Below are 115,034 nucleotides of genomic sequence, written 5' to 3'. Positions count from 1 at the left end.
GCACGACTGGTCACCGGCCCGGGTGCAATTTGTGATTACCCATGCCAATGCGCTGGCGGAGGAACTGGCGAAGCTCGGTATACCGCTGGCTTTTATTCAGGCTGAGCGCTTCAGCGACAGCATTGCGGCACTTGAGAACCATTGCCGGAAAAACAGCATCTCCCGGCTCCACTTCAATGAAGAGTATGGCATCAACGAGCGCAAGCGCGACAAAGCGGTGAAACACCGTTTTGACGAATTGGGCATAACCACCCGCAAGTATCGCGACCAGACCGTGGCGCCCGTAGGCGAAATACGGACCGGCCAGAGCGAACCCTACTCCGTATTCACCCCCTTCTCCCGCCGCTGGCGCAGCTGGATTGACGACAACCGGCCCGCAGTATATCCGGCGCCCAAAGCCCGGGGCGATGCCGTGCAACCTGAACGCATCACAAACATCCCCGAAGGTTTTGAAGATGCGCCACCAGCACTGGTAAAAACCGGCGAAGACGCTGCCCACTCGCAACTGGAACAATTCCTGAACAAACACGGTGGCGCCTACAAGGACCAGCGGGACTTCCCCGCCCTGGATGGAACCAGCCAGATCTCGCCCTACCTGGCCAACGGGGTACTCTCCGGGCGCCAATGCCTGATCGCAGCGCGGCAGGCACAAGGTATGGGAGGTAATCAGGAAGGCCTGGTGACCTGGATTAATGAAATCGCCTGGCGGGACTTCTACATAAACATCCTCTACCACTACCCGCGGGTGAGCATGCACCGGGCCTTCAAACCGGAAACCGAAGCGCTGCAATGGAACACCCCCGGGGAGCACTTCGAAGCCTGGAAAACCGGCAACACCGGCATTCCTCTTGTGGACGCCGCCATGCGCCAGCTCAATCAGACCGGCTGGATGCACAACCGGCTGCGCATGGTTACAGCGATGTTCCTGACCAAAAACCTGTTTATCGACTGGCGCCTGGGCGAGGCTTACTTCATGTCAAAACTGGTGGATGGTTTTCTCGCCTCCAACAACGGCGGCTGGCAGTGGAGCGCCTCGACCGGCACCGATGCCGCGCCTTATTTCCGGGTGTTCAACCCGGTGACTCAAAGTGAGCGGTTCGATCCGAAAGGTGAGTTCATCCGCGAGTGGGTGCCTGAGCTGGCAAAGCTGGATAACAAACGCATCCATGATCCGTCTAAAGGCGGTGTTATACCGGGTGGATACCCGAGGCCAATCGTTGATTTGAAGGAGAGCAGAAAAGAGGCCATAGCGAAGTTTCAGGCCCTGAAAGACCAAGACGAGCGCAACATGTAGAAGCGTGCGTGGAAGAAAGCTCTCCAAAACCGTGCGGAGCCATGGGTGAAGTGCAAAGCACTTCACGGGCAAGCCATGGACGGCTTGCCCAGGACCTTTAGCGCGACGCAGGAGCAATAAGCGCTAAAGGGCGGAGCCGAGCGTACAGGGAAGTATTCACAGCGTGTTTTGGAGAGCTTTCTTCCGCGCACGCTTCGGCCAAGCCCGTACTATTTGGAGCTACAAACCGGACAGTCAGAATCCCTCGAAAGCTTCATTTCGCGCCATTGCATTTCCCAGGCATCCAGAATCAGCAGTCTGCCCACAAGCGGAGTACCTACGCCGGAAAGCACTTTAATGGCCTCCATCGCCTGAACAGAACCAATCATGCCAACCAGCGGCGCGATCACACCAGCCTCTGAACAGGTCAGATCTTCGTTGCCCTGCTCAGGATATAGACAGTGATAACAAGGAGATTCGGGGTTCCGGCTGTCATACACACTCACCTGGCCTTCTCCGCGAATCGCCGCCCCGGAAATCAATGGAACACCTGCCGCGACACAGGCGCGGTTCAGGGCAAACCGCGTGGCGAAATTATCTGAGCAGTCCATAGCCAGGCTGGCCCCAGTCACTTCCTGCGCAAAACCCTCCAGATCAAGGCGGCGATTCACCACAGAAATAGACACTGCCGGATTAATGCTGAGTACTCGGGCGGCCAGAGTCTCCGCTTTAGATTCGCCGATCTGTGCGGTTTCAAACGCTATCTGGCGTTGCAAATTAGGCAATTCAATAACATCGTCATCGACCAGCGTTAAATGACCAACACCAGCCGAACCCAGATAGAGTGCAACCGGGCAGCCGAGGCCGCCAGAACCAACAATCACAACGCGCGCGTTCTTCAGAGCTTGCTGCCCTGCGATATCAAAACGGGGTATCAGAATCTGACGACTGAATCGCAGAAGTTCTTCATCACTGAGCATGGCGGGCTCCATCTCGGGGCCATTGCCCCAGGGTCATGCGGTCGTTACCGCCGTAGTCTTTGCGGCTTTCTACCTTAACAAACCCACGGTTTACAAACAGTGCCTGAACCGCCCCGGCCTGATCAAACCCGTGCTCCAGAAGCAGCCAGCCTCCTTCATTCAGCCAGGCAGGTGCTTCGCTCACGATCAGGCGGATATCATCAAGGCCATCAACGCCAGACACCAATGCAGTTGCAGGCTCAAAGCGCACATCACCCTCATCCAGATGGTGGTCGTCCGTAGCAATATAAGGTGGGTTGGAAACAATCAGGTCATAGGTAGCGGCAGGCAACCCGGCAAACCAGTGGCTTTGGAAAACTTCCACCGGCAAGTTCAATTGGCGCGCGTTCGTCCGCGTCAGTGTCACGGCATCTTCCATAAGATCACAGGCACTGACAACCCAACCTGGTCGCTCACTGGCCAACGCCAGTGCGATGGCACCAGTGCCAGTGCCAAGATCAACAACCCGGGCATCGCCCGACAACGGCAATTCCAGCGCCTGCTCCACCAGGCATTCGGTATCGGGCCGGGGAATAAGGGTGCTGGTGCGTACTTCTAGCGGAAGTGACCAGAACTCCTGGTGACCCAGCAGATAGGCTATGGGCATTCCCCGGGCGCGCTTTGCCACCAGCATTTCAAATTCAGCCGCTACCCGCGCATCCACCTCGCGCTCTGGAAATGCCCGGAAAGCGGAGCGGCTCAAACCGCTCACATGGGCAAGAAGCAGCTCGGCATCCAGCCGGGGGGTGTCGCCGGCAATACGGGGAACCGCATTATCCAGCAGGGCCTTGCAGGTTAGTGAAAACTTACTCGTCATCAGAAAGCGATGCCAGAAGCTCCGCCTGATGCTCTTGCTGAAGAGGCACAACGACGGAATCCAGATCACCCGCAATGACATCATCAAGCTTGTAGAGCGTAAGATTGATGCGGTGGTCGGTTACCCGGCCCTGGGGGAAGTTATAGGTGCGGATACGTTCAGAGCGATCGCCACTGCCCACCAGACTTTTCCGGGTTTCTGCCATGGATTTTTGCTGGCGTTCCGTCTCTGCGTTCTGCAAGCGCGACGCCAGAAAACTCATGGCCTTGGCGCGGTTTTTATGCTGCGAACGCTCCTCCTGGCATTCCACCACAATGCCGGTTGGCAGGTGGGTAATCCGGATGGCCGAGTCGGTTTTGTTAACATGCTGGCCACCTGCACCCGAGGCGCGGAAGGTGTCCACGCGCAGATCCGCCTTGTTGATCTCAATTGCTTCGGCTTCGTCTGCCTCGGGCATAACTGCAACGGTACAGGCGGAGGTGTGGATGCGCCCCTGGGATTCGGTCTCCGGAACACGCTGCACCCGGTGCGCACCGGATTCAAATTTCAGCGCGCCATACACCCCATTCCCCGCTACCCGGGCAATGATTTCCTTGTAACCGCCGTGCTCACCTTCGTTTTCGCTCAGCACTTCTACCTGCCAGCGCCGACGCTCAGCGTAACGGCTGTACATGCGAAACAGGTCCCCGGCAAAAATTGCGGCCTCATCGCCGCCGGTTCCGGCGCGAATTTCCAGAAACACGTTTTTGCCATCATTCGGATCTTTTGGCAGCATCAGGCGCTGCAGTTCTTCGTCCAGCTCTTCGCTTTTCTGCTCGGCAATTTCCAGCTCTTCTGCCGCCATTTCGCGCATGTCGGCATCGCCGTCTTTCGCCAGCTCTCTGGCTTCGCTGATGTCTTCCAGCGACTGCTTCCAAGCCTGAAAGCACTGCACCACAGGCTCAATCTCGGCAAACTCCCGGGACAACTCCCGAAACCGGTCCTGCTGGGCAATGGTGGCGGAATCGCTGAGCAAGGCGCTCACCTCTTCATAGCGCTCAACGAGCTGCTCGAGGCGGGACTGTATTGATGGTTTCATAGTTTTTCCGGGGTGGTCGTCGTCGCGTCTGCGTCCAACACATCAAGCTGATGCAGCTCTCTCAGCCATTCGGTCACCTCGGGGCGCCCTTCGGTGGTGGCCTTGCGAACCTGTATGGAAGGTTCGTGCAGGAGTTTGTTGGTAAGGCCCCGCGCCAGGCTGCGCAAAGCTGTTTCAGGATCACCACCATTGCGCAGTGCACGCAGGGCTTTTTCGGTTTCCATATCCCGCAGCACTTCCGCGCGCTGCCGGAACTGTTTCAGCGTGGAAACCGCGTCCAGTGCACGGAGCTGGCTGAGGAATTCCTGCACACCGTCGGCAATGAGGTTCTCAGCTTCACGGGCAGCGCCCTCGCGGGTGCGGATGTTTTCTTCAATAACCTGGCGCAGATCATCAACGGCGTAGAGATACACATCGGCCAGGGACGCCACTTCCGGCTCAATATCCCGGGGAACGGCAATGTCCACCATGAAAAACGGGCGATGTTTGCGTTTTTTCAGGGAGCGCTCAACCGCACCCTTGCCAAGAATGGGCAATGGGCTGGCCGTGGATGAAATGATGATATCCACATCAGCCAGATAGTCAGGAATTTCGGAAAGCAGGATGCCGCGGCCACCTCTGGATTCTGCAAGTGCCTGAGCCCGTTCAAGCGTGCGGTTGGCAACAATGAAATCTTTTACGCCGGCGTCGGCAAGGTGACGGGCAACCAGTTCGATGGTTTTGCCGGCACCAATCAGCAACGCTTTGTTCCGGGACATGTCTGCAAAGATGCGGTGTGCCATGCTCACGGCTGCGTAGGCAACAGAAACGGGGTTTTCACCAATCGCAGTCTGGGTTCGCACACGTTTGGCAACAGAGAAAGTCTGTTCAAACATCCGGGAGAGAAATGAACCACTGCCGCCGTGTTCCCGGGCCAGGGCGTAGGCATCCTTGAGCTGCCCCAGTATCTGGGGCTCACCCAGAACCATGGAGTCCAGCCCTGCCGCAACACGCATCATGTGCCGTACCGCATCAGCATCGCGATGAATATAAAGCACTTCTTCAAGCTCGGCGGCATCCAGGCCGTGGAAGCCGGCCAGCCAGCGCAGCACCAGAGGTGCGCAATCGTCATCCCCGGCCAGATATAGCTCGGTTCGGTTACAGGTGGAGAGAATAGCGACCTCACTGGCGCCGGAGGCCGCGCGCAGCTCGGCAAACGCCTCTGACATACGCTCAGGCGTAAACGCAACGCGCTCCCTTATCTCGACAGGTGCGGTACGATGATTGATTCCCAGCGTTAGCAGTGCCATTTCCTGGTTTTACTATCCTCTAGCGGTGAACGGTGTAATAACAGTGTAGTCGAGGGCCATTCTGCAGGCATTTTAGCGGCCACAGCCTTTAGCTGCCACCCAAAAGCACCTGAGCTTCGGGAAGTGCGGACAGGTTGGGCATGAACAGGAGCTTATGCCATTATAGGGGATCGGCGCATGCCGGAGCCTGGGCAAGCCTCAATAAACGAGGTATTGCGGGCTCTTCCGGATGCGTAGTCAACAAATCACGGGAAGTTGCATGCACAAATCTGCACCGCTTTTGGTAACCTGCCTGCTCGGCCTTTCACTGTCAGGTTGCACCAGCCTGACCGGTTCCGGGCACTCGCCCGATGTCGAAAAAACAGCCATGGAAACGCCGGAGAGCACCCGGCAATCCGGCAGTGAACCCCCCATAGAATACGCAGACTTTGAGCCGGAAACACTGTATTTGCTGCTTTCGGCTGAAATTGCGGCACAGCGGGGCCGGTACGACGTCACCCTGGTCAATTACCTGAAAGCCGCGCAACTGTCCCGGGACAAAAACGTCATAGAGCGTGCCATGCGCATCGCCCAGTCACTCAATGGCGACAACGCCCAGAAGCAGCTGGCTGAACTCTGGCTGGAAGTGGATCCCGACAATCTGCAGGCACTCAGGGTTTCCGCTATTCAGGCGGTAAAACGAAATGAGCTTGAATCTGCCCTTGGTTACATGGAGAAAATTCTTGAACAGGGTGAAGATGCAGATTTCGACAGCCTGGCCGCCATGGCCGGAAAACTCCCGCCGGCACAGCAACAGGAGCTGCTGGCGTTGTATGAGGAGATGGCAAGTCGCCACCCGGGTAATCCGGAACTCGAGTACAGCATTGCCCTGCTGCTTAAAATCACCGGCAATCCAGAGGCAGCGCTTGGCCGCCTGGAGCCTCTGCTCACGGATAAACCCAACTTCCAGCCAGCCATCATCCTCAAGGGCGACCTTCTGTATCAGCTCGGCAGGGAAAACGAAGCCCTTGAACATCTGATGGTGAATACCCGTCGTTTTCCGGCAAGCCGCCAGATGGGCACCCTGTACGGGCGCATGCTGATCAGCGAAGGCGAACTGCAGGCTGCACAGGATGAATTCAACCGTTTGGTGAACCGGTTCCCGGACAACCCCGGCCTGCGGCTCTCACACGCTCTGGTTGCACTTGAAAACGGACAACCGGAACTGGCAAAAGATGAACTCACCCGGCTGGCCGAACAAGGCCATCACACCAGCGAAGCCAACTACTATCTTGGCAGGATTGAAGACGAGGCAGGCAATACAGAGCAGGCTATTGGCTACTATCAGAATGTGGAGCAGGGTAATTATTACTTCCCGTCTCTGGCCCGCGCCAGCGCGCTTCTGGCCCAGGAGGGCCGACTGGACGATGCGCTGGCTAACATCCGGGCCCTGCGGGAAGACAATCCCAGAGAGGCTGAAAGATTCTGGCTGCTTGAGGTGAACCTGCTTCTCGACCAGAGGCTGCAACAGGAAGCTCTGGAAGCCGCATCCAGTGCGCTTGATGACTACCCGGACAACCTCCAGATCCGCTATGCGCGAGCCATGCTTTATGATGCACTCGGCCAATACGGCAAAGCCGAAGAGGATCTCAGGCGGATTGTCGAGCAAAACCCGGAAAACGCCGTTGCACTCAACGCCCTCGGATACATACTGACCACCCGAACCAATCGCGTGGCAGAAGCGCGTGGTTATATAGAACAAGCCCTGGCCCTGGACCCGGAAAACCCGGCCATTCTCGACAGCATGGGCTGGGTTCTGTTCCAGGAAGGCCAGATCGAACCGGCACTGGACTACCTTTCCCGCGCATGGGCCGCCTACCCCGACCCGGAAGTGGCAGCCCATTACGGCGAGGCCCTGTGGGTGAGCGGTGCCGAAGAACAGGCCCAGGTTATCTGGAAAGAAGGCCTGGACCAGGACGCAGAACATGAAGTGCTGCGGGAAACCATTGAACGGCTAACCGGTAATGGAGACCGGTAATGCGATCGGTTTTCCGCGCAAGCGCAGCCCTGCTGCTGATAGCGAGCCTCAGCGCTTGCACCACAATTCAGCTGGAACCATTGCCGGCGGGCATGACCGACCAGCCGCCGGCAGACTGGCAGGAGCGCTCCGCCAGGCTACGCCAGTTTGACCACTGGCAACTCTCAGGCAAGCTGGCTGTGCGCCAGCCTTCTGACAGCGGCACTGCCATCATCAATCACTGGATACAGGAGGGCGAAGCCTACGATCTCGCCCTGTCGTCCTCGTTCCTGGGAATGGGCAGCACCACCCTCAAAGGTGTACCAGGGTTCATTGAACTGAGGCTCTCCAATGGCGAAATCTATCGCTCCGGTGACCCGGACGCCCTGATGGAAGCGGCTACCGGCTGGCAGTTGCCGCTGGAAAGCCTGACCTGGTGGATACGCGGCCTGCCGGCGCCGGCAGGCGATTTCCGGCTGTTATTTGACGACCAGGGTGAACTTGCGATGATCCGGCAGGAAGGCTGGGAAATCCGTTACGACCGCTGGCACCAGTTGCAAGGCCCCACGCCTGCCCTGCCGGCACGAATCACAGCACTGAAAGACAAAAAGCGCGTACGTGTTGTGGTCAGCAACTGGCGGAATCTGGACCAGTGACAACATCGATTACACTACCCTCGCCTGCCAAACTGAATCTCTTTCTGCACATCGTAGGCCGGCGCCCGGACGGTTACCATGAGCTCCAGACACTGTTTCAGTTTCTTGATTATGGCGATGACATTACGCTGAGCCTGACGCCGGAACAGCCCGGGATCCACCTGGAAAACCCCGTAGCCGGTGTTCCGGACGACGACAACCTGATTCTCCGCGCAGCCCGTGCTCTGGTTGCCAGGGCACGACACGAGCTACCCGGCGTGAGCATCGGCATTAACAAACGCCTGCCCATGGGCGGTGGGCTAGGCGGCGGCAGTTCCAATGCCGCCACCACCCTGCTGGGGCTAAACCATCTTTGGCGGCTGGGGCTGGATTATGACGAGCTGGCAGAAATCGGACTGGCGCTGGGCGCCGATGTACCGGTTTTCGTGCGCGGCCATGCCGCTTTTGGCGAGGGAATCGGAGAGAAACTAACCCCCGCTTTCCCGCCGGAGGACTGGTTTGTGGTTCTGAAACCGGACTGCCACATCAACACCGCAAAGATATTTTCAGAGCAAGGGTTGACAAGGGACACCCCGAGAATCAAAATAGCGCCCGCTTTTGAGGGAGACGCCTCGAGGTACCGAAACGACTGTGAAGGTGTGGTCAAAAGACTGTACCCTGAAGTCAGAGAGAGCATGGAATGGCTCACACAATTCGGACCTGCAAGATTAACCGGAACCGGGGCTTGCATATTTGGACGTTTCCCGACAGAATCCGCAGCCCGGATCATCTGGGAAAGCAAACCCTCCGGCATCACCGGGTTCGTAGCTAAAGGGGTGAACGTATCGCCTCTTCACCAAAAGCTGACTGAGCTGGAATGATGCCAAAAAAGCACGATACTGGGGTGTCGCCAAGTGGTAAGGCAACGGGTTTTGATCCCGTCATGCGCAGGTTCGAATCCTGCCACCCCAGCCACCTTTCTCCCGCTTCTTCTGACTCAACCTCCGAAAACGAGAAGGATGCCGTCGTGTCCAAACTGATGATTTTCTCTGGCAATGCCAACCCCGAGCTTTCCCACGCTATTGCCAAAAAACTCCACATTCCCATGGGACAAGCTACTGTAGGCTGCTTCAGCGATGGCGAAACGACCGTCGAGATCAACGAAAATGTACGTGGCCACGATGTATTCATCATTCAGCCCACGTGCTACCCAACCAACGACAACCTGATGGAACTGATCATGATGGCCGACGCCTTGCGCCGCGCCTCTGCATCACGCATCACGGCAGTCATCCCTTATTACGGGTATGCACGTCAGGATCGCCGGGTACGTTCCAGCCGTGTTGCCATCAGCGCCAAAGTTGTTGCAGACATGATCTCCAGTATTGGCGTGGATCGTGTATTGACAGTAGATCTGCACGCTGACCAGATTCAGGGCTTTTTCGATGTGCCGGTAGATAACATCTACGCGACACCCGTTCTGCTTGATGACATTGAAAAGCAGCGGTTTGAGAATTTTGTTGTGGTTTCTCCGGATGTTGGCGGCGTTGTGCGCGCCCGCGCCGTTGCCAAGCGACTGGATGATGCCGACCTGGCCATCATTGACAAGCGTCGCCCCAAGGCCAACGTATCCCAGGTTATGCACATTATCGGTGATGTTGCAGACAAGACCTGCATCCTTGTGGATGACATTGTCGATACCGCAGGCACCTTGTGCAAGGCTGCAAATGCCCTGAAAGAGCGCGGTGCAACCCGTGTGGTGGCTTATATCACCCACCCGGTACTCTCCGGCCCTGCGATTGAGAACATCAACGCCTCGGATCTGGATGAACTCGTTGTATGTGACACCATCCCACTGGGTGAAAAAGCTAAAAACTGTGCTAGAATCCGCCCCCTTAGTATGGCCGGGCTGCTTGCGGAATCTATTCGCCGCGTGAGCAATGAAGAGTCCATCAGTGCCCTGTTTGAAAATGCCTGAGCAAGCCCCGGGCTGATTTTTTCAGAAAAACAGCAGGTTACTGAAGGTCATCAATAAGTTATCGAGTCGGGAGCCCCTACAGGCTCCCGACTCTTTTAGTCAGCCGGAAATATCCGGCTTTTCGAAAACATCACCTGTCCCAACGCCTGGTCGCGGGCAGTTCAGGTGACGATTGAGGTACAAACCATGTCTCAGGACTTTGTTATTGAAGCATTTCCTCGTGACGACAAGGGGAGAGGTGCGAGCCGCCGCCTGCGTCGCGAAGAACGTAAAATTCCGGCCATCATTTATGGTGCCGGTAAAGAAGCCACTCCGATTTCCATCTGGCACAACGAGCTGAAAAAGGCTCTGGAAAACGAAGCCTTCTTCTCTCACATTCTGACCATTGATCTGAATGGCAAGAAAGAGAGTGTAATCATCAAGGATCTGCAGCGGCACCCGTACAAGCTGTTGCTGACTCATGCCGACTTCCAGCGCGTTGAGAAAGACCAGGAAATTCTGGTTCACGTTCCGCTGCACCTGAAAAACGAAGATACAGCGCCGGCCATCAAGACCTACGGCGGTGTTGCTTTCCGCCTGATGACGGAAGTTGAAGTAGCGTGTCTGCCAAAAGACCTGCCAGAGTTCATCGAAATCGACATGACCGATGTCGAGATGGACCAGGTTGTGCACATGAGCGACCTGAAGCTGCCCGAGGGCGTTCGTATTCCGGCCCTGCAGCACGGCGTTGAGCACGACCAGGCTGTTGTGTCTGTGCACAAACCGAAAGGCGCGAAAGCTGACGAAGCCGAAGACGACGCTGAAGGCGAAGAAGGCGAAGAAGGCGAAAGCAAGGAGTAATCACTCCGGAGGTACTGGCAGATGGCACAGGATATTGTCATGGTGGTTGGGCTGGGTAATCCCGGGGCCGACTACGAGAATACCCGTCATAATGCCGGTGCCCTCTTCGTCGAAGCACTGGCCCGCGAAGCGGGCCAGTCGCTCCGCCCCGAAAAGAAGTATCATGGGCACTACGCCCGCATTCAGTGGCAAGGCCTTGACCTTCACCTGCTGAACCCTGCCACTTTCATGAATCGCAGCGGCCTTTCCGTGAAAGCCCTTGCAGACTTTTTCAAAATCCCTCCCAGCCAGATACTGATCGCCCACGACGACCTCGATCTTCCACCCGGCACCGCCAAGCTCAAAAAAGGCGGAGGGCACGGTGGGCATAATGGCCTGAGAGACTCGATCGCCCATCTGGGCACCAACGAATTCCAGAGACTGCGCATTGGCATAGGACACCCCGGTGACAGCCGCAAGGTCACCGGCTACGTACTCGGTCGTCTCGGCAAGCGTGAAGCAGAGGATCTCAAAGCGGTATTCGATGAAATCATGCGGGTTCTGCCCGATGCGGCTTCCGGCAATCTTGCCGCCGCCATGAACCGCTTGCACAGCTTCAAGCCCACCCCCGCCTGAGCCTGCAGGATCAGGCTCCGCGCCAAAGCACCACCCCTGATATCCCTTACTCGCACACTGTGCCGTACACCGGTATAATCCGGCCAAATTTTCGTATCAGCAGAGGCATTCCATGGGTTTTAACTGCGGCATCGTCGGCCTTCCCAACGTCGGCAAATCCACCCTGTTCAACGCACTGACCAAAGCAGGCATTGGCGCGGAAAACTTCCCGTTCTGCACCATCGAGCCTAACGCAGGTGTGGTTGCCATGCCGGACCCTCGCCTTAACAAGCTCGCCGAAATCGTAAAGCCCGAGAGAGTCGTTCCCACCACCATGGAGTTTGTGGATATCGCCGGCCTGGTAGCAGGCGCCTCCAAGGGTGAAGGGCTGGGTAACCAGTTTCTCGCCAACATTCGCCAAACCGAAGCCATCGCCCATGTTGTGCGCTGTTTCGACGACGGCAACGTGATTCACGTAGCCAACAAGGTAGACCCCGCTGCAGATATCGAAGTAATCAACACCGAACTTGCGCTGGCCGATATGGAGACCGTCGAGAAGGCCATCAAGCGGGTGCAGCGTGTGGCAAAAAGCGGCGATAAAGAGGCCAAGGCGCAACTGGAACTCTTTGAGCGGATCTTGCCGGTACTCAATGAAGGCAAGCCGGTTCGCAGCATGGGGCTGGATAAAGATGAACTTCTGCTGATTCGCGAACTGTGCCTGCTCACCATCAAACCCACCATGTTCATTGCCAACGTGGCGGAAGACGGCTTCGAGAACAATCCTTACCTGGACAAAGTGCACGAAATCGCAGCCGAAGAAAATGCTGTAGTGGTGCCGATCTGCAACAAGATAGAAGCGGAAATCTCGGAACTGGAAGACGACGAAAAAAGCATGTTCCTGGAAGAGATGGGCATGGAAGAGCCCGGCCTTGACCGGGTTATCCGCGCCGGTTACAGCCTGCTGGGTTTGCAGACCTATTTCACAGCCGGGGTAAAAGAAGTGCGGGCGTGGACAGTCAAAATCGGTGCAACAGCCCCGCAAGCGGCCGCCGTTATCCATACTGACTTCGAGCGCGGCTTCATCCGTGCCGAAGTTATAAGTTACGAGGATTTCGTGCAGTACAAGGGCGAAGCAGGCGCCAAGGAAGCGGGTAAATGGCGCCTGGAAGGCAAGGACTACATCGTAAAAGACGGCGACGTGATCCATTTCCGGTTTAACGTTTAATTCACACAGCCCTCAATGGAGGCCTGCCAAGCTTCTGTTTGGCAGGTATCTCCCTGTTTACTTTCCCTCACCTCGAACTATCTGCTCTCCAAGTGCGTGCTGGTACAACCTCAGATCTTCGTCTGAAAAACAGCAAAACACCACTTCTTCGAGTTCCGGCGCGGAAGCTACAAATTCCTGCACTGTCTGCACGGCAATGCGCGCTGCAGGTTCAGCCGGGAAGCCATAAATTCCGGTACTGATACACGGGAAGGCTATTGAGCGTAAACCTGCACTGACCGCCAGCCGCAGGCTCTCGCGGTAGCAGGAGGCCAGTAACTCGGCCTCCCTGTCCGCACCACCATTCCAGACAGGGCCAACCGTGTGGATCACATGCTTTGCCGGCAGGCGGTAACCTCCGGTGATCCTGGCTTCGCCCGTATTACATCCCTGAAGGCGCTGGCATTCTTGCCGGAGCTCCGGGCCTGCCGCACGATGAATGGCTCCATCCACCCCGCCGCCACCAAGCAGCGACGAATTCGCCGCGTTCACGATGGCATCAACATTCAAAGACGTAATATCACCATGAATGGCGCGTAATTTTGTAGTCATAAGCAACAGTCTAACGCAAAAAGTCGCCGTGTGGCTCGTCAGCAAACACCTGACATCATGTCTGGCACTCATCGTTCTCAGCGGAGTGGTACACTCACCAACATATGCGCGAACTTGCCGATCACCGGCTCACGGCGAACATGATGGAGAATACGTGGAAATCCTGCTGATCGGTTTGCTGATGATCTCCGGGCTGACGCTCGGCGCACTGGGCAGTGCCCTCTTTCACGTTCCCCGGGTGGTGGGTTACATATTGGCCGGCATACTGTTTGCGCCCGATTTTCTGGGAAGCTTTCTGGGTGCTGAAACTACCGAATGGACCCAGTCGATTGTTGCTGTCACCCTGGGAATCATCGCTTATCTGATCGGCGGGGCCGCCACCGTCTCGCAGCTGCGCCAACTAGGCTGGATGATCGTCAGCGCCACACTGGGCAAGGTCGGCGGTAGCTTTCTGGCGGTGCTGGTGGGCTTTACGTTATTGGGCACAACCATAGCCGAGGTGCCCGCCTGGACACTGGCCCTGGTGCTTGCCGCGATTGCCACCACCACCGCTCCCGGCGCCATTATGGCTATTATTCACCAATACCGGGCCCGTGGCCCACTCACCACCGCATTGCTGGCCATGGTCGCGCTTGACGATGCGCTGGCGCTGGTGATTTTTTCTCTGGTGCTGGCAGCCATTGAAAGCACCGGCTTTGCCGCGGCGATTCCTGTGATCATATGGGAAATCGTTGCGGCAATCGGCCTGGGGATGGGGGGTGGCTATGTGTTAGAGCGTTGCGCCCGTTACCTGCCAGAGCAGGAGTTAAAGCTGGTAGCCTTACTGGGCGCAATCATCCTGCTCAGCGGGCTGGCTGAAGCCTGGCACTTTTCACCCTTGCTGGCCGCGATGGCGCTTGGCTTCTCCACTCGACTGTTCGCTGGCGCCCATTCCGAGCCTTGGTTTCGACCGCTTGAGCAGCTTCAGGAAGTAGTATTTGTGCTGTTCTTCACCCTCGCCGGCCTGCACTTCATGCCTGCGGTGGTGCTCAGCCACGCCGGGCTGATTGTGCTGTACTTTCTGCTCAGAGCGGGCGGACAAATTGCCGGCGCGATGATCGGCGCGAAAATTGCCGGTGCCCCACGGGTGATCAGCCACAATGTGGGCCTGATCATGCTTCCTCAGGGTGGCGTGGCCATTGGTATGGCACTTATGCTAACAGGAGTGCCAAGTCTTGAGGCTTCCGCGCTACTGATCGTTAATATCGTCACCGCCACCACACTGCTGACCGAAACCTTAGGTGCAGTGGCCACACGCTTCGGGCTGTCGCGGGCCGGTGAACTCGGCATGGCTGTAAAAACCACCAGGACGAAGGAGGCCACATGAAGATCAGCGAATGGCTCAACACCCATCCGGCCAAGGCATTGACCGTTTCTGGCGAATCCAGCCTTCAGGATGCTGCCCGGCTGTTGCTGGACGACCCTGCTGGGCGCGACCTCTTTGTTCTCAACGCCGAAGGGCAAGTATGCGGGCACCTGGGTTTCTGGCATGTGGCTACCCTGCTGCTGGCCGAGTTGCGACCTACACTCAGTCTGCGTGAACTGATCGAGCGGATCACGCTGGGCACGGTAGCCGATCATATGGACGATCAAGTGATGTGCGCCGGCGTTGACGAGGATATTGACGACATCCTGCATAAGCATGACCTGTTCCAGCAGCATGTGGAGCGTCGCGTTGAAGACATCCCGGTTGTCGATGAACATCACCGCTTGCTGGGCGTGATCCGGTTATCCGATCTGTTGCGCGACGCAATCGATACAGATGGCGACTCAAAAGGCTTCGACACGTCTCTCATTGAATAAGACGGGGCAAGCAGTGCTTTTATGCAACTTCTGAAAATGATTTACCGCTCAACCCTTGACACTTTCGCCCTCCGTACATAAGATACGCGCCGCTTCCTCTGGTGAAGCGATGGCAAGGTAGCTCAGCTGGTTAGAGCACGGCACTCATAATGCCGGGGTCGGCGGTTCGATTCCGCCCCTTGCTACCAGTATTCGAAAAAGGTCGCGACTCAGGTCGCGGCCTTTTTTCTTTTCCGGCGCTGAAAATACAACACGCCGCACCCTTGCGGAGCCATTCTGATGAGAACCACCGGCGACAGAATCCGGCAGGCGGTTTCCTTTGAAGTTATCGGGCTGCTGATTTCCGTTCCCCTTGCGGCCTTTGCCTTCGGTTACTCTCTTGAAAAAACCGGGGTACTTGGATTAATTGGTGCTTCGCTGGCCACGGTGTGGAACTACATCTTTAACCTGGGTTTTGACCACACACTGAAGCGGCTGACCGGCTCAACCCGAAAATCCATCAAACTCCGCTTCCTGCACGCAGTCAGTTTTGAGTTGGGGCTGCTGATGGCTTTCCTTCCGATTATTGCCTGGTGGATGGAGACAGGGTTGCTGGAGGCACTTTTGGTGGATATTTCGTTTGCACTGTTTTATCTGGTGTATGCCTTCGTGTTTACCTGGTGCTACGACACCATCTTTCCTGACACAGATGCCTCAACCCCACCCGATCAGTGAACACCTGCCCGGGACAGAACATTCAACACAAACACACCAGAAATAATCAGCCCCACTTTTCTTTCCCAGTGGTTTGTTGCCTCGCAAGGCCTGCATATGAGGTTCAGGCATGTAACGATTGCATACCGTTATAAACCCCGCCAGATCTATATGGCATACTGACGCCCGAACCGAATAACACCAACCATGCATTCGCAAGGAAGTTAACATGAAATTCGAGACGCTCGCCCTTCACGCCGGCTTCAAAGGCGATCCGACCACCAAGGCGGCCACAACACCGATTTACCAGACCACGTCTTACACGTTTGATGACACCCAGCACGGTGCGGACCTGTTCGACCTCAAGGTTGCGGGCAACATTTACACCCGGATCATGAACCCGACCAATTCGGTGCTTGAAGAGCGTATGGCGGCACTCGAAGGTGGCGTGGGCGCACTGGCTGTTGCTTCCGGCATGTCTGCCATCACCTATGCCCTGCAAACCATCTGCCGGGTGGGCAACAACATTGTAAGCACGAGCCAGCTCTATGGCGGCACCTACAACCTGTTCGCTCATTCGCTGCCCAATCAGGGCATTGAGTGCCGCATGGTTCGCCATGACGATTTTGATGCGGTCGAAAAGGCCATTGATGACCAGACTCGCGCGCTGTTCTGCGAATCCATCGGCAACCCTGCCGGCAACGTGGTGGACATTGCGCGCTGGGCCGAAATCGCCCACAGGCACGGCATTCCCCTGATCGTGGATAACACGGTGGCAACTCCCTATCTCTGCCGTCCGTTTGAACATGGCGCCGACATTGTGGTCCATTCCCTGACCAAATACATTGGTGGCCACGGCACCACTATAGCCGGTTGCGTTGTGGACTCGGGCAAGTTCGACTGGAAAGCCAACGCCGCAAAGTTCCCGATGATGAATGAGCCGGATCCGTCATACCACGGCGTGGTTTACACCGAGGCTCTCGGTGCGGCGGCCTTTATCGGTCGTTGCCGCGTTGTGCCGCTGCGTAACACCGGCTCCGCGCTCTCGCCATTCAATTCATTCCTGATCATGCAGGGCCTGGAAACGCTAGGCCTGCGCATGGAGCGCCACTGCGAAAACGCAGAAAAAGTTGCACAGTTCCTGCAGGACCACCCTGCTGTGGAATGGGTAAACTACGCGGCGCTCCCCAACAGTCCGTTCAAGGCCACCTGCGACAAGATCTGCGGTGGCAAGGCCTCCGGCATTCTGAGCTTCGGCATCAAGGGTGGGCGCGAAGCAGGCGCCAGATTTATTGATGCCCTGGAGATGATCTACCGTCTGGTAAACATAGGCGATGCAAAATCCCTGGCCTGCCACCCGGCAACCACCACGCACCGCCAGTTGAGCCCTGAAGAGCTGGAAAATGCGGGGGTCAGTGAGGATCTGGTGCGTCTGTCTATCGGCATTGAGCACGTGGACGACATCATGGCTGATATCACTCAGGCCCTTGAGAAGTCACAGGCCTAATATTCCACAACCGGGCATGGCTAACGCTGTGCCCGGAATTTTTCCATTGCATCGTCCGGCACCCCGTGATTGCCCTTACCCGTCTTGTATCTTCCCCGCCAGCGGATTACTCTTTAGGTTTACTCCAGCCCCCAAACAAGAGTCCGGTTGCAATGAGCGAAAGCGCGAAACCCCGCGTCACCAGTGGTTCCAAATTCCGCAACGAGCATGGCTTCTCTGCTATCAAGGATGGCGTAAAGCGCTCGGCAAAGCAGGAACCGGCTCCAGTTGAGCGTAAGCCCAGTTGGTTGCGAGCGCGAATGCCCGGGGGTGAACGCTTTGAAGCTGTGCGCAAAAACGTCACAGAACACCGCGTGAGCACGGTATGCCAGGAATCCCACTGCCCAAACATTGGCGAATGCTGGACAGCCGGCACGGCAACAATCATGGTGATGGGCTCGGTGTGTACCCGTGCCTGTCGCTTCTGCGCGGTAGATACCGGCAACCCCAACGGCTGGCTGGATAAAGACGAGCCGGAAAACACCGCCAGGTCGGTCGAGCTCATGGGCTTGCGGTACATTGTACTCACGTCGGTAGACCGGGACGATCTGGACGATGGCGGTGCTGCCCATTACGCCGCCTGCATCGCGGCCATCAAACAACGCACACCCCAAGTTGCCGTGGAAGCGCTGACACCGGATTTTGATGCCGTTATGTCTGATGTGGAAAAGGTGCTGGATTCCGGCCTTGAGGTGTTTGCACAGAACGTGGAGACCGTGGAGCGGCTGACGCGCCGTGTTCGCGATCCGCGCGCCGGCTACCAGAAGACCCTCAGCGTACTGGCCCACGCCAAACAGTATCGGCCTGATGTGCTCACCAAAACCAGCCTGATGCTTGGCCTGGGCGAGACCCACGAAGAAATCCTTGCCACCATGGACGATCTGCGGGCAATCGGTGTGGATATCCTGACTCTGGGCCAGTATCTGCGCCCAACTCAGAACCACCTGCCGGTGGAGCGTTACGTAACGCCGGAAGAGTTTAACCAGTATCGCGAAATCGGCCTGGAAAAAGGCTTTATGGAAGTACCGTCAGGGCCAATGGTGCGTTCCAGTTACCGCGCAGACCGGGTATTTGACAGGAATAATCTCGGCCTCGCAGTGCCTGAGGTGCCGGCGGCATCAAACGCCATGCAGATTCCGGTGAAATCGCTGGACTGAACTGCAATTCCCCGAACGAAACCGCCTCAGACAGGATTACTATCTGAGGCGGTTCTATGCTGGTTTACGATCGAACTTACTGCTGGCCTTGCTGCTGCATCATCTGGCGCTGTTGCTGCATTTGCTGGCGCATCTGCTGCATCTTTCTGTCCAGTTCGTCGCGCTGTTCCTGGGTGAATACGCTGTCTACCCTGGCCTGCATGAGCGCTGAGAGCGCGGCGATTTCGCCGGTTACATCCCCCAGATCTTCCCCATGTTCGCGGATGGCATCTTCATCGTAGTCCGCTTTGATCTCAGCCTGCATTTTTTCCTGCAGGGCGCGAGCTTCCTCGCGCAAGGTCGCAATTTCGCCCTGCATGTCCTCAAGAATGCCGCGTATCTCTTCCTGCTGCTCATCTGTTAGCCCAACCATCCGGGCCAGTTGGTCAACCTGATCACCCTGACCAGCATTTGCCTGCCGGGCCTGGGGCGCGGCACCTGCTTGCTGTGCCAATGTCGGAGCCGCCAGGCTCAGGGCCACAAGAGCGGTGCCAAACAGTTTTACGAGCTTCATAGAAATCTCCGTTTACAATTGGATTTGGGTGACTGGCTGGGTTAACACCCTAAAGCATCCGGCAGGTGATTTTCACCCCGGTATCTCTTCTTTTTATACATATTGTGCGCCATGCCCGCCCAAAACCCGCGACACAGGCGTATTGAAACAAATGTGAAACTTTGGTCATTCCCCTTCATAATGGCGCAATTCATCGACTTCCGGAGCGAAATCCATGGCTATTAACTGGTTTCCAGGGCACATGCACAAAGCCCGCAAGGAGATCAAAAAGATCATGCCGCAGATGGACCTTATTATTGAGGTGCTGGATGCCCGCATACCCTTCAGCAGCGAAAACCCGCTGGTGCCCGCGCTGCGCGGTGATACACCACTGATCAAAGTGCTCAACAAGCGCGATCTGGCGGATCCGGAAATCACTGCCCAATGGCAGACCTGGCTGGAAAAAGAACGCGGCGTACGAGCCATCACTCTTACCCACAATCAACGCGGCGAGGCTCTGGACATTCTTCGCCTGGCCGGTGATATGACACCAAACCATGATCGCCAGAAGAGCGCCCTGCGAGTCATGATCCTGGGCATACCCAACGTGGGAAAATCCACGCTGATCAATACCCTCGCCGGGCGCCCTGCAGCCAAAACCGGTAATGAACCAGCGGTAACCAGGGCCCAGCAAACCATCAAACTGCCGGATAACATACTGCTTTACGACACCCCCGGCTTTCTTTGGCCCAAGCTCTCCCCGGAGGCGTGCGGTTACCGGCTGGCAATCACCGGGGCCATTCGCAGCGCCGTTCTGGACTTTGAGGACATAGCCCTGTTCGAAGCCGACTATCTGCTGGAGGCCTATCCCGAACTCGTAAAAGCCCGCTACGGCTTTGATGAGCTACCGGCAGATGGCCTGGCCCTCATGGATGCTATTGCTGTGAAGCGACGATTCCTGGGCCGGGGCGGAGTACCCGACCTGCACAAAGTTTCGGAAGTGCTGCTGAATGAGTTGCGCTCCGGCACCCTGGGCCGGATTTCTCTGGAAACACCCGAGATGGTAGAGCGGGAAGTGCAGGCAGCCGCTGCCGCAGAAGCCGAAAAAGAATCCATGCGCACTGACAAAAAGGCGGGGCAAAGACCACCACGATAGCCAGTACGATCTCGGGAACCTATCTGTTATTTTCGCTATATGCACATATCCTTAAATTTGATCATTGGCAAACCAGCTCCAGCGTATTAGAGTGGTCCTTTGACTTGCATCAACTTGGACGGTGAATCAGCAATGGCTCAAGCAATAAGGTTCCGTCAGGCTTCCTCCCCCCTCAAAGCGTCTTGTCACCAATGCAGCCTGAGCAATCTGTGCCTGCCCCTTGCTATCCCGGACAATGATCTGGACCGGCTGGAAGACATCGTTCAGCAGGGCCGTATATACAATCGCGGTGAGCACATTTTTGACCAGAGCACACCCTTTCGCTCCTGTTTTGCGGTTAAAAGTGGCTCAATCAAGACATCGATTATTTCGGAAGGCGGTGAAGAGCAGGTAACGGGTTTCTTTATGCCCGGCGAGCTTGTAGGGCTGGACAGCATGAGCGGTGAGTCCTACGCCAGCACAGCTAAAGCGCTGGAGCGCACCAGCGTATGTGAGTTCCCGATCAACAAACTGGAAGAGCTCACTGGCAAGCTGCCGGAACTGCAGCACCATATGTATCAGCTGATGGGGCAGGAAATCCAGAACAGTCATCAGCTTGCCATGTTGCTGAGCAAGAATACGGCTGAAGAGCGTATTGCGTCCCTGCTGCTCTCGCTATCCAGCCGCTTCCAGCGCCGCCGCATGTCAGGCACGAACTTCAGTCTGCCAATGGCGCGGAATGATATTGCCAACTTTTTGGGGCTTGCGGTGGAAACCGTCAGCCGGGTTTTCACCCGCTTCCAGAACCAGGGCATTATCCGTGCCCGCGGTCGCGAGGTGGAATTGCTGGATGTAGAAGCGCTGCAACTGGTAACCCGCGAGTTCTCGCGCCAGGGCTTCCAGCAATAACCTGCTGCTTATAAAGACCGGCTGATGCTATTCAGCCGGTGTGTCTGCCTGCTCCCTCGCAGTTTTTTCCTTCACCATTGCCAACTCGTCAACCAGCCCTGAGCGCCACGGGAACTGTTTAATTCCAAAGGTATTTCGGATCTTTGTGCAGATCAGGGTGGTGTTTATCGGCTCGAGAGCACCCCATGGTGGCATATCGTCCACTACATGAAGATCTTCCGGAATCCCCGGCAACCCCGCAATGGCCAAACCAAGCTCGTAAAGGCTTATTTCTTCAGCACCGGCGTACTGGAATGTACCCCACACTTCCGCGCCACAATCCAGTTGCTGTATAACGGCTGTGATTACCCGCGCAAGATCTCTGACCGATACTGGCTGACCCACACACCGCCCCGGCAGAGCGAGGGTCTCATTGGCTGCTGTGCTGGCCTGCACCTTGCGGATAAAGCGGCTGAGGCTCCAGCCGGTACGCAAAATAATATGCCGTGGCAGGAGCGCGCGCAGTGCCTGTTCACACTCCCACTGCCAGTTACCCAGTTCACTGATGGGCTGGCCAGGATTGGAGGCGATATAACCGTTCTGTTTACGGCCATCAAAAACATAGCAGGAAGAGAGCTGAAACAGTGCCATGCCCCGCTCACGCGCAAATTCTGCCATGGCTACAGGGAGAGAAAATGCGGCTTTGTGGGTGCCTTCCGGGTCGCGTTCGGCAGCTTCCGGGTCTGCCAGCCAGAGCGCATTGACAATCAGATCCGTGTCATCCGGGATCCAGCTCTCCAGAGCACTCAGGTTGGCACTGGCAGGATCGCTGACCAATAACGGGCTTACGTGCAGAGATGTGCCCTTAAGACGCTCAAGCAGAACTTTCCCCAAGGGACCATAATCGTGAACAACAAGTACATGCACTGGGGTTCAATGCCTCCGGATATTACTCATGTGACGTATCCCTGGATCCTGTCTGGCCAATGGTTTCCCGCCCTCCCTTCGTAAAATGACCGCACACCAGAATGCTGCCAGGCGAGCCTGCACAGCATTGTGTTTGCCATCAATTTCAGAAGCATACAACAACAGGGATCGCCATGCTTAAACAACATAGCCATATTGTTGCGCCCATTCCCGACGAGTTGCGAACACGCGCCCTTTACACCGTGGAAGAACTGCGCTCCCGCGGCAAAGCCGACAAGGAAGCCATCGAAAAGCTCTACAACCTGATCATCGACATGACCGACGCAGGCCTGGACTTCTTTTTTATTGAACCTCTGAGGCGCCTCAAAGCCAGTAACATGATGCTTGGCATGGCCAGGGTAGGCATCAGCAGTATGCTCAAAGGCAGCAAAATGGTCGTTCAAAAGGTGCTCAAGAAACTGGATGACCGCAGCCTTGCTGCCATTCTCGATTTCATTGAGGAAATCATTCACCAGCCTGAAGAAACCTGATCGCGTTATCCGTCAGGATAAATAGACGCGGGGAACACGACTGGTGACACCCGTAAGCAACTCATAGGAAATGGTACCAGCACAGCTGGCAACTTCGTCTACACCAACGGTTTGCCCCCAAAGCTCAACAGGCGCACCTACCTGAGCCTCCGGCGCATTGCTCAGATCTACCGCCAGCATGTCCATGGACACCCGACCGATCAGCCGGATACGGCGACCACCAATCGCCGCCGGCGTGTCCGTACCTGCGTGGCGCGGGTAACCATCGCCGTAGCCGATGGCCACCATTCCCATCCGGGTATCCTGTTCGGCAACCCAGGTACCACCGTAACCCACACTTTCGCCTGCTCTGACAATACGGGTGGTAATCAGCGGCGCCTGCAGTGACATTACCGGCTCAAGACCCAGCTCGGGGCCCGTTTTACCGATTACAGGCGAACCACCGTAGAGCATGATACCAGGGCGACTCCAGTCAAAAAGCGGCTGGCCCGGAATGAAATGAGCAGCGGAATTACCGACACTTTTCATGAGCGTTGGCCAGGCAGAGGTGGCGGCCTCAAACCTGGCCGTCTGGGCAGCTGTCATCAGGCTGTCGGAATCGTCGGCACAGGCGAAATGGCTGACAAAGCCCCGCAACCGGGCACGCGCATTGGCTTTCGCAAGCCGGGCCATAACGGCCGGAAGATCATCAGGCCGAAAGCCCAGACGATTCATACCGGTATTCACCTTCAACCAGAAATCCGGTGCCACGCCGGTCTGTTCTATCCAGTCAAGCTGATGTTCGCCGTGCACCACCGGCTCAAACCGGTGCTGCACACACTCCGCCAGATCGCCAGCGGCGTGCACCCCCTGAAGCAAGACAACAGGCTGGGAGAGGCCTGCCTCGCGAATTGTGATAGCCTCTTCAATGCAGGCAACAGCGTACTTTGGCGCGACATCTGACAAGGCCGCCGCGACTCTGGCAATACCGTGGCCGTAGCCATCCGCCTTAACAACTGCCATGGCCTGAGCGCTACCCGCGCGCTCACAGGCTGTGCGGTAGTTGTTGCGAAGTGCATTCAGGTCAATGTGGGCTGCTGTACTGCGCGACATCAGTATTCACCACCATAATCGCCATAATCCCCGTGGGCGAGATCTTCAAACTTGGTGTACTTGCCGATAAACGCCAGGCGAACGGTTCCAATAGGACCGTTACGCTGCTTGCCGATTATAATCTCTGCAATACCTTTATCCGGCGTATCCTCATTGTAGACCTCATCGCGATAGACAAACATGATCACGTCTGCATCCTGCTCAATCGCGCCCGATTCCCGCAAATCCGAGTTGATCGGTCGTTTGTTGGGGCGTTGTTCAAGGCTCCGGTTAAGCTGCGAGAGCGCAACCACAGGGCAGCTGAGTTCTTTGGCAATACCTTTCAGTGAACGGGAGATTTCCGAGATTTCCGCCGTGCGACCCTCGGTGTTTCCGGGCACCCGCATCAGTTGCAGATAGTCCACCATGATAAGACCGAGTTTGCCGTCATTTTCACGGGCAACCCGGCGCGCACGCGAGCGAAGTTCTGTAGGGCTGAGGCCGGGGGTGTCATCAATGTACAAGGGTTTGTCTTTGAGCAGACTCACCGCAGAGGTAAGCCTGGGCCAATCGTCCTCTTCAAGCTTGCCGCCCCGTACTTTGGTCTGATCAATACGGCCCAGCGACGAAAGCATACGCATAGCCAGAGCATCTGCCGGCATCTCCATGCTGAACACCAGAACCGGCGCACCCGTGCTGATCAGGGCGTTCTCGACAATGTTCATGGCAAAGGTGGTCTTACCCATCGAAGGGCGGCCGGCGACGATAATAAGGTCCGCAGGCTGCATACCGGATGTTCGCTCATCCAGATCCCGGAAACCTGTGGTCAGGCCCGTTGTCTGCTCCCCGGATTCAAACAACTCCTCTATCCGGCTCAGGGTTTTGGTCAGAATCGGGTTGATGGATTGGGGCCCTGAACCTTCTTTTACTCTGGCTTCGGCAATCTGAAACACATTGCGCTCAGCTTCATCCAGAATTTCGCTACTGTTGCGCCCCTGCGGATTAAACGCCGAATCCGAGATCATGCCGGAAACTTCCACGAGCTGGCGCAGGATGGAGCGCTCCCGCACGATCTCGGCGTAGGCCCGGATATTGGCGGCTCCCGGTGTTTTTTCCGCCAGCTCGGCCAGGTAGGACAAGCCACCGGCGTCCTCGATATCGCCAGCGCGTTCCAGAAATTCGGCCAGAGTAACCACATCCAGCGGTTCGTTTTCACTGGCCAGGCGTTCAACCGCACCAAAAATCAGCCGGTGGTCCTGACGGTAGAAGTCGGCGGCGGAAATGATTTCGGCAATGTCATCGAATCGCCGGTTGTCCAGCATGAGACCACCGAGTACTGCCTGCTCTGCTTCTGCAGAATGCGGGGGTACTTTGATACGACTTGTTTCCGGGTCAATATTTGCGGGCTTCAGGTTAGGCTTGGCCATGAACATATCTTCAGTTAAGCATCATACCCACAACAGTGTAAGTGGAATGTCGCAGCTATGGGAGAGGTTACAGGATGCTGACAGCATACCAGAAAGCAACAGGCCCGAAAGCCGTATTACACGGATCGGGCCTGTTGGGCTGGCTGGAGGTGAAGTTCAAAAAACTCACCACCAGCCGCCAGCGCGTCACAGAGGCCAGGGCAAGCCTGGCACTGTTTCCGAAGAAAGCAGCTTACTCGGCAACAACCGCCAGCTTTATGGTCACTTCAACATCAGAATGCAGGTGAAGCTCGATTTCGTACTCTCCTGTTGCCCGCAGCGGGCCTTCCGGCAGACGAACTTCGCTCTTCTCAACTTCGGTACCTGCAGCGGTGATGACATCAGCAATGTCACGAACACCGATGGAGCCGAACAGCTTGCCCTCGTCACCGGCTTTGGACGTCACGGTGAAGGATGCACCTTCCAGTGCCTCCGCGCGAGCCTGAGCCGCTGCGAGCTTTTCTGCAGCGGCCTTCTCGAGCTCGGCACGACGCTCTTCAAACGCCTTCAGGTTTGCTTCCGTGGCAGGCACAGCCTTGCCGTATGGCAGCAGGAAATTACGACCGTAACCGGACTTGACTTTCACCTTGTCGCCCAGGGTGCCAAGGTTTGCAACTTTCTCGAGCAGAATAACTTCCATCTCGTTAACCTCTTCGTGCTTTATTCAGCCGGCCCGGCAGGCTTTATTCGCCCCCGGATATCCAGCCAGCTATCCACAAACGCCAGAACCACTAACAGAAACATCAGGCTTGGGCCCAGAAGCACCAGTGCAACATAGAACATCACAAGCCACTGGGTGTTCAGTTGTTTACGCCCGACAATGCCATGCACCAGCGCCAGCCCCGCCAAAAACAACGGCATTCCGGCTACCCAGGCAAGCAGCATGGAATTCAGCCCCAGAAACGGGCCTACAACCATGGTAGTGACAAGCACCACAGCAACTGCCGGCGACAATCTGAGGCCATGGAATTCCTTGCGAAATCCGCCGGGATTGTAGAGCCCCGACTGCCACGACCTTGCCAGCATTGTCATGCCTACACCTACGGCCAGATAACTGCCGGCCATACTGGCGTTCATTGTGTCCCGTATAACAACCTCAAGATCACTCCCGAGGGTACGAGCCACTTCAGCATTGTACTGTTCGTAAAAACTGACCCCGGCGCTAACCAGATCGTCCAGCAAACCGGGGTATATCACGGGCAACATGAGCCCCATGACAATCGCCAGAAAGCTCCCTCCCAAGAGGGCTCTCTCCCAGGACAGCGTTGTTCTGAGCACGGATGCCATCAGCATCACCTGCAGCAACACCGCCAGGGCTGTCGGATCGCCCCCGAACACGCCCCAGCCAAGCGCCGGAAGCAATGCCCAAAGACCAATATTAAGCCCCTGGCTGATGCCAAGCCTGAGAATAACCAGGCCAACAACCGCTGCACCAATCCAGAACAGCAAGGGTACTGCAGTTGTGACTGCTGCTACCCCGCTGGCCTGCAGGGGACCGCGCATTACAAATTGTGCCAGTGCACGCATGGTCCCAAGTCCTGTTTATCTGTTACTTAGTTATCGTGGCTGTCCGAGTACGGCAGCAGTGCCAGGTAGCGGGCGCGCTTGATAGCGGTAGCCAGCTGACGCTGATAACGTGCTTTTGTGCCGGTAATACGGCTGGGCACGATTTTGCCGGTTTCAGTAATGTAGCCTTTCAGTGTGTCCAGATCCTTGTAATCGATCTCTTTGACACCTTCTGCCGTGAAGCGGCAGAACTTACGACGTCTGAAAAAACGAGCCATAATGTAACTCCTCAACTCCGGTTAATTACTCTTCTTCGTCCTGGGTCTCAGCGCTCTGGTCTTCGTCCTGGCGCTGGCCTTGACGCTCACCAGCAGACTCGGCTGAACGACGCGGGCGATCATCCCCACCGGAACGGCGGTCCTCACGGGACTCTGCAGCCTTAATTGGAGACATTTCGGTAACGGCTTCATCGCGACGCAGAATCAGGTCACGAATAATGGCATCGTTGAACCGGAAGTTGTGAGTCAGCTCGTCCATGGCTGCCTGCGAACATTCTACGTTCATCAGCACATAGTGAGCCTTGTGAATCTTGTTGATCGGGTATGCCATATGGCGACGACCCCAATCTTCCAGGCGATTTACCTTGCCACCATCTTCAGTGATGAGGCTGGTATAACGCTCGATCATAGCGGGCACCTGCTCGCTCTGATCCGGGTGTACCATAAATACGATTTCGTAGTGACGCATGAGTTCTCCCTACGGTTTAAACAGCTTTCACTTATCCCCGGACTGGCCGGAAAGCATGAAAGCAAGGAGTTGGCAGCCTCGGCTGCCGGTTCTTTTTGCTTTATCAATAAGGCTTTACGAAAAAGGCTTGATCAAAAGCGAGGTGTTGCGCACCTGATGAAAGGCAATACAAAACCTCCCCCCGAAAAAAGGGGTCACGTATTCTAGGCGTACACAGCCTTCTGTGCAAGAGTTAACCAAGGCGCTGGCGCAAAGCTTCGTACAGGCAAACACCCGTGGCTACGGAAACATTGAGGCTATCCACATGTCCCAGCATGGGAATATTGACAAGCTGGTCGCAGTGCTCGCGGGTGAGCCGGCGCATGCCCTTGCCTTCGGCACCCATAACCAGCGCAACCGGGCCTTTGAAGTCCGCCTGGAACAACGTTGTTTCTGCTTCGCCCGCAGTACCAATCAGCCAGACACCCTGATCCTTCAGGGTGCGCAGAAAACGCGCCAGGTTTGTTACCCGCACCAAGGGCACGGTCTCTGCCGCACCGCAGGCAACCTTGCGGGCTACCGGGGTGAGCGAAGCGGATTTGTCTTTGGGCAGGATCACCGCCTGCACTCCGACCGCATCACAGGTACGCATGCACGCACCCAGGTTGTGAGGATCGGTAACTCCATCAAGCACCAGTAAAAACGGTGGAGCATCGCTAGCCGCCAAGCAGGCAAGAAGATCATCTTCTGTCCACTCACGGCTTTCACTGACTGCCGCTACGATCCCCTGGTGTACACCGCCAACCCGCTCATCCAGTTCCCGGCGATGGACAACACTCCACTTGACCCCGAGCTCTTCCAGAGCGTCTGTAACCGACTTTACGCGCTTATCCTGCCGACCGGTCTGAATCCAGACCCGCTGCAACCTTCCCGGCTCACGCTTGAGGACAGCCTCAACCGCATGCCAGCCAAATACAAATTCTCCGGACACTGGTTCGGCTTCCTGTTACTTGTCTGTTTTGCGTGCTTTTCGCGGTTTGCTGATGCCCGCCGACTTGTCTGAAGCCTTCTTCGGTTTCCTGCCTGCTTCACGGGCCGCTTCTGCGACCAGTTTCGCCTTGGCACTGGCCGGCTTGCCTGCCTTACCCCTCGTCCCCGACTTGGCAGCCTTGCCTTTACCCTTGCCACGAGCATCCCGTTTGGCTATGTCCAGGGCATCCCGATCTGCTTTTCGGCGCTTCGGCTCACTCACCAACTCCAGATCGATCTTGCGGTCTTCCATGCCTACCCGCACCACACGCACGCGCAGCTCGTCACCCAGACGGAAGCTGACCGCCGTGCGCTCGCCTATCAGCCGGTGTTTCGCCGAATCGTGATGGAAGTAATCCCCACTGAGCGTAGAAACATGCACCAGGCCTTCAATGTACACGTCAGCAAGCTGCACAAAGAATCCGAAAGGCACAACAGCGGCAATCACCCCGTCATACTCTTCACCAACATGGTCACTGAGGAATTCGCACTTGAGCCAGGCCATAACATCCCGGGTAGCGTCATCGGCCCGCCGCTCCGTCATCGACACGTGCTCGCCCAGCTCCTCCATTTTGGCGTAATCGTAGGGGTACTCCACCAACTCCGAATCAAAAACGGGCGGCGATACCACATCCTTTTTTACCTCGGGGTTGTGAATCCTGGACTTGATAGCCCGATGCACAATCAGGTCGGGGTAACGACGAATCGGCGAGGTGAAGTGCGCATAGCTCGGAAAACCCAGGCCAAAGTGGCCGCTCTCGTCCGGGCTGTAAACAGCCTGGCTCAGCGAACGCAACATTACCGTCTGGATGACATTGGCATCCGGCCTGTCCGCAATCTGGGACAACAACGCCTGATAATCGGCTGAGCTGGGCTTGTCACCACCGCCCAACTGCAGTCCCAGCTCACCCAGGAACAGACGCACCGAATTGAGCCGCTCTTCCGAAGGGCCGTCGTGCACCCGGAACAGCGCCGGCATCCTGTGCTTCTTGAGGAAACGCGCTGCCGCCACATTGGCACACAGCATGCTCTCCTCCACAATTTTGTGGGCATCGTTACGATGCACCGGCACAATTTCTTCTATTTTGCGCTCGGCATCAAAAACAATCCGCGTTTCTGTGGTTTCGAAATCTATAGCACCGCGTTCTGTTCGCGCTTTGCGCAGCAACTTGTACAGATTGTACAGGTTATGCAAATGCGGCAGCACATCAGCGTACTGGGCTGACAAGCGGTAACCCGGCTCTGAATCCGGTCGCTCCAGCATATCGCTGACCTTATTGTAGGTCAGCCGTGCATGGCTGCGCATAACCGCCTGATAAAACGTATAACTGCTGATATTGCCAGCAGCACTGATGGTCATGTCTGCCACCATGCACAAACGGTCTACATCGGGGTTCAGCGAGCACAAACCATTGGAGAGCTTTTCCGGCAGCATGGGCACCACGTGGTCCGGAAAGTACACCGAGTTGCCCCGGCGCAATGCTTCTTCGTCGAGAGGTGACCCGGCGCGAACATAGTGAGAGACATCAGCTATGGCCACCACCAGGCGATAGCCGCCCCTTCCCCTCGGCTCACAGTAAATCGCATCATCAAAGTCCCGGGCGGTCTCATCATCAATCGTAACCAGACGCATGTTGCGGATATCGACCCGGTTCTTTTTGTCCTTTTCTTCAACCTCGGCGGGAATAGCTGCCGCCTGCTCGCCTACTTCCGTGGGCCAGTTGTGAGGAATGTCGTAGGAGCGGATAGCTACATCAATTTCCATGCCCGGCGCCATATGCTCGCCCAGAACCTCCACGATCCTTCCGGTAGGCTGGGTGCGGATGGTGGGCTGGCGCAGAATATCCACTACCACATACTGCCCATGAACGGCGTCGCCGGTGTGCTCCTCAGGCACCAGCACTTCATGGTTGATCCGGGCATTTTCAGGCACAACAAACGCTATGCCACTTTCTTTAAAGAAGCGCCCTACCGTCTGGTGGGTACGGTGCTCAATAACATGCACAATAACGCCTTCGCGCCGGCCACGATCGTCCACCCGATCAACCCGGGCGGCCACCCGGTCGCCATGAAATACCTGGCGCATTTGCCGTGCGCTAAGAAAAAGATCAGACCCGCCATCGTCTGGCACCAGAAAACCGAAGCCATCCTTGTGCCCGACAACCCGACCGCTCACCAGATCTGCTTCTTCAATAGGCAGATACGCATCACGGCGGTTACAGATAAGCTGACCATCCCGGCACATGGCAATCAGGCGTCGCCGCAGTGCCTCAATACCTTCCGGCTCTGTCTGGCCAAGCTCGGAACACAGGGTTTCATGAGTAGCCGGCGCCCCTCGCTCTTTCAGATGAGCGAGAATAAATTCGCGACTTTGAATCGGGTTGTCATACTTCTGAGCCTCACGGCCTGCGTGAGGGTCTTTGTGTTTTTTATTCCTGGAAACCATTCGGATCCTTTTCCATGCGGCGTCAAAGCGACGCTGCCCTTGTTTATTTACGATACAGTATACGTTGGTATGGATAGACTGCCTAACAACCCTCTGTTTATACGCACAATTACGTGCCGGGCAATTGCTGAAAAAAAGTTTGACAGCCCCGGCGGGAATTATTAAAGTACGCGCCATCGAATGAGGCAATACTTCATCTTTGGCAGAAACGCCCGGTTTTCAACAAACTAACGGTAAATCTGCAAATCACCTGCCGAGGTGGTGAAATTGGTAGACACGCTAGCTTCAGGTGCTAGTGGGGGCAACCCCGTGGAGGTTCAAGTCCTCTCCTCGGCACCATTCTTTCTGAATGGCCTTCCTGATCGAACAGTTACCATGTGAACAGTCACTGTTCTCCTCCGCTGGTACACAGGTTACAGTCAGGCCCTCCTCATTGCGCCAACAACCTTGCCCGGAATGAACTTTGCCGCCAGAGCAGCGCGACCCAGAGTGCGTGCAGGTTCAAGAGTAGTGCCAACACCCATTCAAACGCATTATCTATCTGACTGTACAGGTCAGGCACTGCGGCCGTGAGAATGACGGACAAAATCCCCACCGCCAGCGTCACTTCACTCAGCCACAGCAGGCGTTTTCCGCTTTGGTGCCACCGCGGGTGATTTTTCAGGGCCGAGCTGATCAGTAGCTGCGCAATATAAGTAAGCGAGAAATACAGCACAACGCCGATGCGGCGAACCAGGTTAAAGCCCTCACCTTCGTGACCAAGCGCCAATGTGTAGGCAGCCAGGGCAGTGCAGGCTACCAGTCCAAGCCAGGGTATCCAGCGCTGACCACGACCAGGCGCGCCCAGTTGCAGTAACCAGTGGCTATTGAGCCACCAGAACAGAATACCAAGCAGGGCGGCGGGTAGCATGGCACCTTTGAATACAAAATAGGCAGTGCCGTGGCGTCCTGTCCGACTGATGCTGGTGCAGTTGTCCCAGTAGGGTATGCACCAGGAGATGTAGCCTTCGAGGACTGCAATGGCAAAGGTAACGTGGATGCTCAACAGCGGGATGAGTGCGGCCACAAATGCCAGCCACCACAGGGGGATGGAGCTGTTCCGGATTGTCGTATTCATCCCGTCTCCCGATAGAGCAGATCATTCCAGGAACCCGACAAGGTATTCCGACAGGTTCTGGTACAGATAATCTACCCTTGCGTAAACTCCTGACGGCTCATCCTCAAACTTGCGACCGCAGGCACGCTTGCCCGCATAGCTTTTTAGATACGCCTTCTGAATGAGGTTTGCGGTACCGTCGGAATGAGTCTCGCTGGTTCCGGGCGGGTAGTAAAGCACCCACTCGAAACCATTCCCGGCATCGACGTGATCCAGCCCGGACATCTCCGGTGCCAGGAATCCGTAACGCAGTGGCCGATCAAGTTCGCCCCGGGTATCAAATTCCATAGCAAGCTCGGTGAACCCTGCGGGCTGAGGCTCATGCCCTGAAAAGGTATAACTGTAGAACCCTGAAACTGCCTGAGCTGCGTCTATAGCGTCTTCTTCAACGGTGCAGCTTTGAAATCCGCTGCTGTAGATCAGGGATTCCCGCTCGGCGCCATCGTCCTTCAGCTCGTACCCGGGAATACCTGCAGGCGCATTGGAACGCCTGGGCACCAGCGTGCGGGTGAGCGTGTTATTCCCCTGCCGAATCTCGGCAACCAACTCCGCCAGCTTTCCATCGCTGAAGCTCCAGCTGTAACTTACCTCGGGACTTCCGCCCAGCTCCGTCGAGCCCGCCTCTATACCTTCAAGCAGGTGGCAGGTAGTGCTGGTTTCAAACGTAGCTGTGCGCGCATCCCAATCGAACACCAGGCGCTCGTCAACCCCCGGATTGCCGTACGCAATACTGCTCTGGTTTGACAACGACACCGAAGGTAACCAATGCGTACTGAGATCAGCCATTTTCCCACCGACACTCACCAATCTCGCGATTTCCTGCATCGAGGGTGCAAGGCAGCCATCGGCACTGATGGATTGCAGGCGTCCGTCAGCGCTGTAATCAAACGCCAGTTCGGCGGACACCAGCAAATCCGAGCGATTGGCCGGCAGTGTATCTGTCCGTTCAGACTGGGCATAAATTCGTTGCCGGGTGAGCAGGACCGGGTCGCTTAATTCCAGTGGCACCTGTGGCAACTCAACCTGATCGATGTCCACGTTCGCGTAGCTGCCCTGAACCGCTGAATCAACCGCCGCAACCACATCTCCGGCGTTCTGCACCAGAGAGATACCCAGCAGATATGCGGCTTCACGGCTAAGATAATACTCGGTGCCATCGCTACCGGGTTTGCCCAGCAAATCATCATAAGCCGCTGGAAACTGGCTGGCCATAAAGCGTGCCATGGCTCGCGCATAGGCATGGGCACGATCATCTTCGGCAAGCACGTAATCTCTCAGCAGGTTGATGCCGGCCAAACCGGATAGCGCTGTATTACCAGACCCGGGGAAGGGCCCAAGTGCGGCTAAGCGATAACGAGCCAGTGTGGTCAGAGGGGTGATGTTACGTACCCCCGGCGCCGCAGAGAGCATAAAAGCGCGGGGAACCGGCACATCTCCACTGCGTGTTTGCTCCAGGGTTTTCCCGGGCAGGGCCAGCGCATACAAAGGGAACTTGCGGGGGTCAATATCAGCGCCGACTTGAGGGTCCAGCACCAGTTCCGAGATATCCAGCGAGAACCGGCCGCCTTCACCACTCATGGTGGTAGGCTCTCCGGAAGGCAGGGTAACCTTGCGACCGGATGCAAGCTCATAATCCATTGGCCCCGGCGTGTACTGGCTGTCACCGTCCATATCCAGCCATACCCGGGCGTTTTTCAGGTAGCCGTCTATCACCCTTCCTGTGTAGGGTGCGGGATCACTGTATTGCACACCATCAAAATCGCGCCCATCCACAGGCAGTTCGTCAGACTCCTTGCCGCAACCGGCAATGGCGAGAATAATTACGGAAACAGGCAGGAATATCAGGGATTTCATCACGGCAACCGTTTATCCTTGTTAGAGGTTGTGCCGTTACTTTAGGGGATGTGGTAACCGGAGACCTTGATAGGTTTGGCAATCTGTAAAGTTTGGTAACAGGGAACATGCAAACCCCGGGAACTGGCCCCGGGGTTTTTGCTGAACGCGGCTTAAAACGCCCGCGCAACAATCTCTTTCATGATTTCGTTCGTGCCGCCGTAAATGCGCTGAACCCGCGAATCGGCCCACGCGCGGGCGATCGGGTACTCCCACATGTAGCCATAACCGCCGTGTAACTGAACGCATTCATCCATAACCCGGCATTGCAAATCCGTTGTGTACTGCTTTAGCATGGCTGCCGTGGGGATATCGAGTTTTTTCTCCAGATGGAGCTCCAGGCAACGATCGGTGAACACCCGGGCGGCGGTGATTTCTGCCTTCATCTCAGCCATTTTAAAGCGGGTATTCTGGAACTTGATCACCGGTTTGCCGAACGCTTTACGCTCTTTCACGTAATCAAGAGTCCACTGCCAGGCGGCTTCTGCAGCGGCAATAGCGGTCAGGCCAATCTGCAGGCGCTCTGAGGGCAGTTCCTGCATCAGTTGGAAGAAGCCCTGCCCTTCCATGGAACCCAGCAGGTGAGTAACCGGGACTTTTACATCCTGGAAAAACAGCTCGGACGTGTCCTGGGCCTTCATCCCCACTTTGTTCAGGTTCTGGCCTTTTTCAAAACCCTCCCAGGCGGTTTCAACCAGCAGCAGACTGATGCCTTTTGCGCCTTCTTTCGGATCTGTTTTGGCTACAACGATCACCAGGTCCGCCAACTGGCCATTTGTAATAAAGGTTTTCGAGCCATTCAGAATGTAGTTGTCACCGTCCTTCAGGGCTGTGGTTTTCACGCCCTGCAGGTCGGAACCGGCACCCGGCTCACTCATGGCAATGGCGGTGATTATTTCTCCAGAGGCCATTTTCGGCAGATAGTGTTTTTTCTGCTCCTCCGAGCCGTAGTTCAGTATGTAGGGGGCAACAATATCCGAATGCAGCGTCCAGCCGATTCCGGAAAGCCCCGCCCTTGAAACCTCTTCCATCACCACGGCGCTGTACCGGAAGTCTGCACCAACACCGCCGTATTCCTCAGGCATGGTGGGGCACAGAAAACCCAGTTGGCCGGCTTTCTGCCACAACTCGCGGCTCACCTGGCCATCTTTCTCCCACTGTTCATGGTATGGCACAGCTTCCTGTTCAAGAAATTTCCGGACAGAGTCCCGAAAGCCGTCAAGGTCAGCATCGAAGAGCGTACGTGGAATCATGGTGAACCTCAGTCTGTGAACAATGTTGTCGTTAGCGTTCACCAAGTCTCTGCCGACAGGCAGGTTTGCTCAATGGTGAAAACCATCAATCCTGCTGGCCAAAACCATCGTTGCGATCCCGTTTCGCGTTAATCCGGGCCTCGCCCCAACGGGGCATCAGATCCTGGGGCAGGTCCAGATGGTCGAGAATGCGGGCCACAATGAAGTCCACTAGATCGTCTACCGAATGCGGCCGATGATAGAACCCGGGGCTCGCCGGCATAATGACAGCGCCCATGCGGGTGAGTTTCAGCATGTTTTCCAGGTGCACTTCCGAGTAAGGAGCTTCACGGGGCACCAGTATCAGCTGGCGCCGTTCTTTGAGCGCCACATCGCCGGCGCGCTCGATCAGGTTGTTGCTGGCCCCGGTCGCCAGTGCAGACAAGGTGCCGGTACTGCAGGGGCACACTACCAGAGGCGCTTTTTCACCCGACCCGGAAGCGGGAGGGGAAAACCAGTCTTCGCGGCCAAACACCAATACCTGGCCGGGTTCGGCGGAGGCGAACTCCGCCAGTGTTTTCTGCATGGCCGGCGGAGCTCCCGACAGTTTCAGGTCGGTTTCTGTCGCAATGACAATTTGCGCGGCCTTGCTGATCATCACATGCACCCGGCAGCCGGCGGCAACCAGGCACTGCAGCAGGCGCAGACCATACTGGGCACCGGAGGCACCGGTAAATGCCAGGTTAATAGTTCGGGCTGTGGCCATCTTGTCAGTCATCTGTTCCGTCGTCCTCAGGGTTATACAGGGGCGCCAGTTCAGCCATGAACACGCTCAAGTTCGGCAATAAGCCTGCCGTGAATACCACCAAAGCCACCATTGCTCATGATGACAATCTGGCAGGGCCCGGTATGGTTGCTCACCACACGCTCAATCAACGCCTCCACAGTGGATTCGACACTGTGCTGGCAGGATTCAGGATTCTCCGACTGCCAGCTTGCCACCAGTTCCGGCAACCACTCCATATTATTCAGGTTGGCCCAATAGACCCTGTCGGCAAGGGCAGCGCTTGGCAACAGGCTATGCTGGTGGACGCCCTGCTGCATGGTATTGGAACGGGGCTCTATCAGGGCAATGATCGGCTCTTCCCCCACCTGGTTGCGCAAGCCTTCCAGCGTAGTCGCTATCGCGGTCGGGTGGTGAGCAAAGTCATCGTAAACTCTCACGCCATTAATATCCGCCAGCAATTCCATACGGCGCTTTACGCCGGAGAATCTGCACAATGCGGCGACCGCGTGATCCGGTGTCACACCCACATGCTTTGCCGCTGAAATGGCCGCCAGGGCATTACGAACGTTATGCAAACCGGTCTGGCTCCACTTCACCACAGCAACGGGTTGCTCATGGTGGATAACCATAAACCGGCTGCCATCCCCGGTTAACAATTCGGCACGCCAATCCACTGAGGCCGCCACTTCACTGCCAATCGCCGTAGCCTGAACCGGGCTCCAGCACCCCATGGCCAGCGCCTTGTCCAGATGGGCATCCAGGCTCGGTCGGATAATTAATCCCTGGGACGGAACCGTGCGAACCAGATGATGGAACTGACGCTCAATCGCTTCGACGTTTTCAAAGATGTCTGCGTGATCAAACTCAAGATTGTTCAGTATGAGGGTATGGGGGCGGTAATGAACGAACTTCGAGCGTTTGTCGAAAAAGGCGCTGTCGTACTCGTCGGCCTCAATCACAAAAAAATCGCTGTTCCCAAGGCTGGCTGAAACCGGGAAATCCCTGGGCACACCGCCAACCAGGTAACCGGGCGCCAGCCCGGCCTGCTCAAGAATCCACAGCAGCATGGCGGTGGTGGTGGTTTTACCGTGAGTGCCGGCAACCGCCAACACCCAACGATGCCGCAGCACTTCGCGGGCCAGCCACTCCGGGCCGGACATGTAATCAATGTTGCGATTGAGTACCGCTTCTACCTCGGGGTTACCCCGGGACATGGCGTTACCAATCAGCACCAGATCAGGCTTCGGCTCAAGGTGCTCCGGGCTGTAACCTTCCAGAAGGCTGATGCCCTGTGCCTCCAACTGGGTGCTCATGGGTGGATAAACACCCTGATCGGAACCGGTCACTGTGTGGCCGAGCGCTCTTGCAAGAACCGCCAGGCTGCCCATGAATGTGCCACAGATTCCCAGTATATGAATGTGCATTCGCCGTGTGCCCTCTTGGTTGAAACCCGACAAGCCTCCCGTATCCGCCCCACTCCGTCAAGACATCCGGACCCGGAACGACCGTATTTCCGTCCATGAAACTTGAGCGCGTTTGGCGTATCATCTGGCCCATTGTCAAACCAGCAGGAGCCTCATCCCGACATGGCTATCAAAAACGCTTTCTACGCTCAGTCTGGCGGTGTTACCGCCGTTATCAACGCCAGCGCCTGTGGAGTCATCCAGACCGCCCGCAAGCATCCGGACAAAATCGGCAAGGTGTTTGCCGGGCGAAACGGAATTCTGGGCGCTCTTTACGAAGAACTGATTGATACCAGCCTTGAAAGTGATGAGGCCATTCAGGAACTCATTCACACCCCGGGCGGCGCTTTCGGGTCCTGCCGCCACAAACTGAAAAACATCTCTGAAAACCGCCGTGAATATGAACGCCTGATTGAAGTGTTCCGCGCCCACGATATCGGTTATTTCTTTTACAACGGTGGCGGCGATTCCCAGGATACTGCCTACAAGGTTTCGCAGATCAGCGAGAAAATGGGCTACCCCATCACCTGCATCGGCATTCCAAAAACCGTGGATAACGATTTGCCGTTTACCGACTGCTGCCCGGGTTTTGGCTCTGTTGCCAAGTACATTGCCACCTCCACTCTGGAAGCCAGCCTGGATATCAAATCCATGTGCGAGACTTCCACCAAGGTGTTTATCCTGGAAGTGATGGGCCGTCACGCCGGCTGGATTGCAGCATCCGGTGGCCTGGCTGGCCAGGGCGAAGGCGAACCACCCCACATTATTCTGTTCCCGGAAATTCCGTTTAACCGCGAAGCCTTCCTGGAGCGGGTGGATTTCTGCGTGAAGGAATACGGCTACTGCGTGGTTGTGGCCTCCGAGGGTGCTCAGTACGAAGACGGTCGCTTTCTGGCAGATGCCGGAGCCAAAGACGCTTTCGGTCATACCCAGCTCGGCGGCGTAGCGCCAGCCCTGGCGAACATGGTCAGGCAGGCACTCGGGCACAAATATCACTGGGCAGTAGCGGATTATCTGCAGCGCAGCGCACGGCATATTGCGTCTGCCACAGACGTGGAGCAGGCGTACGCCGTTGGAAAAGCCGCTGTAGAAATGGCATTGGCTGGCAAACAGGCAGTTATGCCGACCATTGTTCGAGAGAAAACAAAACCTTACGTCTGGTCGATTGGCGAGGCCCCGCTAAGCGAAGTGGCTAACCAGGAAAAAAAGATGCCAATCCACTACATCACAGATGATGGTTTTGGCATTACCCAGGACTGCCGTGACTATCTGGAGCCACTGATCGCCGGCGAGAGCTTCCCACCGTTCGATAACGGCCTGCCCAGGGTTGCGAAGCTGAAAAATACTCTGGCTGAGAAAAAGCTGAAAAGCGACTTTCAGATCTGACAGACGAAACGGGCGCCCGGAACCAGTTGCGGGCGCCCTCCAGGCCTTTCCAGGCCCCGGAAAAGAGCCCTGCAATAACCTGCGGGGCTCTTTTTACATGCGCAAGACGCGAATCAGTGAACCTTGCCTGCCTCCTGTTCACGCACCCAGGCCGCAAACTGGTCGTAGCCACCAATGTACCTGTCGCCGACAAGAATCTGGGGGACCGTGTGCACGGGGCGGCCAATTTTATCGGCTATATCGGCCTTGGTCATATTGTGTTCAATCATGTCAACCCAGGTATACGGCAAGTTACGGGATTCACACAGGCTTATTGCCCGGACACAGAAACCGCAACTGGAACGACCGTAAATTGTCACCTGATCCATAAAAAATCTCCGCAATAGTGTGCCCGGAACCGCTCCGGGGCAGTGCAAAAAGTATGACTAATGATGACACGACTGTCGTGAATTAAAAATTGACACTTTGCATGGCGGCTATAGTACCGGATGATACGTAGGTCGTTTTTCTCATCCGAAGGGGCTCTATGCCCATCATCACAAGGAAAATTCCGTGGTTTACCTGACACTGTTCCTGACCTCTTTCGCTGCGGCCACTCTGTTACCGGCCTATTCGGAAATACTGGCAGGAACGCTGGTGATTCAGGGCTACCCGGTGTGGTGGCTGTGGTTCTGGGCCACACTGGGCAATACACTGGGGTCTGTTGTGAACGGCGTGATCGGCAGGCAGGTGGACCGATTCAAGCACAAACGCTGGTTCCCGATCAGTGAGATGCAGTTGCACAAGGCCCGCAACAGCTTTAACCGTTACGGTCAGTGGTCTCTGCTTCTGGGCTGGCTGCCCCTGGGCGGCGATGCATTGACGCTGGTGGGCGGTATCATGCGAGTCCCCTGGGTAAACTTTATTGTGCTCGTAGGTATTGGCAAAGGCCTGCGTTATGCATTTGTGATCTGGGTAGTCGCCGAGGCGTCCGGTGTGTCATCACCGTCACCGTAAAGGTACTGCCGGAGCAACACCTCACCATTGAATTCCGAGTGCAGCACGGCAATGAAAGTATACACACCGATCAGCTTGCGATTCAGAAACACGAACTCTTTGGGCGGCACTCGGAAATAGCGGCTTATGGCCGATCGGGCTGCCTGACGTGCCACCCGGGATGGCAGGTCGCTTTGCTTCCAGCGGTACTGGCCCTTGCTGTTCACTGCATAGTCTGGCCAGGCTTCACGATTGCCCGACAAGGGCTCAAGCACAGACATACAAACCTGCCCGAACTTCTCCAGCACCTCCTTTGGCCAGTCCCTGCTCATAAAGCGCAGCTTTACGCCCCCGTCGATGACGGCATCGAGATCGTTTTCGTAGGAAGCCCGTATCATCTGGATAACCGGGTCCAGAAACTCCGGCGAGTAGGACTGTACCGCGCCAAAATCCAGCAGCACGATGCGATCGTAATCCACGCCTTTGCCATCCTCGCCGGCAATGCGAATCCGGTAATTTCCAAAGTTGGGGTCGGTCTGGATTTCGCCCCAGACAAACAACTCCCGGAAAAACAGCTCAAGTGCGGCTTCTCCCAACGCGCTGCGACGCTCGAGCGACAATTCCCTGACCACACTGGAACCGACGGAGTGACCGTGCTCATAGGTTGACGCGATAACCTGTGCACTGGAGTATTCCGGCAGCACCCGCGGGACCACAAACCGGGGGTCGTCCGCAAGCATAAGGCGGAACTTTTCGGTAGTACGTGCTTCCAGGCGGTAGTCTACTTCCCGGTGCATCATTTGCCGGACTTCTTCCAGCCAGTCATCAAATTCGGGCCCGAAACTCACCAGCCGAGCCATCCGGAGTAACTGAGCCACGGCGTTCAGATCGCTGTCCACCGCATCGGCAACCCCCGGATACTGAACCTTGAGCACCAGTTCCAGACCATCGCTGCGCCGTAACGCGCGGTGTACCTGGCCCAGGGACGCAGCGCCAATGGGTTCCGGGTCCACATCCAGTTCTGCAAGCCGCTCGCTGCCCAGTTCGGATATCAGAACCCGCTCAATGGCTGGCCACTCCAGCGAGGTTGTCTGGTCTTCGAGTGTGTGCAGGGCTTCAGTTACCTCCTCCGGCAGGAAGTGTTCGCCATAAAGCGCCATGACCTGGCCGATTTTTACCACACTGCCTTTGAGTTTCCCCAGTTCGTCCACAAGAAAGCGCGCTTGTTTGGACAGCATGGCGCGGTGACGCTTGTCCCGTTTTTCCTTGCTGCTGAACCAGTTGGTAGCCATGTGTGAGGCTACACGGGTTCCGGCATAGAGCCCGGCGCGGGTAAGGCTCAGCCGGCGTTCGAAGCTGCCTGTCTTGATGCGGGAGACTGAATTACCTGTGCGTCTGGATGACATGTATAACCTGTCCGAGCCGGAGAATTTAACGAGCCTGAACCAATCCCTGATGTAGTTTCTTAACCTAACAAAAACCTGGGCGCAACCGGGTCTGCCTGCATCAGGATGGCATACCGGCCTGACTTTCCCAGCCCCGGCCGTAACTCACCACTGTCTCGCCCAGGCCAGAAACCAGGTGGGCAACCAGCCGCTTTTCAATATCATCCATGGACGCAGTGGCCACAAAATCGCTGACCTGGCACATGGCCAGTCCGGCGTAACCACAGGGATTGATTCTGCGAAAAGGCTCCATGTCCATATCAATGTTCAGCGCCAGCCCATGGAACGAGCAACCACGACGAACCCGCAATCCGAGAGAGGCAATTTTGGCGTCGCCAACGTACACACCCGGCGCATCCGGTCGCGGCTGTGCCGTGATACCCAACTCGGCAAGAGTGCCCACAATGCCCTGTTCAATAATGTCTACCAGCGCCCTTACCCCTATCTTGCGACGGGTCAGACCGAGCATCAGGTAAACCACGAGCTGGCCCGGGCCGTGATAGGTCACCTGCCCGCCGCGGTCTACCGGTATTACCGGGATATCGCCCGGGGCCAGAATGTGTTCGGGCTTGCCCGCCTGACCCTGGGTATAGACCCGGGGGTGTTCAAGACACCAGAGCTCGTCTGCGGTGTGGTCGCCCCTGAGTGCTGTGAAGCTTTTCATGGCCTCCCAGGTTTCCAGATAGGGCTGCCGCCCCAGTGACCTGACAATCAGCTCAGGCATCGCTTTTACAACACCATGTGCACACGGCCACTGGCCTTGAGGTCTTCAAACAGGGCTTTTAACTGGGGCTCGCCGGTCGCAAGAATGTTCAAGCGAACTGAGCAGAAACGGCCCTCCCTGCTGTCTTTGATGGATACATCTTCTTCCCTGATTCCCGGAGCGTGCTGCTCAGCAACCGCAACCACAAACTCTTTGAAATCCGGCGCAGCATCACCAATTACTTTGATGCCGTATTTACAGGGAAACTCGATTTTCGGTGCTTTCGGCTCACTCATGCCGTTTTACTCCCGGGCTCAACTCGCCCTCACTGGAACAACTGGACAAAAAACAGCTTGATGGCATCCCAGATGCGCTTGAAAAAACCACCCTCGGGGACTTCCGTCAGTGCGAGTACTGGCTGGTCGACCAGCACCTCGCCCTCGTAGGATACCTTGACCCGGCCGAGTTCATCGCCGGCGCGAACCGGTGCCTTGATAACGGAATCAAGTTCCACGCTGGATTCGAGGCTGTCGCGGGACCCCCGGGGAATGGTCACATAAACGTCTTCAAGCATTCCCACAGAAAGCCTGTCAGACTGACCACCCCATACCCTGGCTTCAATCAGCTCCTGGCCGGCGCGGAACAAACGCTCGCTCTCATAATAGCGAAAACCATAGTTCAGCATTTTCTGGATTTCCTGGGAGCGCGCCTGAGGGCTGCTGGTGCCCATAACAGTGGCAATAAAACGGGTGTCGTTGCGTTTCGCTGACGCAACCAGGCAGTAGCCTGCCTCTTCGGTATGACCGGTTTTCAACCCGTCAACACTGTCGTCACGCCATAACAGACTGTTGCGGTTCGGCTGGCGTATGTTGTTGTAAGTAAAGTGCTTCTGCGCGTACAGCGGATAGTTCTCCGGGTAATCGTTGATAATTGCACGGGCCAGAATGGCTAAATCGTACGCAGTAGAGAAGTGATCAGGCGAAGGGAGGCCTGTCGCATTCTCGAAATTGGTATCCTTCATGCCCAACAGCTTGGCCTGCTGGTTCATGATATCCACAAAAGCTCCTTCACTGCCGGCAACGAACTCGGCCAGCGCGACCGAGGCATCGTTACCCGACTGGATGATAACGCCCTTGAGGAGATCCTCCACGGATACACTGGTACCTTCTTTGACAAACGTGCGGGACCCCTCTGTCTTCCAGGCTTTGACACTGATGGGCACCATATCGGACATGCTGATGCGGCCCTCGTCCAGTTCACGCTCAACGATGTACGCCGTCATCATCTTGGTCAGGCTGGCCGGCGGCAGTCGCTCGTTGCTGTTTTCCTCCATGATAATACGGCCACTTTTCGGATCCATAAGCACGTAGGAGGTGCCGGCGATCTGCGGCGGCGACGGAATCAGGACTGTCTGGGACACAGCCTTGCCTGACACTGAAAGCATCAGCGCAAAAACAAGAGAGGCTGAAACAAAGGAAAGCGAGCGGAAAACTGATTTTAGTGCCATGGGTCCATTCATTCGTTGTCAAGTGTGTTTTTTGTGTGTGGCCTGAAGCCTAGTCGGAATCGGTCAGCACAATGGATTGCGCAAACCCCCTTGCCTCGAGCAGGTCCTGCGTCTTTCGTGCACTGCCCTCGTCCTGGAAAGGGCCCACCTGTACCCGGTGGAAGCGTCCCGAAGCTGTATCCACTGCGCGTACCCGCACGGGATTGCTGAGTACACTCCTGGCACGATCCTGTAGTTTCTCCGCGGGGTCACGACTGCCGAACGAGCCGAGCTGAACAAACAACCCGCCGGCCTGGCCGTCGTTTGCAGCGACAGCACGTGGTTCTGAAGGCGCTGATTGCGCCGGCCGCGTCTTTGCAGGCTGCCCGTTGAGATTAAATGGCTGGCCGGCCAGGAACATACTGCCATCCGGCTTGACCGTAATTGCGGCTACCTCTACCCGGGCTGTTCCACGGGACTGGTAGCCCAGTTTTTTGGCAGCCGCATAGGACAGGTCAATCAGGCGGTCTCCGTGAAACGGACCCCGATCGTTCACCCGCACAATCACCGAGCGTCCGTTCTCCAGATTGGTCACCCTGGCGAAGCCCGGGATCCTCAGGGATTTGTGGGCTGCCGACATCTGATACATATCAAAGGTTTCACCGTTGGATGTCTTGTGGCCGTGAAACTTTTCGCCATACCAGCTTGCGGTGCCCCGGGCCACATATCCGTCGTTGCTGTCCAGCACGGTGTAGCGTTTGCCCCACACCGTGTAGGGCGATTTGTTTCCCGCCCTGACCGGCGCCTGGTACACGGGCACTGCGTCTGACAGCCCGGAAACATCAAAGTTTCCCTCAGGTGCCCTGTCCTGGGAAATCGTATAGCGTGCTGAATGGTCGGTGCCGCTGGAAGTCGGTGCCGAAGTACAGCCCACCAGCACCTGCGCCGCCAACACAATCAGCCATAAACCTGAGCGATTCGATATCACTGTCCGGATGTCCTCTGGGATAGGTGCTGCAAAAATAAACGGACGAGCAGCTGTCAGCATCATTGTAACGGGTTCCCTGTATCGATCACCATTACCGGCCTGACATCACGCCGTGATCATCCTGCGATGGGTATGTATAGACATCAGAATGCCGAATGCCGCCATCAGGGTTACGGTAGATGTGCCGCCGTAGGAAATCAGTGGCAAGGGTACCCCGACCACCGGCAACAGGCCACTCACCATGCCGACATTTACAAACACATAGATAAAGAAGGTCATGGTAAGAGCACCCGCCAACAGCCGGCTGAATGAGTCCTGTGCGGTAACGGCAATGTAGAGACAACGCAGGATAATCAGAAAATAAACGCTGAGCAGCACAAGAATTCCGATAAAACCGAACTCTTCTGCCAGTACCGCTACGATAAAATCCGTATGGCTTTCCGGGAGAAATTCCAGGTGCGACTGGGTACCCTGAAGCCAGCCTTTGCCATCAAACCCACCGGAGCCAATGGCGGTTTTGGACTGGATAATATTCCAGCCCGCGCCCAGCGGGTCACTCTGGGGGTCCAGCAGGGTCAACACCCGCTGTTTCTGATATTCACGCATTCCGAAAAACCACATCACCGGCGCCGCCACGGAAACCATCGCCACAAATGCGCCAATGAGCTTCCAGCTCATACCCGCGAAAAACACCACAAACAGGCCAGCCATGCCCACCAGAAGCGATGTACCCAGGTCCGGCTGCTGCACAATAAGCACCATGGGGAGCAGTACAATTGCCAGACCTGTTCCCACACCAGACAACCTGGGCGGCAGGTAATGCCGGGACAGGTACCAGGCAGCCATCATGGGTACTACAAGCTTCATCAGCTCCGATGGCTGAAACCGGGGCAGCCCCGGCAACGCCAGCCAGCGCTGTGCACCTTTGGCACCAACACCTGCAAATAACACGGCAAACAGGCCGGCCAGACCAAGAACATACAGCCAGGGTGCCCAACGCCGGAATACCGATGGATCAAGCTGGGCAAAAACCAGCATCACAATAAAGGCGATACCGAAACGCACGCCCTGAGCTTTTACAACATCAAGATTCCGGTCAGCGCCGCTGTAAAGTACGAACAGGCCACCGGATACCAATCCGACAAGCAGTACAAGCAGAACAGGATCCAGATGCAGAGCTGACCAGAAGCCCCTGGGCCGACCGAGCGGATTACTGGCCGTTGAGCTGAACACTTCCCGGGTAGCCATCAGGGCACCTCCCCTTGCGATCCGGCCTTGCTGATCAAGGCATCGTCGGTGGCAGAAAACTCCAGCAGCCATGCATCAAACAGCTCCCGGGCTACCGGGGCAGCCGTACTGCTGCCTCCGCCGCCGTTTTCCACGATCACCGCAACCGCAATCTTCGGGTTGTCGACAGGCGCAAAACCCACGAACAGTGCATGGTCGCGCAGCCGCTCCTGGATTTCCTCGGCATCGTACTCTTCGTCTTCTGCAAGGCTGAACACCTGGGCCGTCCCGGTTTTCCCTGCCATGCGATAAGACGCTCCCTTTGCGGCCGCGCGCGCAGTGCCTTTGGTACCATGCATGACTTCTGCCATGGAATCTGCAATGAACTCCCAGTCGCTCGGGTCTTTAAGCTTCAACGGCTCATGGGTTTCACTCGGCAAGAATTCGTCTGCTGAACGGTCTCCCTCAATGTCTTTCAGCAGGCGCGGCTCCACCCACTCGCCACGGTTGGCGATCAGTGCTGTCGCAGTAGCAAGCTGCAAGGGCGTGGAGAGCATGAACCCCTGACCGATACCCAGATTGACCGTATCGCCCGGATACCAGGGTTCGTTGCGGGTCGCCCGCTTCCAGTCCGGGGACGGCAGAATACCGCTCAGGGCTCCGGACACGTCCAGAGTTGCATCTTCACCAAAACCGAAGCGGGACAGGTAGCTGACCATGGTATCCACCCCCATTTCCACAGCGGCCTCATAGAAATAAACGTCGCAGGACTGTGCCATGGCATAGGTAAGATCAACCCAGCCATGCCCGCCACGCTTCCAGTCTCTCCAACGACGGCCTGCCGAGTTGATCTGAAAGTAACCCGGATCCCAGATCGTGTGGTCTCTGGTTACGGCGCCACTGTCGAGCGCCGCAATAGCCAGCATCGGCTTGAGGGTGGAACCCGGAGGGTACTGACCGCGCAGGGCCCGGTTGAACAAGGGTTTGTCTTTGCTCGCACTCAGTTCGTGATAATCTGCCACGCTGATGCCGGTCACAAACTTGTTGGCGTCAAAACCCGGCACGCTGGCCAGGGCCAGGAGCCCGCCCGTTGCAGGCTCGATGGCAACGATCGCGCCGCGGCGACCGTCCAGCAATTCGTGCGCCCGCTGCTGCAGGCGCAAATCCAGATGCAGCTGCAGATCCTCCCCGGGCACCGGGTTTTCCCGCTCCAGTACTCTCAGGGTGCGGCCACGCGCGTTGGTTTCCACATGCTGGTAGCCAACTTTCCCATGCAGCAGCTCTTCATAGAATCGTTCAACACCGGATTTTCCGATGTAGTTGGTGCCTGCATAGTTAACCGGATCTATGCGCTGCAGCTCCTCGCGGTTAATGCGGCCCACAAAGCCCAGCGCATGAGCCGTCAGCTCGCTGTGGGGGTAGTACCGAACCAGTTCCGCCTCCACTTCTACTCCTGGCAGTTCGTGCCGATGCACGGCCAGGCGGGCTATTTCATCCTCGGTCAGGTCGTAGCGCAGCGGAATTTCCTGGAATGGACGGCGGGGCTCCCGCAGGCGGCGCTGGAACCGCTCCATATCATCTTCGGAAACGTCCAGAATTGTAACAAGCTGCTCAAGCGTGGCTTCCATGGACCCGACCCGCTCCGGAACCAGCGTCACACTGAACACCGGGCGGTTTTCCGCCAGCAGGACATGGTTGCGGTCGTAGACCAGCCCCCGTGGCGGCGGCACAGACTGGACCTGCACCCGGTTTTTGTCCGAGAGAGTGGTGTAGATCTCATGCTCAACGATCTGCAGCTGGTACATCCGGGCGATAAGCCCCACCATCAGCAGAAAAACAAACACCAGCATAACCGTGGCACGGCGCTGGAACAGCCTGCGTTCGGCAGCAGTGTCCTTGAATTCACCCCACGGCATGAATGCTTCCTAAGCCCGATGATACGGGTGGTTACGGGTGATCGACCAGGCCCTGTACAACTGCTCTGCCAGCAGAATGCGAACCAGAGGATGAGGCAGAGTAAGAGGAGAAAGTGACCATTGCTGGTCTGCACGCTGGCGGCAGGGCTCGGCCAATCCGTCCGGACCACCTACCAGAAAACTTACGTCGCACCCGTCCTGCTGCCAGTTTTCCAGCTGACCGGCCAGTTTTTCGGTAGACCAGGGCCGGCCTGTCACTTCCAGTGCCACAACCCTGTCCCGGGGACCGGTTGCCGCCAGGATGGCTTCGCTCTCGCGCTGCATCAGCCTGGGAATATCGGGATTTTTGCCACGATGGGGCATGGCAATCTCTACCAGCTCAAGAGGCATTTCCGGAGGCATGCGTCGGGCGTAGTCATCGTACCCCTTACTGACCCAGTCGGGCATTTTCTGCCCTACACAGATCAGGCGCAACCGCATGATTACTCGCTGCCCGCAGCACCGAGATCCGGTGCATCACGCCAGAAACGTTCCAGATCGTAAAACTCGCGGGTTGCGGGCATCATTACGTGAACAACCACATCTCCCATATCCACCAGGATCCAGTCGCTGCCGCCACCGCCCTCCACACTGCTGATACGGACGCCTTTTTCCTTGGCATCAAGTACAACGGAATCCGCAAGGGATTTAACGTGACGGTTGGATGTTCCGGATGCCAGAACCATGAAATCGGTAACGCTGGTGCGATCCCGTACATCAATAACACTGATGTCCTGCGCTTTCACATCTTCAAGTGAGTTCACTATCAGATCTTTGAGTTGCTCTGCCTGCATAATCACCCTGTTGTCCGGGTGCCGGCCGGAATGGCCACCCGAAAAGTCATATTCAGTTGCAATTGTACCACTAAAAGTTCTCCCCGGGGCATGCTCCGTATAGCCCCATGCGCTGAATCTCTGTCAATACCACATCGGGCATCAGGTAACGGGCTGACCGGCCACTGGCAAGGCGCTCCCTGATACCGGTTGCAGAAATATCCAGCAAGGGTGGATCCAGCTCCAGGATATGCCCCGAAGGGTCTGCGTGAAGAGCTTGCGCATTGCCAACACGACGCGTTTCCAGCAGCCTGGCAGGCTCGGTTTCAGGCGCCAGCGTGGAGCCCGGGCGACGCACCACCACAATGTGCGCAAGGCCCGGAATCTGCTGCCATTCCCTCCAGCGATCAAAACCTGCAAACGCATCCGTGCCCACCACCATCACCAGCGGCACCTCATCACCCAGCTCGCTGCGCAGCTGGCGCAAGGTGTCAGCGGTATAGGAGGCACCGGCCCTGCGCAGTTCGCGATCATCAATACGAAGCCGGAGTTCGCCCTCTATGGCAAGCGCCAGCATGCGCTGCCGTTGCCCGGCAGTTGCACGGGTTGCGCCGCGATGGGGCGGTATATGGCAGGGCACAAGATCGACAGGAACATCACCGAGCCGCTCGCTGATTTCCAGTGCCAGGCGCAGGTGGCCGTGATGAACCGGGTCGAAAGTCCCGCCATAAATTACGTGCATTGGCATCAGGCCCGGATATGTCCGTCGCCAAATACCACGTACTTCTGGGAGGTCAGCCCCTCAAGCCCCACTGGCCCGCGAGCATGAAGCTTGTCAGTGGAGATACCAATCTCGGCGCCGAGACCATACTCGAAGCCATCCGCAAAGCGGGTGGATGCATTAACCATAACGGAACTGGAGTCAACCTCGGTAATAAAACGCCGGGCGCGGGTATAGTTCTCGGTAATAATACTGTCGGTATGCCGGGAGCTGTAACGATTGATGTGCGCGATGGCACCATCCAGCCCATCCACCACTCGAATAGCAAGTACAGGGGCCAGATACTCTTCTTCCCAGTCTGCATCCGTCGCAGTTTTTATGTCTGTGAGAATTTCCCTGGTGTGTTCGCAACCCCGAAGCTCGACACCCTTGTCAGTAAAAGCCTGGCCAAGCAGGGGCAGCATGTCCGCAGCGACCTCTTTGTCCACCAGCAGGGTTTCCATGGTATTGCAGGTACCATAGCGGTGGGTTTTGGCATTAATGGCAACGTCCAATGCCTTTTGCGGGTCGGCATGGCTGTCGATGTACACATGGCAGACACCATCGAGGTGCTTGATAACCGGCACACGGGCATCCCGGCTGATTCGTTCAATCAGTCCCTTACCACCCCTGGGCACAATCACATCCACGTAATCCGGCATGGTGATCAGCTCGCCGACTGCGGCCCGGTCGGTGGTTTTGACAACCTGTACCGAAGCCTCCGGCAAACCCGCCTCTGCAAGCCCCCTCGCCAGACACAGGGCAATGGCCTGATTGGAGTGGATGGACTCTGAACCGCCGCGCAGAATGGTTGCATTTCCCGACTTCAGACAGAGACTTGCCGCCTCAACCGTCACATTGGGGCGGGATTCGTAAATAATGCCGATTACACCCAGGGGTACGCGCATTTTGCCCACCTGAATGCCTGACGGGCGGTAAGTCATATCGGTAATGGCGCCAATGGGATCAGGCAAAGAGGCAACCTGGCGCAGCCCCTCAATCATGGCATCAATACGGGCGGGGGTGAGTTCCAGCCGGTCCAGCATGGCGGCATCCAGGCCGTTTTCCCGACCGCCCGCAAGATCGCGGGCGTTTGCTTCCGCCAACTCACCGCGGGCCCCATCCAGCGCCTCGGCGGTAGCCATTAGCGCATGGTTCCGGACACCGGTGGTCGAGCGCGCAATAAGTGTTGCCGCCGCCCGGGCCTGCTGCCCGACGTCACGCATATAAACTGCAATATCCATCCCGTTACCTTATATGTTGTCTGCCAGAATTCAGGAATAACACCCTAACTTTACCTTTCCCGTTTCAAGTACGCACCCCAAACAGATATTATACCTCTGCCAAACCACAGGCATTCCGGAAAAGGACGAACACCATGGCCCAGACGGCTGACAAGTTTTTGCTGAACCGGCTATCACGCGCCAGTCTCGCTGGTTTCGTGCTGGTTGCAGCTGTGTGTGCCGCACTTGGCGAGCCGCTGACCGCGGCGACGGCTGCAGCCGCGGCTGGCGTGATTATGAGCGGGCGCAGTTTCCATCCGGGGCGCAGATTGAGCCCCTGGCCAAGGGTTCAGAAGCTGTTTTTTGCAGCACTTGTTCTGCTGCTGATGACCAGTTTCTGGACCGGGCCTTGGGCACTCAGCCACTGGTTCTACGGCCTTGCTCTGGTTGCCTTTGCGCTGGTACCACGGGCAATCGCAATCGCTGTTACTGTTGTCATTGTTGCTCTGGCCATGGCCGCCGCACACTGGGCCGAGGGCATTGCAGACCGCCACCAGATGATCAGTGCGCTTTTACTGACCGTTCTTCTTTCTGCGGTGCTCATATTCCTTCGCGACTACAAAACCCGCCAGCTCGCCCCCCTGCGGCGCACAGACGAGCTCACCCAGGCCGCCAGCCGCGAGTATCTTACAGCCGACCTGCACAAGGAAATCCAGCGCAGTGAGCGTGAAGGAACCGACATGTCCATCATCATGATCGGCCTTGATGCTCACGCCAGTGACAATGATCCGGACGAAGATATCCGCTCGATTCTTCCGCGTATTGGCCGCTTTCTGCACTCCCAGTTGCGGGACTTCGACACCTACTACCGCGCAGCAGACCTGCAGTTTCTTGTGATACTGCCTGGCATAGCCACCAATGAGGCCATCAAACGTGCTGAAACCATCCGTAAGGGCCTTGGCACACTGCTGGAAGCCCATGGCATGAACCTGACCGTGAGTACCGGTATCGCCGGGCTGAACATAGGCGATGATGCCGACAGCCTGCAGCAAAGTGCCGCCAATGCATTACGCCGTGCACAACAGCAAGGCGGCAACCGCACCCAGGCCTACAGCACCCGGGCGCCGGCCAGCGTTCCGGCCCAACCACGTGTGGAAGGATCTGCGCCATGACTGAAACCCGGCTGAGAACCTGGACCCACGGCGTTGGCTACGGGCTTGCCACCCTGTTTATTTTCACTCTGGCCCTGCAGAACCTGCGCTATGGTTTTTACGAACTCTTTTACCTTGCTGCCGGCATGGCCACCCTGACTCTGGCAGGCATTGCCTACACCATCCTGAGCCGCCGGCACCAGCTCTCCGCCCCTGGCCATCTGGTTATTCTTTCCGGCCTGAACAGCGGCCTCCTGGCGGCGATGCTGACAATGTCCAGCACAGGCATTACCCACTGGGCCATGCCGCTGCTGATACTTAACCTGCTGATTCTGCCCCTTCGCCAGGCGCTGGCGCTGTCACTGCTGCTGATCACGCCTATGGCCGTTCTGCTGTTCGTGAAGCAGCCACCGGCGGATGCCCTCACAGCGATCAGCGGCCTGCTCATCGTGCTGACGGTCGCGGCGCTTTATATATGGCAGTACGATCACATGGCACAGTCTGCCGAAGACCTTGCCATTACTGACCCGGTTACGGGCGCCCACAACGCCCGCTTTCTTGACGAAACCCTGCAGAAGGAAATCAGCCGGGCCATTGCTACCGGCCACAGTCTCTCGGTCATCAACCTGGCCATAGATTACGCCGACGAAGCGGAAGATCTCCATGGCAAAGAGAACATGCAGGCGTTGTTCTATAACATGACCCAGCATCTGTTTGGTGTCATCCGGGCCGGCGATACACTGTACACACTGAATGACTCGGAGTTCTTTCTTATTCTGCCATTCACACCCGAAGAAGGCGTGCGTGTGATTGCAGAGCGTATACGCCGCACCATTGCCGAGCAGCATTGGCCGGTGATTGGCAAAGCGACGGTAAGCCTTGGCTGCACAACCCGGGGCCACAGCGACACCCGCACCGATACCCTGCGCAAACGTGCGCATCAGGCCATGCTGGAAGCACGCAAACGCGGCGCTGATTCGGCCTGGTTCAGCCCGGGAGAAATGCTCAGGACATGAGCGCTGCGTGGCTTTCGGATCTGACTGCGTGGCTCAGTGCCAACCCTGGCTGGCTGTCGTTTGCACTGTTCGGCACAGCATTTATCGAGTCTCTGGCCCTTGCCGGCATTGTTGTGCCAGGCGTTGCCTTTTTGTTCACCATTGCTGCAATGGCTGCGCAAATTGGCATGCCCCTGATGGCGGCACTGCTATGGGCCGGGCTCGGCGCCGTCGCGGGAGATACCGCAAGCTTTGCAATCGGGAGACTGTTCCAGGGGCGGCTGGACAGCGTCTGGCCCCTGAGCAGATATCCCGGGCTGATCGCCAAAGGCGAGCGTTTTTTCAACAGACACGGCGGCAAAAGTGTGATTATCGGGCGCTTTGTGGGGCCTGTGCGGCCCGTAATCCCCCTGATTGCCGGCGCCCTCATGATGCCCTGGCGCCGCTTTCTGGCCTTCAACATCGGTTCAGCCATTGGCTGGGCCCCGGTTTACATTTTGCCGGGCTTTCTGGTGGGCAGTGCTCTGGCAAGCAAAGTGCAGCTTCCGGCACACGCTTACATGGTCACCGGCATCAGCCTCGCCATACTGGCCCTGATCTACCTCGTTATATTCCGGTTCCAGCTTGGCCTTGGCGAAGACAGCCGCCCCTATCTCTGGCTTCAGCGCCAGATGGCACAGTATGAAACCACCCATCACTTCTGGCGCCTCTACACCAATGAACGGCCGGCCCGGGAAGGTGAGTTCCCGCTGCCGTCGCTGATGCTTGCCCTGGGCACACTCGCCCTGTTTATCCTCTGGGGCCAACTGGCAACCATGACAGACCTGATTGCGCCCTTCGATCAGTTGGCGATGCAGTGGTTCGCGGAACTTCGCCAGCCTCTGCTCGATACACCTGCCATCATCGCAACGCTTCTTGGCGACCCGCCGGTGCTCATGGCGGCAGCAGTACTGGCATGCCTGACACTGGCGTTTCGCGGGCACTATGCAGCGGCAGCCCATATTTTGTTTGCCGCACTCATGACTGTTGTGCTGGTCTGGGGATTAAAGGCAGCTTTCGGCATAGACCGCCCGGACCGTGTTGTAAACCCGCCTTCGTCCGGTTCTTTTCCCAGTGGTCACACCGCGGGCATCACCGTATTTGTTACCTTGCTGGCAAGCTTCGTGGCAGCGGAAACCCGTAACCGCAAACGCTGGCAGGCCTATGTCTTACTCTCATTACCGCTGATTCCAGTGGCGTTGAGCCGGCTTTATCTGGGCGTTCACTGGTTCAGCGATATCTTGGGCGGGTTGTTACTGGGGCTGGCAATTACCGGCGCCACCAGGGCCAGTTTCAGCCGGTTCGACCGGGTTCCTATTGCTCCGGATTCAGTGACGGTTTCTGCGGTACTGGCCTGGCTGGTTTTCTGTATTGGCTATCTGTGGTCCAGATGGCCAGATGCCGTGCAATATTACGCACCGGTTTCGTAACGCCATCTGGTTGCTTCGGGGGCTTCAAGTAACGCCTGCAGACGGCGGCTGAGCCGAGCCAGAGAATCACTGCATTTCCGGAAGGTGCTGTTTCAGCCCTTCGGAAGCACTACATAGCTCAGGGGAAAATCGCAACCTTCACCGAATCGACAACAGTTGCTGGACTTCTTCCACCCTTGCCCGCGCTTCAGTCAGAAGCTCCAGGCTGCGGGAAGCATTCAGTTCAAGCTCGCCAAGCCGGTGATAGGCCGGCACCCGGTCAAACGCAGGCAGGCTCCTGTTCTGGCTGGAACCAATCATGGCGTGTAGCTGCGCCACGATAACTACGTCCACAAGTTGCGGTTCCGGCTCCCGGCTCTCGTAGTGCCAGTCCTCCGCATGGCGCACAGCATCAACGAAGGCCGGCGGAAAAGCCCAGCTTTCGAGAACCGCCGTGCCCACATCAGCACGAAGTTCGCTGATGGCGTTTTGCAGATTGCTAACGTCGGCAAACAGGTTTGCGTGGTGCTCTGCCTGCACCAGAACCGGAACCGCACCTATGTCATGCAGCAGGCCAGCCAGCAGCGCCTCTTCCGGGTTCAGCCGGGTGGCATGATCCGCCAATACCCAACAAAGGGCGGCTACCTCCCGGGAATGCCGCCAAAGCTTTTCCATTTCCTTCTGCAGCAACGGGTGCCTGCTTTTGAACACCTCCCGCATGGAAAACACGGTAACGAGCTGACGGGTGGTTCGCATGCCCAGCCGGATAACCGACTCACGAACATTACGCACATCGCTGAACCCGCGATAAAGCGGGCTGTTGCATGCCCGCACCAGCTTGGCTGCCATGGCCGGATCGGCAGAGACCGCACTTGCCACCTGGTCGGCAGTGGAGTCCTCTCTGTCCACCAGGCGCCGAACCTTCCATGCCACATCCGGAACACTGGGCAGCTTTAGCTGGTTGGAGCGAAGCTCCCCATAGAACTCCATAAGAAGGTGATGCTCCTCACTCTCACCACCGCCAAGGCTTTCGCCGGAGTCCATTTCCACCTGCGTAACTGGCGCTGCGCGCAAAAGCTGGCTGAGTACATCCTGCTCCACCACCAGAAACTCGCAGGGTTTTACGGCGGTAACGTCGTACATTCTCGGCTGTAACCTGGCGATGGGATTCAGTGCCTTCTCGGTTTCCGCCTCGATAACAGATTTGCGACCATCAAGGGACTCCAGCTCCACCGTTCCGTTTACCAGAAAATACTCCAGCCCATCACGTACGCCCCGCTCGAGCACACGCTGGCCCGGACCAAACGCCCGTCGCTCGGCCCGGCTGGCAAGCAATACCAGTTGGTCATCAGTCAGTCGGTTCAATGGCTGAAAAGCTTTCAAACGGCATAGCGGCAGGCTTTCCTGGCTAGCCATAGACAATCTCCTTAATCGGCTCAAGGCGGGGCATTGATTTATGATATCTGCCAACTATTGTAACCACGACACAGGAAAACAACCATGCGCCAGGGGTCTAATCTGGTATCCTTTGCCTCTCACATTAGAGCAATCACCACCTATCCATAAAGAGAGATACGAACACAATGCCTCAGTATCGTTCGCGGACTTCCACCGCAGGCCGTAACATGGCAGGCGCCCGGGCCCTCTGGCGCGCCACCGGCATGAAGGATGACGATTTCGGCAAGCCGATAATCGCCGTAGCCAACTCATTTACCCAGTTTGTGCCCGGGCACGTTCACCTGAAGGATCTGGGGCAACTGGTCTGCCGCGAAATTGAAGCAGCCGGGGGTGTCGCCAAGGAATTCAACACCATCGCTGTGGACGATGGTATCGCCATGGGTCACGACGGCATGCTTTATTCCCTGCCTTCCCGCGAAATCATTGCTGACTCCGTTGAATATATGGTGAACGCCCACTGTGCCGACGCGCTGGTGTGTATCTCCAACTGCGACAAAATCACACCGGGCATGCTGATGGCAGCCATGCGACTGAACATTCCTGCCATTTTTGTATCCGGCGGGCCAATGGAGGCCGGCAAAACCAGGTTGTCTGAACACAAACTGGATCTGGTGGACGCCATGGTCATTGCCGCCGACCCCACAGCCGACGACGAAATGGTGGCCGAATACGAGCGCAGCGCCTGCCCCACCTGCGGCTCCTGCTCCGGCATGTTCACCGCCAACTCCATGAACTGTCTGGCCGAAGCGATTGGCCTGGCCCTGCCCGGTAATGGCTCCATGCTGGCCACCCACTCTGACCGCGAACAGTTGTTCCTGAAAGCCGGTCGCCAGATTGTGGAGAATGCAAGGCGCTACTACGAGCACAACGACGCCAGTGTACTACCCCGTAGCATCGCCTCCATGGCGGCATTCGAAAATGCCATGGTGATGGATATCGCCATGGGCGGGTCCACCAACACCATTTTGCACTTGCTGGCAGCGGCACAGGAAGGCGGAGTGCCGTTCACCCTGAACAACATTGACCAGCTTTCCCGCAAGGTTCCGCAACTGTGCAAAGTGGCTCCGAACTCGCCCAAATACCATATGGAAGATGTGCACCGTGCTGGTGGCATCATGGGCATTCTGGGCGAACTGGAACGCGGTGGGCTGATCAATACCAACCTGCCAACAGTCCACAGCAAAACCATGAAAGAAGCGCTGGAAACCTGGGACATCATGCGCGCCCCCACAAAAGAGGTTGTGGAATTCTACAAGGCCGGGCCAGCAGGCATCCCCACCCAGACTGCCTTCAGCCAGAGCACACGCTGGCCCAGCCTTGATGGCGACCGGGAGGCCGGCTGCATCCGGTCTGTGGAGAATGCCTACAGTTCTGAAGGTGGCCTTGCGGTTCTCTATGGCAACATTGCGGTTGACGGCTGTGTGGTGAAAACCGCAGGGGTGGATGAAAGCATTTACGTGTTTGAAGGCAGGGCACGGGTATTTGAAAGCCAGGATGCTGCCGTTGCCGGCATTCTGAATGACGAAGTGAAACCCGGCGAAGTGGTTATTATCCGTTATGAAGGCCCCAAGGGCGGCCCGGGTATGCAGGAAATGCTCTATCCCACCAGTTATCTCAAATCCAAGGGCCTGGGTAAGGACTGCGCCCTGCTGACTGATGGCCGTTTCTCTGGCGGCACCTCAGGGCTGTCAATCGGTCACGCATCTCCGGAAGCAGCGTCCGGTGGTGCCATCGGGTTGATCGAAACCGGGGATGTGATCGTTATCGACATTCCGCAGCGATCCATCAATGTGCAACTGGATCAACAGGAACTGGATCGTCGCCGTGAGGCCCGCGACGCAAAAGGCTGGAAGCCGGAACAACCCAGAGACAGGGCGGTGTCTGCAGCACTTAAAGCCTACGCGCTGCTGGCAACCAGTGCCGACAAAGGTGCTGTAAGGGATCTGGAAAAACTGGACTGACGGGCTCCCGGCAAAACAAGAAGCCCGCTCAGGCTATCCGTGCGGGCTTTTTTATGTCCGGGCCGGGCTGACAAGTCACTCCAACTGCGAGAATCGAGCCTCGATCAGAATAACGACCAGCCGCCATCATCCTCTTCTTCGATAACGTCGTCTCCGGCAGGCTCAGGCTCGCTGGCCGCCGCCGGCCGGGCACTTTCCGGCTGTGAAGCGGGCGCCGCGGCGGCGACCTGCACGCGAATCATACCCAGGGCTTTTTTGGTTGGCTCATCCAGAATCCCGCTTGCCTGCAGGCCATTGTCTTTCTGAAAGCGGATCAGCTCAGACCGCGTGGCGTCGTCCATGCCGGGCTCGATATTGGAAATACTGTACCCGGCACCGTACAAGGCATTCTTCAGTGCAACCGTTTCATCGGCAAAAACGGCGGGGGCGAAGCCCAGGACTATAGCTGTGCCAGTCGCCAGCGCAAGACGGCCCAAACGGGCGGTGGCATTTTTCATGATACTCACCTGCTTTACTCCTGATATCCAAGCGATACCTGCATCTTTCTTGTTATGTGGTGCCAATCTCCACAGACTGGGGCAAACTTGCCAAAGCCTAGCATACTTTTGTCTAGTGTCGCCTTAACCGACATCACGCGGTTCATCGTCGGCCCGGTGGGCCTCTTCGCTGAACTCACGGATGAAAATTCCCCAGAAAGCCATGAACAGCGCCGCAACAAGAGGGCCCATAACAAAGCCGTTGATTCCGAACATGACAATACCGCCCAGAGTTGAAAGCAGCACAATGTAATCCGGCAGTTTGGTATCCCGGCCAACCAGAATCGGCCGTAACAGATTATCTGCCAATCCGATCACTACTACGCCAAACAGCGTCAGCACCGCCGCCTGCACTATATCGCCGATAGCTGCCAGGTAAATCGCCGCCGGCACCCACACCAGAGCAGCACCAACAGCGGGTAATAGTGAGCATATGGCCATAACCACCCCCCACAGCAGTGCCCCGCCAATGCCAAGTATCCAGAAAATAATGCCCCCCAGAGCACCCTGTATGATGGCAATCAACAGGTTTCCCTTGACCGTTGCCCGGGTTACTTCCGCAAATTTTGCGAACAGCAGGCGCTCGCGCTCATCCCCGAGCGGCAGCGCACGGATAATCAGATCAACCAGCTTGCTGCCATCCCGCAGCAAGAAGAACGCCAGATAAACCATCAGGGCCAGCCCCAGGAAAAACTGAAAGGTATTCTGGCCGATCCCCAGGGCCTGTTTGGCAAGAAACTGGCTGCCCCCCAAAAACACACTGACAACCCGGTCACGAATTTCGCTGAAGCTGACATCGAACTGGGCCAGAAGCGACTGAATGGCGGGGAAGGACTTGTTCACCTGGTCAATATATTCCCCAGGCTTGATCTCCCCATCCTGGATCTGCTGATAGATGCCCAGTCCCTCAGCCACCAGGGACGTTACCAGCACCAGCACCGGAATCACCACAATCAGCATGCATACCGTCAGGGTAATCAGGGCATTGGTGTTTGGCCGCTCCCCCAGCCGGCGCACCAGATACATCTGGAATGGATGAAAAATCAAGGCAATGGCAATTGCCCAGAAGATGGGGCCAAAAAAAGGCTTCATGAGAAACACGAAAGCCAGGGACACCCCGACCAGCATGGCAAGAAAGGTCCGTGTCTCAAGTTTTGCGTACATGATTCTGTTTTATCCCGGTCAGATTCAGATGTGCAATAGCCTAACATGACCCCGTGGCCACTTATGCATGCTTTAGGTTATAGTGGAAGGTTATTGATCATCTATTAAACAGGTCATGGTGTTGGAACTGGAAACCTTTACCACAGAAACCGCGCTGGACGCTGCCCGGGAACTCCGCAGGGTGCTGGCTGCCCGAACCCATCGCCGTAAAGTGATGGGGCAGGATGTCCTGGTGCCGGGGCAACTGGGCGAGGCACTGCAACTGCCACAAATCATCAATCGCCTGCAGAGTAAACAGCAGCGCTTACGTGATCAGGGGCTGGAAGACTTTCAGGAGCTCTGGCCCACACTCTCTGCCACAACCCGGGCAAAAGTGCTGGACGCCATAGGCTGGTATGATCCCAAAGACCTCGCCTGGGAAGACAAACGCTCCAACCGACGGCCTGTGATCGACCCGGACAGCCCCTGATTCAAAGCCACAACGCTCTGTTACGCAACTCAAACACACAAAACTGCCAACTGATTTATCCTGTTGCTTTAAGATTGTTGTGGCGGATCCGGAAACATTCCCCGTTGACAATCACGCAACCAATCAGTCAGGACAGTCGATGGCATGCGTATTCTGAGAACCGCGGAACACCGCTTTGCGGGTATTCCGGATTACCCTTTTACTCCTCATTACCTGGATGTCGAACCTGGCCTCCGGATGCATTATGTCGACGAAGGCCCCGCTGGCACATCGCCGGTCCTCATGCTGCATGGAGAACCTTCCTGGTCGTACCTCTACCGCCATATGATTCCCGTTGTTGCTGCGGCCGGCCACCGGGTACTGGCGCCGGATCTTGTCGGCTTCGGGAAATCAGACAAGCCCGCCTCTGTGGATGATTACAGCTACGACCGCCACATGACCTGGCTCACAAACTGGCTGCAAGCCCTGAACCTGCAGAACATAACCCTGGTTTGCCAGAACTGGGGCTCACTTCTGGGCCTGCGGCTTGCGGCTGAACATCCGGACAGGTTCCAGCGCATCATCGTAGGCAACGGTATGTTGCCCACCGGTGAAACCCGCACACCGGCCATATTCAGCGTGTGGAAGGCATTCGCAACCCACAGCCCCTGGTTTCCGGTTGGCCGGATTGTACAACTGGGTACCGAGCGCACCTTGAACAAATACGAACTGGCAGCCTACGAGGCTCCCTTCCCTTCAACCGAGTACAAGGCCGGAGCCCGTGCCTTCCCCAAGCTGGTGCCCGTGTCGCCGGCTGACCCGGCAAGCGATGCCAACAAAGCGGCGTGGAAAGTCCTGGAAAAATGGCGAAAGCCGTTCATCACCTGTTTCAGCAACGGCGACCCCATTACCCGCGGGGGCGACCGTTACATGCAGCGCCGCATCCCCGGCGCCCTGGGCCAGCCCCACATAACCCTGCGCGGCGGGCACTTCCTGCAGGAAGATTCACCCGAAGACTTTGCGCGTATTATCATTGATGCCCTGAAAGCAGAAATGGCAGCCTGACCGCCATTTCTTGACCTCTCCTGTATGACTCAGCCAAATACGGTTGCTGTCTGACGACTGACAGCAACCAGCTCACCTCGCGGGGTCCAGACCCGGGCATCGAAGTGACAATAACCGTCGCCGGTCTGATCAATCGTTGCTTTGTACAAAAGCCAGTCATCGGCATTCAGGGCAGGCCGCGGGTGGATAATATCAAAGGCCCAGGACAGGGAGCTGGCCGGCACCCGGGATTTGAAATGCTGGAGAACCGGTGCCGGCCAGGCATCAATCAGTGCCACAATGTGGGCGTCGGTGATAATCTCAGGCACTTCCCGGAACCGCATCCAGCCGCCCATTTCACGCCCGCTCCCGCCGGAGAACGGTAAACTTCCGTATACCCAGCGCATCTCTATGTGGCCAATAAAGCCCGGCGTAACACCTTCAATAAATGGCAGGCCCTGGCACTCTTCCACGGGTTTTGCAGCCGGAGCCAGAACACCGTCAACCTGAACAACCGATTCCCGCCCACCGGCAAAGGCCGCCATGCTCACCAGCCGGGGTTCTCCGTTCTGGGTAATCCGTCCCTCAACCTGGCTGACCGACCCACCCTCGCGCAAAACAGATACGTCGAAAACCGCTGGCACATCGGCCTCTACCGGACCAATAAAAGACACATGCATGGAACGCATCGGCCGGCTGTCGGAGACCATCCGTGCCATGCGGTCAAACAACAGAGCGGTCACCAAACCGCCGAATGTTGCACGCCCCTGGGACCAGGTGGCAGGCATCACCAGCTCTTTACTGGCACGGCCCGCGGTTATCAGTTCGTCAAAGGTCATTGTGCTTTCCTGTTAGCAACCTATCGGAGAAAGCAGAAAGATTGCCGAAAACACGGGCACAAAGCAACGTCTGTGCACCGGCAACTACCTACCGCCGGCACAGGATTTTACGTATTAAAACCGGCCAAAACCGGCTATAATCTCGCCACATAACGCATTGCCCGGCAATGCTCTACCTTCCGAATACCGAGTAAATCAATGTCTGAATTGTCTTTTGCCGAACTGGGGCTTGATCCAGCCGTACTTGAAGCTGTATCCGCTATTGGCTATGAAACCCCGACACCCATCCAGGCCCAGTGCATCCCTGCACTGATCGCTGGCAAGCACCTGCTGGGCGTTGCCCAGACCGGCACGGGTAAAACCGCTGCCTTCGCCTTACCACTGTTAAGCCGGATCGATGCCTCGGTCAGTGAACCCCAGATTCTGGTACTGGCGCCTACACGGGAGCTGGCCATTCAGGTAGCGGAGGCCTTCACCTCCTACGCGTCCAAATTCAGGCATTTTCACGTTTTACCCATCTACGGCGGTCAGGATTTTTACCCCCAGATCAAAGGCCTCAAGCGCGGCGCCCAGGTTATCGTCGGCACCCCCGGTCGCATGCTCGACCACCTTCGCAAAGGTACCCTGAAGCTGGGCAACCTGAAGGCTCTGGTTCTGGACGAAGCCGACGAAATGCTGCGCATGGGCTTTATTGATGACGTAGAGGCCATTCTGGCCAAGACGCCGGAAAACTGTCAGCGTGCGCTTTTCTCAGCCACCATGCCTCCGCAAATCAAGAAGGTGGCTCAAACCTACCTGCGTGATGCGGTAGAAGTAAAAATCGAGAGCGAAACCCGTACCGTTGAGCGGATTTCCCAGTATGTTCTGCCGGTTTATGCCGAGCGCAAGCTGGACGCCCTGACGCGTATTCTGGAAGTGGAACCAATTGAAGGCGCGATTATTTTTGTGCGCACCAAGGCCGAAACCACGCTGCTGGCTGAGAAGCTTGGCGCCCGCGGCCACGCTGTGGCCCCCCTGAACGGCGACCTGAACCAGCGCCAGCGTGAGCAGACTGTTGAAGACCTCAAGCGCGGCAAGAAGGACATTATTGTTGCAACCGACGTTGCCGCCCGCGGCCTGGACGTTCCCAGAATCACCCACGTTATCAACTACGACGTGCCCTACGATACCGAAGCCTACATCCACCGGGTGGGGCGTACCGGCCGTGCCGGGCGTGAAGGCAAGGCGATTCTGCTGGTAACCCCCCGCGAGCGGAGCTGGCTGCGCACCCTTGAGCGCGCTACCAACTCGCCGATGATGCCCTATGAACTGCCCTCACCGGTTGAACTGAAGAAAATGCGCGAAGAGCAGTTTGAAACCCAGCTGATGGGCTTTGCTGAAGACAAGAAGCTGGCCAAATCCATGGCGCTGCTGGATGAAATCGCCGAGCGCAATGAAATGGACATTGCCATGGTCGCCGGTGCTTTGGCCTGCTGGATGGAGGCTATGCAGCCTGGATCTCTGCCGCTGGAGCAGCCGGAAGCCCTGCCTGTAGTTTCCGCAACGCCACCTCCACGCCGCGACCGCAAAGGCGGTCGCCCGGGAGAGTTCCGCAAGGGCCCACCCAAAGGTGGCTACAAGGGGCGCAGCAAGCCTGGCGGTTCCGGCACACGCGGCAAACCACCTGGTAAAGGTGGCAAGCCAGCCGGCAAGCGGCCTCCCCGTCAGTCTGACGCCAAGCGCTGATAGACCACGAAGCTGTAGTCGTAAGGATTGTTGTCGGACGCGGAGAAATCCTCCCGTCCGATTTCTTCCCACTCATCCCAGTTCACTTCCGGAAAATACGCATCGCCATCCACTTCGGCGTGCACCTGGGTGATGTACAGGCGGTCTACCATGGGTAGCGCTTCTGCATAGATCTGCCCTCCCCCGATAATCATTACTTCGTCAGTACCATCCAGTTCAGCCTGTGCTTCGGCTTTTATCAGGGCCTCTTCCAGTGATTTTGCTGTAACAGTTCCAGCGGGTGCTTCCCGGTCTGCATTGCGGGAAATAACGACATTCATGCGGCCTGGTAGCGGCCTGCCAATGGAGTCCCAGGTTTTACGGCCCATGATGATGGGTTTCCCCATGGTCGCCTGCTTGAAATACTTCAGATCACCCGGTAAGTACCAGGGTAAATTATTGTTCCGACCAATAACGCGGTTTCGGGACATGGCGACGATTAGTGCTTTACGCATGCTTGGGTTCCTCTGATTCGGGGGCTGCAAGAATGCGGGAAGGACTCTCCAAAAAACGCTGTGAATACGTCCGTGCACGCTTGGCTCCGCCATCCATGGCTCCGCACATTTTTGGAGAGTCCTTCCCGCATCCTTGCGATCGAACTTTGGGTGGAGCCTGACTGATTTAGATTGCTATGGGCGCTTTGATTCCGGGGTATGGGTCGTAGCCTTCGAATTCGAAGTCTTCCAGTTCATAATCGAAAATGGAGTCTGGCTTACGCTTGATAACCAGGTTCGGCAAGACTTTGGGCTCGCGCTTTAGCTGCTCGAAAACGATGTCATCGGTGAGGTGATTTTGATACAGGTGACAGTCGCCAAAGGTATGAACGAACTCGCCAACATCCAGATCACATTGCTGAGCGATCATGTGAGTCAGCAGCGCATAAGATGCGATATTGAACGGCACTCCCAGAAACAGGTCGGCGCTGCGTTGGTAAAGTTGGCAGGAGAGCTTGCCGTCAATCACATAGAACTGGAACAGGCAATGACAGGGAGCCAACGCCATAAGGCCTTTCTCTACGTTTTCCTGCGGACTGATCGACTCATCCGGAAGTTCTGCCGGGTTCCAGGCGGAGACAATCAGGCGACGGGAGTTTGGTTTGTTGCGAATCTGCTCAATCACTTCGCTGATCTGGTCCACTACCCGGCCATCCGGGCACTCCCAGCTTCGCCATTGTTTACCGTAAATCGGTCCGAGGTCGCCGTTTTCCAGCGCCCATTCGTTCCAGATGGAAACCTTCCGCTCTTTCAGCCAGTTGTTGTCTGTGGAGCCGTTCAGGAACCAGAGCAGCTCGTAAATTATACTGCGCAGATGCACTTTTTTGGTGGTGACCAGCGGGAAGCCATCCTGAAGGTTAAAACGGATCTGGCGCCCGAAAACCGAGCGGGTGCCAACGCCGGTTCGATCGCCTTTATCGAATCCGTTGTCCACTACGTCCCGCATAAGATCGAGATAAGCCTTCATTCCGCGTTTCTCCGGTAAGCAATAAACATCAGGGCAGCGCCGGTCAGGATCATCGGGAAGGAAAGTACCTGCCCCATGGTCAGCCAGTCAAACGCCAGATAGCCCAGTTGGGCATCCGGCTGGCGCACAAACTCCACCAGAAAACGGAAAACGCCGTAGCACACAAGGAACAGCCCGGCCACAGCCATTCTCGGGCGCGGTTTGGCTGAGAACCACCAGAGTATAATGAAAAACACCACACCCTCGAGGGCGAACTGGTACAGCTGGGAGGGGTGGCGTGCCAGCGCGTCCGGTGCCTGGGGGAACACCATGCCCCAGGGCAGATCCGTAGGTTTGCCCCAGAGTTCACCGTTAATGAAGTTACCAATACGCCCGGCCCCAAGGCCCACCGGCACCAGGGGTGCAACGAAATCGGCAAGGCGCCAGAAGCCGGTTCCGATTTTGCGGCCATACCACCACATGGCGAACATGACACCCAGTAATCCACCGTGGAATGACATACCACCTTCCCAAACCCGCACCAGCCACAGCGGATCCGCCAGAAAAGTATCGAAATTGTAGAAGATCACGTAGCCAAAGCGCCCGCCCAGAATGACGCCAAGCGCAAGGTAAAACAGCAGGTCGCCCATTTGTTCTTCGGTAACCGGAGACCAGGGTTTTCGTGAACGCAACCTGCCCAGCCACCAACCGGCAAGAAACCCGACAAGGTAGGTAAGCCCGTACCAGTGAATCTTGAGTGGCCCGATAGCAATGGCAACCGGGTCTATCTGTGGATGCTGAAGCATCAATAACCTCTCAGCTCAAAAGAAAACGAAGGCCAACCAGCAAGAGCAGGATGGCAAACACACGCTTCAGCACTTTGGCATTAAGCCGGTGTGCCAGGTTGGCTCCAACGCGCGCGAACATCACACTGGTGAGAATGATTCCAATTAGGGCCGGCACATAGATAAAGCCAAGGCTGTATTCAGGCAGTACCGGCTCCTGCCAACCCGTCCAGGCGTTGCCAAGCGCACCGGCTACCGCAATGGGCAACCCGCATGCCGCTGAGGTACCCACCGCCTGCTGCATGCGAACGTTGCACCAGCTCAGATAAGGCACGGTCAGGGTGCCTCCCCCTATACCGAATATGGCGGAAGCCCAGCCAATACCCGCACCTGCCGCACCAAGGCCCGGCTTGCCGGGAATGTCCCGGCCCGGCGAGGGATTTACATCAAACAGCATTTTAATGCCCACCAGAATGACAAACAGCCCGATAATCAGTTCCAGGGCGGCGCCGCTCAATAAGGCCGCTGTCCAGGCTCCTGTTACGGCACCAACCACAATACCAAGGGCCATGGGCCGAAATACATCCCAGCGAATGGCTCCGTGGATGTGGTGAGTGCGAATCGAACTCATGGAGGTAAAAACAATGGTGGCCAGCGAGGTGCCCACAGCCATATGGGCTGCGATTTCGGGGCTGAAGCCCTGTAACCCGAAACTGAAAATCAGTACCGGCACAATAATGAGGCCACCGCCAATACCAAACAGGCCCGCAAGTGTGCCCGCGAAGGCTCCAAGCAACAGATAGATGGAAAATACCGACAACAGGGACATAGTCACTCACAGATCCGGCAAAATAAGGCTGGTATGATACACACCAGCAGCACGTTCATCACCCAGCAATAAACCATTAACCCGGGAGATAAACCCCGCATGTGCCTGATCGCATTCTCTCTTGGCCAGAGCGCCCGGTTCCCCCTGGTGGTGGCCGCCAACCGGGACGAGTTTTTTCGCCGCCCTACTGCACCACTGGACTGGTGGACAACGGAAACCGGCCAGCGGGTGCTCTCCGGCAGGGATCTGCGATCCCGAGGCACCTGGCTGGCGGTTTCTCCCGAAGGCCGGGTAACCGCAGTAACCAATGTTCGCGAAGGTTCACCCGAGGCCGGCCATGCCAGCCGTGGTGAGCTGCCCCTCAGGGCTCTGGGCGAGCCGGAAGCACAGTTGCGGGAAAACCTTGCAAACACGACTGCCCGTTATGCAGGATTCAACCTTGTGCGCCTCAGCGAGACGTCCGGTTGGTATTTCAGCAACCGCGACGCCCATCCGGGCCGCAGTATTTTCCGTGGAACCTATGGCCTGAGCAATCACCTGCTGCAAACCCCCTGGCCCAAACTCGTGCGCCTCAGAGAAGCCGTCGATCATACCGTGAAAGCGGCACGGAACAGCGCCGAAGCCTTGCACCATGACCTTACCCGGCTGTTGCAGGATACTACGCCGGCGCCGGACCACCTGCTGCCAGATACCGGCGTGAATCGCGATACGGAGCGTTTTTTATCGTCGCCATTTATAACCGGTACGGACTATGGCACCCGCGCAACAACCATTGTCAGTGTCTCTGATTCGGGTGAAATATACGTTACCGAACAAAGCTGGGCACCCGAAGGCCGCCCGGATGAGTACCGGGAATTCCACTGGCAGCGATAGCGCTCAGCCTCTGATATAATCCGCAAATTCGTTCACCCGATCGGAGGGCCGCCGATGGCCAGTCAACAAGACGCAACATCCATTGCTGATTTTGAAAAATCCCTTGATGAGCTGGAAACCCTGGTTCGCAATCTGGAGCAGGGCGAGATGTCCCTGGAGCAATCCCTGGCTGCCTTCGAACGTGGTGTAAAGCTCACTCGCGCCTGCCAGCAGGCCCTGAAAAGCGCCGAACAGCGGGTTGAGCAACTGGTACAGAACGACGATGGCACTCTGGAAACCCATTCGTTTTCTCCGGATGACGCCGACTGATGCACAATGGAAAACCGTCTTTCATGGAATACCTGGAAACCTGTCGCAGCCGCGTGGATGCAGAGCTGGATCGCCGCATTGCCTCCGGGTCTACCTCCGAGCGGCTGCAGGAGGCCATGCGCTACAGTGTTCTGGGTGGTGGCAAGCGTATTCGCCCGGCCCTGAGCCTGGCCGCCGCAAACGCCCTCGGCCAGGGCATGGATGCGGCACTGGTGCCAGCCTGTGCGGTGGAGCTGATCCACGCTTACTCGCTTGTGCATGACGACTTGCCCGCAATGGATAACGACGAACTGCGCCGGGGCCGCCCCACAGCCCACATTGCCTTTGATGAAGCCACCGCCATCCTCGCCGGCGATGCCTTGCAGGCCCTGGCCTTCGAATGGCTGGCAGAGGCTCCGGGCATTGCAACAGGGGCGCGTCTTGCCATGATTCAGGAGCTGGCCCGAGCAAGCGGGCACAGTGGCATGGTGGGTGGCCAGGCGATTGATCTGGAGTCCGTGGGCAAGAGCCTCGATCTTGCCCAGCTGGAAACCATGCACCGGCATAAAACCGGCGCCCTGATTGAAGCCAGTGTTCGCATCGGAGCCCTGACCGCGCCCGGCGTCAGTGACCGCTCACTGCAGGCACTGGCCGGTTATGCCAAAGCCCTCGGGCTGGCCTTTCAGGTACAGGATGACCTCCTTGATATTGAAGGCGACACCGAAACCATCGGCAAACCACAGGGCTCTGATGTCGCCCGGGCCAAGCCAACCTATCCCGCGCTGCTGGGATTGGAAGGCGCACGGGAGCATCTTTCCGCCCTGCTTGAAAGCGCGCTTGAGAGCCTGCAGGATTTCGGGCCGGAAGCCGATCCTCTCAGAGCCATGGCCGACTATGTGGTAGCCAGAACCTATTGACCCTTGCGGGGGCTCAGTACAATTTCGTAACAAATGCCCGGACATGTGTGAAACAGGTGGCCCTGTTCCCCTATAATGCCAGGAAGTTACCGAACACTCCGGAAAAGACCCGAGCAGATGCAGGATACTTATATTTTCAAGGAAATCCCGTCACAGCGGCCCAACACTCCGTTACTGGACCGGGTTGACGTACCCGCACAATTGAGGGAGCTGCCATCGGACCAGCTCGTTCAGTTTGCCCGTGAGCTCAGGGCATTCCTGCTATGGTCTGTTGGCCAGACAGGCGGACATTTTGGCGCCGGGCTGGGTGTACTGGAACTGACCGTGGCCCTGCATTACGTATTCAACACACCCGAAGACCGTCTGGTATGGGATGTGGGCCACCAGGCCTACCCCCACAAAATCCTAACAGGCCGCCGCGAACAGATGGGCAGCATCCGGCGCAAGGATGGCCTGGCAGGCTTCCCGAAGCGGGCGGAGAGCGAATACGACACCTTTGGTGTAGGTCACTCCAGCACGTCCATCAGTGCCGCCCTGGGCATGGCCGTGGCTGCCCGCCAGCAGAAAACGGGGCGCAAGAGCATTGCCGTTATCGGCGATGGTGCCATGACCGCAGGCATGGCCTTCGAGGCGCTGAACCATGCTGGCCACCTGCACGCCGACATGCTGGTGATCCTGAACGACAACGACATGTCGATTTCCCACAATGTTGGTGGTCTGTCCAACTATTTCGCCAAGCTGCTTTCAAGCCGCACCTACAACCAGGTGCGCGACAGCAGCAAGAAGGTCCTGCAGGGTGCGCCGCACCTGATGGCTCTGGCGAAGAAAACCGAAGAACACTTCAAGGGCATGATTGCGCCGGGAACCCTGTTCGAGGAACTTGGCTTCAACTACATTGGCCCCATAGACGGGCACGACCTGCCCTTACTGGTTGAAACCCTGGAAAATATCCGTGAGCTGGAGGGACCACAGTTTCTCCACGTGGTAACCACCAAGGGTAAGGGCTTTGCCCCGGCGGAAGCCGACCCCATCGGTTACCACGCCATCAACAAGATCGAGCCTGTGCCACCCAGCAAACCAGAGCCGGTGAAGCCCGCTCCTGACAAGCCCAAGTACGCCAACGTGTTTGGCCAGTGGCTGTGTGATGCTGCCGAGCTGGATGAACGGGTAAACGGCATTACCCCTGCCATGTGCGAAGGCTCAGACCTGCTGGCGTTCTCTCGACGCTTTCCGGAGCGTTATTTTGACGTTGCGATTGCCGAACAGCACGCGGTTACACTTGCGGCAGGCATGGCCTGTGATGGCGCAAAGCCAGTGGTTGCCATTTACTCCACGTTTTTACAACGGGCTTATGATCAGCTCATACACGATGTCGCTATCCAGAATCTGGATGTACTCTTTGCCATCGACCGTGCCGGCCTGGTGGGTGAAGACGGCCCGACTCATGCCGGTGCTTTTGATATCAGCTACCTGCGGTGCATCCCGAACATGATCGTGATGACACCGTCAGACGAAAATGAAACCCGTCAGCTGCTGCATACCGGCATGCTGTTTAACGGTCCCGCTGCTGTGCGTTACCCACGCGGCACCGGGCCAGGAGCGACGATCCGAAAAGAACTTACCGCTCTTGAAATAGGCAAGGGGCGTATCGTTCGTGAAGGCAGGCGTATTGCCATTCTCAATTTTGGTACCCTGCTTGCCCCGGCACTGGACGCTGCAGAAAAACTGGGGGCAACCGTTGCAGACATGCGCTTTGTAAAACCGCTGGATGAGGCCCTGATTCTGGCCCTGGCGGAGCAGCACGAGTTGCTGGTGACGCTGGAAGAGAATGCGATTGCCGGCGGCGCGGGTAGTGCTGTTACGGAATTTCTCAACCGGCAGGAAGCCTCCATGCCGGTACTGCAGCTCGGATTACCGGATACCTTCATAGACCACGGTAAGCACGGAGAACTGCTGCAAGCCTGTGGGCTGGATGCAGGCGGCATATTCTCGGCCATCAATGCCCGCATGGAGCGCCTGCAGCACCAACGGCTTAAAGTAGTGAAATAAGCCGGCGGGGCAATCCATGCCCTGCTTTAATGCCAAAAGCCCGCTCAGGCGGGCTTTTGGCATTGTTTAACCAGCTATGGCTGCGGGTCGTCGTCCTGGTGGGTTTCCAGCCAGTGCCCGAGTTTGCTCTGCTTGGTATTCAGATAATGCTCGTTGTGCGGGTTACGCCCCACATGCAGGGGTACTCGCTCCGTAACATCAATGCCATAGGAAGCCAGAGCCTTCACCTTGCGTGGGTTGTTGGTCATCAGGCGCAGGCTTTTGATGCCCAGATGCTCCAGCATATCCTTGCACATGCTGTAGTCGCGCAGATCCGCTGCAAACCCGAGGCGCTCGTTGGCTTCAACCGTATCAGCGCCCTGATCCTGCAGGTGGTAGGCGCGGATCTTGTTGAGCAGACCGATACCCCGGCCTTCCTGCCGCAGATACATAAGGATCCCACGGCCTTCACGGGCGATACTGCGCAAGGCTTCCTCAAGCTGATAGCCGCAGTCGCAACGCATGCTGTAAAGGGCGTCACCGGTAAGGCACTCCGAGTGCGTACGGGCCAGCATGGGTTCCTCACTCTCCAGCGCTCCCAGAGTCAAAGCTATATGCTCCTTCCCTGTGTCCGGTTCTTCAAAGCCATGCAAATCGAACACCCCGAACGGGGTCGGCAACCGGCAGGTCTGGATGTAACGAACAGCCACAGTCTTTCCTCGTGGTTCAGTAAATCGGGGGGCGCATTCTACCATGGGCCGATGACAGGCGTAATGCCGGGCTAAGAACCATAACGCCTTACAGATCAGACTTCATTGAGCGTTGGCAACCCAGTGGCCGCTGCGCCCGCCTTTTTTCTCCAGCAGTCTCACCGCACCTATTTCCATTCCCTTATCAACCGCCTTGCACATATCGTAGAGGGTAAGCGCCGCAATGCTGGCAGCAGTCAAGGCTTCCATTTCGACCCCCGTCTGGCCCGCCAGTTTGCAACGGGTCAAAATATGCACCGACGCACCATCAGCGCCGGGTGTCAGCTCCACCTTCACGGAGGTGAGGTTCAGTGCATGACACAGTGGAATCAGGTCATGGGTTCTTTTTGCCGCCATGATGCCGGCAATACGGGCGACTGCCAGCACGTCGCCTTTCGGATGCTCCCCGTCGATGATCATTCTCAGGGTTTCGCTCGCCATATATATCGTGGCTTCGGCACGGGCCTCACGTTCGGTTACGGCTTTTTCCGTAACATCCACCATGCGGGCTTCACCCTTGTCGTCTAAGTGGGTCAGTTTGCTCACGGTATCTCCTGGGGTTCCGATTCTGGACCTGGTTGAAGTCAATGGCGAAATGAACAATGGGCTGCATCAGGCTCTGGTTATAATCATAACAAATTTGGCCCTCCGGCGGAGGCTCGTAATCAGCCGCCGGGCCACCAGTAGCGAATGCCGGCAACGCCCTGGCCGCCTGCCTCCTGCGCTTCCGCAAGATCAGCCGGCGCCAGCCCGCCCAGCCCGAAAACCGGTACCCGCGCACCAGAAACCAGCTCACGGAATTCCGCCCATCCCAGCGCCGCCCTCCCGGGGTGCGTGGCTGTCGGCTTTACCGGGCCCAGCGTCACGTAATCCGCCCCAATACATGCGGCATGTTCGATTTCACCGGCATCGTGGCATGAAACTCCAAGCCAGACTCCATCCGGCACCGGCCTCGCCTCAAGCCTGCGGGCTTCACGCCAGGGCAGGTGCAACCCGGCGGCGTCGGGACTGTCATCAAACGTTGTGGGTGAGCCATGGACAACAAGACCGAAACCGGCTGACTCGCAGGCATCCAATGCGGATTCTGCAAGGGTGGCATAGTCGCCTGCACTCCTGTCAGGCGCACGCAGCACAACCAAACCGGAGCCCCGGGTTTTCGACAAGCCGGCAATGGCGCCTTGCATTTGCTGGAGGCCCCTGGCACCGGAGCCAACATGGCCGGTTATCGCCAATAACGAGGGCAGTTGCAGCGCCCGGATAATTGGCCGGTTAGCCGCCGGGAAATCCTCATCCCGCAGGCTGTCAGGGCTCACCCAGTGGACGGGCTGCCCTTCACGGCCAAGGGCTTCACCCTGCGCCTGGTCGGTTTTCCAGACATCGAGAAACACCCGCTTGTCGCCATAGTCATGGCGGATACCAATCACAGGACGCAGGCTACCCAGCGGTATTTCCAGGCCGGTCTCTTCGGCAATTTCACGGGCCAGGGCAGCCTGCACCGTTTCCTCCGGTTCAACTTTGCCGCCCGGAAACTCCAGCAAACCACCCTGATGGGCATGTTCCGGGCGGCGGGCAATAAGTACGCGCCCATCGCGAATGATTACCCCGACGGCGACATGGATCTCCCGCATATCCGACTCCACTGCGGTCATTCTCAGCTGCGATAGTCTGCGTTGATGCTGACATAGTCGTGGGAGAAATCGCAGGTCCAGACCGTTTCACTCACCTCACCCCGTTTGAGATCAATGGCGATGGTTATTTCTTCCTGGTCCATGACCGCTTGCCCCCGCTCCTCGGAATAATCCTCAGCACGGCCACCGTCCCGCACGAGACATACGTCTCCGAGGTGGATTTCCAGAACATTAACGTCCAGATCCTCAATACCGGCGCGGCCAACCGCCGCCAGAATACGCCCCCAGTTGGGGTCTGATGCAAACAGGGCGGTTTTTACCAAAGGCGAATGCGCCACAGTGTAAGCCACATCCAGAGCCTCCTGCCGGGTCCTGGCGCCCGTCACCCGAATGGTGACAAACTTGGTTGCACCTTCACCGTCGCGCACTATGGCATGCGCAAGATCCATATAGATTTCTTTTAATGCCTCCTGAAGCGGCGGCAGATGCGGGCTGTCGAGGGTAATCTCCGGCCCGCTATACTGGCCGCTGGCAATGAGCATGCAGGCGTCGTTGGTGGAGGTATCGCCATCAATGGTAATCCGGTTGAAGGATTGCTCCCCCAGCTCCGATGCCAGGACCTGCAATGCATCGGGCGCAATACGGGCATCGGTGGCAATAAAGCCCAGCATGGTGGCCATGTTGGGGCGAATCATTCCGGCCCCCTTGCTGATGCCGGAAATGGCGATTGTGTGGCCGCCCAGGTCAATCTGCCTTGACGCGCCCTTGGGCCGTGTATCTGTGGTCATGATGCCGCTCGCCGCTTCTGCCCAGTGATTGTCTGCCGTGTTGGCCAGGGCATCTGGCAAGGCGTTCACAATTTTCTGAACCGGCAAAGGCTCACCAATCACACCGGTGGAAAACGGCAGCACTTCAGCGGTACTGACACCGGCCTGCTTTGCTAAAGCCTCACAGCAGGCTATCGCATCCTCCATGCCGCGCCGGCCGGTGCCGGCATTGGCATTGCCTGTGTTAATCAGAAGATAGCGCGGCGCTTTCTCCGCCAGATGCTGGCGGCTCAGGGTAACCGGCGCCGCGCAAAACCGGTTGCGGGTAAACAGGCCGGCAACCCGGCTACCCGGTGCCAGCTCAAACACTACCAGATCCCTGCGACCGGGCTTTTTTATTCCGGCGCTGGCAACACCCAGCCTGACACCCGCTACCGGGAAAAATTCGGGTAAGGTTCCTGGTCCGACCGCCATCCTGCCACTCCTTCTGATTCTGAAACAAATATGCCTGTAAACGAAAAACCCGCAGTCTGCCAGTCAACTGGTCGATTGCGGGTTCCGTACTTAACTAACTGTCAGTGCGGGTGCGGATCAGCTCACCTTACCGCAGCACTGCTTGTACTTTTTGCCGGATCCGCATGGGCAGGGCTCGTTACGGCCCACCTTGCGCTCCTGGCGCACAAAGGTTTCGGGCACAGCCGCCTGACCCTCATTTTTTCGCTCGCCTTCGCTCTGTGCTGTTGCACTGGTTTCGTCATGACGCAGGCGTGCCCTGGCAAGTTCCTGTTCCAGTTCTTCCTTGCGCCGGCGCTCAATTTCGTCCATCTCTTCCCGGCTCTGGACCCGAACGTGACAAAGTACTCTGGTGACATCACGCTTCATGGTTTCCAGCATGGTCTCAAACAGGTTAAACGCTTCACGCTTGTATTCCTGCTTGGGGTTCTTCTGGGCATAGCCACGCAGATGGATACCACGGCGCAGGTGATCCATGTTGGAGAGGTGCTCTTTCCAGAGGGTATCGAGTACCTGCAGGAACACCTGCTTCTCAAATTTGCGCATGGACTCGGAGCCGGCAATTTCTTCCTTAGCCCGGTACGCGGCCACGATTTCGTCCAGAATTTTCTGGCGCAAGTTCTCTTCGTAAAGCTTCTTGTCCTCTTCCAGCCAGGTCTGAACCGGCAGATCGATGGCCATCTCAGACTGCAGCTGCGATTCCAGACCAGCCACATCCCACTGCTCCGGCATGCTCTGGGGCGGAATATGCTCGCTGATCAGCGCATCAACAACGTCTGCACGAATGGTATCGACCATCTCGGAGATATCATCGGAAGACATCACTTCGTTACGCTGATCGTAGATAACCGTACGCTGATCGTTGGCTACGTCGTCGTACTCAAGCAGTGTTTTACGCATGTCGAAGTTACGCCCTTCGACCTTGCGCTGGGACTTTTCAATGGCGTTGGTGACCATCCGGTGTTCAATGGCTTCACCTTTCTTCATCCCCATGGCCTGCATCAGGCTCTTGACCCGATCCGGCGCGAAGATACGCATCAGGTTATCTTCCAGAGACAGGAAGAAACGGGAAGAGCCCGGATCCCCCTGACGGCCCGCACGACCGCGCAACTGGTTGTCTATACGTCGGGACTCATGGCGCTCAGTACCCACAATATGCAGGCCGCCGGCTTCCAGAACCTGATTGTGGCGTTCTGTCCACTCTGCCTTCAGGCGCGCGATTTCTTCCTCTGTGGGGTTGTCCAGGGCAGCAGCTTCGTGCTCCCAGTTACCACCCAGTACGATATCCGTACCCCGGCCAGCCATATTGGTGGCGATGGTGACCGCACCGGGGCGACCGGCCTGGGCAATAATCTGGGCTTCCGATTCGTGCTGCTTGGCGTTCAGAATCTTGTGCTCGATGCGGGCTTTTTTCAGCAGCATGGAAAGCAATTCCGAGGCTTCGATGGAAGCCGTACCCACCAGAATGGGCCGCCCTTCGCCTGTCACATCCTTGATTTCATCAATAATGGCGTGGAATTTCTCTTCCTGCGTCAGGTAAACGAGATCGTTGTAGTCAATGCGCTGGATCGGTTTGTTGGGGGGTATGACCACCACATCCAGGCCGTAAATCTGGCGAAACTCGAAAGCTTCTGTATCCGCCGTACCGGTCATGCCGGCAAGTTTGTCGTAAAGGCGGAAATAATTCTGGAACGTGGTTGAAGCCAGAGTCTGGCTTTCGGCCTGGATCTTCAGGCCTTCTTTGGCTTCTATTGCCTGATGCAGGCCCTCGCTCCAACGCCGGCCCGGCATGGTACGGCCTGTGTGCTCGTCAACAATAACAACCTGACCGCCCTGAACGATGTAATCCACATCCTTCTGAAAGAGGTGGTGAGCGCGAAGCGCTGAATGAACATGGTGCAGCAGACTGAGGTTGGCTGCGGAGTAGAGACTTTCGCCCTCTTCAAGCAGCTGGCGGCTTAGCAACAGTTCTTCAACCCGTTCGTGGCCCGCTTCGGTCAGTTCAACCTGGCGCGTCTTTTCATCAATGGTGAAATCGCCGGAGGACTCGCCCTCCTCATTGACCTCGCCTTTCTCCAGGCTGGGTATCAGCTCATTAATGGCCAGGTAGGCTTTGGAACTGTCTTCAGCGGCGCCGGAAATGATCAGGGGGGTGCGGGCTTCGTCGATCAGAATGGAGTCAACTTCGTCCACTATGGCGTAGTGAAGGCCACGCTGCACCTTGTCTTCGGTGCTGAATGCCATGTTGTCGCGGAGGTAATCAAAGCCGAATTCGTTGTTGGTGCCGTAGGTAATATCGGCCTGGTACGCAGCCCGCTTTTCTTCTGGCGACTGGCCAGCAACAACCACACCCACCTGTAACCCCAGAAAACGATAGAGCTTGCCCATCCATTCCGCATCACGGCGTGCCAGATAATCGTTTACAGTTACTACGTGCACGCCTTTACCAGGCAGGGCATTAAGATAAACCGCAGCGGTCGCAACCAGGGTTTTACCTTCACCGGTCTTCATCTCCGCAATCCGGCCTTCATGCAGGGTTATGCCACCAATAAGCTGCACATCGTAATGACGCATACCCATAACACGGCGGCTGGCCTCGCGAACCGTTGCAAAGGCTTCCGGCAACAGTGCATCCAAACTCTCACCTTCATCAAGACGGCGACGGAACTCAGCCGTTTTGCCCTGCAACTCGGTGTCCGCCAGATTGCCAAACTGCTCTTCAAGCTCGTTAACACGCAAGGCGATCTTGCGCATTCTCTTGATTTCTCTGGCATTTTTACTGCCGAACATCTTGGTTGCAAACTTTGAGAACATAGACCACTGCTTCTGTGATTAAACGGAGGAAGCCGGCATTCTAACCTTATTTTGCGGGAGTACAAAAGGCAGGGCGCACATAGCCGACGTTCTGTGGCTATCCTGTGCCAAATACCGGGAACTTTGGAACCTGCTGAGGCTGGCGGGGGCTGACAGGCACCAGGCAAAAGCCGTGCGTTTAACGGCTGGCTCTCTTGATGTAGGTTTCCGGGTTTTCGGTTTTACCGTTGCGAATCACCTCAAAATGAACATGAGGGCCGGTAGAACGACCGGTGCTTCCCATCAGTGCCAGAACCTGCCCCTTCTGGACAACATCCCCCACTTCTACCTTGATGGTCTTGCAGTGTGCATAGCGGGTAACCAGGCCATCACCGTGATCAACCTCAACCAGATTGCCGTATCCGAAACGCTCGGAAGCGTAGGTTACCACACCACCGGCAACAGAAATAATATCACTGCCTTCCTTGCCCGCAAGGTCAACGCCTGCATGCCAGGTACGCTTCCCGGTAAACGGATCGGAGCGGTAACCGTAGCGTGAAGATAACCAGCCCCAGGTAATCGGGCGACCTTCCAGATAGAGTTCATCTTCAAGTTTCTGACGGGAGGAAACCTGATCCAGCAAGCGCAGCTGTTGTTCACGATCCTGCATCTTGCGTTCAAGCTCGTCAATCATCCGGGTCAGATCCGGCGCCGAGAAGGAATCGGTCGGAAGCGATTCTTCCGGGCCACCCACGGCAGCTGGCTGATTGAAATCGAATTCGTCACTGGCAACCAGCCCGGATTCCACAAAGCGCTGACCCAGCGCGTCAAGGCGCAGTAACCGGCCCTGTATCTCGCCCAAACGGAGCGTCAGGGCATCTACCTGGTCCTGGACATTCTGCTGCACTCCGGCCAGTTCAGCTTTCTGGCTATCAAGCCTGGCCTGCCACATAGCGACAAGTTCTGAGTCGGAAGGCTGGCCGGCTTCTGCCTGAATCACTGCAGCACTGTAACCAGCATAACCTGCGGCGACAACCAGTGCGGCAACAACCAGCGTGAAGGCTAAAACAGTCTTGCCGTTCAGCGCCAGCACGCGGGACTTGCCGTGACTCTTGCCAACAAGAATGATATTCATAGTGTCATCTGGTTTCATCAATGAACCGCAACCTTATCCTGTAGTGTTGCAGCCCGGAATGTTCCGAGTGGGTCTGCCATCCTTAGCAACAACTACGTACCGAAAAATCGTAGCGCCCGGTAGACATACTCTTTTACATCAGGGTAAAACAAGAGTGGCGCTGGCACTACGCACAAAGCGTGCCGAAGTGTAACCAATCGTTATCCCGGTCGTCGAGAATAAAACACTCTATGAAACGAAAAAATGAGCAAAAAATAACCTTCGACAACCCTGGCTCAACACCGGTTCTGCGCGAGCTGATGGCCAAAGCCAACACCCATCGCAGTGCAGAAAAGGAAGTTTTAGCCTCCTTACCACCGGCGCTGGCAACAGGTACCCGCTTCGTTAGCTGCATTGAGGGTGAACTTACCCTGTCTACCGATAGCGCAGGAAAAGCCAGCCAGATCCGGTTCCGTCAACATGAGATTATGGAAGCTTTGCGGGAGAACGAGCTGTTCCGGTTTGTATGGAAGCTCAAGGTAAAAGTGGTGCCACCGAGGTTTAGCGAAAAACCACCGGCTAAAAAGCTGGCGCTGAGTAAAGAAAATGCCCGGCTCCTCAAAGAGGAAGCCAGGCACACGAAGGATCAAAAATTACGCGAGGTTCTCGAAAAACTCGCAAGCCACGCCCGGGATTAAGGCCTCCCGCCTTAAGCCGGAACTGCCAGCACCGGCTTCATATAGGAGATAGGCGCGGTTTCTTCGTTATCAAAGGTAACCACTTCCCATGCGTCCTCTTCTGCCAGGAGCTTGCGCAGCAGCTTATTATTCAGATCGTGACCGGATTTGATGCCACGGAACTCGCCAATCAGGCTGTTGCCCAACAGGTACAGATCCCCGATAGCATCCAGTACTTTGTGTTTGACGAACTCATCCTCATAACGAAGACCATCCTCGTTCAGGATCTTGTAGTCGTCTACCACTATGGCGTTATCCACGCTGCCACCCAGCGCCAGATTCATCGCCCGCAGTTTTTCGATGTCTCGCATGAACCCGAAGGTCCGTGCGCGGCTGACTTCCTTCACGAAAGAGGTGCTCGAAAAATCCACGGTCGCCGTCTGGGCGCGGCCTTTGAACACAGGGTGATCAAAGTCTATGCCAAAGCTCACCTTGAAGCCTTCAAACGGCAGGAAGGTCGCCTTCTTGTCGCCTTCTTCAACGGTCACTTCGCGCTTGATGCGAATGAACCGTTTGGCCGCCTCCTGCTCGGCAATGCCGGCAGACTGCAGCAGAAAGACGAAGGGGCCGGCAGAACCGTCCATGATAGGCACTTCCGCAGCGCTCAGCTCCACATAGCAGTTATCAATACCGAGACCAGCCATGGCTGAAAGCAAATGCTCAATGGTCGCCACACGGACACCGTCTTTTACCAGCGTCGTGGACAGCATGGTCTCACCCACATTTTCAGCGCAAGCCAGAATTTCGACCACCGGGTCGAGATCGGTGCGCCGGAAAATGATTCCCGAATCTACCGGGGCGGGCTTCAGGGTAAGGTAAACCTTTTCCCCCGAGTGAAGCCCGACACCAGTAGCACGGATCGTGTTTTTGAGTGTCCGTTGTCTGATCATCGGTTCGTTATTCCGTAAAAAATGGCGATATTCCAGGCAAAAAGCTGGGCGAAGAATATCAAAAAACGCCACTGACTACCATTTACACTCATCAATATTGCCTGAATTTCATGCAATACCGATCGCCGGAAGTCAGCGCTCCGTTATCCGAAGAGGTCCGCCGGGCGTATGAATACGACCTCAAACCGGATATATTTTGCGCCACACTATCAGTCAGCCTGCCGGCGAAGGAATGCGGGAATATCGAGATAGTCCACTCCCTGCTCTTCGTTTGCCTTGCTCTGGTCAATCGCCACATTCCCGCCTGATACCGCACGGCGACGCAGGATTGCAGGACGATCCAGCTGATTGTAATCGGTTGTGCCATCCAGTGTGCGGGTGTTATCCACCACTTTGGTCGGCTTTTCACGATCTCCACCAAGGCCTGTGGCAACAACCGTCACCTTGAGCTCATCGGTCATTTCCGGATCAATGACGGTACCCACAACAACCGTGGCTGAGTCAGACGCGAACTCACGAACAATATCGCCAACTTCGGAGAATTCGCCCAGGTTCAGATCCATGCCAGCGGTGATGTTGACCAGAATGCCCTTGGCACCCTGCAGATTGACATCTTCCAGCAGTGGGCTACGGATGGCCGCTTCGGCCGCTTCCCGTGCACGGTTTTCACCGGTAGCACGCGCAGTACCCATCATCGCCATACCCATTTCCGACATGACGGTTTTCACATCCGCAAAATCGACGTTGATCATACCATTACGGGTAATCAGGTCGGCGATACCCTGGACAGCACCCAGCAGCACATCGTTTGCCGCGGCGAAAGCATCCAGCAGGCTGGTTTTCTTGCCAAGAACGGCAAGCAGCTTCTCGTTCGGGATGGTAATCAGCGAGTCAACGGTTTCCTCCAGCTCCTTGAGCCCCGCTTCCGCCAGGCTCATTCGCTTGCCGCCTTCAAAGTTGAACGGCTTGGTGACCACCGCAACGGTCAGAATACCCATTTCCCGGGCCACCTCGGCAACCACTGGAGCGGCACCAGTGCCGGTCCCACCGCCCATTCCGGCGGTAATAAACACCATATCCGCGCCACTGATGGCCTCGGCAATGCGGTCGCGATCCTCCAGTGCAGACTGGCGACCGATTTCAGGGTTCGCACCCGCACCCAGGCCCTTGGTGATGTTGCCACCGAGCTGGATAATCTGGCGTGCATCCATATCAGTCAGTGCCTGGGCATCTGTATTGGCACAGATGAACTCGACACCTTCGACATCGCTGTTCAGCATGTGACGCACGGCGTTACCGCCGCCGCCGCCAACACCGACTACCTTGATGACTGCGTTTTGTTGGACATTATCGACAAGTTCAAACATTCCCCTTCTCCTTCGTGCTGTTTTCAGCCTTGTTCCAGGCTGTTTGTTCGAGATTGTATTTTCGAGATACCTTCGTTTACTGCCTGCCCGGAACCGTCAGAAATGACCGGTAAACCAGGCCTTCATGCGCTCCAACAGCGAGGGTGCATCTTCACCCTTGAGCACCGGTGCCCGGCCAAGATCCATCTGCCGGAAACCATGAATCAGCAACCCGACACCTGTGGCGTAGATGGGGTTGTTGACCACTTCCGTCATACCGGAGACCGCTTGCGGACAAGCAAGCCTTACCGGCATATGGAAGATCTCTTCAGCCAGCTCCACCACGCCTTCCATGGTGGAGGAGCCGCCTGTAATCACGATGCCTGCGGGTATCAGGTCTTCAAAACCTGAACGCCGAAGCTCTGACTGCACCAGCGTAAAAAGCTCTTCGTAACGGGGCTCGACCACTTCCGCCAGGGCCTGGCGTGAAAGATCACGGGCGGCGCGATCACCTACGCTGGGTACCTTTATGGTTTCATCAGCGCCCGCCAGCTGCGTCAAAGCGCAGGCGTACTTGATTTTGATTTCTTCCGCATTCTGGGTGGGCGTTCGCAGGGCCATGGCGATGTCATTGGTTACCTGATCGCCGGCGATGGGAATGACCGAGGTATGGCGGATAGCGCCGCCTGTAAACACGGCGATATCCGTAGTACCGCCACCCATATCCACAATGCAGACACCCAGTTCCTTTTCATCATCAGTGAGGATGGCATGGCTGGACGCCAGCTGTTCCAGAATGATGTCGTCGGCTTCCAGGCCACAGCGACGAATGCATTTCTCAATGTTCTGGGCTGCGTTGACGGCACAGGTCACCAGATGCACCTTGGCCTCGAGGCGAACACCGGACATCCCCATGGGCTCCTTGATGCCCTCCTGGTTATCGATCACAAACTCCTGCGGCAGAATGTGCAGGATTTTCTGATCCGCAGGAATGGCAACCGCCTGTGCCGCATCGATAACCCGGTCGATATCAGCCTGGGTCACTTCCCGGTCACGAATGGCGACAATGCCGTGCGAGTTAAGGCTCTTGATATGACTACCGGCGATTCCCGCATACACAGAGTGAATGCGACAACCTGCCATCAACTCGGCTTCCTCAACCGCGCGCTGGATGGCCTGAACCGTGGTTTCAATGTTGACTACAACGCCCCGCTTCAGTCCCCGGGACGGATGGGAGCCAACGCCCACCACCTCGATGGTTCCGTCCAGTTTGCGTTTGCCGACGATCGCAACCACCTTTGAGGTTCCGATATCGAGGCCGACAATCATGTTTTCCGTTTCAACCGATGACATGTGTTCCACCAAACCCTGGGTCTGAAATTGACTGTTCTATGTTTTCGGGCCGGAAGCAGCCTGTGCCGCTTTCCATTGAACCGCCACACCGTTGGTGTAGCGGGCATCTACCCGGCTAACTTCGTCCGACCGTGATATCAGCCGGTTTTCATACACTGTGATAAACCGCTCAAAGCGCTTGGCAACCTGGTCCCGGCCAAGCACCACTTCAATCCCGTTTGCGAGCCTGAGGGTCCAGGCCCCCCGCCGTTCCAGTGATAATCCGGAGAATCCCAGGCCATGCCCCGCCAGTTTATCGCTCATGGTCCGGGCCATGTTGATCACGTCACGCACCCGCTCGTCCGGGCCCGCGAGTTGCGGCAAGCGCCCGGCAACTTCCGGATTGGGCGGCATGAACAGCTCGCCTTTGCGGCTGACCAGGCGCCCGTCCGTCCAGTAAGCCAGGGGCTTTTTCTCACGGACATTAAGCTCCAGCCGATCCGGCCATACGCGCCGCACTGCCACCGTCTCAACCCAGGGGCGTCGCTCCAGATCGGCCTTGATTTCCGAAAGATCCGTCGAGAAATAACTTTTGCCGATCCATTTTCCAGCCTGGCGTTCAATAGCAACACGGCTGTCGCCAATGAAATCCCCGTTTACGTCTATTGCCAGAATTTGTTGATCCATGGCGCCCAGCACTTTCCCGGTAGCCCATGGCACCAGCCCCGCCACCAGCAAAATCACGACACCCAGGCCGGCCTGCAGCCAGGGAACCGTAGACAGTACCGCCTTCAACACGCCAAACCGGTCCCTTTCCGGACCGAGGGACGTTGCCCCCCGGCGCCGGGGAGGGTCGGACGGAACCGCCCGGCTCCGGATCAGCAGCGTCTCAAGCATCTGCGCCCTCCAGCGTGTCGAGAAGAATCCGCACAACCAGTTCCTCAAAGCTGATACCGGCAGCCCGCGCCGACATTGGGACCAGGCTATGGTCTGTCATGCCCGGCACCGTATTCACTTCCAGCAGCCAGAACTCACCGTCCTGATCCTGCATGATGTCTACCCGGCCCCAGGTGCGGCAGCCCACAACCCGAAATGCCTCCAGTGCAAGATTCTGCAGCTTCACTTCATCCTGAGGCGCCAGCCCGCAGGGAATTTGGTAGCGGGTATCGTCCGCCAGGTACTTGGCGTCGTAGTCGTAGAACACATGATCCGTGCTCAGCCCAATGGCCGGTAGCGCGCTGTCTTGCAGCAGGCTGACCGTAAACTCGGGCCCTTCAATCCACTCCTCCACCAGTACCAGGTTGTCCAGCGCGGCGGCGGCCTCGTAGGCTTCAGCCAGTTCCGCAGCCGTCGTCACCTTGCGGATTCCGATGCTGGAACCTTCCCGGGACGGCTTGACGCTCAGTGGCGGGCGCAGTTCCTGAACAATCCGGCCAGCCTCCTCTGCGGCAGACATGACTCTGAACTTCGGTGTGGGCAAACCACAGCCAGCGAACACGTACTTTGTGCGCAGCTTGTCCATTGCCAGAGCCGAAGCCAGAACTTCGCTGCCTGTATAAGGGATACCCGCCTGGGAAAGGATTGCCTGAAGCGTTCCGTCCTCCCCGCCACGACCATGCAGGGCGATGAAAACGCGGTCAAACTCCGGGTTTTCTACTGTTTTTAACAGGCAGCCCTGAACATCCAGGGCGAACGCATCCACTCCTGCAGATACCAGGGCCGCAAGAACCGCCTTGCCACTTTTGAGAGACACCTCGCGTTCAGCCGAATCTCCTCCCATAAACACAGCCACACGCCCCAGCGCCCGAACCATCTCTGGCTCAGCCTGATACGCCGGTATTTCCGGATGCTGCATATCACTCACCTGCAAGTACTCCTGCTGCCAATCGATTCGCCACACCGCTTATATCGCCTGCACCCTGCGTAATCAGGAGGTCTCCGTCCTGTAGCACGCTGTTCAGTAAACTCTCGATCTCGCGGTTGTCCTCTACGAACACCGGCTCTACCTTGCCGCGCTGTCTTATGCTGCGACACAAGGCACGGCCGTCGGCCCCCGGAATCGCGGGTTCGCCCGCGGAGTAGACGTCCATCAACAAAAGCCCGTCAACTTCCGAAAGAACCCGGACAAAATCCTCATACAGGTCTCGGGTTCGTGTGAATCTGTGGGGCTGATACAGCATCACCAGGCGACGCCCCGGCCAGGCATCGTGAGCCGCGCGAATCACCGCCTCGACCTCAGTGGGGTGGTGCCCATAATCGTCCACCAGGGTAACCGTTTCGCCCTTGGCAGTTTTGTATTCCCCATTGACCTGAAAGCGGCGCCCGACACCGGCAAAGGCAGACAGACCGCGGCAAATGGCTTCGTCTGCAACGCCTTCATCGGTGGCAACCGCAATCACGGCAAGCGCGTTGAGCACGTTATGGCGCCCGGGCATTTTCAGCTCTACCTTCAGGTCACTGCGCCCGCCGGGACGCTTGACAAGAAAATGCGTTCTCAGGCCATCCGTTACGATATTTTCTGCCCGATAATCTGCATCCGGATTATTGATGCCATAGGTAATGATCGCGCGGGAGATACGCGGGATGATCTCCCGCACGTAGGCGTCGTCCACGCACATCACTGCAACGCCGTAAAACGGAAGGTTGTGGAGGAAATCCACAAACGTCTGCTTGAGCTTTTCAACGTCGCCGCCATAGGTATCCATATGATCGGCTTCGATGTTGGTCACTATCGAGATCACCGGTGTCAGATGCAGGAAAGACGCATCACTCTCATCCGCTTCAGCCACCAGATAGCGGGAACCGCCCAGCTTGGCGTTCGTGCCGGCACTGTTAAGCTTGCCGCCAATCACGAAAGTCGGATCAAGCCCGGCTTCGCCGAGTACCGATGCCAGCAGGCTGGTGGTGGTGGTTTTCCCGTGGGTGCCTGCTACCGCAATACCGTGACGGTAGCGCATGATTTCGGCCAGCATCTCGGCTCGCGGCACAATAGGCACACGCCGGCTGCGAGCAGCTGTCACCTCGGGGTTGTCGGGCGCAACCGCAGAAGACACCACGACCACATCGGCTTTCGCACTGTTTTCTTCCCGGTGGCCAATCTGGACCTCAATACCCAGGGCCTTGAGACGATCTGTCACCACGCCTTCCCTGATGTCCGAGCCGGATACGTCATAGCCCTGGTTTTTCAGCACTTCCGCTATACCACTCATACCGGCGCCACCGACGCCCACAAAGTGGATATGGCGAATCCGGCGCATTTCCGGCACCTGAAAAACCAGTGGCGGATTGGTTGTATCAGCCATTGGCGGCCTCCAGACAATAATTCACGACTCTCTCCGTTGCATCGGGGCGAGCCAGCGTGCGAGCGGCTTTCGCCATATTCATGACCCGGGTCCGATCCCTGGTGAGATCCCCCAGAATTTCAACCAGGGCGGCTGGCGTAAACCGCGCCTGTGGTATCAGCACCGCCGCCCTGGCATTCACCATTTGCTGGCCGTTTTTCGTTTGATGGTCATCTACTGCATGGGGAAAAGGCACCAGAATGGCACCGATACCCGCCGCGCAAAGCTCCGAGATCGTCAATGCGCCGGCGCGGCACAACACGATATCGGCCCAGTTGTAGGCTTCTGCCATATCTTTGATAAACGGCTCAACATCAGCCTCGACTCCGTGCTCTTCATAACAGGCCCGCGCCGCGTCAACATGCTTTTCGCCACATTGGTGACGAACCTGCGGTCGCTCTGCTTGCGGCAGCATGGCTATGGCCTCCGGCACCTGCTGATTGAACACCTGAGCACCCAGGCTGCCACCCACCACAAGCAAACGCAGCGCAGAATCCTGCCTGTCTTGCCCGGCCATTCTCTGTTCCGGCTCAGGCAGGCGCACCAGGTCTTCGCGCACTGGGTTGCCCGTGCACCGGGTAATCACACCGGCACCAAAACTCCCCGGAAAAGCTTCCAGTACGGTGTTCGAAAAGCGCACCAGAAGGCGGTTAGTCATACCGGCGATAGCGTTCTGTTCATGAATCACCAGAGGCGTTCGTGTAAGCCAGGCAGCCAGGCCACCTGGCCCGGTCACGAATCCACCCATACCCACCACGCAGTCGGGGCGGATGCGACGCATAATGGTGAAGGCTTCACCCAAGGCACGCATCAGCCGAAAAGGTGCCGCGATCAGGGCCAGCTTGCCTTTGCCTCTGAGCCCGGTGATATGAATCAGCGACAGGGGGATGCCGGAATCGCCGATCAATCGTTCCTCCATGCCACCCCTGGCTCCCAGCCAGTGCACCTGGTGCCCCCTGGCTTCAAGCGCACGGGCAGTGGCCAGTGCCGGAAACACATGGCCTCCGGTACCTCCGGCCATCATCAGGAACCGACGCGGTGCAGTCATAGTGCCCCTCCGCGCTTACGGGTGGCCGGTTTTTCGGCGGCCTGTTTTTCCTTGTCCAGCCTTTCCATCTCAACTCTCGCCAGAATGCCGATACAAACACAGCTAATCATCAGGCTGGAACCGCCATAGCTCACCAGCGGCAACGTCAGGCCCTTGGTGGGCAGCAGGCCGGTACTCACTGCCATATTGATGCCCGCCTGCAGGCCAATCAGCAGCGTAATGCCGTAGGCAAAACAGGCGGCAAACGGCATCCGGGCCTTTTCCGCGCGCCGGGCGATCACAAAACCGCTCACAACCAGCACCGTGAACAGCCCCAGCACCAGCAAGGCACCCAGCAACCCGAACTCTTCAGCGATAATCGCGAATATAAAGTCGGTGTGTGCTTCGGGCAGAAAGAACAGCTTCTGTATGGAATTCCCCAGGCCCACACCCGTCCATTCACCGCGCCCAAAAGCAATCAACGACTGCGTGAGTTGGTAACCAGTGTCAAACTGGTCTTTCCAGGGGTCCAGGTAGCTCACGACGCGCTTGAGCCGATATGGCTGGGTCAGCACCAGAACAACCCCCAGAGCGGTCAGAACGGCAATTAGCGGTACAAACCGGCTAAGGCGGACACCGCTCAGGAAAATCATGCCTGCAGCGGCAGTGACCAGAACCACAGTAGCCCCGAAGTCCGGCTGAATAACCAGCAGCGCAGAGGCCACACCGAGTACCGCAAGAGGTTTCAGAAACCCCGGCCAGGTATTCAGTAACTCATCCCGCCGCCGCACAACGTAACCGGCCAGATAGGCAATGAGGCAGAGCTTCGCAACCTCCGACACCTGCACGTTAAACAGGCCAAACGGAATCCAGCGGGTTGAGCCATTCACGGTTCGGCCCAGCGGGGTCAGAACCAGGGCGAGCACAAGCAGGCCGATACCCAGTAACAGCCAGCCACTTTTCTCCCACCAGGCCACAGGCACGTTTACCGAAACAAGCGCCAGCATGCAGCCCATAACCGCGAACATAAGCTGGCGAATCACATAGTGATAACTGTTGCCCATGGTCTCGGCGGCTATATCCATAGAGGCGGAAGAAATCATCACAATCCCGAGGATCAGCAGAGCGACCGCACTGATCACCAGCGCCGGTAACGGCTGCAGCTCCCCCAGCCACTGTGCTTTTGCGGATGACATTGACAGCCCGGCCTGCATCAGTGCACCTCCCCCAATGACTGGACCAGACCACGAAACTGATCACCGCGATCCATGTAATCCCGGAACATATCGAAGCTTGCGCAGGCAGGGGACAACAATACGCGATCCCCTTCCCGCGCAAGTTCTGCGGATTTTCTTACCGCCTCCGGCAGGGTTGAAGAAAGGTATACAGGAACCCTGGAGCCCAGAGCGGCCTTGATACGTTCCGCATCACGTCCGATCAGCACCACGGCCCGGCAGCATTCTCCCACCGGAACAGCCAACTCGGAAAACTCCGCGCCTTTTCCCTCACCGCCTGCAATCAGAACCACTTTCCCATCGTCCTGGGGCGCCAGGCTGTTTATGGCTGCTACGGTGGCGCCGATATTCGTGCCTTTTGAATCATTGATGTAGTCAACTCCTGCCAGCCGGCGCACGAATTCGCACCTGTGGGGCAGTCCACTGAACTTCCGGGCGGCTGTCAGCATGGCGTCCATTGGCAGGCCGGCAACATGCCCCAGAGCCAGTGCGGCCATCACGTTGCTGAGATTGTGCCGGCCCATCAGCTTCAGCTCACTTGTGTTGAGAAGGTTGTCGAACCCGAAAGTCAGCCACAGGCCCTGGTCATCTTCCCGGGTACTGAAGGTATCCGGGTTAACGCGATTGAACCCGAAGCACAAAAACCGCAGATTGTCCCGCGCCATGGGCGTGCTAAGGGCATCATCAAGATTCACAATGGCATTGCGGCAGCCGCGGAAAATCCGTTGCTTGGCCTGAAAATACGCCATCTTGTCCGGGTAACGATCCAGGTGATCATCACTCACGTTCAGCACTGTGGCGGCCAGTGCATTCAGCTGCCCGGTGGTTTCCAGCTGGAAGCTGGAGAGCTCAAGCACATACAACTCGGCGCCACAGCCCAGCAAGTCAAGCGCCGGTGTTCCGATATTTCCGCCAACCCCGACCTTGCGCCCGGCTTCCCGGGCCATTTCGCCCAGCAAGGTCGTAACGGTGGTCTTGCCGTTGGAGCCTGTTATGGCCACAACAGGCGCGTCGACGGCCTCGGCAAACAGGTCAATGTCGCCGCGTACACGCGAACCCCGGCCAGCGGCAAAGGCAATGGCCGGCTCGGCAATACTGATACCGGGGCTCACAATAAGCTCGTTGAAACCGGCGAACAGTTCCCCGTCGAACGGCCCCAGGTAAACCGGGATGTCCGGCCATCCGGCACGCAGGTCATCCAGGCACGGAGGTGCTTCACGGCTATCAGCCACCGCGATCTCCCGCCCCTGTGCAGACAGATAGCGCACGCAGGAGAGCCCGGTTTTACCGAGCCCCACTACCAATGTGCGGCGATCTGACGTGATGACACTCATAATCTGTCCCGTTTCCTATCGTATCTTCAGACTGGCCAGGCCAATCAGAACAAGAACCACGGTAATAACCCAGAAACGCACAATCACCCGCGGTTCCGGCCAGCCCTTGAGTTCAAAGTGGTGATGCAGTGGCGCCATCCGGAAAATCCGGCGACCGGTCAAGCGGAAGGAAGCCACCTGCAGAATCACAGACACGGTCTCCATAACGAATACCCCGCCCATAATGAAAAGCACAATTTCCTGACGCACGATCACGGCGACAACACCTAGGGCGGCACCGAGAGCCAATGCCCCTACATCGCCCATAAAAACCTGCGCAGGGTAGGTGTTGAACCAGAGGAATCCAAGCCCGGCGCCAACCAGGGCACCGCAAAAGACAATGAGCTCACCGGTTCCGGGCAAATGCGGAATCAGCAGGTAATTCGCAAACTGAACGTTACCGGAAACATAGGCGAAGATACCAAGGGCGCCGGCGACCATGACAGTTGGCATAATTGCCAGGCCATCCAGGCCGTCCGTCAGGTTGACGGCATTGCTGCTGCCCACAATCACAAAGTACGACAGCAGAATGAAAAGCACCGGCCCGAGCGTCAGTGACACGTTTTTGAGGAATGGCAGATACAGCGATGTTTCCTGCGGCAGTGCCGAACTGAAGTACAGCACGATGGCAGCTGCTGCACCAATCAGCGACTGCCAGAAATACTTCCAGCGCCCGGGCAGGCCCCGGGGATTGCGCTCCACGACCTTACGATAATCATCGACCCAGCCAATGGCGCCAAACAACAGGGTTACCAGTACGGCCACCCAGATGTAACGATTAGTCAGGTCGCCCCACAGCAATGTGCTTATGGCGATAGCGACCAGAATCAACGCGCCGCCCATTGTCGGGGTACCGGCTTTGCTGAGGTGTGTCTGCGGACCGTCATCACGAACGGCCTGCCCGATCTGGTACTGACCCAGCTTGCGGATCATGAACGGCCCGATAAACAGCGAAATCAGAAGGGCCGTCAGCACCCCCAGAATCCCGCGCAGGGTCAGGTACTGAAACACTGTCAGTGCCGAAAAATAACTTGATAAAACCCCTGTCAGCCAGAGCAGCATGCGTTATTCACCTTGTTTTTTATCCCCTCCACCACGAGCTCCATGGCAGCGCTTCTGGATCCTTTTACCAGCACGGTCATCGGCGGCATGTCAGCCCGGACAACGGCCTGTACGGCTTCGTCGTGGGTTTGATACACCTCGGCTGCCTCACCAAATCCATCGCGATAGCCCTCACAACCGGCTCCCACCGCCAGCAGGCGATCAATCCCGAGCCCGGATGCGAAAGCCCCTACTTCACGGTGCAGTTCACGGGCGGTTGGCCCCAGCTCACCCATGGCACCCAAAATCGCAATACGCTCACCCTCACGGTTTGCAAGAACACTCAACGCCGCTTTCATGGACGCGGGGTTAGCGTTGTAACTGTCATCAATGACCGTCAGTCCAGCCGCCAGATTCATAGTCTCAAGGCGCCCGCGAACAGGCTCCATTGCGGCCAGCCCTTCGGCAACAGCTTCCTCCGTTGCGCCCAGCTCCCGGGTTGCTGCAATGGCAAGCAGGGCATTGGTTATGTTGTGTTCGCCTTCCAGGGGTAGCGATAAGGTGCAGGACCAGCCGTCCGGGCCGGTCACCACAATTCTCGGCTTTCGTGTTTGCGGCTGCTGTGCAACAGCCCTGTAGTCTGCGGCAGGATGATCGTAGCGGCTTACACTGACAACCCGCCTTTTGCCCGCACGGGCAAGCCACTGGTCACAGGCCGGGTCATCGCGGTTCAACACCACCAGGCCACCATCGGCAACGCCTTCAATGATTTCGCCCTTGGCCTGCACAATGTTTTCATAGCTGCCAAACCCTTCAAGATGGGCCTGGCCGGCATTGGTCAGAATAACGACACAGGGCCGCGTGATTGAGACTGTATGGGCAATCTCGCCGATGCCGCTGGCCCCCAGTTCGATAACGCCATACTGGTGGGTTGGTTCCAGGCCGAACAGCGTCAGAGGCACCCCTATGTGGTTATTCAGGTTGCCACGGGTCGCCAGGGTGTTGCCCATCCGCATCAGAATGGCAGCAGCCAGCTCTTTAACGGTGGTTTTGCCACTACTGCCGGTAATGGCGATCAGCCGGGCGGCACTTTCATCCCGGTTGCCTGCTGCCAGGTCGGCCAGCGCATCAACAGTATTGGTAACAACCAGCTGTGGTATTGCGAGGGCAGTTTCCGGCGTATCAACCACCACAGCACAGGCGCCTCCCTGCTGCGCCGCCTGCAAAAAATTGTGGCCATCAAAGTTCTCTCCACGCAACGCAACAAACAGATCGCCCGGCCTGATTGCACGGGTGTCTGTCGACACACCGGAAAACTGGACTGTGTCCAGCCCCCGGGAGTCGCACGCTGCGCCGGTTAATCGCACAGCTTCGGTGAGCGAGAAAGGGCGCATCATGCAGCACCTCCTTCCAGCTTCAGTATGTGGCGAACCTGTGCCGCATCGCTGAATGGCAGTTTCTGACTCCCGACTTCCTGCCAGGACTCATGGCCTTTTCCGGCGATCAGAACAAGATCATCCGGCGTTGCCATGCTGATCGCAAAACGGATCGCTTCGGCACGGTCATGAATCACGCGTACAGAATCCGGGCTGGCAAAGCCTGCGAGAATATCCTCGACGATCTTTTCCGGATTTTCTGTTCGGGGGTTGTCGTCTGTGACCACGACAATATCCGCAGCTTTTTCCGCTTCCCTCGCCATCTCCGGGCGCTTTCCGCTGTCCCTGTCCCCGCCACAACCGAAGACACAGATCAGCTTGCCCGTTACATGGGGCCGCAAAGCAGCCAGAGCATTGGCCAGTGCATCCGGTGTATGGGCATAATCCACAACCGCACGCACACCATCCTTGCCACAGAAGCGCTCAAGCCGGCCCGGGGGCGGAGACAGTTTTTGCACCCCCTGCCGGATCTGTTCCACCGAAGCGCCCAGCGTCATCACCGTGGCCATTGCGGCGAGCACATTACTGGCGTTGAAACTGCCCATCAGAGGCGCAGAGAACTGGAAACATCCCCATTCCCCATCAACCACGGCATCAAAGCCTTCGTCTGTAGGGTGGAATTCTTTCAGCCAGAGTTCCACCTCCGACTCGTGCAGGCTGTAGCGAACACGGTCACATTGGCCTTCCAGTTTCTCGTACAACTGGCGACCAAAAGGATCGTCATAATTGATGACCGAAAAATGTACATCCTCGCGCTCGAACAGCCGGGCTTTGGCGGCACCATAAGCCTCCATCGAACCGTGGTAATCCAGATGATCCCGCGTCAGATTGGTAAACACGGCTGCGGATATGGCCAGACCATCTACCCGGCCCTGATCCAGACCATGGGAAGACACTTCCATGACGGCAGCGCGCCCTCCCTTTGCAAGAATGCCCGATAACACGCGATTGATCTGAACCGCATCGGGGGTAGTGTGAGTCGCTTCCTGTAAGTCGCCCGGCATGCCATAGCCCAGAGTTCCCAACACGCCGCAGGGCGTGCCGGACTCGTTTAAAAGCCGGGCCACGTACTGGCTCACCGACGTTTTTCCGTTGGTACCGGTAACGCCTATGAGCCGCAGTCTGCGCGACGGATGCTCATAAAAACGCGCTGCTATTTTACCCAGCAGATCTCGCAGTTGCGGAACCGGAACAATGAGGGCCCCATGGTACTCACGACACTCCAGCTCAGTTTCTGACTGCAGTAGCACCACCGTCGCCCCCGCGGCTATGGCCTTGTCCACATAGTAATCAGCCGGCGTAGATGTGCCGGCCAGGGCAACAAATGCGTCACCGGGGCGGATGCTGCGGCTGTCGGATTGCAACCCGTGAATCGTTACATCAAAAACCGAAGGCACTGGAACAATGCCCTGCAACAAAGTACTGAGAGACGTGATGCACATAGGCCTACCCCCTCTCTCCAGATGTTTCGTTCTGCAGACCAGCGCTGCCAACTTCCAGCTCAGGCTTAACGTTCAGAAGGCGAAGCGCATCGCTCATCACCCGGGAAAACACAGGTGCCGCCACTTCACCACCGTAGTACTCGCCAGACTGCGGAGCGTCCACGGCTACAACCGTTACAATTCGCGGGTTATCAATCGGTGCCATACCAGCAAAAATCGCCTTGTACTGGCTATCCTCGTAGCCCTGGGCGCCCACAAGATGCACGGTTCCGGTCTTACCACCCGCGCTATAGAACCCGGGCTGGGCGCGCCTGCCCGTACCCCTGGACACCGCCTCTCCAAGCATGGCCCGCACATCGGCGGCCACACCTTCCGACAGCACTCTGTGGCCCTCGGGCCGGGCGTCCAGTTTCATCAGGCTGAGCGGGTACCGTATGCCACCATTGGCAATCACCATGTAAGCCTGGGCCAACTGAAGCGCGTTCACGCTCATGCCGTAACCGTATGACAGGGTTGCCTCTTCCACGGGCCGCCACTTCGGCGGTGCCGGTAGCACGCCTACTGCCTCACCGGGGAATCCGATACCGGTAGGCTGGCCCAGGCCAAGGCGGGCATAGAGGTTGCGAATCGTATCGCCGCCCAGCTCAGTGGCGATCTTGCTGATACCCACGTTACTGGATTTGACGATAATGTCGGTAAGGCTCATAACCCCGTAATTTCGGTGATCACGAATGGTGAACCGGCCAAAACGCCGATAGCCGGGCGAGGTATCGATGGTGGTTTTTGCGGAATACTGCCCGGACTCAAGCGCTGCAGCCATCGTTATGGGCTTCATGGTAGAGCCTGGCTCAAAAAGATCCGTGATGGCTTTGTTGCGGAGGTTTTCCGGAGCAAGCTGGGCACGGTCGTTGGGGTTGTATGAACCCTGGTTAACCATGGCCAATACCTCACCCGTATCAACATCCAGCATGACCAGGGTTCCGCCCCGGGCATCATGGGCATTAACCACGGACTTCAGTTCACGATAGGCCAGGTATTGCAGGCGCAGATCGATACTCAGCTCAAGATTGTGGCCGGGGGCGGCGTCCCGGATCAGTGTCAGATCCTTGATGATGCGGCCACGATTATCCTTCAACACGCGCTTGCGGCCGGACTCGCCGGAAAGCCATTCGTTGTATGCCAGCTCCATGCCTTCCTGGCCGCGCTCATCAATATTGGTAAAACCGACAACGTGTGCGGTTACTTCCCCGGCCGGGTAATAGCGGCGATACTCCTGACGCACATAGACTCCGGGAATATCCAGTTCCATGGCCCTGGTCGCCAGCCCGGGCTGCACCTTCCGGCGCAGATAGATGAATTCCCGGCTCGAATAGGTTGCCAGGCGCTGTCGCAGCTTTGCCTCACTGATTTCAAGGACACGGGCCAGGTTAGCCAGGCGCGGCTCGTTCGGATCTGTCTCGGAGGGATTGGCCCATATTGTCTGTACAGGCGTGCTTACCGCCAGAGGTTCGCCGTATCGGTCAGTGATTACGCCACGGTGAGCATCTATTGCCTCCACACGAATCGTGCGGACATCGCCCTGCTTGCGCAGGAAATCATTATCCACAACGTGCAGATCAACCAGGCGCCAGCCAAGAGCCAGTACCACCAACAGGAACACGCCCAGCACAGAGCCATAACGCCAGGCTTTCAGACCCGCCGCAACTTTCTGGCTCAATGTTCTTGCCGATTCCTGACTGGACAATCCGATCACCCTGAAATTGTTATTATCGTTAATTATCGGGCCGCCAATGGCGACATCAGTGGCACCAGAACAATGTCCTGGCGCCCGGGAACCACCATACTGAAGCGCTCAGCCGCCAGTTTTTCCACGCGCCCGTGGGCACCCAGAGCACTCTGCTCCAGAAGCAACTGGCTCCATTCCGCCTGGAAGCGGTCACGCTCAGCCTGAAGCCGGGACAGCGTATTGAACAGTTCGCGATTCTCATGGGCGCTGACAACAACACCAATGGAGGAGCCTATAAGCACCACCGCGAGGGCCAGAGACACCAGAGCATTTTTCTGACGCATGGCAGTAAAAATTCGCCGCGAAATCCGTAAAGCAACACTTACGCCTTCACGAACTTTTTCTTTATTCAGCTTCGCCGGTTTTACTGCCGGCTCTATGGCCACTGCGCCCATGGTCACGCGCTCCCCTGAACTGTATGTTTGTTGTCGGTACGCTCCAGAACCCGCATAACAGCACTGCGGGCACGAACGTTCTCTCTGACTTCGCCGGCGTTAGCCTTGCTTGCCTTGCCAATCAGGCGATAATCGGAAGCCTCCTGCTCTGCGGTCACCGGAATGCCTTTGGGCAACCTCGGGCCGCGGGCAAGATCCCGCATGAAGCGCTTCACTAACCGGTCTTCCAGCGAATGAAAACTGATAACAACCAGCCGGCCACCGGGTGCAAGCCTGTCCACAGCTGCCTGCAGCCCAATTTCCAGATCTTCCAGTTCGCGGTTAATAAAAATGCGAATTGCCTGGAAAGTGCGCGTTGCCGGGTGTTTGTGTTTCTCTTTTTTGGGTACCGCCTCGTTCACCAGAGCGGCAAGCTGGAGCGTGGTCTCTATTGGTGCGCCCTGACGACGCGCAACAATCAAACGGGCGATGCGACGGGAAAACCGCTCCTCACCATAACGAAAGATGACGTCCGCAATCTCGCCCTCTTCCGCGTGCGCCAGCCACTCGGCCGCACTCGGCGACTGCAGCGGGTTCATACGCATATCGAGAGGACCTTCCCGCATAAAACTGAAGCCTCGGGATGCATCATCAAGCTGGGGCGATGACACCCCCAGATCCAAAAGCACACCGCTGACCTTGTCCCAGCCTGCCTCGGACACTGCACGCCCGAGTTCGGCAAAGGAACCGTGGAAATATTTGAAGCGTGAATCGCCCGCAGCGAACTCTTCGGCCACCTTTATGGCTTCAGGGTCTTTGTCGATACCCAGCAGACCGCCGGACACACCCAGACGCCCGAGAATGAGCCGGCTGTGACCGCCGCGACCAAAGGTGCCATCCACATACCTGCCTTCGGGGTCACTGACCAGATAGTCGACCGCCGAATCCAGAAGCACCGAGCGGTGGGAAAACTCCGCTCCCGCCTCTGACGTGCGATCAGCGGTCATAAGGAAAGCGCCTCCATCTCGGGCGGCATGTCTTCATCACAGGACGATTCATCAAGCCACGCAAGCCAGCGCTCCTCACTCCACAGCTCCAGCTTCTTGCCCTGCCCGATAAGCATCAGTTTTTTCTCAAGGTGGGCATAGCTGCGCAAGGTGGGCGGCACCAGTATGCGCCCGGCAGAATCCATCTCCATGGGCGCTGCATTACCAAGAAGCAGCCGCTGCAGGCGCCGTGCGGACTTGTACATATTGGGCAAGGCCTCGATTTTGGGGCGCAGAACCTCCCACTCAGGTTCGGGATAAACCAGCAGACACCGCTCTTCATCGGCATTGGCGGTCAATACAATGCGGCCACCACAAGTCTGCGCGAGACCTTCGCGCACCTTGGCGGGGATCGCCAGACGACCCTTTGCATCCATATTGATGGCATGACTGCCGAGGAAATTGCCCATTTAGCCCGTCTCTGGAGACCTGAAAACCACAAATAACCACTAGAAACCACTTTTTCCCACTTGTGCACACTATAGAAACACGCAATTCACAATGCAAGCGCCGCAAACAGCGTCTCTCTTGGAAAAGTTCCTTTTATGACAAGAGGTTACAGTGAAAGATGGGAGCGAAAGGTGACATTACGGAAAAGAAAAGAAGGAAAATCAAACACCTGCAAAAAAGTCTGAAGAAGACAAGTGAGGTTTAAGATTTTTTAGCTATAAGAAGAGCGCCGTGATAATAAACACGCATCCAAAGAGAGGAAAAAATTGAGCTCGCCGATAAGCCGGGTTCTGTCGTGGACAGTCATTCATCTAGGGCCTGCGTCACCGCAGGCCTCAAGCAACCTACCCGAGTCCAGCGCGGGCCACGCCATAGGACTCCTATTTGGTCTTGCTCCAGGTGGGGTTTACCATCGCCGTGGACTGTTACCAGCCACGCGGTGCGCTCTTACCGCACCATTTCACCCTTACCGGTGTTCGTGAACGAGCCACGAACACTTAGGCGGTTTGCTTTCTGTTGCACTTTCCGTCGGCTTACGCCGCCCAGGCATTACCTGGCACCTTGCCCTGTGGAGCCCGGACTTTCCTCCCCCGGAAAACCGGCGGCGACTGTCTGGCGAGCTCGGGCAAGACAATACTCCTGCGCCACGCACCATGCAAGGAAAAGCGCCTTCCCAGGGCTCAGCCGGCCTTGAAATCAAGCGCTCTCTGGTAAAGTTCGTTTTTACTCAACCCGGTCAGCTCAGCGGCAATCTTTGCGGCCTTTCTGGTGGGCAGCTCAGCCATCAACAGGCCCAGCAAGCGGTCGACATCCAGCTCCCCCGCCACAAGACCCGCTTCTGACTTGTCTGCCCCCCGCACCATGACAACGAACTCGCCACGATTGCCATGGGGATCCTCAAGCAAGGCTGCATGCACCTCGGCGACTGCACCGGAGTAGAAGGTCTCAAACGTTTTGGTTATTTCCCGGCCCAGTACTACCTCCCTGGCCTCCCCCATAACCGCTGCAATGTCCATTACTGTATCCACAATCCGGTGCGGTGATTCATAGAACACCAGAGTAGCCGTTTCCTTGCGCAGTGCTTCCAAAGCTGCACGCCGGCCCGAGCGCTTTGCAGGCAGAAAACCTGAAAACAGAAAACGATCAGTGGGCAGCCCTGCTGCACTCAGGGCCGCGATCAGGGCGCAGGGCCCGGGAACCGGGGTCACACGCAACCCCTCTGCTCTTGCCTCACGAACCAGTACATAGCCCGGATCAGAAATCAGCGGTGTACCCGCATCCGACACCAGCGCCACATCGGCACCGGCCAGCAAGTGGTCCAGTATGCCCTGAACCCTGCCCCGCTCGTTGTGATCGTGTAACGCAATCAGCGGCTTACTGATACCAAGATGCTGAAGCAGCCGCCCACTATGGCGGGTATCTTCCGCAGCTATAACCGCCACATCTGACAGTACCCGAACAGCACGGGGGGAAAGATCCTCAAGATTGCCAATAGGGGTGGCAACGATATACAAGGTTCCCTGTTGATCGACTGGCTTTTTTATCTGCATAGTTGACTGACTGCCTCGGTTTTCAGAATAAGCGCCGCGCCTGGGGATACCGCGCAACCATGACAGCTGCGTCATGTGAATTGGTCCGGGAACTGTTAAACTTGCCACCATCAGATCGGCGCCACAAGCCCCAAAACTCCGGAACCTATAGAGCTTGCCATGACCAAGAACCCAGTTAATCATCGTGTACTGGCCGGTTTATTCACACTGACGCTGCTGTTTGCCGGTTGTGCCAGTGTTGACCTGGACCCGAACGTTGCCCAGTCTCCATCCCAGGCGCTAGAGCTTGCAGCAAAGGAAAGCAACACAGAAACGGCGCAGCAATACCTGCTCCGGATTGCCAGCCGGTTTCAGGATCGCGGCGACCACCGGGCGGCCCGCACATTACTGCAGAGCACTCAACTCGCGCAACCTGCACCATCCCTGAAAGCCCAGAAACAGCTACTCACAATGGCGAGCGCTGTGGCCCTGGAGGACCGCGAGTGGGCCAGCGCAATAGCTTCAGACCTCTCCCCCGAAAACTTCAGGGACTACAGTCCGGATCTTGTCCACAGGGCGGCAAATCTCCAGTCTGACACCTACGCACTGGCCGGCGACCGGCTCTCGGCAGCCATAACACTGATGCTGCTTGCACAGACAGACAGCAAGGTTAACCCGCAACAGATCCACGATCAGATATGGGCACTCCTTAAAGCTGTACCGGATCAGCAGCTGACTGCCGCCGGCGAGAGCACCATAGGCTTTGAGTCGGAAGGCTGGCTTGAGCTTGCCGCCAGTATTCGCGCACCCGGGTTAAGCATTGATGATCAAGGCCGCATAGTACGACGCTGGCAGAGTAACTGGCCCAGCCATCCGGCTGCACAGGTACTGCCTTCAGAGCTCCAGCTTATTGCCAACCTGGCAGCAAACCGGCCGGAAAAAATTGCCCTGGCCGTCCCTCTCAAGGGGCCGCTGGCCAGTGCCGGCAAGGCCATTCGGGATGGCTTTCTGGCTGCCTACTATCAGGATGACTCCACGGACCGGAGCAAAACCGACATTCGCATAATAGATACCTCCGATCGGGCGTTTGATACCCTTTACAAAGAGCTGGCAAACCAGGATACAGACCTGGTTATAGGGCCACTTGATAAAGAAGCCCTGGCCAGGCTCGCCAGCATTCAAAGGCTTCCTGTCCCTGCCCTGGGCCTTAACTATCTCCCTGAAAACCAGCAGGCTCCCGAAGGCCTGTACCAGTTCGGTCTTTCTGCAGAGGACGAAGCACGACAGATTGCTGACCGGCTTTCGCAGCAAAACATCAATCAGGTACTGGCGCTGATTCCCCAGGGCGAATGGGGTGATCGCGTTGAGGCCGCACTTGTGGAACGTATGCAGAGCAATGGAGCCGTCATCCTGGATATAGAGCGCTTCTTCCGTGAAGACAACCTGCGTGCGGTCACCGCAGACCTGCTGGGCATCACCGTATCCCGCGACCGGGCCATCCAGGTGGAACGCACCATTGGGCTGAACGTAGAATTCGAACCGCGCCGGCGTCAGGATGCCCAAGCCATTGTCATGGTTGCTGAGCCGGCCGTGGCTCGCCAGTTCAAACCTCTGTTTGCCTTTTACTTCGGCGGGGACCTGCCTGTCTATTCCCCTTCGATCATCTACGAAGGCACGCCCGATGCCGCCCGGGACCGGGACCTGAACCAGGTTATATTCACCGATATTCCGTGGGTGTTGAACGACAAAAATCCATTACGGGAGCAGGCAAGCAAGGTTTTGCCAGGCACCCGCGGCCAGCTGGGCCGACTGTTTGCCATGGGCGCCGACGCATGGCAGCTGAGCAAGCGCCTGCCCCTGCTTCGCCAAGTCCGTGGGGCGTCGGTGGATGGGCAGACAGGGGAACTCATCATGACCCCGGCCGGCAGCATTCACCGCACCCAACTCTGGGCCCAGTTCAAAAATGGAACACCCACACTGCTACCTCAACCGGAACCCGGCAGCAGGGAGGAAGACATCAGCCCCCAGGCACTGACCAACTAACCCCCGCACTCACAAGGAACCGCAGCCATGGAAGGCCGCAAAGCCATCGGAACACATTTTGAGGGCGTTGCAGAACACTACCTGATATCCCGCGGTGTGCAAATTCTCCAACGCAACGTATATAACCGGGGCGGCGAAATTGATCTGATAGGGCTGGACAAAGACACCCTGGTGTTCTTTGAGGTGCGCTACCGGGGCAGCGGTAGCCTTGTTGATCCGGCCAGTTCGATTTCCCGGCCCAAGCAACACCGGCTGCTTAAAGCGGTTTCTTTCTATCTGCACCGGCACCATCTCTGGGACAGTCTCACCAGAATTGACGTGGTGGCAATCAGCCCGGGAACCGTAAAAAAATACCGGGTACAATGGATTAAAAATGCAATTCAGGCGGATGTGTAAAAACTGATGAACGACATGGAAAACCTGATCAACCAGTTATTTGCTAGCCACATGGAACATACTGCCCAGGCAGCCAGCACAATCGGGCCGGCAATAGAACAGGCCGCGGATGCGTTTGTTAACACCCTCCTCAATGACGGAAAGATAGTTGCCTGCGCCAATGGTAACGCCAACGTCATCGCACAGTATTTCTGCACCGCCTTCCTGAACCGTTTTGAGCATGACCGCCCGGCCTTGCCCGCCATCAACCTGGGCGCCGACGCGACTACTTACTCGGCCATATGCCGTGACAATCGTTTTAATGACACCTTCTCGCGCCAGGTAAAAGCCATTGGCAAGCCAGGTGACCTGCTGTTCGTGATTGTTGATGATGGCCACAAAGCCAACCTCATCCAGGCTATTCAAGCAGCCCACGACCGGGAAATGAACGTTGTTGTGCTAAGCGCCAGGGAGAAATCCGATATCACCTCGCTTATGCATTCGGAAGACCATGAGATCGCGCTGAACGACCTTTCACCAACCGACGCCACGCCTCTGCTCATGGTGGTAATAAACGCCCTTTGCTCACTGGTGGACGGCAAACTGTTCGGAGGCTGAACAAAAAAACCGGCTTTCGCCGGCTTTTTTGAATGACCTGCCGCCCTTCGACGACTATTTCACAACTTTCAGGGTTGGCCGACCAGTTGGCCGATCTTCCGGGCCAGACTGCCGGGCGCCTTCGCGATCATTGGTGCCATCAGGGTCCGGAGAACCCGGCTCACTGCCAAAGACCATACCTTCGCCATTTTCTTTGGCGTAAATTGCCATTACCGCCTGAAGCGGAATAAACACCTGCATAGGCACGCCACCGAAGCGGGCACTGAATTCCAGTGCGCCGTTACCAACGACCAGACCGCGTACAGCACCAGGACTGATATTCAGAACGATTTGCCCGTTTGCCACATGCTCAGTAGGTACCTGCACACCCTGAATACCTGCATCCACCACGATATAAGGCGTACAGTCGTTATCCAGTATCCACTCATTAAAGGCTCGTACCAGATATGGGCGACTGGATGTCATGGTGGTCTTGTTATCAGGCACTGCTTGTCTCCTGTTCCGTAAAACGGAACCCTGCGAAATCAGCTACGGATATCTTCTTCAAGATCGGAAAGGCTCGCCTTGAAGCCCTCGCGCTCAAAAATACTGTCCATATACTTCTGCAACGGCTTCGCCTGTTTGTCATTGAGCTCAATCCCCAGTGCTGGCAAGCGCCAGAGGATAGGCGCAATACTGCAATCCACAATCGTGAATTCCTCAGACAGGAAAAATGGCATTTCGCCAAACACCGGCGCAGTTGCGAGCAGACTTTCACGCAGCTCCTTACGAGCGACCTCTGAGGCCTTGGCATTTGGCTGACTCAGAATCTGATCCACCAGACCACACCAGTCCTTCTGGATGCGATGGATCATCAGGCGGCTGTTAGCGCGCGCAACCGGATAAACCGGCAACAACGGCGGATGTGGAAAACGCTCATCCAGATATTCCATCATGATGTTTGGCTCGTAGAGAACCAGATCGCGGTCTACCAGAGTCGGCAAGGCGTTATACGGATTCAGATCAGCCAGTTCGGCTGGCGGATTATCCGGGTCAACATCAACGATATCAACGGTCACACCCTTCTCTGCCAGGACTATACGTACTCTGTGGCTATAGTGGCTGGCCGGATCCGAGAAAAACGTCATCGATGACCGCTTGGTCACAACGCCCATAGAACTACCTCACGAGTAAACTAACCGAATTGGCCCTGAAAAAACGCAAAAATTCCAGCGGGCCGGTTAACGCCCACTGGAACTCAGGGAACGGGATTATACCCTATTTCTCAGTGTACGTCTTTCCAGTACTCACGATTGAGCAGGTAGGCGAATACAAAGAAAATGGCTACAAAGATCAATACGAAGATACCGAGGCGCTCACGCTCAACCTTGATCGGATCCGCCATGTAGGACATGAAGTTGGTCAGATCGTACATGGCACGGTCAAACTCAGCGCCCGACATACTGCCCTCGATGGCGTAATCCGGGCAGACACCTGCGTTATTGACGTTGCCGCTCAGGGGCTCAACACTGGCCTTTTTACCAATGTTTGGCTCAACCGCACACAAGCCCTGAAGATCGACCAGAACATGAGGCATGCCCACCGCAGGGAACACCACATTATTCACGCCGAGCGGACGCGTCTCATCCTTGTAAAAACCACGCAGGTAGGAGTAGACCCAGGACTCACCGCGCAAGCGGGTTTCCAGCGTAAGATCCGGTGGTGGAGCCCCGAACCAGCCGGCGGCTGTATCCTTATCCATGGCATTCTTCATCAGCTCTCCGATCTTGGCGCCGGTGAATATGAGGTTCTCCTCATACAGCTCGACCGGAATCTCGAGATCATCAGCAACACGCTTGTAGCGAGCGTACTCCATGGAGTGACACCCCATGCAGTAGTTCGTAAACAGAGCCGCTCCTCGCTGCAGGGATACCTTGTCAGTGTGATCCGTCTTGATCGGATCAAGCGGAAGGCCAACGGCTGCCAGCCCGAGAACCGGCAGGAATGCGATGAAAAGACCAAAAATCAGCTTTCTCATTATCCTGTCACCCTCTCTGGTACTGGCTTGGTTTTTTCCATGCGCGTATAAAACGGCATCAGAATGAAGTAGAGGAAATACACTACCGTCAGAATCTGCGCCACCATGGTGCGCCCTTCGGTAGCCGGCACAAGGCCCAGATAACCGAGAACGACAAAACTGACCGCAAACAGCGCCAACGCAATCCGGCTTAACCACCCCTTATAGCGGATGGACTTTACCGGGCTTCTGTCCAGCCAGGGCAAGACGAACAGAATGGCAATCGCGCCGCCCATAACAACCACACCCCAGAATTTCGCTGGCAGCCCGAACAGGTCTACCGTGACCGCACGAAGCATGGCGTAAAAAGGCGTGAAATACCACACAGGCGCAATGTGGGCGGGTGTCTTGAGCGCGTTTGCCGGCTCAAAGTTTGGCTTCTCGATGAAGAGCCCACCCATCTCCGGGAAGAAGAACACCACGACAAAGAAGATAAAGAAGAATACCGCCACGCCCACAAGATCGTGCACGGAATAGTACGGGTGGAACGGAATGCCGTCTTTGGGTATGCCGTTCTCATCCTTATTCTTTTTGATCTCGATACCGTCGGGGTTGTTGGAACCCACTTCGTGCAAGGCAAGGATGTGGAGAACCACCAGACCGAGCAAAACAATCGGCAGCGCAACCACGTGCAGCGCGAAGAAACGGTTCAGGGTAATACCGGAGATCAGATAATCACCGCGAATCCACAGAGACAGATCTTCACCAATAACCGGAATAGCACCAAACAGGTTGACGATAACCTGGGCACCCCAATATGACATCTGCCCCCAGGGCAGCAGATAACCCATAAAGGCTTCGGCCATGAGCACGAGGTAGATGAGCATACCGAACAGCCAGATCAACTCCCGGGGCTTCTGATAGGAACCGTACATAAGACCACGGAACATGTGGAGGTACACCACAATAAAGAACGCGGACGCACCCGTGGAATGCAGGTAGCGCAGCAACCAGCCCCACTGCACATCGCGCATGATGTACTCAACGGATGCGAACGCACCCTCACCCGTGGGGTTATAGCTCATGGTAAGCCAGATACCGGTCACCAGCTGATTGACCAATACCAGCATTGCCAGAGAACCGAAAAAATACCATACGTTGAAGTTTTTCGGCGCGTAATACTTAGCCAGGTGCTTATTCCAGGCATCAACAACGGGCAGACGCTCGTCGACCCAATTAAGAAGTTTCTGCATTACGCTGCCTCCGGATCAAGACCAATCGTGAGTGTCACGTCATCATCGAAGCGATAAGGCGGCACTTCCAGGTTCAGAGGTGCAGGCTGCGAGAAAAATACCCGCCCGGCCAGATCGAAACGGGAGCCGTGACACGGGCAGAACAGACCCCCAAGCCACTCATCGCCCAGGTCGGCAGGGGCCACCTCGGGCCTGTACGTTGGCACACAACCCAGATGGGTGCATATGCCTACCAGCACGGCAAACTCAGGCTTCAGTGCACGATACACGCCATCGATGTATTCCGGCTGCTGCGGCTCCTCAGACTGCGGGTCTCTTAATCTGTCGTTAAGCTTTTTGATATTTTCCAGCATTTCCGGGGTGCGGCGGATAACCCAAACAGGCTTACCTCGCCATTCAACTGTTATCTGCTGCCCAGGCTCTATCTTTTCTACGTTGACTGTCACCGGCGCACCAGCCGCCTCCGCTTTGGCACTGGGATTCCAGGATGCCACGAAAGGAACTGCCGCACCAATGACGCCGACTCCACCGACCGCAGCCGTAGCGCCGATCAGAAACCGGCGCCGACCTTGGCTCACGTCGCCATTATTCATTATGGTTTTCTCCCATCAGGCGATGTCACAACCCGCCAGAAAGCCGACAGTGTGCATCGAAAAGGACTTCACAATCCAAAAATATAAGCGCTCAAATGGTAATGAAATTACCATGGCCTTACAAGTCGGAAAGCCGCCACCAGAGCCTCTTCTCTGCTCCAGATCAATTTGACTTGCATTGCTTTATAAACAAAAAAACCCGACCAAAATAGCCGGGTTTTTTTCGGGATCTGCTCCAGCGAAAGTTAACGCTTGGAGAACTGAGGACGCTTGCGCGCCTTGCGCAGACCAACCTTCTTACGCTCAACAGCGCGGGCATCGCGAGTAACATAGCCCGCTTTGCGCATTGCAGGGCGCAGAGTTTCATCGTAATCCATCAGGGCACGGGTCAGGCCGTGACGAATAGCGCCTGCCTGGCCACTACTGCCACCACCTTTGACGGTGATATTGATATCAAAACGATCCGCAGATTCAGAAACAACCAGCGGCTGACGCACGATCATGCGCAGGGTCTCACGACCGAAGAACTCTTCGATAGAGCGACCATTGATGGAGATGTTACCGCTTCCCGGCTTGATGAACACCCGAGCCGTGGATGTTTTGCGGCGACCAGTACCGTAATTTTGTGCTACAGACATATCCGCCTTCCGTTAAATGTCGAGTTCTTTGGGCTGCTGGGCTGCATGGGGGTGCTCAGCGCCTGCATAGATTTTCAGCTTCTTGAACATGGCGCGACCAAGCGGGCCTTTCGGAAGCATGCCTTTGACAGACTTCTGAATAACCTGCTCAGGCGCCTTGTCTACCAGCTTCTCGAAGCTGATGGATTTGATCCCACCCGGAAAGCCGGTATGGCTGTAGTACATCTTGTCAGATGACTTGTTGCCGGTAACCCGCACCTGGCCCGCATTGATAACAACAATGTAATCGCCGGTGTCTACATGAGGGGTATACTCAGGCTTATGCTTGCCCCGCAGACGACGGGCGATTTCGGTTGACAGACGGCCCAGCGTCTTGCCGGCTGCGTCTACAACGTACCAGTCACGCTTTACGCTTTCTGGTTTCGCACTCAGAGTCTTCATTGATTCCGCCTTGAACGCTATAAAAAAAGAAACGTTAAAACCACCTCCGGAACACTTCATTATATCCGGTGGGGGCTCTTTACCTGTATCTGATTGGCAGTGACGCTATTCGGGGCTGAGATAGCGGCATCGCCTTGAAAAGCCAGGGCGCGAAGTATACTCGAACAAGCAACAAAAACCAACCCCGGCTACCACTGTTTTATCACGCGAACATTACCAAAGAGCCCGGGCGTAAAGCTGGCGTGTATTGGCAAATATCACCGAGGCCACATGATCCACAGACTCTCCCCGTATCCCGGCGAGACACTCAAGAATCTGCCGCAGATAAGCCGGGGAATTGGCTCCGGCTTGCACGCCTTCCGGAGCCATATCCGGGGCATCTGTCTCAAGCACCAGGGCCTCAAGAGGCAACCGTGCAACTGTATCCCGGGTTTTGCGGGCCCGCGGGTGGGTTATAACACCTCCAACGCCAATGAAACACCCCTGGCCGATCAGTTTTTCAGCCTGCTGATAGCTTCCTGAAAATCCATGCAGCAGAGCCCTGCCGACCCAATTCTTCCGCCTCAGTGTGGCATGCACCTCGTCATGGGTTTTCACTGAGTGAATCACCAGAGGAAGACCGTTTTTCAATGCCAGCTCAATCTGCGCCTCGAACCAGGGATACTGGTCCTCCATCGTGCCGTGCAGCCGGTCCAGGCCGCACTCACCAATGGCCACAAACCGCTCGGGGCGGGTCTGAATGATTTGTTCCAGCTGCTCCAGATCCCGGCTGGAGTGTTCAGCAACAAACCATGGGTGAATGCCCAGGCAATAATACAAACCCTCATGCGCCAAGGCTGTACTTCTGACGCGCTCCCAGTCCGCACGACGCACACCGGGGATTACCAGCCCCGCAAGATGATCCCGGGAGGCCGCCTCAAGGGTCTTATCGCGCACTCCGTCAAACTGCGGAAAATCAAAATGGCAATGGGCATCGACCAGCTTCATATCTGCTTCCACCCACTAAAAGTCAGTGTTCCCGGGTTTTGTGGAACTCGATATCCGGATACCGTTCCTGAGCCAGGCTCAGGTTAACCATTGTGGGTGCGATATACGCCAGCCGATCGCCCCCATCCAGCGCCAGATTATCATTGTTCTTGCGCTGAAACTCATCCAGCTTACGCTCATCCCTGGAGGTTACCCAGCGCGCCGTTGCCACATTGATCGGCTCGTAAACAGCCTCAACCTTGTATTCTGTCTTGAGCCGGCTGACCACCACATCAAATTGCAGAACACCTACGGCCCCCACAATCAGGTCATTATTGCGCAAAGGCCGGAAGACCTGAACCGCCCCCTCTTCCGAGAGCTGGATCAACCCTTTCTGGAGCTGTTTCGCCTTCAGGGGATCTTTTAACCGGATGCGCCGGAACAACTCAGGGGCAAAATTGGGAATGCCGGTGAATTTCATGTCTTCGCCGGCGGTAAAGGTATCGCCCAGCTGGATGGTTCCGTGGTTATGCAGGCCAATGATATCACCGGCATAGGCCTCACCCGCCTGCTCACGATCCCCGGCCATAAACGTCAGTGCGTCTGCAAAACGCACCTCTTTGCCAATACGCACATGGCGCGCCTTCATGCCCTGACTGTACTTGCCGGACACTATGCGCATGAATGCAACTCTGTCCCTGTGTTGCGGATCCATGTTCGCCTGAATTTTGAAAACAAAACCGGAGAAACCCGGATCATCGGGCTTTACCAGCCGCAGGTCAGTTTCCCGGGGCTGGGGATCGGGCGCCCAGTCCACCAGTCCATCCAGCATATGGTCAACACCAAAGTTGCCCAGGGCCGTACCGAAAAACACCGGAGTAAGCTTGCCGGCCAGGAAGGCTTCGCGGTCAAATTCGTGCGATGCACCCTTCACCAGTTCCACTTCATCACGTAAATCGCTGGCGTATGCACCGATCGCTGCATCAAGCTCCGGATTATCCAGCCCGCTGATAGCCCTGACTTCCTGAATGGTGTGGCCGTGCCCACTCTGGTAGAGAATCACCTCATCCCGCAACAGGTGATAAACACCCTTGAAGCTCTTGCCCATGCCGATGGGCCAGGTAATCGGTGCGCAGGCGATTTTCAGGATATCCTCCACCTCATCCATCAACTCCACCGGATCACGGGTATCCCGGTCCAGCTTGTTCATGAAGGTGATAATCGGTGTATCCCGGAGCCGGGTAACCTCCATCAGCTTGATGGTCCGCTCCTCAACCCCCTTGGCACTGTCAATTACCATCAGGCAGGAGTCTACGGCTGTCAGTGTGCGGTAGGTATCTTCCGAAAAATCCTCGTGACCCGGCGTGTCCAGCAGGTTCACCAGCTTGTCTCGGTAGGGAAACTGCATCACCGAGGTAGTTACGGAAATGCCCCGCTCTTTTTCCATTTCCATCCAGTCAGATTTCGCGTGCTGGCCGGATTTCTTACCCTTGACCGTCCCTGCCTTCTGCAGCGCATGGCCGAATAACAGAACCTTCTCGGTAATTGTGGTCTTACCGGCGTCAGGGTGAGAAATGATGGCAAAGGTGCGGCGTTTAGCCACTTCCCGGGAGAGGTGAGACATAGTTGAACAGGAACCTGCGTCAGATATTCTGGAAAAGGCGCCCATTATAAGGGCTAAGATGCTATTACGCGAACACAAGCAGCGACCATCAGGTATGCAACAACAGGGACATCACCCGGGCATCCTCCCATCCGGAGGCTGCCGGATAATACCCGGGGCGGCGCCCTATTTCCTCAAACCCCTCGTTGCGATACAGCCTGGTTGCAACCTTGTTGCTGAGGCGCACCTCGAGTAAAACCTGGTTCATTTCCTCACGGACGGCTTCAGCAAGAAGGTGGCGCACCAATCGCCTGCCTGCTCCATGCCCGCGCCACCCCGGATGCACACAAAGGTTCAGCAGGTGCACCTCATCAAGTATATGCGTCACCACAGCGTACCCCACCAGATCGTCTCCAAGGCAGGCACCCCAAACGCGGTAATCGGGTTTGAAACAATCCAGAAATACTGCCTCAGACCAGGGGTAGGAATAGGCCAGACGTTCAATCTCAAGCACCTGGGGTAAATCGCCAGGCACTAATGACCTTATGGTCAGTTCAAGGCCGCGCGCAGGGTCATACGCATCTTCCTTCTTCCACATCACGCAGTAGCCATGGATTTCAGTTTTTGCCACAGGACGCGCTTGAGAGCGGGATCGCTGGCAAGTTCCGCCAGAGAATGCCCGAATTCAATATCAGGAGCCCGCTGAAGAATTTCTTTCAGCCAGCAGGAGCCAACATCGCTCAGGCCAGTCATATCCCCGAGAACAATCACCCTCTTGCCCTCCAGACCACGCAGCACCTGTGTCAGAACAAGTTTCAGGTCAGCCAGGGCGTTACCGGGCACAAGACGATTATTGAATACTGGCCAGTGTACCTGGTCAGCGGGTCCTGACTGATGATCGCCAAGACTTTTCAGTATGTTTCCGGAAAGCGCCTCCTGCAGCCGCAGACTGGCTTCTCTGGAGATATGTGCAACCAGGACATGATCTTTGCCAGAAAATATGCCGAGATTGAGGTTTATCGCATCAGTAACGTCACCCCGGGACCCGGCTGACGGGGAAACAACAACGTCAGGATCGGTAGCTGCTTTATCTGAACCAGAGCCTGGGGGGCGGCCCTGATTTGCGGACGGGGTGTCTGGTTCAGGTGTTTTTTCATTCTCCATCAACGCATGGAGACTGGCAATCCGCTTGGCGCTCTGCCCGCCAGTATCCGATGGCGGAAGCGGTACCTGCTCTGCGGCAAACCGGTCAGCAACCCGCGCGGGCAAATGCTGGGGCGCAGGTTCGTCCGATTCCGGAAACTGAAATTCCGGGCTGGGCGCGGCACCGGGCAAAGGCTCGCGAGCATACCACATGCGGATGCCTGCAACGCCCAGATAAAACTGTCTCTGCGTTTCGCTTTCAATCATCAAACATCTGCGACCTGTGGATGCTGCCGGATCCCTCCACGGCTGATCAGGTTAAGGGCCTCAATATAAGCCTTGGCTGATGCAACAATAATATCTGTATCTGCGCCGACGCCATTTACAATCCTGCCGCCACGCTCAAGGCGCACGGTAACCTCTCCCTGGGCGTCGGTGCCACTGGTAATGTTATTCACCGAATACAGCTGCAGATTGCAACCGGAATCCACCAGGGACTCGATTGCCTTGAAGGTGGCATCCACCGGGCCACTGCCCTCCGCCTCAACCTTGTGTTCTTTTTCATCCATTGTCAGCGTCAGCAGGGCCTTGGGAACCACGCCTGTTTCTGAGCATACCTGCAAACAAACAAGCCGGTACCTTCCTTCTTCATCCTTCTGCGGGGTGTCACTGGCAATTGCCTGCAAGTCCTCATCAAATATTTCATGTTTCAGATCGGCCAGCGCCTTGAAGCGCGTAAACGCCTCGTTCAGCTCTGTCTCGGTTTCAAACTGAATACCCAGCTCAAGCAAGCGGGTGCGAAACGCATTGCGCCCCGAGTGCTTGCCCAGAACCAGGCTGTTGGTGTGCCAGCCAACATCCTCGGCACGCATGATCTCGTATGTCTCACGATGCTTGAGCACGCCGTCCTGATGAATCCCCGATTCGTGGGCAAACGCGTTCGCCCCCACTATGGCTTTGTTGGGTTGCACGGGGAAACCGGTAATGGTGGAGACCAGGCGCGAAGTCGGGACAATATGGCGGGCATCTATGCGCGTGTCTATGTTGAACAGGTCCTGACGTGTGCGCACGGCCATAACCAGCTCTTCCAGGGCAGCATTGCCAGCGCGCTCTCCCAGGCCGTTGATAGTGCACTCTACCTGCCGCGCACCCCGGGTTACCGCAGCAAGCGAGTTCGCCACCGCAAGCCCCAGGTCGTTGTGGCAGTGCACGGAAAAAATGGCTTTATCAGCATTGGGGATCCGGTTAAGCAGTTGGTGAATCGTTTCAGCAAACTGCTCAGGTATTGCATAACCAACCGTATCCGGAATGTTGATGGTATTTGCGCCCGCATCGATAGCGGCTTCAATAATGCGACACAGGAAGTCCAGCTCGGAACGGCCGGCATCTTCACAGGAGAACTCAACATCATCAACATGGCTTCGGGCGCGCTTGACCGACCGCACCGCCTGTTCAATCACCTCATCTGGCTGCATTTGCAGCTTGTGTTTCATGTGGATGGGCGATGTGGCGATAAATGTATGGATGCGCGACCGCTCGGCAGGGCGAATCGCCTCAGCTGCGCGATCAATATCTTTGTCCAGAGCGCGGGCGAGACTGCAAATGGTTGATTCCTTGATCGTCTCGGCAATAGATTTTACCGCTTCAAAGTCACCCTGACTTGCAATTGCAAAGCCTGCTTCAATAACGTCAACACGGAGCTTCTCAAGGGCCTTGGCAATCCGGAGTTTTTCCGTTTTATTCATGGTAGCGCCGGGGCTTTGCTCACCATCACGGAGAGTTGTATCGAATATAACCAGATGATCGTTGCCAGACATTGAAGGTGCTCCATTCGCATTTGGTTTTGTTAAAACAGTATATCACCGGGGCGCATAAGGAGCAGCGCTTCGGCTCGCTGCCGGATTAATTCAGACACAAAAAAAACCCCAGCAGTTACCCGCTGGGGTTGTTTTATTTAAGCGTCTGACGATGACCTACTCTCACATGGGCAAATGCCACACTACCATCGGCGCTGGCCTGTTTCACTTCTGAGTTCGGGATGGGATCAGGTGGTTCCAAGCCGCTATGGTCGTCAGACAAAACGGTTGATCACTGGGGGACGGGATAGAGGTTGTTCACTGTGACATGGATTTTTTCGTCTTTTCAGACTTTATGGCGTTATCCGCAATTGTCTTGGGTGTTATATAGTCAAGCCGCACGAGCAATTAGTATCGGTTAGCTCAACGCCTCGCAGCGCTTACACACCCGACCTATCAACGTCCTGGTCTTGAACGGCTCTTCAGGGACCTTAAAGGTCCAGGGAGATCTCATCTTGGAAGGGGCTTCCCGCTTAGATGCTTTCAGCGGTTATCCTGTCCGAACATAGCTACCGGGCAGTGCCACTGGCGTGACAACCCGAACACCAGAGGTTCGTTCACTCCGGTCCTCTCGTACTAGGAGCAACTTTCCTCAAATCTCCAACGTCCACGGCAGATAGGGACCGAACTGTCTCACGACGTTCTAAACCCAGCTCGCGTACCACTTTAAATGGCGAACAGCCATACCCTTGGGACCGGCTTCAGCCCCAGGATGTGATGAGCCGACATCGAGGTGCCAAACACCGCCGTCGATGTGAACTCTTGGGCGGTATCAGCCTGTTATCCCCGGAGTACCTTTTATCCGTTGAGCGATGGCCCTTCCATACAGAACCACCGGATCACTATGACCTACTTTCGTACCTGCTCGACGTGTCAGTCTCGCAGTTAAGCGGGCTTGTGCCATTACACTAACCGCACGATGTCCGACCGTACTTAGCCCACCTTTGTGCTCCTCCGTTACGCTTTAGGAGGAGACCGCCCCAGTCAAACTACCCACCACACAATGTCCTCAACCCCGATCAGGGGCCAGAGTTAGAACCTCAAACATGCCAGGCTGGTATTTCAAGGTCGGCTCCACGCAAACTGGCGTTCACGCTTCAAAGCCTCCCAGCTATCCTACACAAACATATTCAAAGTTCACTGTGAAGCTATAGTAAAGGTTCACGGGGTCTTTCCGTCTAGCCGCGGATACACCGCATCTTCACGGCGATTTCAATTTCACTGAGTCTCGGGTAGAGACAGCGCCCCCATCGTTACGCCATTCGTGCAGGTCGGAACTTACCCGACAAGGAATTTCGCTACCTTAGGACCGTTATAGTTACGGCCGCCGTTTACCGGGGCTTCGATCAAGAGCTTCGCTTACGCTAACCCCATCAATTAACCTTCCGGCACCGGGCAGGCGTCACACCGTATACGTCCACTTTCGTGTTTGCACAGTGCTGTGTTTTTAATAAACAGTCGCAGGGGCCTGGTATCTTCGACCGGCTTCTGCTCAACCCGCAAGGGGCGTCACATACCACCGGCGTGCCTTCTCCCGAAGTTACGGCACCATTTTGCCTAGTTCCTTTACCCGAGTTCTCTCAAGCGCCTTGGTATTCTCTACCTGACCACCTGTGTCGGTTTGGGGTACGGTCTCAAATAGCCTGAAGCTTAGAAGATTTTCCTGGAAGCAGGGCATCAATGACTTCGCTCCCATTTGGGTGCTCGTCGTCACGTCTCAGGATTGTGGACCCGGATTTGCCTAAGTCCACTCCCTACTCGCTTAAACCGGGACAACCGTCGCCCGGCTCACCTAGCCTTCTCCGTCTCTCCATCGCAGCTATCCAAGGTACGGGAATATTAACCCGTTTCCCATCGACTACACCTTTCGGTCTCGCCTTAGGGGCCGACTCACCCTGCGCCGATTAGCGTTGCGCAGGAACCCTTGGTCTTCCGGCGTGCGGGTTTTTCACCCGCATTGTCGTTACTCATGTCAGCATTCGCACTTGTGATACCTCCAGCAAGCTTCTCAACTCACCTTCGCAGGCTTACACAACGCTCCCCTACCCCGCATACAATGTATGCAGCCGCAGCTTCGGTATCCAGTTTGAGCCCCGTTACATCTTCCGCGCAGGCCGACTCGACTAGTGAGCTATTACGCTTTCTTTAAAGGATGGCTGCTTCTAAGCCAACCTCCTAGCTGTCTGAGCCTTCCCACATCGTTTCCCACTTAACTGGAATTTGGGGACCTTAGCTGGCGGTCTGGGTTGTTTCCCTCTTCACGACGGACGTTAGCACCCGCCGTGTGTCTCCCGGATAGTACTCACAGGTATTCGGAGTTTGCATCGGGTTGGTAAGTCGGGATGACCCCCTAGCCGAAACAGTGCTCTACCCCCTGTGGTATTCGTCCGAGGCGCTACCTAAATAGCTTTCGGGGAGAACCAGCTATCTCCGGGCTTGATTAGCCTTTCACTCCGATCCACAAGTCATCCCCTGGCTTTTCAACGACAGTGGGTTCGGTCCTCCAGTTGATGTTACTCAACCTTCAACCTGCTCATGGATAGATCGCCCGGTTTCGGGTCTATGCCCAGCGACTAAATCGCCCTATTCAGACTCGGTTTCCCTACGGCTCCCCTAAACGGTTAACCTCGCCACTGAACATAAGTCGCTGACCCATTATACAAAAGGTACGCCGTCACGGAACACGTCCGCTCCGACTGCTTGTACGCATACGGTTTCAGGATCTATTTCACTCCCCTCACAGGGGTTCTTTTCGCCTTTCCCTCACGGTACTGGTTCACTATCGGTCAGTCAGGAGTATTTAGCCTTGGAGGATGGTCCCCCCATATTCAGACAAGGTTTCTCGTGCCCCGTCCTACTCGATTTCACGCAACTCAGGTTTCGGATACGGGGCTATCACCCACTATGGCGGCACTTTCCAGAGCCTTCTCCTACCTTTTGTTACGCTTAAGGGCTAGTCCCCGTTCGCTCGCCGCTACTGAGGGAATCTCGGTTGATTTCTTTTCCTCGGGGTACTTAGATGTTTCAGTTCCCCCGGTTCGCCTCTTACACCTATGTATTCAGTGCAAGATACCCGACCGAAATCGGGTGGGTTTCCCCATTCAGAGATGCCCGGATCACAGCTTGTTTGCCAGCTCCCCGAGCCTTATCGCAGGCTTCCACGTCTTTCATCGCCTCTGACTGCCAAGGCATCCACCGTATGCGCTTAGTTGCTTGACTATATAACCCCAAGACAACTGATCGCTGGTACAACCACGCTCTCTCCCAACACCACCTGATAAAAGGCAACATCAAAAGACAAGGCGTTTGTA

At 56.7% G+C, this 115,034-nt stretch carries 108 protein-coding genes, 3 tRNA genes, 2 rRNA genes and 1 other RNA gene (1 of these 114 running past the window's edge); 36 read left to right on the top strand and 78 right to left on the bottom strand.

What is annotated here, in order from left to right:
• Positions 1 to 1,294 carry the 3' portion of a deoxyribodipyrimidine photo-lyase gene (phrB, locus tag CDH48_RS09275; protein WP_100688453.1) on the top strand. 143 nt of this gene lie to the left of the window's left edge, so only the last 1,294 of its 1,437 coding nucleotides appear in the window; its start codon lies beyond the left edge, outside the window; its stop codon occupies positions 1,292 to 1,294.
• 209 nt (positions 1,295 to 1,503) lie between these two features.
• Here the strand turns inward: phrB and CDH48_RS09270 are convergent, their stop codons facing one another.
• From CDH48_RS09270 to hemA, 4 genes are read right to left on the bottom strand one after another with little or no spacing between them, the layout of a single operon-like run.
• The gene (locus CDH48_RS09270) at positions 1,504 to 2,253 is read right to left on the bottom strand and encodes a HesA/MoeB/ThiF family protein (RefSeq protein ID WP_100688452.1); all 750 of its coding nucleotides are present in this window, start codon (positions 2,251 to 2,253) and stop codon (positions 1,504 to 1,506) included.
• Positions 2,243 to 3,109 carry a peptide chain release factor N(5)-glutamine methyltransferase gene (gene prmC, locus CDH48_RS09265; RefSeq protein ID WP_100688451.1) on the bottom strand — a complete coding sequence of 289 codons (867 nt, stop codon included), beginning with the start codon at positions 3,107 to 3,109 and terminating at the stop codon, positions 2,243 to 2,245. The genes CDH48_RS09270 and prmC overlap by 11 nt, the downstream gene beginning before the upstream one ends.
• Complete coding sequence (gene prfA / locus CDH48_RS09260) at positions 3,099 to 4,187, bottom strand: peptide chain release factor 1 (protein ID WP_100688450.1); 1,089 nt, start codon at positions 4,185 to 4,187, stop codon at positions 3,099 to 3,101. The genes prmC and prfA overlap by 11 nt, the downstream gene beginning before the upstream one ends.
• Entirely contained in the window at positions 4,184 to 5,476 is a 1,293-nt protein-coding gene (gene hemA, locus CDH48_RS09255; protein ID WP_100688449.1) for a glutamyl-tRNA reductase, read from the bottom strand. Before hemA ends, prfA begins: the two co-directional genes overlap by 4 nt.
• 259 nt (positions 5,477 to 5,735) lie before the next feature.
• On the opposite strand from hemA, the gene CDH48_RS09250 reads away from it, so the two are divergent.
• The 8 genes from CDH48_RS09250 (at position 5,736) to ychF (ending at position 12,744) form a co-directional block, all read left to right on the top strand.
• On the top strand, positions 5,736 to 7,493 hold the full coding sequence (locus tag CDH48_RS09250; RefSeq protein ID WP_100688448.1) for a tetratricopeptide repeat protein: 1,758 nt from the start codon (positions 5,736 to 5,738) through the stop codon (positions 7,491 to 7,493).
• A complete protein-coding gene (gene lolB, locus CDH48_RS09245; protein ID WP_100688447.1) occupies positions 7,493 to 8,128 on the top strand; it encodes a lipoprotein insertase outer membrane protein LolB in 636 nt (211 codons plus the stop codon). The genes CDH48_RS09250 and lolB overlap by 1 nt, the downstream gene beginning before the upstream one ends.
• The gene (gene ispE, locus CDH48_RS09240) at positions 8,125 to 8,988 is read left to right on the top strand and encodes a 4-(cytidine 5'-diphospho)-2-C-methyl-D-erythritol kinase (protein WP_100688446.1); all 864 of its coding nucleotides are present in this window, start codon (positions 8,125 to 8,127) and stop codon (positions 8,986 to 8,988) included. Before lolB ends, ispE begins: the two co-directional genes overlap by 4 nt.
• Positions 8,989 to 9,007: 19 nt before the next feature.
• A tRNA-Gln gene (locus CDH48_RS09235) sits at positions 9,008 to 9,082 on the top strand.
• A gap of 52 nt (positions 9,083 to 9,134) precedes the next feature.
• Positions 9,135 to 10,085 (top strand): ribose-phosphate diphosphokinase, encoded by a 951-nt coding sequence (locus tag CDH48_RS09230; protein ID WP_100688445.1) that lies wholly within the window; start codon positions 9,135 to 9,137, stop codon positions 10,083 to 10,085.
• Positions 10,086 to 10,271: 186 nt separating this feature from the next.
• Positions 10,272 to 10,925 (top strand): 50S ribosomal protein L25/general stress protein Ctc, encoded by a 654-nt coding sequence (locus CDH48_RS09225; RefSeq protein WP_100688444.1) that lies wholly within the window; start codon positions 10,272 to 10,274, stop codon positions 10,923 to 10,925.
• Positions 10,926 to 10,946: 21 nt separating this feature from the next.
• Positions 10,947 to 11,540 carry an aminoacyl-tRNA hydrolase gene (gene pth / locus CDH48_RS09220; RefSeq protein ID WP_100688443.1) on the top strand — a complete coding sequence of 198 codons (594 nt, stop codon included), beginning with the start codon at positions 10,947 to 10,949 and terminating at the stop codon, positions 11,538 to 11,540.
• Positions 11,541 to 11,652: 112 nt separating this feature from the next.
• Complete coding sequence (gene ychF / locus CDH48_RS09215; protein WP_100688442.1) at positions 11,653 to 12,744, top strand: redox-regulated ATPase YchF; 1,092 nt, start codon at positions 11,653 to 11,655, stop codon at positions 12,742 to 12,744.
• 57 nt (positions 12,745 to 12,801) lie between these two features.
• On the opposite strand, the gene CDH48_RS09210 is transcribed toward ychF, so the two are convergent.
• Positions 12,802 to 13,335, bottom strand: a complete 534-nt coding sequence (locus CDH48_RS09210; protein ID WP_100688441.1) for an O-acetyl-ADP-ribose deacetylase — start codon at positions 13,333 to 13,335, stop codon at positions 12,802 to 12,804.
• Between the two features lie 154 nt (positions 13,336 to 13,489).
• Here CDH48_RS09210 and CDH48_RS09205 point away from each other — a divergent pair, with 154 nt between their 5' ends.
• The 6 genes from CDH48_RS09205 to lipA all read left to right on the top strand — a co-directional run bounded on the left by CDH48_RS09205 (position 13,490) and on the right by lipA (position 18,573).
• Positions 13,490 to 14,701, top strand: coding sequence for a cation:proton antiporter (locus tag CDH48_RS09205; protein ID WP_157807812.1), 1,212 nt, complete (start codon positions 13,490 to 13,492; stop codon positions 14,699 to 14,701).
• Positions 14,698 to 15,177, top strand: coding sequence for a CBS domain-containing protein (locus CDH48_RS09200; protein WP_100688439.1), 480 nt, complete (start codon positions 14,698 to 14,700; stop codon positions 15,175 to 15,177). The genes CDH48_RS09205 and CDH48_RS09200 overlap by 4 nt, the downstream gene beginning before the upstream one ends.
• 111 nt (positions 15,178 to 15,288) lie before the next feature.
• Positions 15,289 to 15,365: transfer RNA gene (locus tag CDH48_RS09195), tRNA-Met, on the top strand.
• A 91-nt stretch (positions 15,366 to 15,456) separates the two neighbouring features.
• Entirely contained in the window at positions 15,457 to 15,891 is a 435-nt protein-coding gene (locus CDH48_RS09190; RefSeq protein WP_100688438.1) for a PACE efflux transporter, read from the top strand.
• 208 nt (positions 15,892 to 16,099) lie between these two features.
• Positions 16,100 to 17,377: an O-acetylhomoserine aminocarboxypropyltransferase/cysteine synthase family protein gene (locus CDH48_RS09185; protein ID WP_100688437.1), complete on the top strand. Its 1,278-nt coding sequence runs from the start codon at positions 16,100 to 16,102 to the stop codon at positions 17,375 to 17,377.
• A 152-nt stretch (positions 17,378 to 17,529) separates the two neighbouring features.
• The gene (gene lipA / locus CDH48_RS09180) at positions 17,530 to 18,573 is read left to right on the top strand and encodes a lipoyl synthase (protein ID WP_100688436.1); all 1,044 of its coding nucleotides are present in this window, start codon (positions 17,530 to 17,532) and stop codon (positions 18,571 to 18,573) included.
• A gap of 76 nt (positions 18,574 to 18,649) precedes the next feature.
• Here lipA and CDH48_RS09175 read toward each other — a convergent pair whose 3' ends face one another.
• A complete protein-coding gene (locus CDH48_RS09175; protein ID WP_100688435.1) occupies positions 18,650 to 19,126 on the bottom strand; it encodes a Spy/CpxP family protein refolding chaperone in 477 nt (158 codons plus the stop codon).
• A gap of 214 nt (positions 19,127 to 19,340) precedes the next feature.
• Here CDH48_RS09175 and ylqF point away from each other — a divergent pair, with 214 nt between their 5' ends.
• A complete protein-coding gene (ylqF, locus tag CDH48_RS09170) occupies positions 19,341 to 20,261 on the top strand; it encodes a ribosome biogenesis GTPase YlqF (protein ID WP_100688434.1) in 921 nt (306 codons plus the stop codon).
• A 132-nt stretch (positions 20,262 to 20,393) separates the two neighbouring features.
• Positions 20,394 to 21,149, top strand: coding sequence for a fumarate/nitrate reduction transcriptional regulator Fnr (gene fnr / locus CDH48_RS09165; RefSeq protein ID WP_100688433.1), 756 nt, complete (start codon positions 20,394 to 20,396; stop codon positions 21,147 to 21,149).
• Positions 21,150 to 21,176: 27 nt separating this feature from the next.
• Here the strand turns inward: fnr and CDH48_RS09160 are convergent, their stop codons facing one another.
• The gene (locus tag CDH48_RS09160; RefSeq protein ID WP_100688432.1) at positions 21,177 to 22,055 is read right to left on the bottom strand and encodes an SDR family oxidoreductase; all 879 of its coding nucleotides are present in this window, start codon (positions 22,053 to 22,055) and stop codon (positions 21,177 to 21,179) included.
• 173 nt (positions 22,056 to 22,228) lie between these two features.
• Between CDH48_RS09160 and CDH48_RS09155 the strand changes: the two genes are divergently transcribed.
• Positions 22,229 to 22,585, top strand: a complete 357-nt coding sequence (locus CDH48_RS09155) for a hypothetical protein (RefSeq protein ID WP_100688431.1) — start codon at positions 22,229 to 22,231, stop codon at positions 22,583 to 22,585.
• A gap of 12 nt (positions 22,586 to 22,597) precedes the next feature.
• Here CDH48_RS09155 and alr read toward each other — a convergent pair whose 3' ends face one another.
• The 8 genes from alr to rnr form a co-directional block, all read right to left on the bottom strand.
• On the bottom strand, positions 22,598 to 23,677 hold the full coding sequence (alr, locus tag CDH48_RS09150; RefSeq protein WP_100688430.1) for an alanine racemase: 1,080 nt from the start codon (positions 23,675 to 23,677) through the stop codon (positions 22,598 to 22,600).
• A complete protein-coding gene (dnaB, locus tag CDH48_RS09145) occupies positions 23,677 to 25,083 on the bottom strand; it encodes a replicative DNA helicase (RefSeq protein WP_100688593.1) in 1,407 nt (468 codons plus the stop codon). The genes alr and dnaB overlap by 1 nt, the downstream gene beginning before the upstream one ends.
• Positions 25,084 to 25,315: 232 nt before the next feature.
• Entirely contained in the window at positions 25,316 to 25,762 is a 447-nt protein-coding gene (rplI, locus tag CDH48_RS09140; protein WP_100688429.1) for a 50S ribosomal protein L9, read from the bottom strand.
• A gap of 20 nt (positions 25,763 to 25,782) precedes the next feature.
• Positions 25,783 to 26,649, bottom strand: a complete 867-nt coding sequence (locus CDH48_RS09135) for a YybS family protein (RefSeq protein ID WP_100688428.1) — start codon at positions 26,647 to 26,649, stop codon at positions 25,783 to 25,785.
• Positions 26,650 to 26,675: 26 nt separating this feature from the next.
• Complete coding sequence (gene rpsR / locus CDH48_RS09130; RefSeq protein ID WP_007154918.1) at positions 26,676 to 26,906, bottom strand: 30S ribosomal protein S18; 231 nt, start codon at positions 26,904 to 26,906, stop codon at positions 26,676 to 26,678.
• 25 nt (positions 26,907 to 26,931) lie between these two features.
• Positions 26,932 to 27,375 (bottom strand): 30S ribosomal protein S6, encoded by a 444-nt coding sequence (rpsF, locus tag CDH48_RS09125; RefSeq protein ID WP_100688427.1) that lies wholly within the window; start codon positions 27,373 to 27,375, stop codon positions 26,932 to 26,934.
• A 232-nt stretch (positions 27,376 to 27,607) separates the two neighbouring features.
• Positions 27,608 to 28,345 carry a 23S rRNA (guanosine(2251)-2'-O)-methyltransferase RlmB gene (gene rlmB / locus CDH48_RS09120; RefSeq protein ID WP_100688426.1) on the bottom strand — a complete coding sequence of 246 codons (738 nt, stop codon included), beginning with the start codon at positions 28,343 to 28,345 and terminating at the stop codon, positions 27,608 to 27,610.
• Between the two features lie 15 nt (positions 28,346 to 28,360).
• Entirely contained in the window at positions 28,361 to 30,829 is a 2,469-nt protein-coding gene (gene rnr / locus CDH48_RS09115) for a ribonuclease R (RefSeq protein WP_100688425.1), read from the bottom strand.
• 252 nt (positions 30,830 to 31,081) lie between these two features.
• On the opposite strand from rnr, the gene CDH48_RS09110 reads away from it, so the two are divergent.
• A tRNA-Leu gene (locus tag CDH48_RS09110) sits at positions 31,082 to 31,168 on the top strand.
• Positions 31,169 to 31,259: 91 nt separating this feature from the next.
• Here the strand turns inward: CDH48_RS09110 and CDH48_RS09105 are convergent.
• From CDH48_RS09105 to mpl, 5 genes are all read right to left on the bottom strand, one after another.
• Positions 31,260 to 31,946, bottom strand: a complete 687-nt coding sequence (locus tag CDH48_RS09105) for a hypothetical protein (protein WP_100688424.1) — start codon at positions 31,944 to 31,946, stop codon at positions 31,260 to 31,262.
• Positions 31,947 to 31,967: 21 nt separating this feature from the next.
• Positions 31,968 to 33,839 carry a hypothetical protein gene (locus CDH48_RS09100; RefSeq protein ID WP_100688423.1) on the bottom strand — a complete coding sequence of 624 codons (1,872 nt, stop codon included), beginning with the start codon at positions 33,837 to 33,839 and terminating at the stop codon, positions 31,968 to 31,970.
• 152 nt (positions 33,840 to 33,991) lie between these two features.
• Positions 33,992 to 35,131 carry an acyl-CoA dehydrogenase family protein gene (locus CDH48_RS09095; protein WP_100688422.1) on the bottom strand — a complete coding sequence of 380 codons (1,140 nt, stop codon included), beginning with the start codon at positions 35,129 to 35,131 and terminating at the stop codon, positions 33,992 to 33,994.
• Positions 35,132 to 35,216: 85 nt separating this feature from the next.
• Positions 35,217 to 35,876: a flavin prenyltransferase UbiX gene (locus CDH48_RS09090; protein ID WP_100688592.1), complete on the bottom strand. Its 660-nt coding sequence runs from the start codon at positions 35,874 to 35,876 to the stop codon at positions 35,217 to 35,219.
• 50 nt (positions 35,877 to 35,926) lie between these two features.
• Positions 35,927 to 37,321, bottom strand: a complete 1,395-nt coding sequence (mpl, locus tag CDH48_RS09085) for a UDP-N-acetylmuramate:L-alanyl-gamma-D-glutamyl-meso-diaminopimelate ligase (RefSeq protein WP_100688421.1) — start codon at positions 37,319 to 37,321, stop codon at positions 35,927 to 35,929.
• 162 nt (positions 37,322 to 37,483) lie between these two features.
• Here mpl and CDH48_RS09080 point away from each other — a divergent pair, with 162 nt between their 5' ends.
• The gene (locus tag CDH48_RS09080; protein ID WP_100688420.1) at positions 37,484 to 38,746 is read left to right on the top strand and encodes a 6-phosphofructokinase; all 1,263 of its coding nucleotides are present in this window, start codon (positions 37,484 to 37,486) and stop codon (positions 38,744 to 38,746) included.
• Positions 38,747 to 38,859: 113 nt separating this feature from the next.
• Here the strand turns inward: CDH48_RS09080 and CDH48_RS09075 are convergent, their stop codons facing one another.
• Positions 38,860 to 39,114: a GrxA family glutaredoxin gene (locus CDH48_RS09075; protein WP_100688419.1), complete on the bottom strand. Its 255-nt coding sequence runs from the start codon at positions 39,112 to 39,114 to the stop codon at positions 38,860 to 38,862.
• Between the two features lie 184 nt (positions 39,115 to 39,298).
• Here CDH48_RS09075 and CDH48_RS09070 point away from each other — a divergent pair, with 184 nt between their 5' ends.
• The gene (locus tag CDH48_RS09070; RefSeq protein WP_100688418.1) at positions 39,299 to 39,742 is read left to right on the top strand and encodes a YqaA family protein; all 444 of its coding nucleotides are present in this window, start codon (positions 39,299 to 39,301) and stop codon (positions 39,740 to 39,742) included.
• Here the strand turns inward: CDH48_RS09070 and CDH48_RS09065 are convergent.
• The 11 genes from CDH48_RS09065 to CDH48_RS09015 all read right to left on the bottom strand — a co-directional run bounded on the left by CDH48_RS09065 (position 39,682) and on the right by CDH48_RS09015 (position 50,302).
• The gene (locus tag CDH48_RS09065; RefSeq protein WP_100688417.1) at positions 39,682 to 41,127 is read right to left on the bottom strand and encodes an ABC1 kinase family protein; all 1,446 of its coding nucleotides are present in this window, start codon (positions 41,125 to 41,127) and stop codon (positions 39,682 to 39,684) included. The genes CDH48_RS09070 and CDH48_RS09065 overlap by 61 nt on opposite strands.
• Before the next feature lie 100 nt (positions 41,128 to 41,227).
• The gene (gene lipB / locus CDH48_RS09060; RefSeq protein ID WP_100688416.1) at positions 41,228 to 41,890 is read right to left on the bottom strand and encodes a lipoyl(octanoyl) transferase LipB; all 663 of its coding nucleotides are present in this window, start codon (positions 41,888 to 41,890) and stop codon (positions 41,228 to 41,230) included.
• A 5-nt stretch (positions 41,891 to 41,895) separates the two neighbouring features.
• Entirely contained in the window at positions 41,896 to 42,165 is a 270-nt protein-coding gene (locus tag CDH48_RS09055; protein ID WP_100688415.1) for an HP0495 family protein, read from the bottom strand.
• A gap of 29 nt (positions 42,166 to 42,194) precedes the next feature.
• Positions 42,195 to 43,376 (bottom strand): D-alanyl-D-alanine carboxypeptidase family protein, encoded by a 1,182-nt coding sequence (locus tag CDH48_RS09050; protein ID WP_100688414.1) that lies wholly within the window; start codon positions 43,374 to 43,376, stop codon positions 42,195 to 42,197.
• A 49-nt stretch (positions 43,377 to 43,425) separates the two neighbouring features.
• Positions 43,426 to 44,406, bottom strand: coding sequence for a septal ring lytic transglycosylase RlpA family protein (locus CDH48_RS09045; RefSeq protein ID WP_227521024.1), 981 nt, complete (start codon positions 44,404 to 44,406; stop codon positions 43,426 to 43,428).
• Between the two features lie 42 nt (positions 44,407 to 44,448).
• Complete coding sequence (gene rodA, locus CDH48_RS09040) at positions 44,449 to 45,591, bottom strand: rod shape-determining protein RodA (RefSeq protein WP_100688413.1); 1,143 nt, start codon at positions 45,589 to 45,591, stop codon at positions 44,449 to 44,451.
• Complete coding sequence (gene mrdA, locus CDH48_RS09035) at positions 45,591 to 47,486, bottom strand: penicillin-binding protein 2 (protein WP_100688412.1); 1,896 nt, start codon at positions 47,484 to 47,486, stop codon at positions 45,591 to 45,593. The genes rodA and mrdA overlap by 1 nt, the downstream gene beginning before the upstream one ends.
• Before the next feature lie 9 nt (positions 47,487 to 47,495).
• Positions 47,496 to 47,966, bottom strand: a complete 471-nt coding sequence (gene rlmH / locus CDH48_RS09030) for a 23S rRNA (pseudouridine(1915)-N(3))-methyltransferase RlmH (RefSeq protein ID WP_100688411.1) — start codon at positions 47,964 to 47,966, stop codon at positions 47,496 to 47,498.
• 2 nt (positions 47,967 to 47,968) lie between these two features.
• Complete coding sequence (gene rsfS / locus CDH48_RS09025) at positions 47,969 to 48,319, bottom strand: ribosome silencing factor (protein WP_100688410.1); 351 nt, start codon at positions 48,317 to 48,319, stop codon at positions 47,969 to 47,971.
• 70 nt (positions 48,320 to 48,389) lie between these two features.
• Positions 48,390 to 49,040, bottom strand: a complete 651-nt coding sequence (gene nadD / locus CDH48_RS09020; protein WP_100688590.1) for a nicotinate-nucleotide adenylyltransferase — start codon at positions 49,038 to 49,040, stop codon at positions 48,390 to 48,392.
• Between the two features lie 5 nt (positions 49,041 to 49,045).
• Entirely contained in the window at positions 49,046 to 50,302 is a 1,257-nt protein-coding gene (locus CDH48_RS09015; RefSeq protein WP_100688409.1) for a glutamate-5-semialdehyde dehydrogenase, read from the bottom strand.
• A 134-nt stretch (positions 50,303 to 50,436) separates the two neighbouring features.
• Here CDH48_RS09015 and CDH48_RS09010 point away from each other — a divergent pair, with 134 nt between their 5' ends.
• The 3 genes from CDH48_RS09010 to CDH48_RS09000 are packed head-to-tail and all read left to right on the top strand — an operon-like array spanning position 50,437 to position 53,896.
• Entirely contained in the window at positions 50,437 to 51,453 is a 1,017-nt protein-coding gene (locus tag CDH48_RS09010) for a GGDEF domain-containing protein (protein ID WP_100688408.1), read from the top strand.
• Entirely contained in the window at positions 51,450 to 52,448 is a 999-nt protein-coding gene (locus CDH48_RS09005; protein WP_100688407.1) for a GGDEF domain-containing protein, read from the top strand. Before CDH48_RS09010 ends, CDH48_RS09005 begins: the two co-directional genes overlap by 4 nt.
• Entirely contained in the window at positions 52,445 to 53,896 is a 1,452-nt protein-coding gene (locus tag CDH48_RS09000; protein WP_100688406.1) for a bifunctional DedA family/phosphatase PAP2 family protein, read from the top strand. Before CDH48_RS09005 ends, CDH48_RS09000 begins: the two co-directional genes overlap by 4 nt.
• Positions 53,897 to 54,034: 138 nt before the next feature.
• Here CDH48_RS09000 and CDH48_RS08995 read toward each other — a convergent pair whose 3' ends face one another.
• Entirely contained in the window at positions 54,035 to 55,291 is a 1,257-nt protein-coding gene (locus tag CDH48_RS08995; RefSeq protein ID WP_100688405.1) for an HDOD domain-containing protein, read from the bottom strand.
• A 167-nt stretch (positions 55,292 to 55,458) separates the two neighbouring features.
• Here CDH48_RS08995 and ilvD point away from each other — a divergent pair, with 167 nt between their 5' ends.
• Complete coding sequence (ilvD, locus tag CDH48_RS08990; RefSeq protein WP_100688404.1) at positions 55,459 to 57,294, top strand: dihydroxy-acid dehydratase; 1,836 nt, start codon at positions 55,459 to 55,461, stop codon at positions 57,292 to 57,294.
• 104 nt (positions 57,295 to 57,398) lie between these two features.
• On the opposite strand, the gene CDH48_RS08985 is transcribed toward ilvD, so the two are convergent.
• Positions 57,399 to 57,791: a peptidoglycan-binding domain-containing protein gene (locus CDH48_RS08985; RefSeq protein WP_100688589.1), complete on the bottom strand. Its 393-nt coding sequence runs from the start codon at positions 57,789 to 57,791 to the stop codon at positions 57,399 to 57,401.
• A gap of 123 nt (positions 57,792 to 57,914) precedes the next feature.
• Positions 57,915 to 58,994 carry an AI-2E family transporter gene (locus CDH48_RS08980; protein ID WP_100688403.1) on the bottom strand — a complete coding sequence of 360 codons (1,080 nt, stop codon included), beginning with the start codon at positions 58,992 to 58,994 and terminating at the stop codon, positions 57,915 to 57,917.
• A 115-nt stretch (positions 58,995 to 59,109) separates the two neighbouring features.
• On the opposite strand from CDH48_RS08980, the gene CDH48_RS08975 reads away from it, so the two are divergent.
• Complete coding sequence (locus CDH48_RS08975) at positions 59,110 to 59,463, top strand: hypothetical protein (protein ID WP_100688402.1); 354 nt, start codon at positions 59,110 to 59,112, stop codon at positions 59,461 to 59,463.
• A 144-nt stretch (positions 59,464 to 59,607) separates the two neighbouring features.
• Positions 59,608 to 60,507, top strand: coding sequence for a haloalkane dehalogenase (locus tag CDH48_RS08970; protein WP_100688401.1), 900 nt, complete (start codon positions 59,608 to 59,610; stop codon positions 60,505 to 60,507).
• 29 nt (positions 60,508 to 60,536) lie between these two features.
• Here the strand turns inward: CDH48_RS08970 and CDH48_RS08965 are convergent, their stop codons facing one another.
• A complete protein-coding gene (locus CDH48_RS08965; protein ID WP_100688400.1) occupies positions 60,537 to 61,325 on the bottom strand; it encodes an acyl-CoA thioesterase in 789 nt (262 codons plus the stop codon).
• A 198-nt stretch (positions 61,326 to 61,523) separates the two neighbouring features.
• Between CDH48_RS08965 and CDH48_RS08960 the strand changes: the two genes are divergently transcribed.
• A complete protein-coding gene (locus tag CDH48_RS08960) occupies positions 61,524 to 63,050 on the top strand; it encodes a DEAD/DEAH box helicase (protein ID WP_100688399.1) in 1,527 nt (508 codons plus the stop codon).
• On the opposite strand, the gene CDH48_RS08955 is transcribed toward CDH48_RS08960, so the two are convergent.
• From CDH48_RS08955 to CDH48_RS08940, 4 genes are all read right to left on the bottom strand, one after another.
• Positions 63,029 to 63,544, bottom strand: coding sequence for a dihydrofolate reductase (locus CDH48_RS08955; RefSeq protein WP_100688398.1), 516 nt, complete (start codon positions 63,542 to 63,544; stop codon positions 63,029 to 63,031). The genes CDH48_RS08960 and CDH48_RS08955 overlap by 22 nt on opposite strands.
• A gap of 166 nt (positions 63,545 to 63,710) precedes the next feature.
• Entirely contained in the window at positions 63,711 to 64,550 is an 840-nt protein-coding gene (locus tag CDH48_RS08950) for a thymidylate synthase (RefSeq protein ID WP_100688397.1), read from the bottom strand.
• Positions 64,547 to 65,335 (bottom strand): prolipoprotein diacylglyceryl transferase, encoded by a 789-nt coding sequence (gene lgt, locus CDH48_RS08945; protein WP_100688396.1) that lies wholly within the window; start codon positions 65,333 to 65,335, stop codon positions 64,547 to 64,549. The genes CDH48_RS08950 and lgt overlap by 4 nt, the downstream gene beginning before the upstream one ends.
• Positions 65,336 to 65,345: 10 nt before the next feature.
• Positions 65,346 to 66,143 (bottom strand): sulfite exporter TauE/SafE family protein, encoded by a 798-nt coding sequence (locus tag CDH48_RS08940; protein WP_100688395.1) that lies wholly within the window; start codon positions 66,141 to 66,143, stop codon positions 65,346 to 65,348.
• A 99-nt stretch (positions 66,144 to 66,242) separates the two neighbouring features.
• On the opposite strand from CDH48_RS08940, the gene CDH48_RS08935 reads away from it, so the two are divergent.
• The 4 genes from CDH48_RS08935 (at position 66,243) to dxs (ending at position 70,270) form a co-directional block, all read left to right on the top strand.
• Positions 66,243 to 67,016 (top strand): NRDE family protein, encoded by a 774-nt coding sequence (locus CDH48_RS08935; protein WP_100688394.1) that lies wholly within the window; start codon positions 66,243 to 66,245, stop codon positions 67,014 to 67,016.
• A gap of 54 nt (positions 67,017 to 67,070) precedes the next feature.
• Positions 67,071 to 67,325: an exodeoxyribonuclease VII small subunit gene (locus CDH48_RS08930; protein ID WP_100688393.1), complete on the top strand. Its 255-nt coding sequence runs from the start codon at positions 67,071 to 67,073 to the stop codon at positions 67,323 to 67,325.
• Positions 67,325 to 68,221 (top strand): (2E,6E)-farnesyl diphosphate synthase, encoded by an 897-nt coding sequence (gene ispA, locus CDH48_RS08925; protein ID WP_100688392.1) that lies wholly within the window; start codon positions 67,325 to 67,327, stop codon positions 68,219 to 68,221. Before CDH48_RS08930 ends, ispA begins: the two co-directional genes overlap by 1 nt.
• Positions 68,222 to 68,338: 117 nt before the next feature.
• Positions 68,339 to 70,270: a 1-deoxy-D-xylulose-5-phosphate synthase gene (gene dxs, locus CDH48_RS08920; protein ID WP_100688391.1), complete on the top strand. Its 1,932-nt coding sequence runs from the start codon at positions 68,339 to 68,341 to the stop codon at positions 70,268 to 70,270.
• Positions 70,271 to 70,344: 74 nt separating this feature from the next.
• Here dxs and ribA read toward each other — a convergent pair whose 3' ends face one another.
• From ribA to CDH48_RS08890, 6 genes are all read right to left on the bottom strand, one after another.
• Complete coding sequence (gene ribA, locus CDH48_RS08915) at positions 70,345 to 70,959, bottom strand: GTP cyclohydrolase II (protein WP_100688390.1); 615 nt, start codon at positions 70,957 to 70,959, stop codon at positions 70,345 to 70,347.
• Between the two features lie 102 nt (positions 70,960 to 71,061).
• Positions 71,062 to 71,544 carry a cyclic pyranopterin monophosphate synthase MoaC gene (gene moaC, locus CDH48_RS08910; RefSeq protein ID WP_100688389.1) on the bottom strand — a complete coding sequence of 161 codons (483 nt, stop codon included), beginning with the start codon at positions 71,542 to 71,544 and terminating at the stop codon, positions 71,062 to 71,064.
• A gap of 119 nt (positions 71,545 to 71,663) precedes the next feature.
• Positions 71,664 to 72,626 carry a Nudix family hydrolase gene (locus CDH48_RS08905; RefSeq protein WP_227521021.1) on the bottom strand — a complete coding sequence of 321 codons (963 nt, stop codon included), beginning with the start codon at positions 72,624 to 72,626 and terminating at the stop codon, positions 71,664 to 71,666.
• A 23-nt stretch (positions 72,627 to 72,649) separates the two neighbouring features.
• Complete coding sequence (argJ, locus tag CDH48_RS08900) at positions 72,650 to 73,867, bottom strand: bifunctional glutamate N-acetyltransferase/amino-acid acetyltransferase ArgJ (RefSeq protein ID WP_100688387.1); 1,218 nt, start codon at positions 73,865 to 73,867, stop codon at positions 72,650 to 72,652.
• 117 nt (positions 73,868 to 73,984) lie between these two features.
• On the bottom strand, positions 73,985 to 76,720 hold the full coding sequence (secA, locus tag CDH48_RS08895; RefSeq protein ID WP_100688386.1) for a preprotein translocase subunit SecA: 2,736 nt from the start codon (positions 76,718 to 76,720) through the stop codon (positions 73,985 to 73,987).
• A gap of 178 nt (positions 76,721 to 76,898) precedes the next feature.
• Complete coding sequence (locus CDH48_RS08890) at positions 76,899 to 77,852, bottom strand: M23 family metallopeptidase (protein WP_100688385.1); 954 nt, start codon at positions 77,850 to 77,852, stop codon at positions 76,899 to 76,901.
• A 212-nt stretch (positions 77,853 to 78,064) separates the two neighbouring features.
• On the opposite strand from CDH48_RS08890, the gene CDH48_RS08885 reads away from it, so the two are divergent.
• Positions 78,065 to 78,511 carry a DciA family protein gene (locus CDH48_RS08885; protein ID WP_100688384.1) on the top strand — a complete coding sequence of 149 codons (447 nt, stop codon included), beginning with the start codon at positions 78,065 to 78,067 and terminating at the stop codon, positions 78,509 to 78,511.
• An 11-nt stretch (positions 78,512 to 78,522) separates the two neighbouring features.
• Here CDH48_RS08885 and lpxC read toward each other — a convergent pair whose 3' ends face one another.
• The 18 genes from lpxC to rsmI form a co-directional block, all read right to left on the bottom strand.
• Entirely contained in the window at positions 78,523 to 79,440 is a 918-nt protein-coding gene (gene lpxC / locus CDH48_RS08880) for a UDP-3-O-acyl-N-acetylglucosamine deacetylase (RefSeq protein WP_100688383.1), read from the bottom strand.
• A 209-nt stretch (positions 79,441 to 79,649) separates the two neighbouring features.
• The gene (ftsZ, locus tag CDH48_RS08875; protein WP_100688382.1) at positions 79,650 to 80,807 is read right to left on the bottom strand and encodes a cell division protein FtsZ; all 1,158 of its coding nucleotides are present in this window, start codon (positions 80,805 to 80,807) and stop codon (positions 79,650 to 79,652) included.
• A gap of 96 nt (positions 80,808 to 80,903) precedes the next feature.
• A complete protein-coding gene (ftsA, locus tag CDH48_RS08865) occupies positions 80,904 to 82,139 on the bottom strand; it encodes a cell division protein FtsA (RefSeq protein ID WP_100688381.1) in 1,236 nt (411 codons plus the stop codon).
• A gap of 36 nt (positions 82,140 to 82,175) precedes the next feature.
• Complete coding sequence (locus CDH48_RS08860) at positions 82,176 to 83,015, bottom strand: cell division protein FtsQ/DivIB (RefSeq protein WP_100688380.1); 840 nt, start codon at positions 83,013 to 83,015, stop codon at positions 82,176 to 82,178.
• The gene (locus CDH48_RS08855; protein WP_100688379.1) at positions 83,008 to 83,973 is read right to left on the bottom strand and encodes a D-alanine--D-alanine ligase; all 966 of its coding nucleotides are present in this window, start codon (positions 83,971 to 83,973) and stop codon (positions 83,008 to 83,010) included. Before CDH48_RS08855 ends, CDH48_RS08860 begins: the two co-directional genes overlap by 8 nt.
• A 1-nt stretch (position 83,974) precedes the next feature.
• Positions 83,975 to 85,420, bottom strand: a complete 1,446-nt coding sequence (gene murC / locus CDH48_RS08850) for a UDP-N-acetylmuramate--L-alanine ligase (RefSeq protein ID WP_100688378.1) — start codon at positions 85,418 to 85,420, stop codon at positions 83,975 to 83,977.
• On the bottom strand, positions 85,413 to 86,507 hold the full coding sequence (murG, locus tag CDH48_RS08845) for an undecaprenyldiphospho-muramoylpentapeptide beta-N-acetylglucosaminyltransferase (protein ID WP_100688377.1): 1,095 nt from the start codon (positions 86,505 to 86,507) through the stop codon (positions 85,413 to 85,415). The genes murC and murG overlap by 8 nt, the downstream gene beginning before the upstream one ends.
• Entirely contained in the window at positions 86,504 to 87,700 is a 1,197-nt protein-coding gene (gene ftsW / locus CDH48_RS08840; RefSeq protein ID WP_100688376.1) for a putative lipid II flippase FtsW, read from the bottom strand. The genes murG and ftsW overlap by 4 nt, the downstream gene beginning before the upstream one ends.
• Positions 87,700 to 89,055, bottom strand: coding sequence for a UDP-N-acetylmuramoyl-L-alanine--D-glutamate ligase (gene murD / locus CDH48_RS08835; protein ID WP_100688375.1), 1,356 nt, complete (start codon positions 89,053 to 89,055; stop codon positions 87,700 to 87,702). Before murD ends, ftsW begins: the two co-directional genes overlap by 1 nt.
• 15 nt (positions 89,056 to 89,070) lie before the next feature.
• Complete coding sequence (gene mraY, locus CDH48_RS08830; RefSeq protein WP_100688374.1) at positions 89,071 to 90,156, bottom strand: phospho-N-acetylmuramoyl-pentapeptide-transferase; 1,086 nt, start codon at positions 90,154 to 90,156, stop codon at positions 89,071 to 89,073.
• Positions 90,141 to 91,532: a UDP-N-acetylmuramoyl-tripeptide--D-alanyl-D-alanine ligase gene (locus CDH48_RS08825; protein ID WP_100688373.1), complete on the bottom strand. Its 1,392-nt coding sequence runs from the start codon at positions 91,530 to 91,532 to the stop codon at positions 90,141 to 90,143. The genes mraY and CDH48_RS08825 overlap by 16 nt, the downstream gene beginning before the upstream one ends.
• Positions 91,529 to 93,013, bottom strand: a complete 1,485-nt coding sequence (locus CDH48_RS08820) for a UDP-N-acetylmuramoyl-L-alanyl-D-glutamate--2,6-diaminopimelate ligase (protein WP_100688372.1) — start codon at positions 93,011 to 93,013, stop codon at positions 91,529 to 91,531. The genes CDH48_RS08825 and CDH48_RS08820 overlap by 4 nt, the downstream gene beginning before the upstream one ends.
• A 4-nt stretch (positions 93,014 to 93,017) precedes the next feature.
• The gene (locus CDH48_RS08815) at positions 93,018 to 94,757 is read right to left on the bottom strand and encodes a peptidoglycan D,D-transpeptidase FtsI family protein (protein ID WP_100688371.1); all 1,740 of its coding nucleotides are present in this window, start codon (positions 94,755 to 94,757) and stop codon (positions 93,018 to 93,020) included.
• 32 nt (positions 94,758 to 94,789) lie between these two features.
• Positions 94,790 to 95,194, bottom strand: a complete 405-nt coding sequence (ftsL, locus tag CDH48_RS08810; RefSeq protein WP_100688370.1) for a cell division protein FtsL — start codon at positions 95,192 to 95,194, stop codon at positions 94,790 to 94,792.
• Positions 95,195 to 95,196: 2 nt separating this feature from the next.
• Positions 95,197 to 96,180: a 16S rRNA (cytosine(1402)-N(4))-methyltransferase RsmH gene (gene rsmH, locus CDH48_RS08805; RefSeq protein WP_100688369.1), complete on the bottom strand. Its 984-nt coding sequence runs from the start codon at positions 96,178 to 96,180 to the stop codon at positions 95,197 to 95,199.
• Entirely contained in the window at positions 96,177 to 96,629 is a 453-nt protein-coding gene (gene mraZ / locus CDH48_RS08800; protein WP_100688368.1) for a division/cell wall cluster transcriptional repressor MraZ, read from the bottom strand. Before mraZ ends, rsmH begins: the two co-directional genes overlap by 4 nt.
• A gap of 303 nt (positions 96,630 to 96,932) precedes the next feature.
• An RNA gene (gene rnpB / locus CDH48_RS08795) (RNase P RNA component class A) lies at positions 96,933 to 97,293 on the bottom strand.
• Between the two features lie 56 nt (positions 97,294 to 97,349).
• The gene (rsmI, locus tag CDH48_RS08790; RefSeq protein ID WP_100688588.1) at positions 97,350 to 98,219 is read right to left on the bottom strand and encodes a 16S rRNA (cytidine(1402)-2'-O)-methyltransferase; all 870 of its coding nucleotides are present in this window, start codon (positions 98,217 to 98,219) and stop codon (positions 97,350 to 97,352) included.
• A 159-nt stretch (positions 98,220 to 98,378) separates the two neighbouring features.
• Here rsmI and CDH48_RS08785 point away from each other — a divergent pair, with 159 nt between their 5' ends.
• From CDH48_RS08785 to CDH48_RS08775, 3 genes are read left to right on the top strand one after another with little or no spacing between them, the layout of a single operon-like run.
• Positions 98,379 to 100,241: a penicillin-binding protein activator gene (locus CDH48_RS08785; RefSeq protein WP_100688367.1), complete on the top strand. Its 1,863-nt coding sequence runs from the start codon at positions 98,379 to 98,381 to the stop codon at positions 100,239 to 100,241.
• 27 nt (positions 100,242 to 100,268) lie between these two features.
• Positions 100,269 to 100,637, top strand: a complete 369-nt coding sequence (locus tag CDH48_RS08780) for a YraN family protein (protein ID WP_100688366.1) — start codon at positions 100,269 to 100,271, stop codon at positions 100,635 to 100,637.
• Between the two features lie 6 nt (positions 100,638 to 100,643).
• On the top strand, positions 100,644 to 101,234 hold the full coding sequence (locus tag CDH48_RS08775; RefSeq protein ID WP_100688365.1) for a D-sedoheptulose-7-phosphate isomerase: 591 nt from the start codon (positions 100,644 to 100,646) through the stop codon (positions 101,232 to 101,234).
• A 54-nt stretch (positions 101,235 to 101,288) separates the two neighbouring features.
• Here CDH48_RS08775 and CDH48_RS08770 read toward each other — a convergent pair whose 3' ends face one another.
• The 14 genes from CDH48_RS08770 to CDH48_RS08705 form a co-directional block, all read right to left on the bottom strand.
• A complete protein-coding gene (locus tag CDH48_RS08770) occupies positions 101,289 to 101,699 on the bottom strand; it encodes a ClpXP protease specificity-enhancing factor (RefSeq protein WP_188437709.1) in 411 nt (136 codons plus the stop codon).
• 59 nt (positions 101,700 to 101,758) lie between these two features.
• Positions 101,759 to 102,388: a glutathione S-transferase N-terminal domain-containing protein gene (locus CDH48_RS08765; protein ID WP_100688363.1), complete on the bottom strand. Its 630-nt coding sequence runs from the start codon at positions 102,386 to 102,388 to the stop codon at positions 101,759 to 101,761.
• Between the two features lie 110 nt (positions 102,389 to 102,498).
• On the bottom strand, positions 102,499 to 103,251 hold the full coding sequence (locus tag CDH48_RS08760; RefSeq protein WP_100688362.1) for a cytochrome c1: 753 nt from the start codon (positions 103,249 to 103,251) through the stop codon (positions 102,499 to 102,501).
• A complete protein-coding gene (locus tag CDH48_RS08755; protein WP_100688361.1) occupies positions 103,251 to 104,483 on the bottom strand; it encodes a cytochrome b in 1,233 nt (410 codons plus the stop codon). Before CDH48_RS08755 ends, CDH48_RS08760 begins: the two co-directional genes overlap by 1 nt.
• The gene (gene petA / locus CDH48_RS08750; RefSeq protein WP_100688360.1) at positions 104,483 to 105,076 is read right to left on the bottom strand and encodes a ubiquinol-cytochrome c reductase iron-sulfur subunit; all 594 of its coding nucleotides are present in this window, start codon (positions 105,074 to 105,076) and stop codon (positions 104,483 to 104,485) included. Before petA ends, CDH48_RS08755 begins: the two co-directional genes overlap by 1 nt.
• A 245-nt stretch (positions 105,077 to 105,321) precedes the next feature.
• The gene (gene rpsI, locus CDH48_RS08745; RefSeq protein ID WP_100688359.1) at positions 105,322 to 105,714 is read right to left on the bottom strand and encodes a 30S ribosomal protein S9; all 393 of its coding nucleotides are present in this window, start codon (positions 105,712 to 105,714) and stop codon (positions 105,322 to 105,324) included.
• 12 nt (positions 105,715 to 105,726) lie between these two features.
• Positions 105,727 to 106,155, bottom strand: coding sequence for a 50S ribosomal protein L13 (gene rplM / locus CDH48_RS08740; RefSeq protein ID WP_100688587.1), 429 nt, complete (start codon positions 106,153 to 106,155; stop codon positions 105,727 to 105,729).
• A gap of 213 nt (positions 106,156 to 106,368) precedes the next feature.
• Positions 106,369 to 107,142 carry a TatD family hydrolase gene (locus CDH48_RS08735; protein ID WP_100688358.1) on the bottom strand — a complete coding sequence of 258 codons (774 nt, stop codon included), beginning with the start codon at positions 107,140 to 107,142 and terminating at the stop codon, positions 106,369 to 106,371.
• 22 nt (positions 107,143 to 107,164) lie between these two features.
• Complete coding sequence (prfC, locus tag CDH48_RS08730) at positions 107,165 to 108,745, bottom strand: peptide chain release factor 3 (protein ID WP_100688357.1); 1,581 nt, start codon at positions 108,743 to 108,745, stop codon at positions 107,165 to 107,167.
• An 88-nt stretch (positions 108,746 to 108,833) separates the two neighbouring features.
• Positions 108,834 to 109,355 carry a ribosomal protein S18-alanine N-acetyltransferase gene (gene rimI, locus CDH48_RS08725; RefSeq protein ID WP_227521017.1) on the bottom strand — a complete coding sequence of 174 codons (522 nt, stop codon included), beginning with the start codon at positions 109,353 to 109,355 and terminating at the stop codon, positions 108,834 to 108,836.
• Entirely contained in the window at positions 109,322 to 110,134 is an 813-nt protein-coding gene (locus CDH48_RS08720; RefSeq protein WP_100688355.1) for a 2-isopropylmalate synthase, read from the bottom strand. The genes rimI and CDH48_RS08720 overlap by 34 nt, the downstream gene beginning before the upstream one ends.
• On the bottom strand, positions 110,134 to 111,684 hold the full coding sequence (locus CDH48_RS08715) for a 2-isopropylmalate synthase (protein WP_100688354.1): 1,551 nt from the start codon (positions 111,682 to 111,684) through the stop codon (positions 110,134 to 110,136). Before CDH48_RS08715 ends, CDH48_RS08720 begins: the two co-directional genes overlap by 1 nt.
• 143 nt (positions 111,685 to 111,827) lie before the next feature.
• Positions 111,828 to 111,943, bottom strand: a 5S ribosomal RNA gene (gene rrf / locus CDH48_RS08710).
• A 107-nt stretch (positions 111,944 to 112,050) separates the two neighbouring features.
• A 23S ribosomal RNA gene (locus CDH48_RS08705) occupies positions 112,051 to 114,942 on the bottom strand.
• Positions 114,943 to 115,034: the final 92 nt, after the last annotated feature.

This window comes from Marinobacter aromaticivorans (assembly GCF_002806975.1).
Lineage (GTDB): Bacteria > Pseudomonadota > Gammaproteobacteria > Pseudomonadales > Oleiphilaceae > Marinobacter > Marinobacter aromaticivorans.
The sequence above is the reverse complement of the archived record's forward strand: the minus strand, read 5'-3'. Positions and strand labels throughout refer to the sequence as shown.

Coding starts and splice junctions, on each gene's coding strand:
- CDH48_RS09270 (WP_100688452.1), bottom strand. CDS start 2,253: ATGCTCAGTGATGAAGAACTTCTGCGATTCAGTCGTCAGATTCTGATA.
- prmC (WP_100688451.1), bottom strand. CDS start 3,109: ATGACGAGTAAGTTTTCACTAACCTGCAAGGCCCTGCTGGATAATGCG.
- prfA (WP_100688450.1), bottom strand. CDS start 4,187: ATGAAACCATCAATACAGTCCCGCCTCGAGCAGCTCGTTGAGCGCTAT.
- hemA (WP_100688449.1), bottom strand. CDS start 5,476: ATGGCACTGCTAACGCTGGGAATCAATCATCGTACCGCACCTGTCGAG.
- CDH48_RS09250 (WP_100688448.1), top strand. CDS start 5,736: ATGCACAAATCTGCACCGCTTTTGGTAACCTGCCTGCTCGGCCTTTCA.
- lolB (WP_100688447.1), top strand. CDS start 7,493: ATGCGATCGGTTTTCCGCGCAAGCGCAGCCCTGCTGCTGATAGCGAGC.
- CDH48_RS09225 (WP_100688444.1), top strand. CDS start 10,272: ATGTCTCAGGACTTTGTTATTGAAGCATTTCCTCGTGACGACAAGGGG.
- pth (WP_100688443.1), top strand. CDS start 10,947: ATGGCACAGGATATTGTCATGGTGGTTGGGCTGGGTAATCCCGGGGCC.
- ychF (WP_100688442.1), top strand. CDS start 11,653: ATGGGTTTTAACTGCGGCATCGTCGGCCTTCCCAACGTCGGCAAATCC.
- CDH48_RS09210 (WP_100688441.1), bottom strand. CDS start 13,335: ATGACTACAAAATTACGCGCCATTCATGGTGATATTACGTCTTTGAAT.
- CDH48_RS09200 (WP_100688439.1), top strand. CDS start 14,698: ATGAAGATCAGCGAATGGCTCAACACCCATCCGGCCAAGGCATTGACC.
- CDH48_RS09190 (WP_100688438.1), top strand. CDS start 15,457: ATGAGAACCACCGGCGACAGAATCCGGCAGGCGGTTTCCTTTGAAGTT.
- CDH48_RS09185 (WP_100688437.1), top strand. CDS start 16,100: ATGAAATTCGAGACGCTCGCCCTTCACGCCGGCTTCAAAGGCGATCCG.
- lipA (WP_100688436.1), top strand. CDS start 17,530: ATGAGCGAAAGCGCGAAACCCCGCGTCACCAGTGGTTCCAAATTCCGC.
- CDH48_RS09175 (WP_100688435.1), bottom strand. CDS start 19,126: ATGAAGCTCGTAAAACTGTTTGGCACCGCTCTTGTGGCCCTGAGCCTG.
- ylqF (WP_100688434.1), top strand. CDS start 19,341: ATGGCTATTAACTGGTTTCCAGGGCACATGCACAAAGCCCGCAAGGAG.
- fnr (WP_100688433.1), top strand. CDS start 20,394: ATGGCTCAAGCAATAAGGTTCCGTCAGGCTTCCTCCCCCCTCAAAGCG.
- CDH48_RS09155 (WP_100688431.1), top strand. CDS start 22,229: ATGCTTAAACAACATAGCCATATTGTTGCGCCCATTCCCGACGAGTTG.
- alr (WP_100688430.1), bottom strand. CDS start 23,677: ATGTCGCGCAGTACAGCAGCCCACATTGACCTGAATGCACTTCGCAAC.
- dnaB (WP_100688593.1), bottom strand. CDS start 25,083: ATGGCCAAGCCTAACCTGAAGCCCGCAAATATTGACCCGGAAACAAGT.
- rplI (WP_100688429.1), bottom strand. CDS start 25,762: ATGGAAGTTATTCTGCTCGAGAAAGTTGCAAACCTTGGCACCCTGGGC.
- CDH48_RS09135 (WP_100688428.1), bottom strand. CDS start 26,649: ATGCGTGCACTGGCACAATTTGTAATGCGCGGTCCCCTGCAGGCCAGC.
- rpsR (WP_007154918.1), bottom strand. CDS start 26,906: ATGGCTCGTTTTTTCAGACGTCGTAAGTTCTGCCGCTTCACGGCAGAA.
- rpsF (WP_100688427.1), bottom strand. CDS start 27,375: ATGCGTCACTACGAAATCGTATTTATGGTACACCCGGATCAGAGCGAG.
- rnr (WP_100688425.1), bottom strand. CDS start 30,829: ATGGTTTCCAGGAATAAAAAACACAAAGACCCTCACGCAGGCCGTGAG.
- CDH48_RS09105 (WP_100688424.1), bottom strand. CDS start 31,946: ATGAATACGACAATCCGGAACAGCTCCATCCCCCTGTGGTGGCTGGCA.
- CDH48_RS09100 (WP_100688423.1), bottom strand. CDS start 33,839: ATGAAATCCCTGATATTCCTGCCTGTTTCCGTAATTATTCTCGCCATT.
- CDH48_RS09095 (WP_100688422.1), bottom strand. CDS start 35,131: ATGATTCCACGTACGCTCTTCGATGCTGACCTTGACGGCTTTCGGGAC.
- CDH48_RS09090 (WP_100688592.1), bottom strand. CDS start 35,876: ATGGCCACAGCCCGAACTATTAACCTGGCATTTACCGGTGCCTCCGGT.
- mpl (WP_100688421.1), bottom strand. CDS start 37,321: ATGCACATTCATATACTGGGAATCTGTGGCACATTCATGGGCAGCCTG.
- CDH48_RS09080 (WP_100688420.1), top strand. CDS start 37,484: ATGGCTATCAAAAACGCTTTCTACGCTCAGTCTGGCGGTGTTACCGCC.
- CDH48_RS09075 (WP_100688419.1), bottom strand. CDS start 39,114: ATGGATCAGGTGACAATTTACGGTCGTTCCAGTTGCGGTTTCTGTGTC.
- CDH48_RS09065 (WP_100688417.1), bottom strand. CDS start 41,127: ATGTCATCCAGACGCACAGGTAATTCAGTCTCCCGCATCAAGACAGGC.
- lipB (WP_100688416.1), bottom strand. CDS start 41,890: ATGCCTGAGCTGATTGTCAGGTCACTGGGGCGGCAGCCCTATCTGGAA.
- CDH48_RS09055 (WP_100688415.1), bottom strand. CDS start 42,165: ATGAGTGAGCCGAAAGCACCGAAAATCGAGTTTCCCTGTAAATACGGC.
- CDH48_RS09050 (WP_100688414.1), bottom strand. CDS start 43,376: ATGGCACTAAAATCAGTTTTCCGCTCGCTTTCCTTTGTTTCAGCCTCT.
- CDH48_RS09045 (WP_227521024.1), bottom strand. CDS start 44,406: ATGATGCTGACAGCTGCTCGTCCGTTTATTTTTGCAGCACCTATCCCA.
- rodA (WP_100688413.1), bottom strand. CDS start 45,591: ATGGCTACCCGGGAAGTGTTCAGCTCAACGGCCAGTAATCCGCTCGGT.
- mrdA (WP_100688412.1), bottom strand. CDS start 47,486: ATGCCGTGGGGTGAATTCAAGGACACTGCTGCCGAACGCAGGCTGTTC.
- rlmH (WP_100688411.1), bottom strand. CDS start 47,966: ATGCGGTTGCGCCTGATCTGTGTAGGGCAGAAAATGCCCGACTGGGTC.
- rsfS (WP_100688410.1), bottom strand. CDS start 48,319: ATGCAGGCAGAGCAACTCAAAGATCTGATAGTGAACTCACTTGAAGAT.
- nadD (WP_100688590.1), bottom strand. CDS start 49,040: ATGCACGTAATTTATGGCGGGACTTTCGACCCGGTTCATCACGGCCAC.
- CDH48_RS09015 (WP_100688409.1), bottom strand. CDS start 50,302: ATGGATATTGCAGTTTATATGCGTGACGTCGGGCAGCAGGCCCGGGCG.
- CDH48_RS09010 (WP_100688408.1), top strand. CDS start 50,437: ATGGCCCAGACGGCTGACAAGTTTTTGCTGAACCGGCTATCACGCGCC.
- CDH48_RS09005 (WP_100688407.1), top strand. CDS start 51,450: ATGACTGAAACCCGGCTGAGAACCTGGACCCACGGCGTTGGCTACGGG.
- CDH48_RS09000 (WP_100688406.1), top strand. CDS start 52,445: ATGAGCGCTGCGTGGCTTTCGGATCTGACTGCGTGGCTCAGTGCCAAC.
- CDH48_RS08995 (WP_100688405.1), bottom strand. CDS start 55,291: ATGGCTAGCCAGGAAAGCCTGCCGCTATGCCGTTTGAAAGCTTTTCAG.
- ilvD (WP_100688404.1), top strand. CDS start 55,459: ATGCCTCAGTATCGTTCGCGGACTTCCACCGCAGGCCGTAACATGGCA.
- CDH48_RS08985 (WP_100688589.1), bottom strand. CDS start 57,791: ATGAAAAATGCCACCGCCCGTTTGGGCCGTCTTGCGCTGGCGACTGGC.
- CDH48_RS08980 (WP_100688403.1), bottom strand. CDS start 58,994: ATGTACGCAAAACTTGAGACACGGACCTTTCTTGCCATGCTGGTCGGG.
- CDH48_RS08975 (WP_100688402.1), top strand. CDS start 59,110: ATGGTGTTGGAACTGGAAACCTTTACCACAGAAACCGCGCTGGACGCT.
- CDH48_RS08970 (WP_100688401.1), top strand. CDS start 59,608: ATGCGTATTCTGAGAACCGCGGAACACCGCTTTGCGGGTATTCCGGAT.
- CDH48_RS08965 (WP_100688400.1), bottom strand. CDS start 61,325: ATGACCTTTGACGAACTGATAACCGCGGGCCGTGCCAGTAAAGAGCTG.
- CDH48_RS08960 (WP_100688399.1), top strand. CDS start 61,524: ATGTCTGAATTGTCTTTTGCCGAACTGGGGCTTGATCCAGCCGTACTT.
- CDH48_RS08955 (WP_100688398.1), bottom strand. CDS start 63,544: ATGCGTAAAGCACTAATCGTCGCCATGTCCCGAAACCGCGTTATTGGT.
- CDH48_RS08950 (WP_100688397.1), bottom strand. CDS start 64,550: ATGAAGGCTTATCTCGATCTTATGCGGGACGTAGTGGACAACGGATTC.
- lgt (WP_100688396.1), bottom strand. CDS start 65,335: ATGCTTCAGCATCCACAGATAGACCCGGTTGCCATTGCTATCGGGCCA.
- CDH48_RS08940 (WP_100688395.1), bottom strand. CDS start 66,143: ATGTCCCTGTTGTCGGTATTTTCCATCTATCTGTTGCTTGGAGCCTTC.
- CDH48_RS08935 (WP_100688394.1), top strand. CDS start 66,243: ATGTGCCTGATCGCATTCTCTCTTGGCCAGAGCGCCCGGTTCCCCCTG.
- CDH48_RS08930 (WP_100688393.1), top strand. CDS start 67,071: ATGGCCAGTCAACAAGACGCAACATCCATTGCTGATTTTGAAAAATCC.
- ispA (WP_100688392.1), top strand. CDS start 67,325: ATGCACAATGGAAAACCGTCTTTCATGGAATACCTGGAAACCTGTCGC.
- dxs (WP_100688391.1), top strand. CDS start 68,339: ATGCAGGATACTTATATTTTCAAGGAAATCCCGTCACAGCGGCCCAAC.
- CDH48_RS08905 (WP_227521021.1), bottom strand. CDS start 72,626: ATGCGGGAGATCCATGTCGCCGTCGGGGTAATCATTCGCGATGGGCGC.
- argJ (WP_100688387.1), bottom strand. CDS start 73,867: ATGGCGGTCGGACCAGGAACCTTACCCGAATTTTTCCCGGTAGCGGGT.
- secA (WP_100688386.1), bottom strand. CDS start 76,720: ATGTTCTCAAAGTTTGCAACCAAGATGTTCGGCAGTAAAAATGCCAGA.
- CDH48_RS08890 (WP_100688385.1), bottom strand. CDS start 77,852: ATGAAACCAGATGACACTATGAATATCATTCTTGTTGGCAAGAGTCAC.
- CDH48_RS08885 (WP_100688384.1), top strand. CDS start 78,065: ATGAAACGAAAAAATGAGCAAAAAATAACCTTCGACAACCCTGGCTCA.
- lpxC (WP_100688383.1), bottom strand. CDS start 79,440: ATGATCAGACAACGGACACTCAAAAACACGATCCGTGCTACTGGTGTC.
- ftsZ (WP_100688382.1), bottom strand. CDS start 80,807: ATGTTTGAACTTGTCGATAATGTCCAACAAAACGCAGTCATCAAGGTA.
- ftsA (WP_100688381.1), bottom strand. CDS start 82,139: ATGTCATCGGTTGAAACGGAAAACATGATTGTCGGCCTCGATATCGGA.
- CDH48_RS08860 (WP_100688380.1), bottom strand. CDS start 83,015: ATGCTTGAGACGCTGCTGATCCGGAGCCGGGCGGTTCCGTCCGACCCT.
- CDH48_RS08855 (WP_100688379.1), bottom strand. CDS start 83,973: ATGCAGCATCCGGAAATACCGGCGTATCAGGCTGAGCCAGAGATGGTT.
- murC (WP_100688378.1), bottom strand. CDS start 85,420: ATGGCTGATACAACCAATCCGCCACTGGTTTTTCAGGTGCCGGAAATG.
- murG (WP_100688377.1), bottom strand. CDS start 86,507: ATGACTGCACCGCGTCGGTTCCTGATGATGGCCGGAGGTACCGGAGGC.
- ftsW (WP_100688376.1), bottom strand. CDS start 87,700: ATGCAGGCCGGGCTGTCAATGTCATCCGCAAAAGCACAGTGGCTGGGG.
- murD (WP_100688375.1), bottom strand. CDS start 89,055: ATGAGTGTCATCACGTCAGATCGCCGCACATTGGTAGTGGGGCTCGGT.
- mraY (WP_100688374.1), bottom strand. CDS start 90,156: ATGCTGCTCTGGCTGACAGGGGTTTTATCAAGTTATTTTTCGGCACTG.
- CDH48_RS08825 (WP_100688373.1), bottom strand. CDS start 91,532: ATGATGCGCCCTTTCTCGCTCACCGAAGCTGTGCGATTAACCGGCGCA.
- CDH48_RS08820 (WP_100688372.1), bottom strand. CDS start 93,013: ATGTGCATCACGTCTCTCAGTACTTTGTTGCAGGGCATTGTTCCAGTG.
- ftsL (WP_100688370.1), bottom strand. CDS start 95,194: ATGGGCGCAGTGGCCATAGAGCCGGCAGTAAAACCGGCGAAGCTGAAT.
- rsmH (WP_100688369.1), bottom strand. CDS start 96,180: ATGACCGCTGATCGCACGTCAGAGGCGGGAGCGGAGTTTTCCCACCGC.
- mraZ (WP_100688368.1), bottom strand. CDS start 96,629: ATGGGCAATTTCCTCGGCAGTCATGCCATCAATATGGATGCAAAGGGT.
- rsmI (WP_100688588.1), bottom strand. CDS start 98,219: ATGCAGATAAAAAAGCCAGTCGATCAACAGGGAACCTTGTATATCGTT.
- CDH48_RS08785 (WP_100688367.1), top strand. CDS start 98,379: ATGACCAAGAACCCAGTTAATCATCGTGTACTGGCCGGTTTATTCACA.
- CDH48_RS08780 (WP_100688366.1), top strand. CDS start 100,269: ATGGAAGGCCGCAAAGCCATCGGAACACATTTTGAGGGCGTTGCAGAA.
- CDH48_RS08775 (WP_100688365.1), top strand. CDS start 100,644: ATGAACGACATGGAAAACCTGATCAACCAGTTATTTGCTAGCCACATG.
- CDH48_RS08770 (WP_188437709.1), bottom strand. CDS start 101,699: ATGACATCCAGTCGCCCATATCTGGTACGAGCCTTTAATGAGTGGATA.
- CDH48_RS08765 (WP_100688363.1), bottom strand. CDS start 102,388: ATGGGCGTTGTGACCAAGCGGTCATCGATGACGTTTTTCTCGGATCCG.
- CDH48_RS08760 (WP_100688362.1), bottom strand. CDS start 103,251: ATGAGAAAGCTGATTTTTGGTCTTTTCATCGCATTCCTGCCGGTTCTC.
- CDH48_RS08755 (WP_100688361.1), bottom strand. CDS start 104,483: ATGCAGAAACTTCTTAATTGGGTCGACGAGCGTCTGCCCGTTGTTGAT.
- petA (WP_100688360.1), bottom strand. CDS start 105,076: ATGAATAATGGCGACGTGAGCCAAGGTCGGCGCCGGTTTCTGATCGGC.
- rpsI (WP_100688359.1), bottom strand. CDS start 105,714: ATGTCTGTAGCACAAAATTACGGTACTGGTCGCCGCAAAACATCCACG.
- rplM (WP_100688587.1), bottom strand. CDS start 106,155: ATGAAGACTCTGAGTGCGAAACCAGAAAGCGTAAAGCGTGACTGGTAC.
- CDH48_RS08735 (WP_100688358.1), bottom strand. CDS start 107,142: ATGAAGCTGGTCGATGCCCATTGCCATTTTGATTTTCCGCAGTTTGAC.
- prfC (WP_100688357.1), bottom strand. CDS start 108,745: ATGTCTCACCTCTCCCGGGAAGTGGCTAAACGCCGCACCTTTGCCATC.
- CDH48_RS08720 (WP_100688355.1), bottom strand. CDS start 110,134: ATGATTGAAAGCGAAACGCAGAGACAGTTTTATCTGGGCGTTGCAGGC.
- CDH48_RS08715 (WP_100688354.1), bottom strand. CDS start 111,684: ATGTCTGGCAACGATCATCTGGTTATATTCGATACAACTCTCCGTGAT.